This is a genomic window from Spirochaeta lutea, assembly GCF_000758165.1.
GTDB lineage: Bacteria > Spirochaetota > Spirochaetia > DSM-27196 > Salinispiraceae > Spirochaeta_D > Spirochaeta_D lutea.
Window position 1 is genome coordinate 115,344 of record NZ_JNUP01000003.1, and the last position, 115,343, is coordinate 230,686.

Consider the following 115,343-nt stretch of genomic DNA (forward strand, 5'->3'; position numbering starts at 1 on the left):
AACTGGGTTACTAAAAATGCGAAGGGGAAAAACCCGATGGCGATAACCTCTCCCCTGCGGAGAACCTGGGCCCATTGGGGAAATTCATCCCCCGTATCCTTTTTACTGTCGTCCCCCTCGGCTTCCCGGGCGGCTTGCTGCAGATAGTCTAACTGATAGGTAGGAGAAATTGGTGTTCCAGGAGGACCAGTGTATTCTTCCGTCCATGCAGTCCCCGAACCCAACACCAAAAACATGAGAATGATGCAGATACGACGAATCCATACCCGAGCATCATGCATAATTTCGTTTTCCAAAAATATGGGTACCGATACGGATCATTGTTGATCCTTCCTGAATTGCAATGGGAAAGTCGCTACTCATCCCCATGCTCAAGGTGTCAAAATGCGGATACCGATTTTGCCCCTTGATCTCTTCGAAGATCGTTCGCAGATGCCTAAAGCACCGGCGAATTCTCGATTCATCATCAGTTAATGGACCTATGGTCATCAATCCCCGGGGATTTACTAAACGCTGGTAATCCGGGGTTCTATCGATGAGATCGAGAATATCATATAATCCCTCTATGGATTCTATGCCGGATTTTTGGGTCTCGCCGGATGTGTTCACCTCGAAAAGGAGATTAACAGGCTGTACAGAATCGGTATTTGCCTGTTGCTTCAAGACCTCATTTAGAAGTCGTTGGCTATCAATCGAGTCCAGCCAAGAACACCGCGGAAGAATCTTTTTGACTTTATTCCGTTGGATGTGACCGATGAAGTGTAATTCCAAATCATCCGGACGTTCCGGAAACTTTTCGATGGTTTCTTGAGCTCGATTTTCACCAAAACAACGGATGCCATGGGTTTGGAGCGTCTGAATATCCGAAAGAGGATAGGTTTTACTCACACACATTATGGAGACACTCCTTGCTGATCGTCCTACCTTTTGACATTCCTGGTTAACTTTTTCAGTTATTTCTTTATAATTTTGTACTAGTTCTTCTTCCCGAGTCATGACTCTACTCTACCAACTCTACCGGGTTCTGTGAATATAGATTGACTTTGATGCAAGATATCTTTACTGTGATGCTAAATTTTGGAGAACTTTTCTACAACGGGGAAGAAAAGGTGGTAAAACGTTATGAGTAATACAACATGGTCTGATAGACAGGTTTCTACCTGGAAAACTAAGGTAGGTCTCGCAGAAATGCTTAAGGGCGGCGTTATCATGGACGTTGTCGATGTGGAGCAGGCGAAGATCGCGGAAGCAGCGGGAGCCCAAGCTGTCATGGCTCTTGAACGAGTTCCAGCAGATATCCGCGCACACGGCGGGGTTGCCCGGATGAGCGATCCGGACATGATTGAGAATATCAAAAAAGCTGTTTCCATTCCTGTAATGGCAAAATGTAGAATTGGTCATTTCGCAGAGGCTCAGATCCTCCAGGCCCTGGGAATTGATTTTATAGATGAGAGTGAGGTTCTCACCCCGGCAGATGATATATATCATGTTTGGAAGCATGACTTTAAGGCGCCGTTTGTCTGCGGCTGCCGGAACCTCGGAGAGGCACTGCGAAGGATCGGTGAAGGTGCTGCCATGATTCGTACCAAGGGTGAAGCGGGTACGGGTGATGTTGTCGAGGCAGTTAGGCATATGCGCACCCTCATGGATGACATCCGCAGAATCCAAGCTCTTGGCAAAGAACAGCTCATGACTGAAGCGAAAAATATGGGAGCTCCGTTTGAACTGGTGCTTGAGGTTGCGTCGAAGGGAAAACTTCCCGTTCCAAATTTCTCTGCAGGAGGAGTAGCAACCCCAGCTGATGCAGCGCTCATGATGCAGTTAGGTGCGGAAGCGGTTTTTGTCGGTTCCGGGATTTTTAAATCCGGAGATCCTCAAAAACGGGCACGGGCTATTGTGGATGCCGTCTCCTATTTTGATAACCCGGAAAAACTCCTGGAGATAAGCAGAAATCTCGGTGAAGCCATGGTAGGGATTAATGTTAGTTCCATGGGCGAAACCGAACGTCTTGCCGGACGCGGATGGTAGATTTTACAATCTCATCTCAAGCCGGGCTGATGCCCGGCTTTATTTTTATATGAGGTAGAAGAAGATGAAGACAATCGGAGTTTTAGCATTGCAGGGTGGATTTGCCAAACACTTACAAATGGTCAGCTCATTGGGAGTTACCGCCGTTCCTGTTCGCTCGGAAGAAGAACTAGGCACCCTTGATGGGATTATACTCCCCGGGGGGGAAAGCACCACCATTGGAATGCTTTTGGAAAGGCGAGGGTTATTAGCTCCATTGAAGGAGAAAATTGCAGGGGGAATGCCTGTATTCGGTACTTGTGCAGGAATGATTTTGCTTGCGGAGACTATCGAACACCATCACCAGAGTCATATAGGATTGATGGATATAACCGTAGAACGCAACGCCTATGGCAGCCAGGTTGAGAGTTTCGAAGCGGACTTGGAGGTTGATCTCTACGGTGTATCCCATAATCTACGAGGTATTTTTATTCGAGCCCCAAGAATTGTACGGGCTGGTATAAATGTAGAGGTTCTTTCTCGCTTCTCCCATGCACCCGTATTGATTCGGCAAAAAAATATGCTAGCTGCATCGTTCCACCCAGAGTTAGGATCCGATCCGATCCTCCATGAATTTTTTATTTCCCATGTACTATAGAGAACTTCCCCACTAGTCTTTGTGAATTTTTACTATATCGTTCCATTCTCGCCGTATTCCAGCTCCGGATTTCTTTTTTTTACACACCCTACCCTAGATTGATCCTGATTACTTAGAATATCTGCATTTATTCACCCAAACTTTTAAAAATCTCATAATAATTATGGTTTTTACTACGGTGTTTGAAGGCTTTTTTCTGTTTCTATAATTTTTTATCCTTATAATACTATATTTTTACATAATACTTGACATCCATTCGAATTGGCACTATAAATTATTAAAGAAATGAGGACCAAGGAGGCCATATGGCAATAAAAGCAAAAACCGGAGCTGAGGTAATCGTAGATGTTATTCAGCAACAGGGTGTGGACCATATCTTCGGATTGCCCGGTGGTGCTGCTATTCCAATTTTCGACGCCCTAGTAGACTCTCCCCTGAAGTTAATCCTGTCCCGACACGAACAGGGGGCAACCCACATGGCTGATGGATACGCTAGAGCTACAGGAAAACCCGCCGTGGTCTTAGTGACCTCAGGTCCGGGAGCAACAAATACCATAACCGGAATCTTAACCGCCCAAATGGATTCGGTCCCCATGGTAATTATCTGCGGTCAACAAACCACATGGAATCTTGGCCTCGATGCGTTCCAGGAGGCTGATGTTTCAGGAATCAGTTTTCCCGTAGTCAAACATTCTTATTTGATAAAAGACCCCCATGATATCCCCCGAATTATCCGAGAAGCCTTCCATATAGCACAAACAGGACGTCCTGGTCCGGTTCTTATCGATGTTCCCAAAGATATTTCATCTGCTGTATTTGAGCCCGACTATAACCAAGAGTTCCACCTCCCCGGCTATCTTGTTCATGGGGATGTGGATAAAGAGGAAATAGTAGAGGCGGCGCGTCTAATTGAAGCATCTGAACGCCCCATCCTGTTGGTTGGACATGGAGCGGTAATTAGTGGTGCTGATAAAGCGCTTATGTACCTTGTTGAAAAATTAAACATTCCAGTTGTGAATACCCTCTTGGGAAAGGGTGGGTTTCCGGAGACCCATGCACTCAATCTTGGGATGCTGGGTATGCACGGTACAGCCTATGCCAATAAGGCTGTGGACGCCTGTGATCTTCTAATCTCCGTCGGAAGCAGATGGGATGACAGGATTGTAGGTAACGTAGAAAAGTTCTGTGTAACGGCAAAAAAAATCCACATCGATATCGATCCTTCAGAATTCAATAAAATTCTTCAAATGGATGTCACCATTCAGGGTGATGCGAAGATGGCCGTTGAAGCCCTATTAGCTGTGGCTCGACCGGGGAACACAAAGGAATGGTTGAAACAAATTGAGCGTTGGAAAAAGAGTTTCCCTCTTAAATACAAAAAAAGCGGACGGCTATGCGCTCAACACGTTATTGATGAATTTGCTAAGCAGGCTGGTTCTGCGGGGATCTTTACCACTGACGTTGGACAACACCAGATGTGGGCTGCCCAATACTGCCTAACAGATAATCGATTCCACTGGATCAGCTCCGGAGGAGCAGGGACTATGGGATTCGGGTTCCCTGCTGCCATTGGAGCACAGCTGGCCCATCCACACAATCCAGTAATCGCTGTCGTTGGTGATGGTGGCTTCCAAATGACGCTAAATGAGCTTTCAACGGCAGTAATAAATAAACTCCCCGTGAAGGTTCTCATTATCAACAATAACTTCCTCGGAATGGTGAGACAATGGCAGCATCTTTTTTATGGGAACAGACTTTCCGGCGTTGATCTTGAAGGAAACCCTGATTTTGTAAAATTGGCAGAAGCGTACGGTGCAAAGGGATTCAGAATCAAAAGGAGCGCCGATGTGAAACGGATTGTTTCTGCCGCCCTCGCCTACAATGAAGGCCCTTGTATCATTGATGCTCAGGTTTCGAAGGAGGACAATGTATTCCCCATGATCCCGGCTGGAGCATCCTTATCCGATATGATTTTGGAACCCCCCAAACACACCATGGCAAAACCTGTTGGTTCAACATAGGAGCATTCTATGAACACTAATACTAACCCGATACCGGGATACATCGGAAATCCTACCCTTCTCTCAGACCCCCCCATCGTGTCATCGAAGAAGAAGCAGAAGGAACATACTCCAGCCTTCAAGAGACATACCCTAAGTCTGTTCGTTGCAAACAAGCCTGGTGTTCTGATACGTATAGCTCTTGTATTTGCACGCCGGGGATACAACATTGATAGCCTGGTGGTTAGCGAGAGCAAGGATGCTCGCTACTCCACCATGAATATTGTTGCCACCGGGGATGAATTAGTACTTGATCAGATCCTAAAACAGTTGAACAAGCTCGTCGATGTTATCCGGGCTCATGACCGGACTGAGGACGATATTATCCAGAAAGAACTCGCCCTCTATAAGATTCAATGTACCGGAGAAAGCAGAATGCAGGTACTGCAACTCGCCCACGCCATGGGATGCGAGACGACGGATGTATCGGAATCTACGGTGATTTTATTGGCTCATGGTCACTCAGAACAGTTGGATAGTATTTCGCAAATCCTGGAACAATACGGGGTCATAGAGATGGTACGTACAGGTAAGGTGCTCATGGCAAGAGGCGAAGAACTCACATCCTAATCAGGGCCGTATGGGACATACTAGCACCAGGGTACATGTTTTTACTAGGCGGGCAAAAGCGTGTACCCTTCCCTGTTTGCTGTTTGCTACTTACAGATGAGCTGTACCCATTCTTCGGAAATCTGGTTAAATTATGAGGTATAATTGGGCGATATTGGATTTGAACCAACGACCTCTTGCATGTCAAGCAAGCGCTCTAACCAACTGAGCTAACCGCCCCAACGAGCTACATACTACAAAATTTTTATAGGATTGCCAATACCTTGATGTAAAATAGTGAGGCCTAACAAACGGTGGCATCGTTTGTTAGGCACTCCTTACCGCCCATTAAAAACAGCACAGACTTCCATTCCGGTAAGCTTGCTGTACGGTCGTAAATAGTATAATTCTACGCCTTATCTCTTTAAGGAATTAACAATTCGTTCAAGAACCTTTTTCCGATCCAGCGGTTTGACAATATAGTTCTTTGCCCCAAGCATTAGGGATTGTTTTACTAAATCTTGTTTACCGAGGGCGCTAATCATGACAACGGTAGCCTCTTTATCAAAATCTATAATCTTCTCTAATGCAGTAACACCGTCCATTTTCGGCATTGTTATATCCATAGTAACAAGATCTACGTTAGGGTGAAGCTCTTTATACTTTTCGACCCCCTCTTCACCGTTAACTGCAACACCAATAATTTCAAAGCCTTCAGACGTTAGTATTTGCTGAATTTGTTTAGTAACAAACATCGAATCATCGACAACCAATACTCGGTACGGAGTACCGTCGAGTTTCACCCCTTCTGCTTGCCGCTCGTTAATGTTTGGAAAATCACCCTTTGTTCTCATGGTCGCTCAATCTCCCCTACCGTTCTCTGACGGCCACATTAATTTCGATTTTTCCGTACTCCGTTTCCATTGGAACAATAAGTGCTTCTACCCGTTGATCGGAGATCTCCATATTCTCACCGGTAAACAGGGCCGGCGGTGTTAGGTCAAAGGTAAAGCCGAGATTATGCAGCTTTGTTACCGCCTGCCCGGTAATCATATTGGCTAGTTCGGTGATAGTTGCTTTACCCATATCATTGAAGGTTTCAATGGTTTCCATTCCCATAGATCCCAACATTGCGTTGGTAACATTCAGTGCGGTTTTACCGGTCATGTCAAACAGAACCCTACCTTCTACATCTCCGGCTAAGCCCACAATAGCAGCAACCCCAAGGACAGACATTGAGGTAGATTTTAAATACAATTCACCGCGTTTCACCTCTGTATTGAGCACCTCCGTAAGGACACTATATGCTGCTTCAACAAAGGGGTTGATATACTCAACTCTCATGGTACGTAACTCCTAATCGTTATAATACGGATATTCAGCCCTTTCGAGCGAAACCCAATTGACTACCTTCCTGTCGGAACCAACCACTTTCCTTGGGTGGCTTCTCATTTTTCCCCAAACAAAGTACACCGTTTCCCTTCACCCTATCATTTATTTCTTCGAAGATTCTTGCTAAAGCCTCGGGTTTTATAAATGAAAACAGATCCCGCGCCATGATAACCTGTATCGGCGGCATACTATGTGTGTTATTTATATCATGATATTCAAACAATATGGAATCCTTAATCTTCTGATTAAAGGAAAGCCCGTTTTTACCCGAGGTCATGAACTCACGGCACCAACTCGGCACCTCGTTTTCTTGAAAAACCAGGGTTGGCGCTCCCGAAATATTCAATAAATCTTTATCACTCGCCCAAATTTTTATTTGCACATCGGGGTATTTCTTTCGTAGAACCGCAGCCAGGCAGTAACTCTCGTACCCTTTTCCGCATCCAGGATTCCAAACATGTATTTGTTTCCCAAGTTCTGAAGGCAACTCTTTTTCAAACTGCGCCGCGTAATCATCACCCCAAAGCTTTCCGGTGTAGGGAGAGAAAAAGGTACTGAGAAAGCTCACTGCGTCAGCCTGGCTTTGCACTTGGCTATCGGCTTCGCCGCGTTCCTGGTACCACTGATCAAATCGATTATCAAACCACTCCTGATTGAGACTGGTAAGATGGAATCCCTCAATTGCCTCTAAAGACTCAGCAACAAACTGCTTATTTAACTGCTTGGTATCATCTTTGCCGCTTTTTGTCTTGGATGAGCCACTCTCTTTCGGTGCCGCGGATGAGTCAGTTTGCTCCTTCGTTTTTGCTGGTGTAACTGTATTGTCGAGCAGACTTGTGGGTTTTACATTTTCCTTCTGAGAATCATCCTGTTTACCAAGAATTCTCTCCACATCTAATATGATGTATAATCGACCGTCATTTTCTACAACACCACTGATGTATTTGATATTAATGTCCCCAAAAATAGGGTGCGGGGGTTGGATGGTACTTGAATGGATTCCGACCACCTTATCAATCCGGTCAACAACGACACCGATCATATTAGATTCAAGCCGAAGGATTAGACCTGACTCCTCCTCCCCATCCTTTTTTTTCTCGTGGGGTAGATTGAACATGGCCCGGAGATCAATGATTGAAATAATCTCGCCACGCAAGTTATACACACCTCGTACAAAGGGAGGGGTATTAGGTACATAGGTAAAATTTACAAATCTCGCTATTTCCTTGATCTTCATGATATCAATTCCATAGTCTTTCCCGGCCAGGGAAAAGGTTACCATTTTAAAATCTACAAGATCTGTCTTATCTTCTACCGCATCCCGATGAAGTCCTGTTCTGCTGGCACGTCGGTTCTTTTTTGCTAGGGTTGCCATGTATGCCTATCTCCTTTATCTGGTTGCAGTTTCCCTTTTCTCGCGAGCATCACGCTCCTGTTTCTGTCCCAACTCAAGTAGCTGGCTTACATCGATGATTAGGCTAACCGTACCGTCACCAGTAATATTTGCACCTGCAATGCCAGGAGCGTTGGTATAGTGATCCCTCAGGGGTTTGATGACTACATCCTCCTCGCCTATAAGAGAATCAACGATAAGGCCCATCTTCTTGTCGCCACTCCCAACAATTACAACGAAATAATGCTCCTTATTTTCATCGGTTGGGATATTAAATATCCGGTTTAGGCGCATCAAAGAAACCACATCTTCTCGCACATTGAAAACTTCATAGTTATCAATTCGCTTGATATCAGTCGGCTTAATACGATGGCTGTCCAGCACGGCCGTTATAGGGATTGCGTACATTTCCTTTCCAACTCGCACCAGCAAGCCTTGGATGATAGCAAGGGTGAGGGGGATTTTAATGGTAAATCGAGTACCCTTTCCCGGAGTAGAGGAAACAGACACACTTCCATTGAGCTTCTCAATCTGTTTTTTAACTACATCCAACCCTACACCCCGGCCCGAGATATTCGTTACCTCTTTTGCTGTAGAAAATCCGGGTTCAAAGATTAGGTTATAGGCCTCAACGTCGCTGAGCACCTTGTTTGGATGGATGATTCCTCGATCAGTGGCCTTTTTCTTAACCATATCCACATCTATCCCTCTGCCATCATCGTATATCTCAATGAGAATCATATTACCCTCATTGGAAGCACGAAGCAGCAGCAAGCCCTCCTCAGACTTTCCTGCGCGCTTACGATCTGAAGGACTCTCAATCCCATGATCCAGGGAGTTCCTAACACAGTGAATCAGCGGGTCCAGAAGATCTTCGATAACACTCTTATCGAGCTCGGTATCTTCACCCTCAATTTTAAGCTGTATCCGTTTATCAAGAGATTTACTGAGATCACGGACAAGACGGGGGAACCGGGAGAAAATTTGCGAAATCGGAACCATCCGGATCCGCATAACACCCTCTTGTAATTCGCTCGTGATCCGCCCGAGATTCTGTGCTGTACTTCTAAACTTTGCTATGGAACCCTTGAAACTGGCTTGTATACCATCAAACATGGTGAGTAAGTTCCCATAGTTTTCGAGAATATCTCGTTTTACGTCCTTGATACTCATTCCCTGTTCGATACGCTCCATGTATTCCGGCAGACTATCAAAGAGTTCTTTTATTAACTGACGATAATCATTTTGAATTGTCTGAAGCTGGGTCATATTATCAGTGAATTGGTTGCTAACCTGGTTGAAGGTGGCCTTGTTAATGACGGTTTCCGAAACAAGATTTAGGAGATCGTCAATTCTCTTACTCTCTACCCGTAGGATACTGCTCGAAGCAGGTCCAGATTTTCGGACTTCCTGGGACCTTGAACCATCCTCGGAACCATCTCCCGAGGCATCGGAAGTTTCGACCCCCGCCCCATCAAGACTGTCATGCTCAGGAAGGTCATCATTCCGCGATGAATCGGGATCTGCTGCAATAGCCCCGAGCGGTTCCTTAGGAGTGCTAGGTTCAAGGGTATGCCCATCCGGGACTGTCTGTTTTACAGCCTCCTTCTTCGGAGCGCTTCCCACTGCTTGTATAGAAGCTCCGAGGGTTACATCGGTAATGGATGCCTTATCTTGAATAGTCTCAAGATCTTCCTTCGTTGCAAGATAATAAACAACATGGGGGTAAAAAACATCTTCGTACAGCCGTTCAAAATCAGGGTCTGTTTTCAATAAGGTTCCGATGGATTTTAGTGCAGCAAAAACCTGAATCCCCCCGACGGTATTCATGGGATTATCCTCATCGAAGCTTACGTCTACCTGATAAATTTCCTCATCGTCCCCTGCAGCCTCCTTCATTTCTAAAAACTCATATTCACTGAGGCTTTGATTAGGAGCAGCGGTACCGGACGTTTTGGACTCCTGTTTTTTTGGTTCCTTTTTCGCCGGCTTCTTTTTAGGAGTTTCGCCACCATTTCCTAGCAGACCACGCAATTGATCTTCCACTGAGGAAATATCTTCTTGGTAAACAAGCCCTTGGCTACGCTGGGCAAGCATTTCTTTTATAATGTCGATGGAGTTTAACAACAGATCAATGGTATCACCATCAACCGTCAGCTTCCCACTCCTAATCTCATCAAGTACGTCCTCTACGATGTGGGTAAATTCGGCGAGTTCGGCCATTTGAACCGTAGCAGCAGCACCCTTTAAGGTATGTGCAGCTCGAAAAATCTCATCAATGGCATCCTCGTTACTTGAATCATTTTCTAGTACAAGGATATTCTGCTCCAGCATTTCCACCTGCATTTCAGCTTCGCTGTAGAAGTCTTTGAGTAGTTCCTCATTGTTGGGGTCTAGGTAGTCGCTCATGCATTAAATGATATACGATTATAGGGGGAAGTCAATACATAACAAGATAATAACGAAATCCTATAGAATTATTTTTTTAATAAAAAAGGGCTGCTAAGCAGCCCTTTTTTGTTTAACCAGTCGTTGTAGCTTACTCTGCGCTTGCATCCATCTTCTGGCGCTCAAGGTATCGAAGTACCTGAAGGTTCCCAAGCCGTTTCAGCTCAGAATTCCTCCGGGATTCTTCCCGATCTTGGAGAATACCCCAAACAGCTTCGTCATCGATATCGCGCTCAAGTGACAGAACAGCCTTATCATAGACAACACTTACGTCTTTGATGTAGGCAATGAAATCACCACCTTCCATGGCGGCGTCGCGGTAAACCCGGAAGCCCATGAGCTTAACCATCGGAGCTGAGTTAGGATACAGAGGGAAGGTATTCAGTTCACGGTTACGAACCTCAGCGATGTAGTTGGGATTATTCCAGGTAAGAGTTCTCCAACCATCGAAGTTGAGGTATCCCATGAAATATTCTTGTTCTACATTATTTTGATCTTTAAAGATGATCGAGAGACCGTGGGGGAAGTTCAGACCGTGTACATTCACAGAGATCGACTTCAACACGCCTATGTTCTTTACGACCCCGTAGCCATCAAATTTACGTCCACGTCCAACTTCTTCCTGGGGAACCTCCAGAGTCCCGTCGGCTGCAACCGTTGTTGCATCCATGTACGCAGGAATCTCAAAGGGTGGTTTAACCAGGGCCCAAGAGTTGAAGGGCTCGTCCGGGAAATGAACCCGCACCCCGAGAATAGTCTCGTTCGGATATTGGGCTGCACCTTCTCGTACCAATGCAGCACGGGTAAATGAATTCGATTGATTTACCACAGACCGTGCAGATGAATTTAATACAACTTCCCAGTTCTCAATGAACAGAGAGGTCTTCATCTGAGCTTTTTCTTCCTGGGTATATGAAGACCCAGCCACTACACTAAAATCAATCAGAGTTGCTTCGTTTTCACTGGGCTCTCCATCATCACTTACGGAAAAGTCTGCGCCCAATTGATTAAAATCGATAAGCACTGACTCTTCAGCAAACAGACCGGTGCCCGCGATTAGTGCAACTAAAAGAAGAATGAAGAACCTTTTCATCCTGTGCTCCTTTGCTCTCAAGCCTTTACGAAGTATTCGCATCTAGAATTATACGAATCCCATTTTAATTGTCAACGTTTTTTACAGTTTCTTGATTTTCACCACCCTTCTGAAGGGAAAAGACCGGGGCCCCGGGAACATTTCCGCCAATTAGAAGGGTAACATCATCAATACCTGGAAAATTGGTCTTAATGTTTTTCATTATTAAATCCTCAATTGTTTCCAGGGGTCTTTTTTTATAATCAGCCAGGATTTGCACTGTGTCAATACCGAGTGAAACGGTGACTTGTTTTTTTTGTTCATCGAAGAAGAATGCGTCAATGACTGGGGGTGAGGGAAACAGAGGTTCGGAGAGAACACGAACCGGACCCAAAAGCAGTGCATCTAAAAATTGTTCTATCTCTTGGGCCTGGCTTGCCTGACGAGGCAGAAGTTGACTTTCTGGAACGAGGGTATTTGTAGCAGCATCGGGAAAGATCATACGGTATTCCTGCAGGGTTGGCGGGAAAATCACACCTAGGAGAATGCTTACCAAAAAAAGAAAGCTCAGAATTGCAAGTATAATTTTTTGCGGTAATGAAAGGGGGATCAAATCACACTCCTAATACACCTCCTCAAAGTTGGCTATGAAAGAGGTGACCCCAGTATAGATGCCCTTAGAAATCTTTTGCAAGTAGTCTGGTTTCATGAGCAGAGCAAATTCGTCTCTATTCGTAACAAACCCGATTTCAATGAGCACCGACGGCATCCGGGCATTTCGCACCACATACCATTCCTCCTGCATCAATCCTCGATTATTGCTCAGCGTCCCGAGGGTTCCATCTAAACCAGTTAGAATCGATTGAGCCAATAAAATGCTCTCTACGGTATATTCCTCTTCGAGCAGGGTATTGAGAATGGGAATGACGCTCTTGTCGTATTGGGAATTGGAGTCTTCAGAAATCAGTTCACGACGGTATTCGGGAGGGAGATACCACACCTCGTACCCTCGAGCAGCGGAGTTTAGAGATGCGTTTGCATGGATGGAAATATATAAGATATCTTCATTCGGACCTCGATGGATGGTGTTTGCCATGTCGGTTCGCTCCTCGAGGGTAAGATATGTATCGTCGCTCCGGCTAAGGACCACCTGTTTTTCCGGATACTGGTTCTGGAGCAATGCAACGACTTGTTTGGCAACCTCCAGAACTATATCTTTCTCCCGCAGCTCCTGTACTTCATCGTTTATGGTATGCCGCCCGATGGTCCCGGGATCTTTGCCCCCATGGCCGGGATCTATAAAAATGGTTGAGATCCTTCTTCCCGGACTTTGAATACCCGGGTTCAGCAGATCAAGAACTCGTTGACGGGCTTCTTGATTGATCATAATCTCGCCACGATTGCTTTGTGTTATACCTGGTAACGAGATCGGAAGTTGATGGTTGAGAATCCCCATACTTCCGCCGGGATGAATGGTTAAGGATCTTCCCTGATGCGCAAGGGTGAGTTGATTAGTATAGGCATCCCAATAGTAGGTAAGGTCCAGAGTTTCCCGGAGTGATAAGATGTTGGTATCCTGAGCACTCAACGGTGCTAAACAGACCAGCGTAAGGATCGCCAGCAGCCAGAATGTTTTAGGTATATGCTTCACAATATCGCTCTTCCCATCGGTTTAAAAGTTCCTGTTCGCGGCTATCTCTTCCTATATCGGTAACTATCAACGCCGCCTGGAGTCCATACCGCCTAAGAACCAAGGATGTAAGACGATCAAGTGCTCCTCCGTACCGGTGAAGCATGGCTTGAGCCTCCTCCAATGTTCGACCGTCCCAGGATACCTCAGATGGATCATGATTGCCATGAAGATTCTCCGGATACGCGGGTGGAACAGTCTCCAAGGCTGGATTGTCAATGAGATCCCTGCTAACGGGATTATCGGGGTTTAACCGAAGTAGTACCGCTGCCACAGCATTTCGAGCCACGGCTTCCGCCTCTAACGGGGTGGCTGAAAAGGCGATAATATTACCGGCCTTTTCTACATTATTCTGAGGAAAGCGGACGAAGTCCCCCTGGGACACCCGTGGGAACCAGTATTTTACCCCGGGGAATTGGGAGAAATCCGGGATGAATAATTCTTGAATGGTACCTGGAAAACTTATGACTGCCCGTTCTGCCGAGGCCCCGGAACCACCGTGGTATCCTTCGAGCTCCCAGGGAGTTACCCTCAGTGGTTGGGTGCCAAGACTTATCTGAAGAGCAATTCGGGTTATTGGAATGCCGGTAGCACCGGGAAGGGTCCAACCTGACATATAGCCCCCGGATAGGCGCGCGGCGATTTCACCAATAACTGGTCCTCGGTCAGTAAAGAAGACATCACCCTTGGCTGCGCCGTTTTTAATCCCCAGGGCTGCAACCCCACGATGAAATATCTCTAACATATGATGTTCTTGGTCGGCATTGAGGTCGGAAGGAATGGTGTGCCCGACCTCAATAGAATATGGGGGAAAACAAATATGCCTTCTGGCGATAACAGCGGTAATACATTCTCCCTGGTGGTACAGTGCATCAATACTGTATTCGGCGCCCTGGATATGATCTTCGATGATGGCAGTTTGGGATCGTGAGTAGCGTTGCGCTTCTTGAATGGCGGGGCCTAAATCGTTGAGGGATGAAACGGTAATAACCCCCCGGGCTCCCATGTTGTCCACAGGCTTGACCACCAGAGGAAGGGGCATGCCGGCTGCATCCAAGGCCTTATGGACACTACCAGTCGAGGTATCCAAGCCCGCTAGGATGAACCGTGGGCTGGGTACCCCGCTCTCTCTGAAAATTTGGCGCATCACAGCCTTGTTACTGGCCGCATGGGCGACCTCCGGGGGTATCCCTGGCAACCCAAAGTGTTGGGCGATACGGGCGACGCTGTAGGAGAAATCCGTACCGGCCGTGAATACTCCGTATAGACGTGGAACTAAGCCCTCCGATTCAATAGCGGTAATGATAGCATCAAAATCCTTTAGATCGATAGGAAAAAACACATCTGCTTCGGTTCTCATGGGTGCATCAGGATTTCCATCACATACGATGGTGGAGAAACCGAGAGAGGCAGCTTCACGGATAGCTGGCCCCTGCATGGTGCCCGCCCCAAGGATGAGAAGGTATTTCGCCTGAATCATGAGCGGGGTTCCTTTACTGCGTAGATTTCCATGGTGTCGCCAAGGTTTCGAAGAGAATTCCATATCCTTCCGAGGGACCGGAACATGAGGGTATTGACCCATGGTGGGAAGCGTTCTGGATGGTAACTGGCAGGAATGATCGTTTTGACGGTAAACCCGGATCGTTCAAGAAGAACCTTAGCTTGTTTGGGATCCCAGACGGTTACATGATCCATGGGACTTTCGTCGAGAAATGCTGCCATGTTTTTCCGGCCTGAGATTCCGCGCCAGGAGGGGGTTGCGAGGGCAAGCACTCCCCCGGGCAGGAGAAGATCATAGATGGTATTCAGACTATCTTTGAGATCCTGTAGATGTTCAATTACATACCAAAGGCTCACAACGTGGAAACCCTGAGGGTTTAGCTCTGGGGAAAGAGAATTGATATCGCCGCATTGAGCGGGTATTCCCAGGGTATTGGTAACATATTCAACTGCCTCGGATGAGACATCCAGGCCCATAGGCAGGAACTGCTGTTCCTTTGCGGCCTGAAGAAACGGTCCGTAGGCACAGCCGATATCTAGAAGTGTCGGTGAGGTTGGGGCCCCGGTTTTTGATAGAAGTTTTTGGATTTGGTTCAGGCGCCGCGAGCCCTGTGCTTTTATGGTTTCAAAATCATCGAGATAGGTACGACCGTATTGCTGTTTATATTCTTCCATGAAATACGATTCATCGTATTGGGTAACCATGGGCTCGGCCAGTACCTGGTAGAGGGTGTGACAGGTCTGACATTGGATGTAGGTGCGTTTCGCGCTACGGTGCACGATGGAGGTACTCACGGAGCCACAGCCAGGACACCGGGGATCTGCATGGCTGAGCATGTAGATAAGGGCGGAAATGGATTCGCGGGGAAGTTGTGTACCCTCAGTATGTAGTAACTCGTGAAATCGTTGGACGCTCTGGGCTGCATCTTCCAAAAATTGAGGGGTATGCAATCTTCTGATCTCTTGCGGTGAGGGAATACTAGGAAGGCCGAGGGAGGCTGAGAGTTTTTGATGGTACCGGCTAGGATGATCTAACAGCACAGGTGTGCCGGCAGATAAGGCTTCAAAACAGAGAAGTCCGAAACTGGTGATAACAAGGTCGAAGTTTTGAAGTTGGGTTTCAAGATGCGGCACGTGATGAATGATCTGCCAACCTGAATGGGTGCTCTGGATGAGCAACCGTTCCTTATGGCTGAGAGAGAGGCCGGGGATATACACAATCTTTGCCCGGGGGAATAGGCGTTGCAGTACGCCGGAATTAGCCAAGGCAGGACCTAGTTTCCGAGGATCCTCAGCACCGAATGACACAAGGACGGACTGAACAGGTATTCGATTCCGGGGATTGTATGGGGGCAAATCAAGGAATGCAAGGCTCTGCCAATTAGCAGGTCCGGTTTTATCGGGAATCCTTGGCAACATGTCCACCAGGAATGTGCAGAGGTCGCGGCCAGGCGCTCCGCAATCAACGCCCAGGACCGTACCCAAACTCGAAAGCGTAATAACTTCTTGGGTGGTTGGCCAGGGTTTATCCAGAACGACGAGATCTGCTTTTGAGGGAAGGCTTTCAATACACCGGCTTGCGAGATCGGGATACAACCCGAGTCCGGGATGCTCGGGAGGTAAGACTATCCGTGTATCCGCATCGGGAAAGGTGGATTGGAGCATCTCCATGGTTTTTAAGGAACGTAACACATGGCCTGCCCCAAAACCGGTATTGGTTTCGGGAACAAATACAATGGTTGATGTATTAACGTTGTTCATAACACCTCGGATTGTTGGTAGAGTCTCTGAAAAGCTGAAATGATTTCCCGGCTTGATGGGAGGATGTGGGCGCCCCCCAGGTTCATAGTGTCATTCAGGGACTCCCGGGTTGGAGGAAGGAGTGATTGATATATCCGCTCGATACGTTGATAGTCTTCCTGGTAATCTACCGTGATGCGCACATCGGGATACCGCGCCCAATCCGGCGGAGAGAGTCGAAGTAGAGAATAGTCCTCAGGATGGTTATAGATGTATGGGGTTACATGCTCATAATCATAGGGGGTAAGGGTGTGTTCAGGAAGATTTAGGAGAGCCTGGGCGGTAATAAACTCTACTCCCCCGCCGTAGGGCAGTGCATTGAAGACAGTATAATCCATCCCTCGGCGGACACCTGAGAGGATTTGCTCGGGAATAAGTTCATGGATTACGAAGGGGTTGTCAGCGGTGGCTCGTATGAGAAAATCAAAATGATAATCTCGAGCCGCTTTTTGAAATCGGGAAAGTACGTTTATTGAATCACCCTCCAATACTGCAAAATCCTGGGCCTCTGCGATCGGCTGAATGGTGGTGCTGCTTGCTGCATCGGTAAGCACGACCATGGTGAATTCGAATCCGGATTTGAGGTTAGGATCTACCGATATGGTTTTTAGCCTCTGTAATGCAGAACCGAGGATGGTTGTTGATCCCAGAGGCAGGGTAACCTTGCCCGGGAGCCGCACCGAATTGCAGCGGGCTTGAATGCAGATCCCTATGTGCTTAGAAGCCATTAAACCCCTCCTCTTCCCAGAGTTCAACGAGACGGCGTGCTTCTCCGGTAAATCGAAAAGAATGGTGTTTTACCCACGCACGAGCCTTTTGAAACTGTTTTACGGCTTGAATTATACCTGACCCGCTGTTTCGGTAAAATTCCCAGAAGGCATGCAATGGTACGTGGCCATGGTCTTTATCAAATTCTACGGCGATATTACGAAGGTAAAACGTAAGGTAATCATCATCGGGGGTGGTGTCTTCTGGCTGAAAATCCTCCTCTGCCTGAACACGGAAACCCTGATGAAGAGATATGGCATTTCCCCAAAGAAAACTCCGCAATCCGAAGTCCATTTTTTGCCAGTACGGGTTAGGTATATCTAAGGCAAACCCCCCCAGGGCTTGAAATTCTTTTTTATTATAAATGCCAAGATAATCAAAGGGATAGAGAGAGCAGGTGTTTTCACCGCTGGGGGTAAGGTACACTGGTTTCATGTGGTTGTTGAAGCTTGCTGGGATGCAGATGGTCGGCAAAACCTCGCCTCGGGTATTTCGGATAACAGGAGCGGTACAGACCGCCCGACTTTCCCAGATCTCCTGGATGAATCTGCTAGACATTGGCAGTGGCTGGATATAGCTCCACAACACCATGGCATGGGTTGATAGAGACTCACGCATGGCTATATTGATCTGCTCACCGATGGACTTGGGCTGGTCCTGAAAAACCAGAAATCGTAATCCGGGGTAGCGCTGGGAGAGCTCTTCTAAATCGTATGAGGGCCGGCAGGATTCGATGGAGATGATTTCCGTCCAACCATATTTCTGTAATCGCTCGAAGGTATCGTTCCGGAGGTACCGGGCTCCCCGATTTAAGAGAATCAAGCCGAGATTCTTCTGGGAATGGGAGGTGTCAACTGTTGGCTTTCGGCCCAGTACGGTGTAGGGAGTAATTCCTGGATTATTAGAAATTGTATGTGTAGTACTCATCACAATCCCTGCATACATCCGGATAATTCTGATCACAATGCTGATGGTATGGGTCGGTTATACGATCCCAGATGTCTTTGGGTTCCTCCTTAAAAATGTTGCCCATGGGTTTATGGTTCCCCATGCTCTGTTCACAGAGGGGAACGCTTCCGTCAAGCAACACCGTAAAATCACGCATCAAATGCCAACAGGGAAGACGCTTCAAGGGGCGAAGATCCACTGCCTTTCGATCGGGTAAAAGTCCGCCTTGATTCGCATACTTTTGAATTATGATATTCTCAGTCTTTCCCTTCCAGTACTGGTAGAAGGCGAGAAGCTGTTCCTCCCGATCCTTGAGCCGTACGGCTTGGACATAGACATCGGCAGGACTGAGTGCTAGCATGGTTTGGGTGAAACTCATGGCTTCGTGAAATCCCGTACCCCGGAGGGTTTGGTACTCTTCCTCAGAGACCGCATCCAAGCTGATGATCCACTGGGTTTTCTTAAGGGTTGGGACTAGACGTTTTATTTCCTCAGGATTCCACCCGATTCCTGAGGTCACGATGAGGAGCCTCTGGGGCAGGTGTCGGTCAATATAAGAAATAATGCGGTAAATATCTGGATGGGTTGAAGGCTCGCCTAGAGGAGAGAGGGAAATAACTGATTCTGGCGACCATTCTGCAAGACGCTGAAACAGCTCAAGTGCCTTGTCGAGGGGCATGTAGTTTGTATCATTAAGAAGCCCGGGATTCATACGGGGATAGGGACAGTATGAACATTGTTGGGGACATTGGGCAGAAATCTGAATTGAAAAATACGCAGGAAGGGTTCGGTAGTCTTTTTGCCTGCTCCGTATTTGGTTTATGAATTCACGGGGGTCTTCTTTCAACACCTCGGGGGTAAGGCCAGCAGAAAGCTTTTTGCACAACAGGTAGTTTCTTCTGGTAGAGGTGTTTAGCTCCAAGCGGTAGGGTCTGAAATCAAAATCCGATAACAGGGTCTCGATCTGATAGGCATTTATATCCTGTTGTATTAACCCAAATAACAAGGTTCGATCAATGGTGCTGGGGTGTTTGTAGGAAAGGGAAAGTAGGGACGGAATAGTATCGGGGTTTAACAACTCCGGCGCTGTACCCGGGGGGTAACCGTCCGCAAAGGTAAAATCCGCCCGATATGTACTGTGGAGTTCCTGTAAATCCTTGGTTACCTGGATCTGCAAAAACGGAGAATCACCCCAAAAAACGGAAACAGTTCCTGTAGGTTTAGTAGTTGCTACAACGGTAAGGGCCTCGTGCCAGGAGTCGGAGGATAATTCGGTGATAGTGTACGGTACCGGACACCAGGACCAATCCAAATCAGCAGCGGCTGGAGGAGGCTTGATGGTCTGACTGCGCTGCTGCTCTGTTTCTGGGGTTGGTACAAAAAGCAGGCTTATGGTAGAGACATGGGAGACTGAAGCCAAGGACTCTATGGCTCGTTTGAGATAGTCCTTTGCTGACCCATGATGGAGTTCAAGTTCCCAATACGGCAGGATTGCAGGTAGTAAAATACAAAGGTGGTTCTCCATGGTCGTTCTATCGGTATCCATTCCTTACTCCTAAAGGGTAGCTGGATTATTTTATCAGTCATCGGTATTCTAATAAACTATGAACCTAATGGTGAACGAATTTAATCCCGTCTCTGTATCCCAACTCACCTACCATATCAAGGAGATACTGGAACATTCCTTTTCCACCCTGGTGATCGAGGGAGAAATCAGCAATTTCCGGCCCGCTGCGTCCGGGCATTGGTATTTTTCCCTAAAGGACGAGCATGCAGTAATTCAGGCTGTGATGTTCCGGGGAAAGAACTCTCAGATTGATTTTATCCCCAAAGACGGTATGCAGGTACTGGTCACCGGAACCCTCAGTGTGTATGAGAAGCGGGGCAACTATCAGATTATTTGCACTACCATGAAACAGGCCGGGCTTGGCCAGATCCTCAGGGCGCTGGAGGAGCGCAAGCAACGGCTTTCTGCAGAAGGCTTGTTTGACCCAGAAAAGAAACGGGGTATTCCCCTCTTCCCAAAACGTATTGTAGCGATTACCAGCCCTACCGGGGCTGCTATCCGGGATATTCTGAATGTGTTGAAACGGAGAAACCTAGGAGCCTCGGTTACGATTCTCCCGGCTGCAGTGCAGGGAAATGAGGCTGCTCCCCAGCTCATCAAGATGTTACAACTTGCCAATACATTCGCCATGGGGGATGTGATCATCCTCGGCCGGGGCGGCGGCAGCCTGGAGGATTTACTTCCCTTCTCCGATGAGTCTTTGGTTCGCGCTGTCGCCGAGTCAGAGTTGCCTGTTATCTCTGCAGTGGGTCATGAGATTGATTGGTGCCTCTGTGATTACGCGGCTGATCTCCGGGCGCCGACCCCCTCCGCTGCGGCTGAGGTTGTAACCGGACACCGCGAGGAGCTGCTGTCACGGGTCCTCTCTGCTGGTCATACGATAGCAGGGGCTATGGTTCAGACGAAAAAACGGCTTACCCTCGCCCTCCGACCCTTCAAACCAGATTTTATTGAGGAAGCATTCCGGCGAGTCATCCAACCGCGATACCAGCGGCTGGATGATGCGAAGGAAGAGCTGGTTCAATCCCTGGGTAACCGTATTAAAGATGTACAAAAGCGACTTTCGGTGGCTGTAGCTCAGATTGAAAGCTGTTCTCCCTACGAGGTTTTGCAGCGGGGGTATAGCATCGTATCGAAGGTGAAAACGAAGGAAATAATTACAAGTGCCGGTCAGGTGGCCCGGGGTGAGGCTGTCCATATTCGCCTTGCCCAGGGAGCGATTCAGGCTGATGTAACAGAATATGTAGAAACGGCTCAAGGAAAGGAATTACATGAGTAGCTTTGAAACCAGACTCCAGAGGCTGGAAGAGATCAGTATGTCAATCCGGGGTTCATCTATAGAATTAGAGGAAGCCACAAGCTTATTCGAGGAGGGAATAACCCTTGCTCGTGAACTGGAAAAGGAGTTGTCCAGGGTTGAACAAAAAATTGAGATCTTGGTTAATTCTCCGAGCAAAGAAGGGGAAAAACCCGTACTCGAGTTATTCCCTGAACTCACCGAAGGCAACAGCTAACTAAAACACGGTGATGTCCGTAAAATCGGGTAGGATGACCTCATCACCCATGGTAATTCCCAAGCGATCCAGGACGCCCCGGTTTACCTCTAATGCGTACTGGACCGGCACTTCGGAGGAGACCGAGGTGGTGCTGTAGGGTTCGAGGTCCCGAATTGTTTGAATAATCCCGTGCTTGTCGATGTAGGCAATGGTAAGGGGTAGCGAGGTGTTCTTCATCCAGAAGGAGCGCACCTGTTCATCGGGAAATACGAAGAGCATACCCTGTTGATCCCCCAACTCCTGACGGTACATCAGGCCCCGCTGGCGGGAGGCCGGTGTGGCAGCGATCTCGACCTCAAATCGATGCGGACCGATGGAAAGTGTGCCCTGGCTTAGCTTCGGTTCCTGGCTGCAACCCAATGCTGCCACAAAGAACGCGAATACGATCAGTCCGGAGAATATTTTAAGGGGTATGAACGTTTTCATTACCGAAACTCATCCAGAAAAAGGGTCTTCGAAAACCGCTCTGCCGAATCCTGAATCATGGAATCCTCCTGCATCCTTCGAAATGCTCCCAGGTCGAGAAACTGAACGGTTAACGGTTTCTCGATGCTTATCCTGGTTTGTTCATCCTGCCACACTGCCCTTCGGGGATTCAAGTCATGGGGATTGCCGTACCGTTGGTTAAATATACGGTAGAAGGTTCCATAGTCAAATTCCTGGGGATCGACTACCAAAGAAATGGAAAATAGGACGCCTTCAGAAAACTGGAGTACCACCTCCTGGAGAAAGGCCTGGCCCGGCGCACTGATAATGGGATCATCTCCCAGAGGCCTGAGACTTACATCCCGGGGTCCTCGGAAATGGATATAGCTGCTGGTTTCCAAGGCGCTCAATGCATCGTCGTAGACCATCCCTAGGCGTATGGAGTCGAATCCTCGCAGGAGTAGGTTCTCGGGGATAGTTTGGTTTGTACCGGCATCCTGTCCCTGGAGAGTCCCCAGGCCCGGAAGGGTCAACAGTATGACCAAAAGAGTTGTGGTGGCTATACGGTTGAAATCACCCTTGCAATTCATAGAACCTCACTACGAAATTAGGCAACGATTACATGGAGACCCATGAAATCAACGCTACGATAAGAAACAACAGGGCAAGCCCCAGAGCGATGGAAACCCCGAATATGCCCCGGCGAATCCTTTTCCTCCGTAGCCCCTGCTCCGGGGTATCCTGAAAGATGAAGGTATCCGCCGGGCTGTCGATCACCTCTTCCTGGGAGGGGTTGTTGAGCTTATTGACGGGGGTTTCCGGGGATTTACCCCCCTCGGCGCTAAACCCCATGTAGCCGCACTGAGGGCATCCCATGACAAACCGATCGGCTGTTCCCTGAAAACTGCAGACGGGACATCGCACCTTGGAAAAAAACCGCCCACAATGGGGACATATCCTGTCCCGTGCCTTGACCCGTCCCCCGCAGTTTTCGCAGAAAAACTTCACATCACCTGCCACCTTGAATAACCTCAGCCAGGGGAATCAAGCCGTAATAAAACTCCTCGAAGATTCCCGCATCACTTACCCCGGTGGAAAGCTCTATGACGCCGTCTTGCGCTTCAGGGTTAAAGAATCCGAAATCCTCCAGGATGGCTCGGGAGATGGCAGCCTCAACACTGAAATTGGAGGCACCGTACTGCCCCATATAGATAGGATTGTCCGGATTTCCCGGATCTGCTGCAGACGGGGAGGCCCCGGCACCCGGCCCTGAAGCAGTCTGAGGCAGTCCGGCTTCGGTATCGAGGGCCGATCCCGGCCATAGATACACCGGTCCACCACGACGGACAACAGGAATTTCGATGGTTACATCGGCGGTTTTTGACTGCTGCTCTTTGGGAGCAGTCTTGTGCAGACGAAGGATGATGCTGGTTCCAGGGGTAATCTGCTGGTAGCTGGAGGCCATGAAATATAGATTTTCCTGGGTAAGCAGGGTTTTTACCACGTCCAGCTGCGCACCGCCCTTACGCCAAAACACTGAATCTCCAGGGGTGATCTGACGTATACCGGTGTTGTTCTGCTGGATGATTACCACCGGCATACTGTCTTGCCGGTAGGACCGCAGCTCCGGACGGCTCAGCCAGTCTACAAACCTGCCGTCGATGCGGATGGGCTCAGGATGGGGTTTAATCCTGGTGACCGGCAACATACCGATGCTGTCCGGGGAGGTATCGGATTGATCATCTGGCTGTCCAAGAGCATAGGCCCTACCCGCTGAGCCGCCGGGAATGAGTTTCACGCTAATAGGATACCCTGCTGAGGCCGACTCTGCCTGGAGGGCGAGAATAAGGGTTTCGCCGGTGAAGCTGGGAAGATTGGGCAGGTAGCTGCCGGGTAAAATGGTTTCCATTTGAGGGAACAGCTCTTCGGCCAGGGTTGCTGCTTTAGCAGGATTCGTCTGTAGCTCCCGAAACTCCTGGATGGTTACCGGGAGGGTTGTAACATACATCAGGACGTCGCTGAAATTTTGTACGGTAATAGTACCGCCTGCCTGACTGAATAGTCCTGGGGCAGCCAGAAGTAACAACCCGAAAAAGCAAAGGCTTTGTAATCTTCGTTTCATGCCATTACTATCGTCCATTTTCTACTTCTTTTTAACGGTGAGGATGGTTAAATCGTCGTATTGCTCATCTTCCTTGAGATGGGTATACACTCGGTAAAGACTGTTTGGATCCTCTTCCAACTGGTAGGAGAAATACTTCGAGTAGTCCCGGCAGTAAATCCGGAGAAAATCATCCACCTTTTTATCGATACTGACCCTATCATCCGGCCCGGCGGAGGGGTCGGGATTGAGTCTGAACATTTTTTCTACTGCTATGATCGAAAGGACGGTGTTTTCTGTCGTATCCTCCAGCTCCCGGAAATCAAAAACAATATCACCCGGCTCGTAGGGAGCAAAATACTTGGTAAGGTGGAATACGCCCCCCTGCTTCACCGTATTGATGAGAGCCGTAAGTCTGGTAAGCCCAAACTCTTCGCTGTTGGTATTGGGAATGATGTCCTCGGGAAGATTGCCCTCATCGATATCTTCCTGGGTAACCTGCTTCAGGGTGCCGTCGTTGTTTCGAAAATGCCGCTTTGCTTCTTCAAGACCGTCGGTGAACAGCATTAGTTCATCCCCGGGCTCGAGCTGATCGTATTCTTCCTTAAACTGGACGGGAATATCCTTGCTATTAAACACCCCTGCCGCAGGAGAGGCAAAAAGCGAGGACTGTACCACCTCACCCTTACTACGTCGGTAAGAGAAGACCTGGTTGTCCCCGGCATTACAGTAGGTGATGGCGCCGGTGCGCTCATTGAATAGCACGATATTCAAGGCGGCAAAGCGCCCTGTGAATTGCCGTTCTGCCACGAGGTCGTTGATATTGTATACCAGTGTGCTCAAGGGTTCCCGCCTGCCTCCCCTCTTCTTGAGAACCTTCTGCTTCTGCTCCCAGTCGCTGAAATAGTTGAGGAACAGGGTAGCAACCTCAACCATGATGAGAGCCGCAGAAATACCCTTACCGGAAATATCGCATTTAATTATGGCATAGGTGTCCTGGGTTATTTTTTGATAGTAGAAATAGTCCCCCGAAACCCCCTTGGCTCCCTCGTAGTATCCGAAGAAGTCAGAGAAGTCGGATTGGGTATGTCCTGTGGAAAGCTTATTATTGTTCGGCCCCGTATCAAGCTGGATAAACATTTTCTGTACGTCTTTTCCGAATAGCAATTCCTTGTTGGTTTCGGCTGCCTTGGCAAGGCCCTGGGCCATCTGCTGGATAACCACCGCGAGGGTATTCAATTCGTCCCGGGTATTCATAGAAATACCGAAGTTCTTCAATTCTGATTTATCTTCCGTATCGCGAATGAGCTCAACCCCTGCCACCAATTTTTTAATGGGATTGACGGTGATGAAGGAGAGCAAACCCGCTCCCGCTATGCCTACCGCCAGAGCAATGAGACTGAAGATCAGGATGTTCTGTTGTATGAGCTGTTGGGTTTCAAGAATTCGCTGGTTGATGATCTGGGTCGATACACCCATGCGTACCATGCCCTGGTAGTATTCTGCCTCTGCTCCGCTTTGACCGGATACCCGGTACATGACCGGTTTATAGAAGAGGTAGTACTGTTGATCGGGATTGTATGCCCCTGGGCTGAAGGCAGGCGCGCTCTGGACATCCCCCCCGATGGATTTTAGGGTTTCATCTATTCGCTGGCTTAATCCCCGACGGATGCTGTCGATTTCGGCTCGTCGGCGGGCGGCATCTGTGCTGGTACTGAGCACCAGGCTTCGAATTTCATCACCCAATCGGTCCAGCTCTTCCGGCAGCTCGCCAAGTTCATCTCTGGCCTGGGTATTTATCCGGTTCTCGAGATCTTCAATGCTCTGGGATAATTGATCTTCCACAGGGTGCTGGCCAGGCAGGTACTCATCACCCCGGAGGGTACGCTGGAAGTAAGCGGAATTTTCAATATCCGTGGAAGCCTCACCGGTCTGAGGCGGGAGGGTCTCACCGGTCAGGTACGGGTCATTGGTGGCCCATACGATTTCATTCTGATCCGTGATGGTAACAAATTGCGCCTCGTCCATAACCGTACTTTGGAGGATGAGGTTAGCAAGCTCAATGGTGTTAGCCGAGGCGGTTGGCATAAGGTTAGCCGCACCGCTGGCAATACTCTCAATGAGCACTTGCACCCGCTGTTCTAGACCCTCGGCAAGGGTACGCTGTTGGTTTGTCAGTACAAAACTTCTCAGGGGCAACGCAATAAGCATTACTACAGAGAATACCAGGATTATTATTAAGACGGAAAACTTGATCCGCAGGCTAATTCCACGTTTTTTCATTCGTCTGATCCTCTCTCGCTCAGCTGGCAGGGTTCGGGGTTTTCCAGCAAGAATGGCATGGGCCTCGGCACTCAGAACCCTGGTTTCTACAATGACACCTCTGATACGAATCAATGTAACTCCAAGGACTCCCGTTAACAGTACCATAGTCAGCCAAAACAATGCGTCCCGGGAGGTTAAGGTCATGACTCCAGTGACGGGTTCTAGGGAAGAATAGGGTTCATACAGGGTGTAGTTCCCGAAGAGTATGGTTCCGGCGGCCTTTAACTGGATGGATTGAGAGCCCCGATAGCTCCCCCGTTCTGTGTGGTTTAAAATCATTCTATAGGATCCGGTGACAACATCCGAAATCCGTATTCCCGAAATCCGGGTATCCGACTCAATTTGGTACTCGTCCCGGTTTGCGGCGAACTCATAATCCCAGGGTTCCTGGCCGTCCTGATCCAGAATAATTGTATCGATTACACCGTTGGTATTGAATCCGCGGCCGATTAGCTCCAATTCAAAATGACCCAAAATGTCCTGCTCCAGGGCAGCATTCCGCAAAATGGTTACCGGGATATACTTGTTCAGCCGTACAAAGAGGGTTGAAGGCGCCCCCACGTTGCCCACCTGGTCAACGGCGCTCACGGTTAAGGCCCATAGGCCGTTATCGATATTCTCCCTACTGATGGTGGTGGCACGCTGAATAGATGTTCCGAATCGAGCAGGAACGGCCGGCGCCGATGTAGGTATGGCGGTCCGGGCCGGTCCCAGATACCGAAATGCGACCGCGTAACCGGCGAGATCAATCTCGTCATTTTCCTGCCATTTCAGAGTGAAGGTGTTTGAGGATAGGTACCCAGACTCATCCAAGGGCGGATATTCGATTACCACCTGCTTCGGGGGAGTCCTGTCTCGGAAATAGGTGATGGTATTCTGATCGGACCAGTTCCCGATGCTATCCCGTACCCGAACCCCTAAAACCCACTCACCATCGTCTGTGGCGAGGAGATCGAGGCCGCCATCTTCCAGGGGGATCGCCTCCGCCCTTTCCAGCTGACTGCGGGCCTCTTCCGGTGTTCTTGCCCAGGCATAGGCAAAATGGGTAATTCCCGAAACATCCGGCCGCGGTTCTACCCGTACCTGTACCCGCTCCCGGTTTGACCGAACTCCCAGGGTGAAATTCTGGGGGACGAGGCGCGGCAGGGGCGCCGATTGGTCCGGTTCCCGGTAAACGAGGCGGGCAACCCCATCGGCCTGGGAACGGCGATTCTGCCAGACGAGATAGAGCCGGGAATCCACCTGGGTCGATGCGGCAAAGGTCGAGGTTCCATCCCCCGGACTGAGATTTCTTGCGACCCAGGATTGCCGATCCCGGGCCGCCAGGAATATGCGGGAATTGCCCAGGGGATTATCATAATACAGAACACCGGGAACGCCCCCCAGATCCAGGATCTGGGGATCCGAGGCGCCCTGACTTCGGGTTGTAACCGGTTCGATATCTCCTAATACATCTCCTTGGGCGGAAAGACCGGCTATAGCGACCTGGGGATTTAAGCCGCTGGTTTTGCGCTCCCATACCATGTACAGTTGGTTCCCCACCTCTGCAAGATCAGGGCGCTGGTTATCGTAGAGATTCGGATCGGTGTCGTCAAAAACATCGGGCTGAAGGGTTACCCGGCGGGTCGCGGACCAACTGCGACCGCCGTTATCAGAATACCGGCTAAAGAGCTGGTAGTAGGATGATTCCGAAAGCTTCAGGCCCTGGAATACCACCAGGATCCGGTCAAGACCTTCATCGTAGTGCAGCACCGGATTGAAGGAGAACAGGATTGACTGGTCCTCGGAAAAGACCTGGAACGGATTCCAGTCAGTGCCGTCGGTACTTCGGGTGCTGAGCAGGGTTAACCGGCCTGAGACGTTTTGGACGGCAAAGAGGATGTATCCCTGACTATTGAGGCTGTACAGCCGAGGGCTCACAATGGTTTGCGGAGATTGGATGACTGCAAGACGCTGCCGGCTTTCTACATCGTAGAGAGAAATACTGGTAGCTTGATCGGCAATGGCTATTTTCAGGCCGTCCTGCCCGTTATCGGGCACGCTGTAGATGGGCGGAGGATTGGAACCGCTGTACTGCACCGCCTCACCGATACGGCTGGCAGATGACCAAGTCCGGCCCTGATCCTGACTTTCAATGATTTCAATGGTGATTTGACTGTCCTGACCCCTGGTTTCTAGTCTCTGGTAAAAGAGGAAAAGCCTGTTCCCCATATGCCGCAATTCAGGAAACCGGACATTCGCATCCACCAGGACACGGGGTTGCTCGAATACCAGATCGGCAAGATTATCACTGCCTCGGGGGATCTGGGTTTGCCCGAAACCAATTCCGGGAAGCACGAACATGAGAATCACCATACCAAAGAGACAAACAACGCGGGGGTTTACAGGACTTCTCAGGGTGATCACCCGGTGATAATAGTTCATCCCATACTCTCTTACAAGCGCCGCTCAATCCTGTCGCGGAGGGACAGGAGAGGTGGGTAGCCCTGGTTCTGCTGATCCTGAAGCAGCTGCAGTACGATAGCATAGGCTTCGGCAATATTGTTTTGAATGAAGAGGTTCTCAGCCCTGCGGAACCGCTGTTCATCGGCACTGGAAAGTGCCAAACTTGCCTGACCGCCCAAACGGATCCGAATAGTGTCGGCAAGCAGCTTTGCCTCGGCGTTGTTGGGGTTGACCTGAATGGCTTGCTCCAGGAGGTCGAGGGCTGCCTGCAATTGTGCCGAGTCTGCTGTGTTTGTGAGACCCTGGGCACGGGTTAGGAGTCGGTTGGATTCGTTTATTGCCTCCCGGGTGATGGGGTTTTCCCTGAGGCCGAGCCGAATCTCCAGCTCTCGGATGTTGGCTTGAAGACCGGGGTAATTGGGATTTATTTCCCCAAGAACCTGCAGGTCAGTGTACACGTCTATGTCCGGAGCAGATCCGATCCGGCTCACCGTTTCACGGTAGCGATTGGCGAAGAGACTTTGAAACTCATCCCCGGCCAATATCTGTGATATTTGGATCTGCATAATCCTGGCTTCAAAATTATAGGGCTTGATGGATAGTACATTCTCAATGTTCTCTTCCGCCCGGGTTATGAGGGTTCTTCCCTGGTTGTTGTTGCCCTGGTTAACCAGGCGTCTGCCTTCTTCAATATCCACCCGAGCAAGGTTGAGAAAGGGGCTGACCGTTGCATAGAGGGGATCAACCTCGGTAAGTTCACGCTCCTGGGTAAGACTGGTGGCGGCGGTAATCCTGTTTTTAAGCAGGTTAATCTCCGGGTTGGTGGTGGTATTTGTGAGGGACCAGGTATCTTCTGCCCTGGAAATGATTTCCAGGGCTTGGCTGAATTCCCCTGCGATGTATTGGGATTGGGCCTGCTCAAGCAATGTCCGGACCTGCCGGACTACAATTTGATTCTGAGCCTCCCGGATCTGGTCGCCGAGCTGCAGGATGAGTTCATCACTTTCTTGCCTGAACTCCTCGTCGTTTCTCAATTCAAGACTCTGAAAGTAGCTGATTCTTGCTTCTTCGAAGTAGTCCCGGGCTTGTTCAACATTGAGATTCTGGGCTGCCTGGGTACTTTGGGCGACCAGCTGATCTCCCTCCCGCCGGTATTCTGCCGCTAGGCGGATATTCTCTTCGGCCTGCTGGGTGAGTTCTTTCAACCGTTGCTGTTGGGAAACGATCCGGGTATTCAGTTCCTCTATGCCCTGCCTGCGGTTGCCCAAGGAAACCGAAATGCCGGGGAATTGTTCCAGAGTCTGTTCATTCCGAAGTACGAGGCTCCTTGCCTCCGCAAGCAAGGATCTGGAGAGGCTGTAGCGCTGCAGACCTTGGTCCGGGTACCGCAGTAACAGCTCCTGATCCTCGGCCGGGATCCCCTCCACCAAGGCCTGTCCTTCCTCCTGCAGATTCTGGGCCTGCTGAACCAGGGCTTGGGCTTCCTGTTCCAGGTCTAGGGCAATCTGGTTGAGGATTCTCGATTGGGAGGTTCGTATTCGTTCGCTGAGCGACGCGACATGGGTGCTAACTCGCTCCTGAAACGAGACTGCCTGGGCCTCAGCGCTTCGGACCGCTTCTACCCGTTGAATGAATGACTGTTCCAGGACAGCCAGGTTCTGGATCATCTGATCCTGCTCTTCCAGCCCCTGGACCCCCTGGGTCAATCCATAGGGTGAGGCTTGGACTACCTGTGAGAGCTGTACCTCGATTTCTGCAATGGCTATGCTTGTTTGAATGGTTCTATAGAGTATTGCGTACTGGTCCAGGAGGCGGGTTTCCCAGGGCTGGGTAATCTCTTGAAGGGATTGAAGGGGCGCTCCCTCAGCAAGGCTGTAGGCATGGGAAGCGGCTGCAATGAATTCCTGGGCCTTCCAACCCTGGTGTACCGCCTGGGTAAACTGACCAGAATCCAGGAGACTAAAAAATCGTTCCTGTTCCGTCCGGACAACCTCCCCGAGTCCGGTGTAGAGCTGGACCCAAACACTATTCCACAGACCTCTGCTTAGCCCCGCAATCCCCTCCTGGGTTGAGCCCTGCGGTCCTCTCGTAAAGACTTCCAAAAACACAAGGTAGTCTACGATCCCCGGCGTGGAAGTTTGCAGGGCTTCCAAGGTTTCCAGTACCTCGTTCCCCTTGGTGATGAAGATGTAGTCCTCCCGGACGATCTCCTGGAGGCGTTCCCGTTGGGATGTCCCGGCTCCCCAAAGCGGTCCCTGCATTCCGGAAAACCCAACAGCTGAAGCCTGACGAGCCTGGTTTATCACCTCCTGATAATCTCCCACCGCAGCCCTCCAACGATCAATCCTCTGGGTGGTTTCCTGAGCAATGGTGCTCAGTAGGGTTATAAGCCTCTCAACCTGACTGTACAATTCGGGGTCATAGGAGGCATTCAGGAATTCTTCTCGCTGCAGCTCAAAACCCTGGATGTATTCGCCGAAGGCACGTTGATATTCTTGTTCGGCAATGAATTCCCGTGCCCGGGCCAAGCGTTGATCCCTGAGGGTTCTGTCTAGCTGTAATTTTGCGGTGCGGCGCGCCTCCTCCAACTGCATACGGGTCCGTTCATTCGGCGCACTATCCAGGGAATACATCTGGTCAATGAGAGCGACGGCCTTTTCAAGGTTGTCAGGATCGTTTTCTAATGTATCGATGAGATCTGCAGCGAGCTGATTATAGGATCCGCGAATGGTTCGGATCTCAGCCATCAGGGCTTCCGCCTCTTCAATCCGATCTGGATTTGTGCGTATTACATCTACCAAAACCTCGATGGCCTGGGAGTATTCCTGGTCTTGGATGAGGGTTTTGGCTATTGTGATTGGGTCCTCGGCTGAACCTCCCGGGAATGCCAGCATTCCTGTTAACAACAGATGGTAGAAGAAAATAATGAGACGAATGGCTGTAACATTTCTTTCGACCACCATGGTTTTATTTAGCTTCCTCCCCTATAAAACAAACCATACCCCCTATCTGTTTCGGCAGCAACGCGCCTTAGCCTTATGCCAATAGATTATCAAAGAGTTTCTGCGTTATACTGACAGTAGAATGAAATGGTTTTCCAGGCTCTCCATAGGAATTTTTTTGGTGCTTCTCGCTGTTACACCGCTTTCTGGACAAGAATTTCAGGATTTTTATGCAGATTTCTTTGAATATCTTGATCTTCTTGAGTCAAGAAATGTCGGGCTAACCTCCTTTCCGCTATTGAATATACCCCTCGGAGGTGCCCGGGAGGCCATCGGAACGGCATATACGGCTCTATCTGAAAATAGCGGATTTATTGAGGCGAACCCAGCCGCAAGCAGCTTACTACAAAACACCGAATTCAGCGTCTTTCATAACAACCTCATTGCTGATGTAAGCCTTGAGTCCATAGCCTACACCATAAGACTCGATCGGCTTGGACTCGGTATCGCTGGAAAATTCCTCCACGTTCCCTTCACCCGCTATGATTCCCGAGGTGCCCAGCTTGCATCAAAAACATTCAGTGAGAATATAATCATTCTCAATGCCTCCTACCTTTTATTCCCGAGCTTTTATTTTTCGGGGTTGGGTATCGGAGCAAATGTAAAACTAGCATACCGATCCATTCCTGAGGAGCTCTATACCACAGTACCCTTGGTTGTCAGTGGGTCCCAAGACGGATTGGGAATTATGGCGGATATTGGATTTCAGGGACACTTTAATTTGCTGAAATTCTATTCATCCCGGGAGAAAAATTTTTCCTTTGGAGCGGTCATTCAAAATCTCGGACCGCCTGTGAACGGCGACCCCCTTCCCACCCAGTTTTCCGGCGGTCTCGCCTATAGACCTCTCCGTTTCCTGGTATTTTCTGGGGACATAATCCTCCCGATTAATCTACTCTCTCCCCAGGATTCAGAGTCTTTGGGACTGGCCGTGGGTATGGGTATCAGCTTTACGGACTTTTTAACCCTTCGGGCAGGTCTTCTGCTCCGAGGCGGCAACCCCCGGATCTCCACAGGATTTGAAATCACCCTACCCTGGACATCACTCTTCGTGAATTATACCCTCGACCGGACCACAACATTGGGAGCGGTAGACCGTTTTTCTATACAGGTAACCCTTGATCTAGGTGACCGGGGACGCAGCCGCATCCGGGAGCAGGTTGACGCCCTCTACCTTGAGGCTCTGCAAGCCTTTGCTGAAAGCAACTATCCTCGGGTGATTGAACTCTGCGAACAGGCACTCAGCCTAGATCCTTCCTTTACACCCGCCCGTAAGACCCTTGAAACCGCCCGGGAAAGTTTTGAACTGGATAAGGCCCTGGAAAAGATCCGTCTCGGTGAGGAGGCAACGGGACAGTCCGAGAGTTCGGATCCGCCCGACAGTCGGGAAGAAGAAACCCAGTAGACCAAGCCCTCGGCCCTTGGATGGAGCTGCTGTTTCTGGTGCTGTTCTGGTGCTGTTTACAACCTTTTACCCACAAAGCAGTCTTTAGCAACTACAAAATACTATCCTGTTTTTCGATTATTAGGTATGCCAAGGGTAAATGGCTTCTGCAAGCGGCTCTCTATTCAAGTTCTTTTTTTTCCGAGATGTTCGACCGAAAGAGCAACAACGCGGTGTACAGTGCCATCGTATAGTCCCCGTAGCTTCCTCCCGAAGAGGTCAATAAGCGGAGCAGTTTTACCCGACTTCGGGCTTCCAGCAGCTCACCCCTGAGGAGTTGAAAGATTGTAACCTCAAGATCCCGGCTGAGCCGGGACCCAATCTGGTTTTTAGTGCGTCGAACCATCAAGTGATACATTTCCGGTTCTACGGGCAAGGGAGCTACAGGCACCAGATCAAGCAGCCAAGCCTCCAGTTCATCATGATCGATGGCCGGCGCTTCATGAACTATGCGGTGCCACACTGTTTCAATGATCTCTATTCCCTCATCACGGGTGAAGTGAACTGAATCAATAATCTCTTTGCAGATTAATTTCCGATCCACCCCTTCTTTTGTTACCCCCGATCGGCGTTTTAGGGTAAAAAACACCACAATACTAACCCCACCGGAGATAAGAATTTCATCCAATAAGGGAAGCGGATCTCGGATGAAAAGAGATAGGCTCAGAAAACCTGCCAAAAAAATCCCCGATGCCACAAGGAATCTCGGAATAAAGGATCGTTCTAATACCAGCTGGTCAATTTTTTTCTCGATCTCGCCGAACAGCGAATCCCGGAACCACCGGATCGCTTCTACCCTGGGTTCCTTCCCAAAGAGCCCGAAAACAGGAATCGTATCATCACCCGTGGGATAGGGCACTGATTCTCCGAAGGGATGAAAAAATCGAGAGGTTCCATCGGGGTTCTTAAGGTGAAGGATCGGGTAGCGCCCGCCTTCTTGAGGAATCCGATTTTGATCTGACTCAGGCATTTACTGTCCGCCCCTTTTCATACTGGGAATCGATGGCCTCAACCACCGCTGTGTGACCGAAGAGTTCGGCGTATTTGCGTGCAGTCATCCCCAGTTGATCTATTAGATTAGTATCAGCACCCGCAGCGATAAGTTGCAAGGCAATCTCGCTATGTCCCTCACCGATCGCTAACATGAGCGCAGTCTGCCCGCTTTTACTCTGATGATCAAGCTCCACATCTCCGGACAACAGTTCCTCCAGCACATCCTGGGAACCCCGGATTGCAGCCTCCATGAGAGGCGAATTTCCCCTATCCTCACTGGGCTGATTAAGATCAGCCTGATGCTCCTTCAAGAGGTGGACAATGTGCTGATGACCGTTCCGTATAGCCAGAACCGAGAGGGGCGTCCCCCGAGGATCTTTGGCATCAGGGCTGAAACCAATCCGTAGATAGTTTTCTATATTCTTGACATCGCCAAGTACCACTCGTTCCGCAAGGTTTTCCTCATTAAGTCCAAGCCCCTGATCGATCAACGCCTCTCGGGATTTCTCAATCAGGTGGGTCTGCAGCCAAATATGCTGCTCATCCCGGACGAAGGCAACGAGATCATCCTGATCATACATCACTGGCAAGTGCCGGAATATCATTCCCGGGGAAAACTGTTGACCGGTAAAAAAGGAACAGGGAATGTCAGCGCCCAGAACGTATCCAAGAACCATATAGATCCAGCCACCCATACGGTCCAGAGATTCATAGCCATGGGTGATAACCACAAACTGGCTGAAGTGACTAAAATTAAACTGTAATTCCTCTCCGTTGACATTCTGCCAGCCATCATTGAATTGGTACCCGATAGCGTCAATGGAGTGCTTCCGCTGTAACTCGCGGATAACCTCTTCAGCCTGTTCTTTACCACGTTCTGGAAATACAACTCCGACCCGCATGAGGCCCCCTCTTCAATTTACATTACAATTCTTTCATTGCTATCGGCAGAATCATATCGCCATTTTACCATTACTCTTGGACAATCAGTACCCCAAGAATGATTCACCCGGGAAGGTATCAGAACCGCCGGAAATAGACTCCACCTCGGCGATTTCGACCGTGCACACCCCCTGATCCCACCGGACAATCCCCTGCACCAGGTATACGATCAGCTGGCTGCCCCCCGAGATCTCCCTGAGAACCCCATCGTATCGGTCTGGAAAAACCACCGTTTCTATAAAGCCGAATTGATCCTCAAAGGTCAAAAAGATCATAAGCCGCGCATTTTTGGTCGCCACCTGCTTTCCGGTAACCAAATTTGCCACAAAGTGGACCCTGGTCCCCTCGGCACATTCTGAAATCCTCCGGGAATCCACAGGCTCCCCGGGACCCCCAAGCCGGAAAAACACCTCGTTGCGCCGTTCCTCTTGAATTAATGCCGGATGGCGGGAAATCATCAACCCCATGGTTCGGCACTCATCGGATACCCGGGTTTCAAGGGAATACTCAGGAAGGGGAATTCTCGGCAGCGGAGCCGAAGCCGTTTCTTCCAGGGGAAAAAGTTCCCCACCCCCGGGTTCCCCCTCACGCTGCATAGCAGCTCTCCCGGCCCGGGACTGGCGCAAGTGTCCCGGTTGGGGCGCCGAATTCGCCGGCGTCCTCTCCCTCTCTCCGGGGTTGAGCCCTGGACGACGAGATCCGTGGCCGTTCTGATGTTGCATCTCCCGCCCGCCGTAGGTAATCCCTCTGGCATGCTCATCACCGGAATGAAGGGGTTGATAGGGTGACAGGGTGATTCGACGCTCCTTGGCTCGGTACCCTGGCCTGTTTATATGGAAAGCCTGCCACATCAACCCCGGCCGGGTTTGCCCTCCCGAAATCGAATCCAGACATCCACTCCGGATGAGGATAGAAATCTCGGTATAATTCATGGGGACCCGGCGAAGCAGTTCCGCTAAGGAGGTGAATACACCCCCTTCCTTCCGGGATTCGAGAATCCGATCAATCACGGAGCTGGAAACAAACCGAAGTTGGGAAAGTCCGACCCGTACCCCCCGGTTTTCCAGGGAAAACATCCACTCACTTTTATTGATGTTCGGCGGAAGGATGGTGAATCCGAGTCGAGGAAGGGCATTCAGATAAACCTGTTTGGAGTAAAACCCTCCTCCATTATTAATGACGCAGGTAAAAAACACCTGGGGATACCGGGCTCGAATATAGGCAAGTTTGTAGGACACTAATGCGTAGGATGCGCTGTGACTCTTACAAAACGAGTATCCGTCGAAGGATATGATCATCTGCCATAATTCATCAATGGCGTTCTGCCCTATTCCCTGCCTCTGGGCCCCCTGGACGAACTGTTCCTGGTACGCCGACAACCGCAATGCCTTGTCTTTCCGGGAGAGTGTCTTGCGTAGTCCATCGGCCTGTGCGCTGGTAAACCCTGCAGCGGCCATAGCAACCCGGGATACATCTTCTTGGTAAACCATAATGCCGTAGGTATCCTTGAGGATGGTAGATACCCTGGGATGAACATCGGTGTATGGCGCCCCATGGAGACGCTCCACATATAATTGGATATACCGGTTGGCTGCAGGACGAATAATCGAACTTGCAACAACAAGATGCTCAAAGGAAGCGGTCCGCATCTTTCTGAGCAGCTGCCGCGTCGCCGGAGATTCAACATAAAAGATCCCCAGGGAATCCCCCGATTCAAGAAGTGCTCTGGTTTGAGAGTCCTCCAGGGGCTGAAAGGTCTGCCAATCGATAGGGGCTTCACCCCGTTGGACTCTCACCGGATTTATGAGCTCAATGCAATCCCGAAGCACGGCCAGCGATCTATTGCCCAATAGATCAATCTTTACCAGCCCCATGTCCTCGGTGCCGTCCTTCTCCCAGGCAATAACGGGCCAACCAAGCCCAGAGGTTTGAACATGGGTATAGTCTGATATCAAGCCTGGAGTGATAACCACGCCTCCGGGGTGGGTCCCGATGTACCGCGGGGAACCTCGGAGCAACCGGCTATGACGGAGAAGCACCGGCGGAAGCATGTCATCCTTCCCGCTGCTCCAGAGGGCTACCATGCGGCTTTGTTCATCCCCGTCCAACCCCAGGGCCTTGGCGATCTCCCGTACCGCTGATTTTCCTGCAAAGGTCACATGGTCGGCGACCATGGCGGAGTGACCGGGGTATCGTGAGAAGACGTATTCAAGGGTAGCAGCCCGTTCATCCCAGGGAAAATCAATATCGATATCGGGAGGGTCTTTTCGTCCGGAATTTAGGAACCGTTCAAAAAAAAGATCGTATTTCAGCGGATCAACGTGTGTCAGCCCCAGAAGATAGGAGACAATACTTGCCGCAGCACTACCCCGGCCGCAGGTCCGGGGGGTCCGGCGCACAATATCATGAACGACCAGAAAATAATTAGAAAAGTTCTTTTCTTTAATAATGCCCAGCTCCCTGTTCAAACGCTGGCGTATTGCCTGGGTTAGGGATCCGTAGCGTTTTTTCACCCCGTTTCTACAAAGAGATACCAGCCTTCGATGAGCCTGATCCTCTGAAAGCCCCTGGAAGCTCGGAAAGGTCCAGTGACGGGGGAAGGTCATGGTATTTTCCCATTCCCGGCAAAAAGCCCGGGTTGTCTCCGCTACCCGGGGTACCGGGGCGAAGTATCGGGTAACCTCCCCGGGATCTACAATCTGCTGCCAGTCCCGTAATTTCAGTCGAATCGGAAGCTCCTCATACCTGCACTGTAACCTGATGGCCTGGCGTAGATCTCCCTGAAATCGATCCTCCTCATCAACCCAGACCCCGCGGTTAAGCCCTATCACCGGTATGGACAGATCGGAAGCCCAAGAGAGGATCCGGTGGTACGGCAAGCCCCAGGTAAGGCCCGCATACAACCCCAGCTTTTCCGGCCCCAGCTGCTCCAGGGCGCGGGTACGCTCATTGGGGCTTATAACAACTGCGAGATCAGCCGATGCGTGCTCAACCAGCCACTGAGCACAGAACCGGGCAGGATTATTCTTCAGAGACTCGGTTTCCAGGATAGTGCTAACTAGGGTGTTAATACGCCGGAATCCCGGATCATTACGTGCGTAAATCAGAAAAACCATATCGGGATCGTCTTCATCGGATACATCAATACCTGTAAGAACCGATAGCCCGGCATCCCGGGCTCTGGTCCAAATATCCGGCAGGCCGTACCAACTATGCAGATCAGTAATACCAATGTACGACGTCCCCCAGAACCGTGCCATACGGCATAATGATTCCGGTGAATGGATTCCTCTCAGTAGCGAATAATGGGACCGTAGTGCTATGGGCGGAAACAACCTCGTCATACTTAACAAATGTATAGTATATTTATCGCCTCCGCAAGGATTATAGTTTTTTGTATGAAACTTACGCGAATCCCTCCTACAACCCGCATCGCCGGACCCTGCTCCCCCCTCTTATACAAGGGAAGAGAGGACCGACCCGCCATTCTCCTGATTCACGGATTTACCGGCGGGCCCCATGATATGCACTATCTTGCCCAGGGCATTGCTGACCAGGGATTCACCGTGTCTGTACCCCGATTACCGGGGCATGGAACCAACGGGGATGATTTTATTCAAAGCAGCGCAAAGCAGTGGCTTCGTCACAGCATAGATTCCTATCTTGATTTACGGAGAACTAATGAAACGGTGCTGGTGGGAGGATTATCCATGGGGGGAGTACTGGCCTTACTCCTAGCGGCTCAGTTCCCCGTTGAGGGCCTCATGCTGTTTGCACCCGCTCTAGTTGTAAGCAATCCATTGATCGGCCTCTCAAAACTCATTGGCAGTATGATTCCCCGAACCCGTCACGTTCCTAGAGTAGACGAAGAAGCTGAACCGGAGCTTCAAGAAATACAGCGTCAATATGGCTCCTTTACGTGGATCCGCCAGGGGGGAGAGCTGTATAGGCTCCAACGGATGTGCCGGAAAAGCCTAGGTCATATAACCGCGGACACCATGATGGTCTTGTCCCAGCAGGATATAACCGTACCCCTGCGGTCTGGCGAGATAATAAAGCGTAGGATCAATGCAAAACAACTAGACTATAAAATCTATACCCAAAGCGGTCATGTCATTACCAACGGAATTGAAAAGGAAAAAGCCCTCGCCGATACCCTGGAATGGCTTTCTAAAAGGGTGTAGTATGGAGACACTATGATCTTGTTCACAATAAAAAAATGGTTCTTTGATTTTTGGGATAACTTTTTATCCATCGCCCTGCTTAATCTCGGGTTCCTAGGATTTTTGGCCCTGCCCCTGCTTGCCCCCGCATCTGTTATGGAGGATTCGCCTGTCCTGGGGATCATCATTATCTCCCTTGGGTTTTTGCTGCTTCATCTCTACACAGGTATGGCCCAGGTTCTCCTTAAGAAAATCGTCAACTACGAAAAACCAGAATTCCGAGATGTCATACCTGCCCTGAAGGACAGCTGGAAGATAAGTCTTGGTTTCGGCGCCATCAACCTATTCCTCCTCATGACCCTCTTTTTTGTTGTTCCCTTTTATTGGTCAATGGATAGCATTCTTGCCCTGGCTGCCCTGGTCTTTCTATTCTGGATGGTCTTGTTGTGGCTCCTATCTTCCCAGTTTTTTTATCCCATCAGGACCCAGCTGGAACGCCGTTTTCCGAAAATTCTGAAAAAATCCTTCATTATCTTCTTCGATAATGGTGGTTTCTCGTTTTTGTTAGGAATCTTTTCTTTAATCGTCCTTGCCTTGAGTAGCCTGACCGCCTTCCTCGCCCCGGGCCCCATTGGCGCCATGCTGGTAGTTCAAGTCGGATTAAAACTTCGATTATATAAATATGACTATCTTGAAGAAAACCCCGAGGCTGACCGTCGCAAGATTCCCTGGGGAGGCTTGATCTTCGAGGATAAGGAACGGGTTGGAAAGCGCACCTTTAAGGGGATGATTTTCCCTTGGAAGGAATAAGCCGTTCCAGGCTTATTCGTTTTCGTTGAAGGTCAAGGCCTAGAATTCGCACGGTAACCCATTCTCCGGGAGCAACCACTGCAGCTGGATCCCGAACAAACCCGGTGTCCAGCTTTGAAATATGAATGAGTCCGTCTTGATGAACCCCGAGGTCGACAAATACACCAAAGGAAGTAATATTGGTGACTTTTCCGGGGAGGATCTGTCCCTCTTCAAGATCTTCTAGGGAATGTACCCGGGGATCAAAATCCTGTATTTCAAACTCCGGCCGCGGATCACGGCCGGGATGAGCGAGTTCCTGCTCAATGAGGGTGAGGGTCGGAAGACCGAATCCGCTCTGGGAAGAAAACCATTTTTTCTTCCAAGTCTCAAGGGGGTTGTGCGGAAGGCATGAAAATCCCCCTTGATCCATAATGTCTGCTACAGAGGTACCGGAAATCTTCTCCAGATCCTCAATAACGCCGTACATTTCCGGATGGATACCCGTTGCGTCTAAGGGATTGTGCCCCCCTGGAGTCCTGAGGAACCCGGCTGCCTGCTGAAACGCCTTTTCCCCCACACCCGGCACCTTCAACAGTTCTCGACGGTGCGTAAAGGGGCCCTGGGTAGAACGGTGCTCCACCACCGCCTGGGCAGTTTTCTGCGTAAGACCAGAAATGTACGAAAGAATTTCCGTACCGGCCCGATTTATATCAACTCCCACGGCGTTCACACAGAGTTCAACCTCCTCGCCCAGACGTTTTTGGAGGAGCGCCTGGTCAACATCATGCTGGTACTGTCCAACACCCATTGCCCAGGGATGAATTTTTACTAATTCATTGAGAGGATCCTGAAGTCGTCTTCCTATGGAAACAGCACCCCGATAGGTTACATCTAAATCAGGAAACTCCCGTCTCGCGGATTCGCTGGCGGAATAGACACTAGCACCCCGCTCATCCACCAGGAGCACTGGGATGGAATTCTGCAGGACATCCCGAATGATCTGCTCCGTTTCCCGGCCTGCGGTTCCGTTTCCCACGGCAACACAGCCAATACCATGTTCTTCTACGACCGTTTCTATAAACTCCCGGGTTCCCCTCAGATCATTCTTTGGCTCCGTAGGAAAGATGGTCTGCCAATGGAGCAACCTTCCATCCGCATCTAATACAACAGCCTTGCAGCCTGTACGAAACCCGGGGTCGACGGCTAACACCGGCGTGCGCCGGAAGGGTGGAGCCAGCAGCATAGATCGGATATTTCCTGCAAATAGCTCCACCGACTGGGCGTCCGCCTTCTGCTTAAGCTGCTGGAAGATTTCGTTTTGCAGGCTAGGAAAGAGAAGGCGTTTATAACTATCGAGGTAGATCTGCTCCCAGAATTGTCGATCCTCACCCCTTGATTTTTTCCACCCCATGGGCAAGCCAGAGGCTTCCATCAAGTTAAAAACCTCGTCTTCCGGGGGCTCCACCTTCACCCGGAGGATACCCAGGCTCATCCCTCGAAACACCGCGTGGATCCGATGACCGGGAACAGCGGTAATACCCTCTTTCCAGTCATAGTAATCCTTAAATTTCTGGTACTCCGAGAGAAGAGCTGGGCTCCCGGGTTTCTCCAACCGCGCTTTGATACAGGTAGAGGTAAGATGGGATTTTTTATTGAATACCTCCCGGAGAGCTGATCTAAGCAGGTGATTCTGTGCACAGCCCTCAGCGAGAATATCCTGCACACCCCCAACCGTCTCCTGAACCTCTTGTAGGCCATGCATCTTCGCCCACCCCCGGATGGCCCCTAGGGGAGATTCCGGATTACCCCAGGCAGCCTCGGCGGCAGGTCCCAGGCCCTTCTCCCTGGCCCTATCGGCCCTGGTCTGCCTGCCCTTCTTAAATGGCAGGTACAGATCCTCCAGATCCATAAGGGTTTGCGCCTGCTGAATGGCCTGCTTCAGCGCAGGGGAAAGCTTCCCCTGAGCCTCGATGGTTTTAATGATATAGTCTCTTCGGTGATGTAGGGCCTTCAGTTCCTCTGCGGTATCCCGGATTTTCATTATCTGGGTTTCATCCAATCCCCCGGTAAGCTCCTTGCGGTACCGGGCAATGAACGGAATGGTGGCACCCTCGCTAAGAAGGGTTAAAACCGCATCTGCGGTTTTACTGGAGACGCCCGCAGCCTCCCCAGTCTGTTTGGATAAAACCATTGATCGCTCCTCGTTAATCCAGCCTTGTTTCTAGCTCCCGGATCTTTCCCCGGGAAAACCACCGTGCGGCAATATATACCAGTGGGGTGTCGAGGCCAGCAACCAACCACTTTAACAGGTAGGTAGTAAGATTAATTTCCCACCATATATCCCATGGGAACACCCCGGCAAAGGCGATGGTATTAAAGATGAGGGTATCGATGAGCTGACTGACCATGGTACTCGCATTATTGCGCACCCAAATATACCGAGAGGCGGGCAGCTTTTGCCGCCAGAACTGGTAGGCCCAAATATCATGTATCTGACTTATTCCGTAGGCTGCTAGACTCGCCAGGGTAATCCGGGGAAGGATACTGAACAGGGTAACCAGACTCTCCTGGGCGAAATCCTCCGGTGAAGGTAGGAACCCGAGGGCGATATTCATAACGACGGTAGCAGTGATGAGAGAGAAAAAGCCAATCAGCACGGCCGAGCGGGCGCTCTTTTTTCCATAGTTTTCTGAGAGGATATCCGTAACCAGAAAGCTTGTAGCGTATACGATGTTACCCAGGGTCGCAGTCACTCCGAAAAGCTCGATGGTTTTTAACACCTGGATGTTGGCGATGATGGTCGCAATGGGAATCCAAATGAGAATTCCAATCCGGCCCATAAACCGATAGATGAATAGGATGGCGGCAAAGTTTGTAACCAATAAAAGCAGCCACCAGAGTTCATTAGCCATAGTCTGTCCTAGTATCTCGGAACTTTTCCGAGTTTGTTTTGGTAAGGCGGGATTCTACTTCGACCGCCGCTGGTCAGGGTATCCAACGGATAGTAACCGGCATCGGGATGGTACCGAATTTAGCTGCCCTCTGTCCAGGAAATCATTGCGATCATTGGGCGAATATGGGAATTTTGGGCCGCCTATACCCGGACGAGGCAGACCACCACCGGATCATCCCGTTCCAAGGGAGATGAGGAGAAGCCTGAAAACCATTGAATATCTTGATAACCAGCGTTTCTTAGGGCCTTGCCGAGGGTGGGAGGATCAATGCTGTAGATTCTCTCTCGGTTCGTATGGACTCCCCCCTGTTCATCTATCAACTTTGTATGGAACAGAATATCACCGGTATTGGGATATTCGTACCGGCGTAGAAAGGTAAGGTTTCCGGCATGAATGGGAGGAAAATCCTCTCCTCGGGTACGACGGAGCATATCATAATTAAGCAGTTGTATGAGCAGGTATCCCTCGGGAGCAAGCATACTTCTCCAGGTTCTTAGCACCTCACCTAGGGTCTCTTTATTCCGGGAATGGATGAGGGTATTTCCTAGACAGGTGATGAGGGCGTACCGGCCCTGTTGCCTAGCAATACTGTAGGATGCAGAAGCAGTGAAATCACCTCGATACACTCGCACCCGGGATAGTGGTAATCCCAAATCAGAAACCGCCGATTCGGCCTGCTGAACCATCTTTGGATCGTAATCGAAACCGACACAAAATCTATCGGGTCGATTCTTGGCCACGGTACGCAGAAGTTCACCAGTGGCACATCCGATATCAAGGAAGCCCAAGGGAGCACCATCCTCTCCCACCCCCGGACTCTCATCCAATATCCCCTGGACAAACGAGAGGGTGTCCCTGCCAAGGCTGAAAATCGTCTCATAGTGGGGTGCCAATGTAGAAAAGAAGCTGCTCTGACCGTCCGGAAGCTCCTGGGGCTCACGTCGCTGTTGTTTAAGCTTCTTCGCCGCAAAGGTATACCCCCCGTCCGTAGCATCAAGGAAGTGTATATCATGTCCTGAATCGAGACTCGCTAGGCACGTCATGTGGGCGGAGTGAGTTGTATGAATTCCGTAATAACAGTTTCCATTCCGGTATTCAGCCTCAAGAACTCGTTCCAGGGCATCTAACTCCTGCCGGTCTGCTGAAAGGATTATCTTAAGGGAACCATCAAGCTTCTGAAAATCGCTGGCCTCTCTGTTCTGCTGGGCAACATTATGTACCTCATACAATCCCACCCGCAGGGGAATTCTCAGAACACGGACCATTCCAACAAAGGCCATTAACAAGCGGGTACGGAATAGTCCCAAGAGATATCCCAATCCCCGGCGGAATCTGCCGGTCAGCCTTGCCTCCAGCTTCCAGCTGCTTTTTGGTCCGCCCATCTTCATTTCATCCGGCGCTTGAATGGGATGGTACCCTTCAGCTCCGCCGAAGATGTCCCATATCGCCTGGAGAATCATCTCTCCGGAATAGAACCCTCGGGGTTCAACAATAATCGCACAGGTAAAATCCTTCTTACTGGGAATATCCTGCCAACGACAGCTGAATCCCTGGTAATCACCGGGTTCTGTTCCCGTGTCCGGCGAAATGTTCCAACCGGATTCCTCCAGGCCAGGTGATTTTAATAGCTGGTCTGCCACAACCAATCCCCGCCCATGAAACACCGCCTGGGTATAGGTTGGAGATACACGATACTTGCTTACCCCCAAGGATACCCCCCTGGCATACAGCGCTTCGACCGGGATGAGGGCCCCTCTCAAATCTAAACCGAAGAATTCGTCCACATCCCGGACCAGTTTTCCCAAGGCCTCTTTAACCGCTGAAACCCTTTCGCGATCAACGAGGCAGAACATACCATCACCGCCAAAACTGAAGGGTAGATCCAGGGTTTGATAGACCCGTGCGATAGCCATAATGCCCAGTGCGCCGGCTACATTTACATGTTTATAATGCCCCTCTTCCAAGGCCTCAGTCGAGTTACGTACATCGGTACAGGCCACAAAAAACTCCCCGGGTACGGTCCACCCCGGTGTTTTGGCAGCCGCAACTATATCCTTCAGGATTGGTAGTTGGGAATACTCATTCATTGATGTGATAGGGGAATCCCTGCTGTCTTCTTGTTTCATAACTTAGTATACCTGCTGCGACACTGACATTGAGAGAATCAATGTTTCCCTGGGTGGGAATCGAAATAATCTGGTCGCATCGTTTCGCCGCGAGGGTACTGATACCTCTTCCCTCGCTTCCTAGGACCAGGGCGACATTTCGTGCTAGGTCCACCTGGGGAATCGCTGCTCCTCCCATATCGGCGCCGTAGATCCAGAATCCTGCATCCTTTAAACGCTCTATGGTCCTAACCAAGTTGGTCACCTCAATACAGGTAACGTGCTGATCGGCACCGGAAGAAACCCGAGAAACGGTTTGGTTTACCTTCACCGAGCGTTTTTCCGGTATAAAAACGCCATCAATTTGAAATTGATCTGCTATTCGTAATACCGCGCCGAGATTATGGGGATCGGTAACCCCGTCAAGAAGTATAACCACAGCACAATCCTCAGGAATACGGCTGCAGGTATGTAAAAAATCTTCCAAGGTTTTCGGGGGATTCTTATGCTTCCCCACCCCGTTCTGAGTCCCTGATGATGAACCGGAGGTTCCTGTTTTAACCCTCTCAGTATCCTTCTTCGCGCCTTTTGACCCAGAGATGAGCAGGCATCCCTGGTTATCTGGACTTCCGGTTTTTTCACGTACCAGGCTATCAAGCTCAACACGGCTCAGCCGTGTTATTTCGAGGGCAGAACCCTCAGCCCCATGGATCATCCGTGCAATACGTCTCGGTACATCCCTGCGAATATAGAGCATCCCCGGTTTCCCTGTTTTGAGGTACTCTTCTATGGCATGCAAGCCTGTAGTGATGTAGTTTTTATTGCTCACCGAATACCCTCACCTGGTCAATTAGTCCGTCTCCGGATTGATCACGGTAATATTTTTCAACATAAACCCCTTGGGAAATGAATACGACCAGATCTATTACGCCGTTAAAATCCTGGTCTATTTCTCGGCGGATAAGTACATCGTTGGAATAGATATAAAAATCGTCCATCTTCCCGTCATTATTGGAGTCTATAGCCTCAAAATTCCGCATCAGGGATTCATCATCCACCAACATGGCATAATCAACCCTCGAATCGCCTGAAGCATCGGTGGTCACCCACGTATCATCATACTGTCCGATCTCAAAAAAAAGCCCCTCACTGAGTAGCAGGGGTTGCCCAAGAAGCTCACTAGCCTTGGTATCCTGAGAATATCCCGGTCCAACGACCAAGGCCAGTAAACAAAGAAAAAGGGGCAGGGTCTTTTTCATAATTCCTCCTGCCCCTATATCGTCTGAGATCTAGAGTTCCTTGAGAGGTACAGGCTGAGGTGAATTCACCTGGCCTTCAATTCTTGCAAACTCCTCCAGAAGCTCTTTGGACTTGCTCGAGATCTTCTTTGGAACATCAACCTGGACTTTTATGTATAGATCACCCCGGCGACTTGGGTTATTGAGGTACGGAATACCCTCATTCTTTAACCTCATCATCTTCCCGTTCTGGGTTCCCGGAGCGATTTTAACCTTCACCTTTTTATCCTCAAGGGTAGGAACTAAAATCTCCGCACCCAGGGTTGCCTGAACAATATCGATAGGAATGACGCAGTAGAGATCTGCACCGTCCCGCTCGTAAAACTGGTGGGGTTGAACGTGTATAAACACGTACAGATCACCCTCTTTGCCGCCCTGAGGCCCAGCTTCGCCTTGTCCAGGGATGCTAATTCTCTTGCCATCCTCAATTCCCGGAGGGATTGTAACCTTAATGCGCTGGTGCTTCTTTTGGAGCCCGTTGCCGCCGCAGGATTTACACGGTCGTTCAACCACGGTTCCCTGTCCCTGACAGGTTGGGCAAACGGAGGCGATGGAGAAGAACCCCGAGGCCTGGCGCACCTGACCGTTTCCCCCGCAGGTAGGACAGGTTTTCCGTCCTGATCCGCTCTCTTCGCCGCTTCCCTTACAACCTTCGCAGTGAACCGATCGGGTATAGCTAACTTCTACCTTGGTTCCGAATGCAGCGTCTTTAAAGGGGATTTCCAGATCGTACCGGAGGTCTGCTCCTCGTTTTGGCTGGGACCGACCTCCAGACCGGCCCCGGGATCCTCCGCCGCCGCCGAAGAAAGAGCCGAAGATGCTAGAAAAATCCCCGAACAGATCATCAAAATCACGGAAAACAGAGCTGTAATCATGTCCAGATTGGCCGCCGGCCATTCCCTCTAATCCGGCGAAGCCGAATTGATCGTAGGCTTGGCGTTTTTGGTCGTTGGACAGAACCTCATACGCCTCGGTAGCCTCTTTAAACCGGTCTTCAGCCTGCTTATCACCCGGATTTTTATCCGGGTGATATTTAACAGCGAGCTTTCGGTAGGCTTTCTTTATCTCATCCTTGGGAGCACCTTTGGTGATTCCAAGGACCTCATAGTAATCTCGTTTAGCCAAGTGCCTGTTCCTCTCGCTTATTTATCGTCTTCGTCAACTACCTCGTAGTCCACATCCTCGACATTGCCTTGCTTCGTCGCATTTGAGGCTGTGTCCTGGGATGCTGTGCCGGAGTCATTAGAATTTCCATCGCTGGAAGGTTGAGCACCATCTCCCTGGGCCTGTTGTTCCTTATAAATCTCCTCGGCCAACTTGTAGGATGCCTGTTTGAGCTCCTCAATCTTACCCTTGATGGCATCAAGATCGCCGGCTTCGAGGGCTGATTTTAGTCCCTGAATTGCGGAGTTGATACTCTCTTTATCAGCGGCCGTAACCTTCTCGCCGTAATCCTTCAGAGACTTCTCGGTGGCGTAAATCAGGCTGTCGGCTTCATTTCTCGCCTCAGCAAGATCCTTGGCCTTTCGGTCTTCCTCTGCGTGGCTCTCTGCATCATTAACCATTCGTTGAATCTCTTCTTCGGACAGCCCGGAGCTGGATTCAATCCGTATTTTCTGTTCCTTACCGGTTCCCATGTCCTTAGCTGATACATGCACAATACCGTTGGCATCGATGTCGAAGGTAACCTCGATCTGAGGAACACCACGAGGGGCGGGGGGAATACCTACCAGGTCAAACCGGCCGAGGGTTCTGTTGTCCCGGGCCATCTCCCGCTCACCCTGAAGCACATGGATGGAAACCGCAGTCTGATTATCTGCAGCAGTAGAGAAGTTCTGACTCTTCTTTGTGGGGATTGTGGTGTTCCGCTCAATCAGTTTGGTGAACACACCCCCGAGGGTCTCGATACCGAGGGAAAGCGGGGTAACATCCAGGAGCAGAACATCCTTAACATCACCACCAAGAATCCCTCCCTGAATTGCGGCCCCGAGGGCGACAACTTCATCGGGATTCACACCCTTGTGAGGATCACGACCAAAGAGTTCCTTCACCAGTTTCTGAACCGCGGGAATCCGGGTTGATCCACCGACAAGGATAACCTCGTCGACATCCGAGGCACTGAGGCCCGCATCCTTCAGGGCGCTGAGACAGGGTTGCTTTGTTTTTTGAATGAGATCGTCAACCAGTTGCTCAAATTTCGCCCTTGTAAGGTTGTACTGCATATGCTTCGGACCGGATTGATCGGCAGTGATAAAGGGCAGGTTGATTTCGGTGGTTTGGGTGGAGGAGAGCTCTTTTTTGGCCTTTTCAGCAGCTTCTTTTAGCCGTTGTAATGCCATACGGTCCTTGGAGAGATCGATTCCATTATCATTTTTAAAGCTCTCTATGAGCCACTCGATAATCCTCTGATCGAAGTTGTCACCCCCAAGGTGGGTATCACCATTGGTCGATTTTACTTCAAATACGCCGTCACCCAGCTCAAGGATGGAGATATCGAAGGTACCACCCCCAAGGTCGTACACAGCAATCTTTTCATCCTTCTCCTTCTTGCCGAAACCATACGCAAGAGCCGCTGCGGTGGGCTCATTCACGATTCGTTTAACCTCAAGTCCGGCGATTCTCCCTGCATCCTTTGTTGCCTGGCGCTGGGCGTCGTTAAAGTAGGCCGGTACCGTGATGACAGCCTCGGTAATGGTCTCACCAAGATAATCTTCAGCAGTCTCCTTCATCTTTTGGAGGGTTGCAGCGGAGATCTCGGGAGGCGTGAATTTCTTATCGTTCACAACAACCTTCACCGGTGCATTGGCATCGCTGAAGTCGATATGGTAGGGAACCATAGATGTTTCTTCTTTAACCTCGTTGCTTCTCCGCCCCATGAAACGTTTGATGGAGTAAATGGTATTTTCCGGGTTGGTAACCATCTGATTCTTTGCAGGCTGTCCAACCAACCGTTCACCCTTGTTGGTATAGGCTACAATAGAAGGAGTGGTGCGCTGTCCCTCAGCATTCGAGATAACCACCGCTTCTCCGCCCTCCATGACGGCCACACAAGAGTTTGTTGTTCCAAGGTCAATTCCAATGATTCGTCCCATATTGTTTTATTCTCCTTTTCCTGGTATCGATACTTTTACTTTTGATGTCCGCAGTACACGGTCGTTTAACATGTACCCCCTCTGAAAATCTTCCAACACCATCTGTGTTTCATGATCCTCCCGAGGTTCCGCTGTCACTGCCTCATGGACATTCGGGTCAAATTCCATCCCCTCTGCTTCAATCCTCTTTAAACCCCATTTTCGTTCCAGCATGGACGTGAACTGCCGTTCAATCAGGGCAATCCCGTCATGAAAGGCATCAAAATCCCTGCTTTCTTCGGAAGAACGAATAGCTCTTTCAAAATCATCAATGATGGCAACCAGGTCCTCAAGAATCTGATGATTTGCGTAGGCAATCCCTTCTTCCTTTTCCCGACGAAGGCGTTTACGCATATTATCAAAATCTGCCTGCTGGCGAAGATACTGATCCTTGAGTTCTGATAGCTGAGTCTTCAGATCTTCATTTTCAAGCCTTAGCTGGCTTTCAAGGCCCTCGCCTTTATCCTCGCCAGTACTGCCCTGCTGATCCTCGGCTCCCGGCTTCTGCTCATCCACGGTCTGATTTTGCTCAAGGTCAGTAGCCGTACCAACCTCTTGAGGATTATCTTCCCGTTCCAATTCTTCGGACACGCTTTCCTCCCTCGCGATGCAAGTTATTTCTATTTCTTCGTTTGCGATAAAATACACATTCCAGTACAGGGCCGTCAAGCAAATCCCCATAATCGAGGACGGCTCCGGACGTGGTCAACCATCCTGAAAACGGGCGGCTCTTGGTCCCCTACCGGGGATGGGGGTGATCTGTCGCCTATTAGCGTTGAGTCATTTCAAGGATGAGCTCAACCTCTCCCCGGGATAGTTTGGTTGTTCTGGCTATCTCCTCAACCTTCCAGCCCTGGTGTGCAAGTTTTATCACAATATCCCGGGAGCTCTTCGGTATGCTGTCTGAGGGCTTGTCGGGTTTTCCTCCCCGTTCATCCTGTTTTAGAACGGCTCCCAGCACTTGGACCTGTTCCTGGGCTTGCCGGCCAACCTCTTCCAGTCGAGTTTCCGTTCTTGCAAGCCACTCCCTGGCTACCGAGAGTTCCTTCATCCGGTTTTCGATGTCCTGGAGCAGACCATTCAGCTGATTAACATTTTTTAACGCTACATCGGCTTCCTTCTTCTTCAGTACAAGCTGGGTAATCTGGGATTCTACCAGACTAATCTTCTCAGGAAGTTCTTCATTAATGCTTTTTTGAATATCCCCAACCCGTTGTTCCACTTCAGTGAGTTGGTGGAAGTTTCTGTCCACGCCTTCAATGGTGGTCTCGACTACACCCCGGCGTTTCTCCAAGCGTTCGAACCGCTGTTCGACCTGGGTCTCGAGCTGATCAAGCTCTCTGAGGGCCTGTTGTATCTCAATGATTGAATCATGCTGGTTCTGCACCTGGGCCAGCTGGGTCTCGATTTGTTGACTGGTCGCTATGAGCCGACTAAAATTTGCCTCCATCTCTTCGATGCGGCGTTTTTCTGAGGCAATCCCTTCGTAGCGCTGGCTCACTTCCTCTTCGATACGTTTCAATTTTCCGACCTGGTCTTCGATCCCGGTGAATTCCCTTTTTTCAGTTTTAATCTGATTTATTTGTTCTTTTAACTGTTCAATGCTGCCGGTGAGTTCCTGTTTGAGGGCATCGGCGCGTTCGAATAGTTTGGTCTGACTGAGGAATTGCTTTTGACGTTTATCAATTTCCGCAAGGGTATCCGAAAGCACGCTGACCTCAGACTCCAACCCGCCAACGAGGCGCTTCTGGGTAGCTTCAAAGTCTTCCCGGGTTTGGGAGACAAACTGCCTGAAGTCTCGCATCTTTGTATCAATGGAGGATTGCAGCAGCCGGTTTTGCTCGCTGAAGCTCTCTTCAAATTCCCCATACTGGGTTTTGAATCCCTCCATAGATTCCGCAATGAATCCAGATATATCCCTGACACCCTTCTGAACCTTTGCAACGCCATCCTCGACTTCCTGACGTATTTCCCTCCGCTGCTCCTCGGTACTGCTCCTCAGTTCTTCATTGCTCCTGGTTACATCTTCAGTCACCTCAGTAATAACAGTATTCATTTTGGTTCTGAAATTTGAAAGATTTTCATCTACTTTGCCCTCGGTGCTTTTCATCTGTTGAAGGACTTGATTCTGCCAGAGGGTTACATCGGACCGGATTGTATCCATAATACCGTGAAGCTGCGCGTTTCGAACCTCTAAATCGTTTTCGACAGAGTGTATTCTCGATTCGACCCCGCTTTCGAAGGTCTCAAATCGTTCATCGTTTTTCTCCTGATAGGAAGAATAGTACGATCGAATATCCTGCAAAGCCCGTTCGTGCAACGTGGATAACTCTTCTTGAAGGGTCAGCTGCTGGCTTTCAATCTTAGCATCCTGAAGCGCTACCGCTTCATCGAGATTCTTTTGATGGAGCAGGATTCGCTGTTCAATCTGTTGACTGAAGGTATCCACTTCCTCCCTGAGGGCACCCAGACGGCTATCCAAATCTCGAGAGTACTGCTGCTCGACATCAGTCCTGGTTGCCTCGAAATTTGTCTGGATGGCTTCCAGAGATGATGCTACGGACTGCTTCCACTGATCCAGGCGCTGTTCCATATTTTCGCTACGCCGCTTCAAATCGGAAAAAAACTCTTCTTCAAAGGACTGCAGTTTTTCTGATACATTGTCATGGGCGCGAGCCTTCAGCTCATTCAAATCACCCTCCAAAACCCCCATCTCCTCCCGGAGAAGATTCATTTCATTCTTCGCCCAGTCGATGTCGGATTTTCGTTGATCCTTCATAACAGCGCCAAGGGCATCGAGTTCCTCGGAAATTTCTTGACTAACCTGATGTATGGATTTTCTGATCTGGGTATCAAGCTGTTCTACATCCTCCGAGAGATTTTCTAATCCCTGGATCCTGTAGGCAAAACTGGTTTCATACTCCTGTAGGCGCTGCTCAATCCGTGAAAATACGGTTTGCTCCATGGCTTCTGTGGCCCCGGATAGCTCTGTTTTCAGGTTTTGGATCTGAGTCTCAATTTCCTTCCCAAAGGTATCAGCCTGCTCCCGGGTCTGTACCTCTAACTCCGAGCTGCGCTCCGCACTATGAGCAAGGATATCTTCCACCCTTGAAAGTTCCTGACCGGCCTTTGAGAGGGAAGAATCTATGAAATCTTGAATTCTTTTAAACCCTTCTCCTGCCGATCGATGAACCTCCTGGAGTTGTACCTCCCGCTGTTGCTGTAATTCTGTCAATAGACCACTGAACTCCTCCAGCTGCTGCTTTTCCCGGAGGGTAGCAGCATCGGTAGCCTCAGCGATGGATCGTTGAACCTCCTGGAGAACCTCCTTATACCGTCCTTCCTCCTGGGTGATTCGGTTTTCTAACACACCCCGGGCATCCTCTACCGCGGCTTCGACGGTTCGGAGTATTCCGGAAAGTTCGGATAGCTGATCATCCCGAGAGGTTTGTATTTTTTCTTCAATCTGCTGGGTGATTTGATTGACCCTTTCAGATAGGGTTTGCTTCAAATCGTCTAACTCCCCCTGACTATCGGTCCGCATGCGTGATATCAGGCTCCCCAGGGCCTCCAATTGCCCGTGGAGATCCTCCTCGCTGGCTTGGAGTTTGTTCTTGGTACGTTCAAGATATTCAGACACCCTACTCTCGTATTCTTCCTGGGTAAGGGCTACTTGCCGGTCGACCTCGGCCATCCTGGATTCAAGCCCTGCAATAAACTGCTCAGTGTCCCCAATCCAAGATTCCAGACGTTCCTGGAGGGTGGTAAATTTGCTATCGATATCGGTGTAGCTCTTCTCTGCTCGGACATCCATATCTTTTAACCGGATACCGATACTCTCTTGTAGACTTTCTGCCTTGGTTTCGATGTCATGGGAAATTCTCGTCAACGTCTGATCAGCGAGGGCGGTTCCCTTCTGACGAATCTCCTCTAGTTCGGAACGGAGGGTCTCCTCAATCTGGTAGAAACTCTTGCGGACGTCCTCGGCTTGGTTCTGAGCCTCGGTTCTGAGCTGTTCTAACTCCGTAGATTGATTGACACCTTGATCCTGAATGCGTTGTTCCAGTAATTCTAATTGCTCATCGGAACGCGCGATCCGGCTCTGGATTGTCTCTGTTTTTTCCCGTAGCTGCAGCTCCAGGGAGTTTGTTTTTTGCTCAATGTCCGCGGTTACCTCTTCTAGTAGAGAAGCGGTCTTCTCCTGAACCTGTAGTGTTACCCTAGTGAGGTCCTGGGCGAGGACTGTTTCGATACCGGATAGGTTCTGTCGCAGCTCCTCGGCTTTAACATCCCCCTCGGCTCTAATGCCATCCATCTTCTCAAAAAGCAGGTGTATCTGATCATCAACCCGCTGCTGTTCAGCTTCCAACTGCTGATCCGTCGATGCCTGAAGCTGGGAATACCGTTGTTGGACCTGATCCTGGAAGGATTTCTCATGTTCTTCAAATTCCTGGGTAAAAATGTCCATTCTCTGGTCTAAATCCCGTTTCCAATCCTCCATCTCATTGTGATGGTTCTGGATGGAGTTCTTCAGGTCCTCAAAGACAGACAGCTCCAGATCCTGGGCTTTTTGGGCAGTATCGGCCATCTTCGTTAGATGCTGTTGCTCCAACTGCTCCAATGATTCCCGGTACCCTGACATCTTTTGAGCGAGTTCAACCTGCTGATCCTGCACCTCTTGTCGCATCGCCTGTACCGTGGTCTGGAGATTCGCCTGGGCCTGGGTAACACGCTCTTCACTATCCGTTGCTTTTTGAAGTAAGGAGGCGACGATGGCCGCACCCCTTTCCTCAAACACCTTGGTGTTTTTCTGATCGAAATCAGAGATAATGCTTGGGATTCTCTTCTCGAGGTCCTGTATCCTGGATGAAGCCTCACGAATCCGTTTACCGACACCATCAATAAACCGCGATTCATCCTTCACCCGTTGCAGGTTGGATTGAGCCACCTCGGTTTTTTGGACCAAGGCTTCGATAGATCGGTCGTATTCATCAATTCTATGTTTTATCTCTTCAATATTCTGGGCACGCTCTGAAAAATCTTGCTCCGCCTCTTTTAACCGTTGGAAGACAGCCCGTACAGCCTGCTGGTGAACATCCACTTCAATGGCAATATCCTTAAGATGGGTTGTTTGCTGTTCGGTAACCTCGGCGAGTTGATTCTGAGCCTGATCGGCAAATCGTTTCACACGCTCTAATGACCGGTTATTTTTGTCCAACTGTCGATATACAAATAAGATTATCACTACAATCGACAGGACAATCACATCGCCACCGTTAAATGTAAACATTCACCCTCTCCCAGTAAATTTATAGGTCATTATACCTGAGGTCCGTATAAAAAACAATTTTCCCTCACCCGCCGCCGCCGAATCCCCGAATGCACATATACAGGCACCCTAAGACTGGATAAGGATTTACGGGGTTCCAAGGATGCACATCACTGCAGCGTTGATACCGGAAACCCCAACCCAGGGGCCATTCACGGGTAGGATTCTTATCCGAGGTCACGTTACACGGTTTTGCACGATAGGAAAAGGTTTATCCCCGTTTCTCCGGTGACAACAGGAATTGCGACAACTGCTGGTAATGCTGGAAAGAAAAGTCCGCAGGACTCTGGCTATCCCGGTGCCGTGTAAGGTGGGCGGCGTGCATACCTACGCTCTTGGCTCCCAGGACATCGTAGTGGAGGCTGTTTCCAACGTAAAGGATGTCTTGGGGTGGTATTCCCAGGTTCGCGGATATTTCCAGGAACGGCTCGGGATTAGGCTTCAGATAATTGGTATCCTCAGTGGAGAGAGAAAAATCCCACATATCCGAAAGACCCAGAATTTCTAGTTTCCGCTCCACGGGAAAATCACTTGCCACCGCCAAACGATAGCCGCTATCCCGGAGATTAGTTAATAGTTCTAAAACCCCGGGGTACAGGGGAACCTTCTTTAAAACCAGTTCCCATTCCCGGTACAGGTGGGTATCAATCAATCTCCGTGCTTCCCCTGCGGAAATTCCCATTTCGTTTCCCACCATTTCTGCCTGGAGCAGTAAAAAATTGGTGATAGGTCGAATGGAACGCAGTTCCTTGCGCACCCTGGCGAAGGCCTTGATGAGGGAAATATGCGTTAATGCGAAGGGAAGACTTCGAAGATACATACGCCAGTTGGGGTAGAGTGTCCCGTCGATGTCAAAGGCTATGGCCTTGTATTTCATGAAAACCACCTCAGCGCAGCTCGTAGGTTATAGAACCTTCTTGCCGAGGGCTCTGGGGTGCAGGCACGAAAACCGGACCTTCATTGAATAACCGTAACACTGCTTGATAGATGGTATCATAACGGGAAAGTTCGTCTCCATTCAATAGATTCACCATCCCATTTTTATTTACCTCAAATTTTACGGTAATGGTCGCCGGCCAGGAAGCCTCCCGGGTATCTCCCAGGTAGCGTTTGAGATTTAAACGATCCTGACTAACCAGGGAACGGCGGACCCCGCTTACCGGCCCCTGCAACCGTGGATCTGTAATGATCTGCCCTGGATTTTCGGGCACCGCCGAGCTCGAGCTGTTCTGAGATTCTCGATACTGTTGTTGCAGCTCTGCCTGCAATCTCGCAATATCTGCCTTTATATCCGTGGTAGGAACCGTGGGCTGACGATCCTGCTGGCTTGCAGGGCTTTCGGTGGACTGCTCAGGCCGTTGCTGCACCTGATTGTCCCGCTGCCACTCCTGGGCTTCACTGTTTTGCAGCACAGAATTGCTGTTCTCTTGAGACGACGGGGTGGTGAGGAACCGCTCTTGTAATCCCGTCCGGTTCAATTCTTCCTGTTGGGATGGGGGTGTGGCCGAATCCGGGTTTCGGGATTGGAGCAGATCGGCTACATCTCCCAGAATCTCTTCTCTACTGGGTTGCCGAGGGGAGCTATTCGGCGGTGTTGGGACCATTGGTGGGGCTTGTTCCCCCTGCTGAGGGCTACTATCCGGGTCCTGAACCTGCATCGCAGCCTCGGGCTCATCCTGAAAGGTGATAGACTCAGGCTCCGATGGTTCGGGTATTTCCGGGATTTCAGGTTCTTCAACAATCTCTCGTTCAGGTTCCTGCAACTCCTCATTACTTTCGGGTTCGATAGGATCTTCAGGGATAGGATCGTCTTCAAATACCACCCTTATTTCTGTATATTCCGGAGAGGCATCGGGTGGGAGAAAAAAAAACCACAGAAAAAGCACGGCTGCGTGAAATACTAAGGCAATTAGTAGACTTGGAAGAACCCGGTTGTTTACACTCATTATTAATCCGAACTGGTTTCCGCCCGAAGGGATGCAGCCTTCATTCCATTTTTTCTGAGTATATCGAGCACTGAGATTATTCTCTGATATGGCACACCCGATTCACCCTCGATGATGACCGAAGTACTGGCGGGTACGGCTCCAGATGAAAAGTACTCAGCCAAGCCATCCATACTGTATTCCTGGTCTGCGATAAAAAGCCGGCCGTCTTCAAAGAGAAACACCGTAATTCCTTCATTCTGAATACTCTCCGTGGTGGAAGACTGGGGCAAATCTAGGGTAATGCCCGGAGCCACAATAAATGTGCTAGACATCAGAAAAAAAACCACCAACTGAAATACTACGTCGATCATAGGGATGAGGTCTGTAGAGGCATTCGGGTTTAGACGCCTGGTAAATTTCACCTTACTCATGCCTCCCTTTAAGGGCTAAAACCAGGTCTCCAACCCGGGTTTCTAACAGAATTATCATGTGATTTACCCGGCTTACCAGGTAGTTATAGAAAACCACGGCGGGAATGGAAACGATAATACCCGCGGCGGTGGTAATCAAGGCCTCCGCAATCCCGCTGGCTAACAGACCGGGATCCGCGCCCACACCGAAATTGCCAAGTACACTGAAGGCTTGAATATTACCCGTTACCGTTCCCAACAGTCCCAAAAGGGGTGAAATATGGGCGATGGTTCCCAGAGCTGAGATATTACGTTCCAGCTCAGGAATCTGGAGGTTTGCAGCGTCTGTGATCCTGTCTTTAATGACCTGGGGAGAATAATTTCTATGCTCTATCCCAATTTTCATGAGATTACTGATCAAAGAAGGACTACTTTCACAGATCGCCAGGGCCTCATCGTAGTACCCCTTTTCTAGACTAGACTTCAAGCGGGAAAGAATTTTCTTTTCATCCGCCCTGTTCTTCCTGAAGAACCATAGCCGTTCCAGGATTATTGTAAAAGCGATAACAGATAGAAGCCCAATCAAGGCCAGGATAATTGTTCCTGTATTAAATCCAAATTCCGTCATAGTTACTCCAAGTAGTGTATTAGAGATTAATGCTGCTGGTTAATTCGATCCGGAAGCCGGTGTCGATGAAATCACTCAATCCGGGTCGTTCCAATCGCCCCTCGGGTATGGCCAAGGATAGGGGATCATGAATCCGCAGCTCCAGATCCACGGTACCACCGAGAGCAACCCAGCCGCTTAATCCGAGAATGGGGATCTGGGGCTCTTCAAAGATAGGAAAAACCGTTTCGAAGGCCGCACCGAAGGCTGAGGAACTGTGTTGGAAATCCGTAACAAAATCAAATCTGTGAATGGGTGTTTCGGGATCAGAGCTGATCAACTGACCTTGGTACCCCAGGGTAAAGGAAAGCTCTTCCAACGGCCGTAGCAAAAGCGTAAGGTCCGGCTCTAACCGGTATCCAGAAAAAGCCTGCAGGGGATAAATCGGATTCGTAAAAGCCTGGGTCTGGAGCTCCCGCTCAATCCCGGAAAACGTCAACCCGACCTCAATGCTCATCTCATCCATGGGGAGAATTATAGACCCTACCTGGGCAACCCATCTACGCTCAAACAAATCGTTATCAGGCACCTGAGTATCAACGAGATGGTTTTCATTGAGAACCTCCCTGAACCGGTAGGGCTGTACTTCGTACCCCCCTGATACTTGAAGCTGGAAGCCGGGCGACAATCCTATATCGGTGCCAAGCTTAAAAGGAACATAGGTCTTTCTCCCAAGATCAAATACACCGGCCACCGTCGCTGATGCGCCAATCTGGGGAGTGATCTGCCAATAACCCTTTAGACCGGGTCGGAGAAAATTCATCCAATACGCGTCCGATACCTGTCCAACATCGTACCGTATGTTCCCCGAGAATTGATAATCAGGCTGCTCAAGGAACAGTCCCAAATCGGCATTCACAGCCCACACCGAGTTATCATATTCATCAAACTGTGCCACATCGGATCCAGAGAAAAAGCGCCGAGTTAACGAATACTCCATTCCGGCTTGCATTGAAAGAAAATCCTCGAAGTAGAGTTCTATCTGCGGGGCAAGCCCGAGAGTCTGCAAGGATGTGGCATAACCATCCTCGACTAGGCCTTGCAGACCATCTTGTTGCCCTCCGATGAAACCATCCACCCCCAAATCAAACCTCGGAAGGGTGATCCCCACACCAGCACCAAACCGGGTATCTTGAGAGAGAAATCCTGATCCTGCACCCAGGGGTGTTGTCCCCCGAAACCCCCCATCCCGGGATGAGTGGGTAAAATCAATGGTCAAATCCGGATTATTTCCGAGCTTAATGATCGACACGTCCCCGTTTAGATACTGATGAAGCCCGGTACCCACCTCGCCCCTAATGAAAATGGTATTTTCACTCTCGGCAGTCTGCTTGACCTGTCCTTCCCCTCCAGCCGTAATTGAGGTAGAAAGCAGGGTGGAAATGCTTTCACTGGTAAGGGTGTATTCTCCGAATTCAGGTAATACGCCCCGTGAGGTTTGCAATCGCAACCCTGAAGTCTCTGGGAGAAAATCCGTGAGGGTTGTGAGTTCTGGATCCTCAAGATCCAGCACAATATCCGGGAGAATGATTTCTGTTTCTTCGGGAGCCCTCGGGCCGATTTCCGGAGTATCCTCGATCCCTGTCTGGGACTGAGAATACCCTAGGGCAATTCCCACAAAGGACATAAAAAATAGTAATGGTATTTGATTCTTGCTCATTAGTTTTGCCCCTCGTTTAACAAGGCCTCTGCTCGTGCGGTTAATTCGTGGTCAGGATACAGGGCTTGCATATCTTCAAGGATGGTGTTTGCATCGGATCGACGGTTCAGCCTGCGTAAGACCTCGATTGCTCGGTAGTAATACACGGGCTGTTGGTCACCACTCCCCGCCAATTCAGCCGCATTGACAAAATACACGGCTGCCTGCCCAAAATTCTCGATCATAATATTGTATTCGGCCAATAGGTACGAGGCTTCGCTGGCTTCAGCGGGATTTGAATCTGAAGAAGCAACTACCTTCTCCAGTAAGGGAACAATCCCTGCGCGATTCACTCCCCTTCCGGTCTGTTCGAGCACCAAAAGCCTGCCGAGCTCCAGTATTGCAGCTCTCCCCGCCGACTGGTCGACCCCTCCCGAGTTTTCTATGGTAACCCACAAGGAGGCTTCTCGCTCACTTAATCCAGCGATAACCAAGGATAGCTCTTCCAGAAGGGTTTGTATTCCCTCAGCCTCAGATTCCCTGGGGTACCGGGTAACCATCTCGTTGTAAAGCGACAGGGCCCGCCGTCCTTCGCCCTGTTCCCTGAGGATTTCCGCCGATATCCTCATCGCCTCAAATCGAAAGCTACTCTGCCGATACTCCTGGATTAGCCGTTGCCAATATAACAGGGCAGCACCGTTCTGTGATAACCGGTAGGAAGCCTCACCCTGGTAGAATAATGCCCCATCAATCCAGGAATGACCTGGAAACATCTCACGAAAGTCCTGAAATGCCGATCTGCTCTCTTCGAAGGACCCGGCATCAAAGAAATTTTTTCCCCTATTGAACATACCCAGTGCAGCCAGGGGACTGGCTGGCATAGTGACCGCCAGGGTTTTGTATGCCTGAGCTGATTCAGAAATTCTCCCGATTTCCGAAAGCACCCCAGCCTTCTCGAACATTGCATCATCGCGGAACGAGTTCCCTCCCTGATCACTCCAAATCTGATCAAGCACTGCCAGGGCAGCTGCTGAATCGCCTCGGGCCCTCAGAGCCTTTGCGTGGAGGAATTGAGCCTCCTGGGCATAACCCCTGTCGGGTTCCCAGAGCGCCGTTCCTTCAAAAAAACCCGCTGCACTATTCCAATCCCCCAGCCGGTAGGCAGCCCACCCGCTCAGATATGCAGCCTCCTGAGCTTGGGGATGGTTGGTATCAACCTCCAGCATCGCTTGGAATAATCGTATTGCTTTTGCATCATCGGCTTTTTGGTAGGCTATCCACCCCCGATAGTAGAGAACGGACGGCAGGAGACGCCGGTACCACTGGGGAAGCACCTCGATCTCCCCTTGGTCCGGTAGGCGAGAAAGAATTACATCGGCAGCATCAAACTCATGGAGATGAATCCCAGCTAAACCGGTCTGGTACTGCACCTCAATCATCCCACGGTCGTAGTCCTGAAGCCTCTTTGTGACCTCCGGTACCCCGGCCAAGAAGGCCCTACCGGTATCAAACACCTGTTCCATCCGCCCCAGTTCTAGCAAGGACCGGAGCATAGCGCTTTCTACCTGTGCATCCTGGGGACGCATCAGCAGGTACTGCCGAAAACTCGAAACAGCACCCTCAAGGTCGCCACGATTACGCTGGATTCGTCCCCGTATCTCTAATAGTTCAGGCCCGTAGTCACCTTCAATACCCTGAGAAAGTACTGCTGCAATCCGGTTAAAAGCGACATCAAGTTCTCCCTGAAGATACAATCCTGTTATCACCAGATAATGCGCCTTCGAAACCCAAGAGCCGGAGTTGTCCGTCCTGCCCGCCCCCTCTTGCAGCGCTCGCTGGGCAAGATTGAGAGACCGTACAACATCTCCCTTCTGCAGATAGAGTTCACTTCCCCGAACCAATACCAGAGGTGACGGTGGTTCTTGTGCAGCGAGATAGGTCTCGATATACGCCAGAGCCCTCTCCATGGAACCCGAGGAGAGTTCAATTTCAATGAGATACAGTAGGGCTTCAGGAGGAGTGGAAACTACTTCCCGGGCCTCCCATACCTTCAGCAGATAGAGTTCTGCTACCGAGCTGCGATTATTTCGGTACTCCTCCGAACCGACCTTTGTCCAGAAGGGTACGAGTATCTCGGGTTTTCCTGCCAAGTCCGCTTCTGCTAAGCGGATTATTCGTTGGTCGTCTTCGGTACTAGGGGATTGTACTGCCAGTTGAAAAAGCCGCTGATACGCTAAGGATGAAATTCCATCGCTTCCCGACCGTAGTCCCTCATACATCGTTCTGGCCCGCTCGGTCTCCCCCGCCGTCTGTACCGCCTCAGCCTGGATAAAATGCGCAGACCGTATCTGGAGTGGACTCAAATCCCCCCTGGACTGTTGCTCCAAGAGTTTTTCCGCAATGATGCCAGCCTGCGGAACAGCGTCGGCCTCATACAGCAGGTTCATAAGACGGAAGGCTGCTTGGGGGTACTCTCCAACTCTTCCGGGAATAACGGCTCCCTCGGCGGTCAAAAAGACTGGCCTCAACACCCCAGCACTTTCTTCCATGTTCCCCAGGGCGGAATGGCTATACGAGGCAGTAAGCAGCCCCTGAACCACCAGTTCATTCAGGTCAAGATTACCAAGGGTTTCTAGAATCTGCACAGCTTCTTCATAGTCCCCCATTCGATAGAGGGTTGATCCGATCCAAAAAGGCATTTGATTCCTGTACGCCGAGGACCGGTATCGGTCCTGCACCAACCGAAACGCCTTGAGCGCTTCCGGAAAGTTGCCCAGGTAATACTGCCCCATACCCAGGCGAGCATAGGCATCGGGAGTAAAGGAGCTGGATGGGTATTCATCCACAAGTCGCTGGTAGCTTTGCACGGCTACTGCAAAATCCTGAGCCTGAAGCCGCTGTTCTGCAATCCGAAATAGTACACGGTCAGATTGGGTTGATCGTGATTGGGCCTGACCATAGAGAGCCCCCCCCAATCCGATAATTAAAAACAAAACCACAAAACGCTTCATAGTCATACACCATACTCCAGCTTCATTTAATATTCAATTTTGGGCGGCTCAAATCCTGAATCAACGGAGATGCTCGGCAATTGCACCAGATGCATATATTCCTGAGGATACCGGCGAATAAGGTTATCAATCCCGGTTTCAAGGTTCCGCTCCATAACAACCACTCGGAAGTTCCCCTGATCGTCAATGTAAGGGAAAAATACAACAACATGGTAATGTTGCCATAGAACAGGGTCTTGTCCGAATTCCCCATTCACCGATCCTAAATACCAACTCCCGGGATTATCTAATGCTAAAAAATACATGATTTGCCATAGATCCCGAACCGGATAGCCCAGGTCTTCCACGTATTCAAAAAACGGAACAGTCCGTACATCACTGTCTTCCGGTTCAAGCTGTACCCCGTAATGACGGGTATTGATGGCTGTAGCGATATTCCGAGTCCAATCCAGACCAAAATAGGGATCCCGGAGGTCTTCCAATTCCAGGGCCAGGGCTGAACCGCGGAGATCCAGGTGCTTCTGTTTGAGGCTTGGAATTCCCAAGTAGGAACCGGTGAGTTCGTGGTACACACCGTCGGCCACCCACTTCGCAAACCCCGAACAGTTAAAACCGGGCAAACCGGTGGAAAGCATGGATTCAATTTTTACGAGGCGACCCTGATCATCCATAGCACCGTCCTCAGCATCCGGCAAATGAGGCAGCTCCTCTCGAAGTTTCTGAACCATTTCCTGGATAAACTCGTAGTCGTAGCTGTTTCCCCGGGGAATCAGTGAAGCCCACTGAATCGATCCCTCCAAAAGGAAGAGCAGGTCACGGGTAGGAAGTCCTAAAACGCGCTCTATCGAAACCGGAAGGGGCAGGTTGTTAAAGAGGGCTTCCTGATCATTATAAGCGTAAAAACTGGCGGTACTCTTAACCTTCTGAGGAGACAAACGAAGATACACGTGGGGCCCCTGCCCGAGAAATACCTTTATTTGATCAATCTTGCCATCCTCATGGTTCCGCCGGATCACGAAATTCCCAGCACCTACCAAGGGAAAGATTCCCAGACTTCTATCCGGCTCTCGAACTTCGTTTTCAAAGATAATATAGGTGAAACCCCGGGCTTCTTGTACCTCTACCCGCATTCTCACCCTGAATCCCGTCATGGGATCATCTATGATCCGGGAATTCGGTGTCAACTCGTATAGGGGAGCTGTTATATAATCCAAGTTTTCAACCCGTGCCCTACCGTTGTCAGGGATCTGACTAAAAACCGTTGAGTTCTGTTGTCCACCAAAGGCCCAGAGAGGCAGGGATAGGCCAATGCCCATCCATATCAGTGCGATCTTTCTGAATCTGCCCAGTGAGTTCCGAAGGTTGGTAACGGTGTGTCCTTGCATATTCGAAAATTCGGTTTTTTCTTCCACTTTCTTAACAACACCACAGGCTAAGCATGTGTAACAGCCATTATCTTCGATCGCGTAGTTCGACGGAGATGGGAATGTTGGTAAATCCGAATTCCCTACGGATGCTGTTTCGGATATACCCGAGGTAGCTTTCCGGAAATCCCTTCGTTTTATTAACGAAAAGGATGAACTGTACAGGATGTTTTGAAACCTGGGTTATGTATCGGAGTTTCCAGCGATGCTTCTTGTTCTGGGGGGGCGGGGTGCGTTCTATCCATCGGGCGAGAGCATTGTTCAAGGTACCCGTATCAATACGTTTTTCGAGTTGAGTCCGTAATTGGATCACGGTATTTAGTAGCTTCGGAATCCCTTGGCCTTCCAGAGCACTTAGGGGCAGAATGGGCGCGAACTCAAGAACCGGAAACAGAAACCGTATTCGGTCGGTTACCGCACGGAGGGTGTTAGGGGTATCCTCCAAGGTATCCCATTTGTTGGCTGCCAGAACCACGCCCCTTCCCTTTTTTACAATCTGAGCAGCGATTTTTTTATCCTGCTCCACCAAGCCCTTATCTACATCGATCATGAGTATCACCACATCTGCATCCTCAATGGATTTAAATGCCCGGTTCACTGAGTAGTATTCTAAGTCTTCCTCCACCCTGCTTTTCCTGCGTATACCGGCGGTATCAAGAATTCGGAAGGTCCGTTGTTTGTACTCAAAGGAGCCTTGGACAACATCCCGGGTGGTTCCGGCTACGGGACTCACAATGGAGGTATCCGCCCCGGTAAGCCGGTTAATGAGGGTTGACTTCCCGGTGTTTGGTTGGCCAAGCAGGGCGATACTGATATCGAAACCATCCGACTCAGACTCTTTATCGGCGGTAACACGGTTTATTTGGGATTCCTGATCGTTCCCATCTTCACTGATCCGTTCCGGTACCGGGAGCTGGGGGATTCTCCTGAGAATCTCCTCTACCAACTCTTCGACCCCGGCACCATGGGCAGCCGACAGGGGAAAGACCGAATCAAAACCCAAGGAGAGGAAATTATAGGCCTCTAGTTCCCTGGTAGGATTATCAACCTTGTTTACCGCCAGTATCAACCGGTCGCGGAATTGCCGCAGACGGTTTATAAACTCCTCATCCTCGGGGGTTAGCTCGGTTACGTCCAGAACAAACACCAAAACATCAGCCTGTTCCATAGCAGAAAAACTACGCTGGGTAATTAACCTATCCAAAAACTCCCTGCTCTCGGTTAGACCGCCGGTGTCAATCACCTCTAGCTTCCTGTTCCCCAGGATGGTGGTTTCAGATACAGGATCCCGGGTCACACCGGGTGTTGGGTCCGTTATAGATTTCCGTTTTCGTATTAGTCGATTAAATAGAGTGGACTTTCCCACATTCGGTCGGCCAACTATGGCCACCCGGGGAAGGCGCTGGACTAATCTTTCAGCGTCTGAAGTCGGTAATATCAAATTTTTCCTCCATGGTTGTTCGCAGGAGGTGTTCTATATCGTTACAATCATCCATCTCCATGAGTCGGCCTACGAATTCCTCGGCCTCCACAATGGAAGTGGAACGAATAATCTGTTTCACCTGGGGGATACCGAAGGAGCTCATACTAAACTCATCCAATCCCAGACCAAGGAGAACCATGGTATACAGCGGATCCCCGGCCATTTCACCGCACATTCCTGCAACGATACCGGCCTTATGGGCGTTTTCAATAACCATTTTCAGGAATCTGAGTACACCGGGATGCATCGGATCGTATAGGTACGCTATATTTTCATTCCCGCGATCAACCGCCACAGTATACTGGATCAAGTCATTCGTTCCAATAGAAAAAAAGTGGCTTCTTTTCGCAAGAATGTCGCTGATCATTGCGGCTGAGGGAACCTCTATCATAATGCCTGCAGGAATGTGATCCGCCACACTATGCCCCTTGCTACGCAATTCTTGACGCACATCCCCGAGAATCTGCAGCGACTGCTCCAGTTCACCTAAGCCGGATATGAGAGGGAACATTATCCTTAGATTTCCGAAGGCACTGGCACGCAACAGAGCGCGCAATTGGGTGCGGAAAATCTCGGGATGCGCCAAACAAAACCGGATTGCCCGCCACCCCAGGATGGGATTCTTCTCTCCCGAACTGAATTCCTTCATATTATGTTTCAGCTTATCCCCCCCCAGATCGAGGGTCCGGATAGTAACCGGCTTATTGCCCATGGCCTGAATGACATGCTTATAGGCCAGAAACTGTTCCTCTTCATCGGGCAAACCGCCGGGGCGAATAAACAAGAACTCAGAACGGTATAGACCAATTCCATCAGCTCCATGTCCGATGGCAGCATCAACCTCTTCGGGTATCTCAATATTGGCTTTGAGACGAATCAGCTTACCATCCTTCGTTTCTGCCGGCAGCTCGTTCAGTTTCATTAACTGAACATCACGCTTCTGAATGGATCGTTGGCGTTGTTGGTATTCCTTCTTGGTTTTGAGGTCGGGGTTGAGTATCACCTTCCCGCTGGTACCGTCGATAATGATGGTTGCTTGGTCCTCTGCGGATTGGGTGATCTGACCCAAGCCCAGTACAGCGGGTATCTCAAATGCCCGGGCGAGAATGGCGGTATGACTCGTCTTCCCCCCTGCATCCATGGCAATTCCTTTGATCCGGAGTTTGTCCATAGCTATGGCATCCGAGGGCATTAACTCATGGCAAACCAAGATGACATCCTCATCCAGATGGGCCAGATTACGGGATCCCCGGTAGAGGAGTTGATTCATTATCCGCTTGCTCACATCATGAAAATCACTCGCCCGCTCACGTAAATAATCATCCTGAGCCTGGCTAAGTTTGCGAATCAACCCCTGCATGATGGTGCTGAGAATATACTCTACATTTTGTAATTCTTCGGTAAGACTTGAATACACCTGATCGTTCAGGTCGGGATCATTAAGCATCAACAGATGAGTATCAAGCATGTTCAGCTCATCTTGGCTTAAATCCCTCTCGGCGGTCTTTTTTAGACTGGTAATATCCTCAATCGCTCGTTCCACAGCCTGCAGAAATCTCTGATACTCGGTTTCAATCTGGTGAACCGCGATACCGTACTGGGGAACGCTCTGATGTTCGTCCCTCACGAGCATTACCGTGCCAATGGCAATACCCGGAGAGGCTGATATACCTGTCATCTCTTTCATGCAGATAGAACTATATGGTAAGAAATATTATCTGTCAAACTGATCTCCCGGGTACCATCCCCCGTCCTGCATTGGTGCCAGCGCCTACTCGCCCGGAGGGGTTCCTGGGCGCAAGGGGTTGCAGCATTGCCTACCGGTTGGGCTCACCAAGGGGGCCCTCGGTTTACCATGTTCTAACCGGCGGGACGTCCGGTGGAGGGTCCGGTGGAGGGTAAACCGCCTACCCACAAGAAAGGATTAGAAGGAGCCTCGCCGCAGAGGAGCGCCTACATATATACCATCGCCGCTGATATACTCAACGTAATCACCCTCGATTAGAATCTGAACCTGATCCACCGTTGGAAATTCGGTTGCGGTAAAAATGATCTGCTGCAACTGGGCTTTGTTACCCTCCAACCCGTAGGGATTAAACCGGAAGCTATCATTGAAGTTCAGGAATGCGGTACCTTCCCGTACCCATGCGGAAATAAGCTGACTCTGTTCAGGAATCAGACTGGTATACCCGGCGTTCCTGTCTTCGGTTACGGGTCCGGCGATGAGCGCCTGGATGGTGGCAGTCAAGGGACTATCGATAAAACGGATTCCCCGTTGTCGTGCTTCTACGGCAATGGTGCCATCCTCCCTAGGCTTCACAAAAAATAGTTGAAAGGTCCTCACCTTACTCGGTGGGGATTCCTGAGTCTGACTGCTCTGTTCCGTTGCGGTGGTGCTATCAGCCCCCTGATCTTCCTCCTGCAGGTTTTGAGTCTCGGATGGTTGGATGGGCTCCGGATTTGATACGGTATCGGCCGGCATCGAGTCATCGCCCGTATCTTGGTTCACCCTCCCGGATGAACCGGACACCTCTTCATTCTGGTTTTGGAGGATGGGCTCCGTCTGGTTCTCCGCATCAGGACTCGTGGGAGTGGATTCTTCTCCAGTATCGTCGTTTGCAGCACCCTCTCCACGCAACTCGGTATTTACAACCTCAATGAGCTTCGTCTCCTCTAGAACCCGTTGGATATTGCTCCTGCTAAAGAGAAAAACCACAAGTACTAAAAGAATACAAGCGATCCAAAATAGGATACCCAGGGATAAGCCCCGTTTCTTTTCGTTTTGCCGTGCCATATCGCCCTCTTATCGGCATGGTAGATTCAAGCCTTAATTGCCAGATTTCATGGTCATCAGAAAAAAATACTCCTGATTGCCCTTCGCCCCCGGAACCCCCGATGGCAGAACCTCAAGAATCTGAACCCCTTCACGGCTGAGTCTACTCCTGACATCCTCGAGAATATCCGGGATTTCATCCTCGGAAACAATACCTTCAAAGTCGTCCGACCATCCACCGCCGGTTCTTCCTCGATGTTTCGACGCATACCGCCGCTCGAATTGCGGTTTAATGAGGGCCAGGAGCAAACCCTTTGTACTACTAGCGAGTAATGCTGAAGCGGCTCCCTGGATGCTTCGGAAGCTTAAATCTGCTGTACAAAACCATGGAGCAGGATCAATCCTTCCCTGACGGATGAGCTCCTCTACGTCCAGAACATTACAGCGCTCTAGCACCGTGACCCGGGGATCCGTCCGCAGCCGGTAATCTAGTTGGTTATACCCCACATCCAGGCAGTACACCCGGGAGGCCCCCGCCTGAAGAAGAAAATCGCTGAACCCTCCCGTGGATGCTCCGGCATCCAGCACGTATGCCCCTGAAGGATCCAAGGGAGGATACCGCTCCAGGAGGTAGGGAAAAACTGAAGCAATCTTGTCACCACCTCGGGATACATAGCCCCCGCCCCGGTGTTCCAGAAAACTATCCTCCGACACCACCTGTTTGGGATCTTTCACCCCGGTGCCGTTCACCCGGATCTCTCCGCATAGGATCCAGGCATAGAGGGTCTTCTTCTCTTCCTCAGGGTACCGCCTCATCAGAAGGGTTAACAGGGGAACCCTAGGGGGTCTCGTACTAGCCATAGAGTATTCCGATCAGACGAGGGATTGCTCTTTGATACGTCGTATCCACCGTGCCCTTCTTGTTTCTCCATCCAGCCCCAGCACGACCCCGTGCACCACCGCAGGCGTTTGAGCCACCTCGCTCTTCAGGGGAAGCTGGGTTAGACTGCGCCGAATGCCTGTTTCCGGATCGAACCCGATAATGCTGTTTCGCGGCCCGGTCGCCCCGAGATCTGAGATATATGCGGTACCCCGGGGTAGAATACGTTCATCAGCGGTTTGTATGTGGGTATGAGTTCCTACCAAAGCAGAAATCCTTCCATCCAAATCGAAGGCCAGGGCTTCCTTTTCTTCCGGCGCCTCGGCATGCATATCAATGAGCACGATATCCGCCTTGCCTTCTATTTTTTTTATCAGGTCCCGAGCCTTACGGAAGGGGCAATCAATGGGCCACATACGCATACGTCCCTGGAGATTCAGAACTGCAAACCGAACCCCATGCTTCTCTACGATGACAGCCCCGGTTCCCGGTGCCCCGGGGGGATAGTTCGCCGGCCTCAGCAGGGTGGGATGATCCTTCATATAGGGGATTATCTCACGTTGCTGCCACACATGGTTTCCTGTTGTGATGATATCCGCCCCGGCAGCAAATAAGCTGTCTGCTATTTCCGGGGTGATTCCAAAGCCGTCGGCAGCGTTTTCGCCGTTGATCACAATTAAATCCGGGTTATACCCTCTCTTCAAATTAGGAAGCATCGAAACAATTGCCCGTATTCCTGGCTGTCCAATTATATCCCCAATAAACAATACTGTTAGTTCTTTATCCACACCGCGTCCTTTCAGGAGTATCGAGACAAATCATCATACCCTAACAAAAAGATTGTACACAACCAGGAACGGAGGCATATACTATGACCATGAAAGGCTACTACAAAATAACCATCCTAATCGGATTAGGATTCTTCACCATGGGATTAATGGATCCCCTCTACGATGCGTACGTACCTGCATTTCTGGATGATTATCTGGATTCAAAATTCCTCATCGGCCTGATTATGACCCTGGATAATGTATTTGCCCTCTTCTTAATCCCCCTGGTTGCATCATTATCTGACCGAACCAACACCCCCATCGGCCGACGGATGCCCTATATTCTGGTCACCGTACCATTGTCCGGGATTTTCTTCAGCCTTCTTCCCTACGGCGCGACGCCCTACGGAACCATCACCGTCCTCATCCTGATTATCTTCTTATTAAATCTAGCGAAACAAGCAGCCAGGGGGCCGGTTGTAGCCCTCATGCCCGACCTTGTACCCGCCAACCTGAGAAGTGAGGCGAACGGCGTTATTAACACCATGGGGGGGATCGCAGCCATCGTGGGTACGGTGGTCCTCGCTCCTATGATGGATATTTCCATTGATCTACCATTGATTGGTAATACCCTGAGGAAGCTCCCCTTCCTCATCTCCGGGGTATTGGTAATCCTCGCTACCATCTTGCTCTTCATATTTGTGAAGGAAAAGAAACATGCTCAAAAGAATTCCTCTGAGAGTCCGGAAGAACCGGTAAAAACAGCCGATTCTCTGCGAAAGGTATTCGGTATTAACGGTGATCCGAGCGCTGCCTTAATACTCCTTTCCCTGTTTTTCTGGTTTCTTGCCTACCAGGGCATCCTTCCCTTTGTAACCATATACAGCAAAGATATACTAGGGGTTTCCGAGGGGCTTGCAGGACTCAGCCCGGGTTCGGTGGCAATCGCCTATGCACTCTTCGCCATACCCTCGGGGATCCTGGCCCACCGTATCGGAAGACGTCGGGTTATAACCATAAGCTTGAGAGGGATCATCGTTGTCCTTGGCCTTGTTTTCATCCATGATCCGCTGACCTCGTTCTTCGGACTTTCAAGCCAAGTCAGCTGGATAACCTTTCTTGTCCTGTTCTTCTGTTTCGGGATCTTCTGGGGAAGTATAGTCACCAACTCATTTCCAATGTTATGGCAAATGGCGAGCTTTACTACCATGGGCATTTATACGGGGCTCTATTATTTTTTCAGTCAGGGCGCCGCCATTCTCAGCCCCTTACTTTCCGGGGGCTTAATCGACGTATCCACCCGGGTGTTCGGGCCCGAGGTGGGACTGCGGAGCATTTTTCTCTACGGAATCATATGTATGGCCGTGGCAATGCTCCTCATGGCTCGGGTAAAAGCCGGGGAAGCAACGGATCTCCCAGCAGAGCCCCAGACGCCCCAGGCAGACTAGACCTCCGCGGCAGGCGACTCTTCTTGGTTGATGCAGAGTCTCACCTATGGTCTGCACCCGGGCTGATACCAGGGTGACACCCGGGCATCCCGCACCGCCGAGGACGGCAGCCCAGGCTGTCGTCCCAGTGCTACCCCTAGGGCGAAGCAACACTATCCTCGGATCAACTCATGACATACAAAGGGCTGCCCGATTAATCAGGCAGCCCCGTATTCTTTTCGCTCGATTCTATCTCTGTCTTCCCAGGACCAGATTACCGTGCGTATTCCACAATCCGAGTTTCCCGGATCATAGTTACCTTGATCCGCCCAGGGTACCGCAACTCATTCTCGATACGTTTCGCGATAGCACGGGCTATGTCTCTGGCCTCCAGGTCACTCACCTTCTCATGGTCAACCATGATCCGCAGCTCCCTGCCGGCTTGAATGGCATAGGCCTTATCGACACCATCAAAATCCTCGGCGATTTTCTCCAGGTTTTCCAACCGCTTGATGTAGTTATCCAGGGTCTCACGACGAGCCCCGGGACGACTGGCGCTGATCGCATCGGCAATCTGAACGATAACCGACTCGACACAGCTATGGGGAACATCCCCATGGTGGGCTGCGATAGCATTGATCACCTTGGGATCTTCACCCATTCGTTTGACCAATTCCACCCCCAACTCTACATGGTTGGAATCTCCGTCGGACTCGATTCCCTTTCCGATATCGTGGAGCAATCCCGCCCGCTTAGCGATCTCGGTATCAGCACCAATCTCAGCGGCAATCATGCCGGCAAAGATAGCGACTTCCTTACAGTGGGCTAGGACATTCTGTCCGTAACTTGTACGGAATACCAGCCGCCCAAGGCCGCGAATCCCCTCGGGTTTCATGTGATGAATCCCAAGGTCAAAGAGAACCTTTTCGCCCTCTTCGTAGATAAACTGACTGATTTCCTGGGTTACCTTCTGAACAACCTCTTCTATACGGGTAGGATGAATCCTTCCATCAGATATCAGCCGCTCTAAGGACCGCCGGGCAATCTCCTTACGCACCGGGTCAAAACACGATACCACCACCGCTTCCGGGGTGTCATCAATGATTACATCCACACCGGTAAGTGTTTCCAGGGTTCGGATATTCCGCCCCTCGCGCCCGATAATCCGGCCCTTCATCTCATCGTTGGGCAAGGATACTGACGCCACCGTAACCTCAGCATTGACCTCACTGGTCATCCGCTGAATGGTACTGATGAGGATTTCCCGGCCCTTTCGCTCCGACGTCAACTGAGCTTCCTGCTCAATCTTGTTAATAAGACCCTGGGCATCATGCCGAGCCTCATCTTCCATGGAGGCAATGATGAGCTTTTTCGCTTCATCGGTGGTCAGGCTCGAAATTCGCTCAAGTTCATTGCGCAAATCCTCTTCAGCCCGGCCTAATTCTGCCTCTCTATCCTGTATTTTCCTCTCGCGGTCAGCAAACAGCTGCTGCTGTCTCTCGACATAAGCAATTTTACTATCTAGGTTTTCTTCTTTCTGGATAAGACGCTTCTCGAACTTCTGCTGTTCCTGTCGTCTTTCCCTGAGTTCTTTCTCCTGTTGATTTCGTTCCCGTAGTAATTCATCTTTTGTTTCTATAACCAATTCCCGTTTTAGGGCTTCGGCGTCTTTTACTGCGTCTCTCTTTAGCCTCTCGGATCTTTGTTCCGCTGAGGAAAGTTGAAATCTGGCGTAAAGCCATCGGATTGTCCAACCTAGAATTATACCGGCAAGAGGAAGGGATATCCAAAGTACTACTTGCATATACACCCTCCGCGTTGCACTATTGTTTCAAAAGTAGGAGAAATACATCCATTTGTCAAGAATAAATATGAGGATTAGGTTAACTGCTTCACCCCATCGCGAAAGGCCTGAACCACCTCTTCTAACTCCTGAATATCGTGAGCAGCACTCATCTGTAACCGGATGCGTGCCTTCCCCCGGGGGACCACGGGAAAACTGAAGGAAACAACAAAAATACCGCGTTTTTGCAGGTACTGAGCAAGCTTGGCGGCTAATTGGGCATCACCGAGCATAATCGGAATTATGGGGTGGTCCTCAGCGGAAATGGTAAACCCTTCCTCGGTAAGCCGTCTACGCATGTACCGGGTATTTTCCCAGAGTCGCTCCAGCCTATCAGGCTCATCCCCGAGAATCTCGAGGGCCTTTCTGCTCCCTGCAACGATAGGCGGAGCCAAGGAATTGGAGAAGAGATAGGGCCTGGATCGCTGTCGGAGATACTGGACAATCTCCTTCCTTCCAGATGTAAAGCCGCCGCTGGCACCTCCAAGGGCCTTACCCAGGGTTCCGGTAACAATATCAACCGAATCCTGTACCCCGAAGGCCCAGGGAGTACCCCGGCCGTCGGGCCCGTAAAAGCCGAAGGCGTGACTATCGTCCACCATCACCAGGGCATTATAGATTCCAGCAAGCTCACAGATTCCCTCCAGGGGCGCAATGGTTCCGTCCATGGAGAACACGCCGTCAGTCGCAATGAGCACGAATCGCGCCTCTTCCTCCTTTGCCCGCTCCAGGTTTTTCTGTAGATCCGCCAGATTGCGGTTTTTATACCGGTAGCGCTTCGCCTTGGAGAGCCTGATACCATCAATGATACTGGCATGGTTTAACTCATCAGAAATGATGGCGTCTTCCTCACCCAGGAGGGTTTCAAACAGCCCTCCGTTGGCATCAAAACAGGAGGAATACAGGATGGTGTCTTCGGTTCCCAAAAACCGGGAGATATCGGATTCCAGGGCCTTGTGGGCATCCTGGGTTCCACAGATGAAACGCACCGACGACATACCGTAGCCGCGGTGTTTCAGCCCTTCGATGGCGGCGGATACAATCGGTTCGTAGTTCGACAGACCCAGGTAGTTGTTTGCGCAGAGATTGATCCAAGTACCCTGGGAGACGCGTACCCGTCCGTCCTGGGGACCGGTAATGGCAGTTTCATCCTTCCAAAGTCCGGCCTCTTGTATCTGCGTTAATTGATCCTGAAGATAGGTGGTGTACAAATGGTTCATACCCTATTGTATCCCATTCCGGCTTTTACATGAATAAGAAAATCCAAAGGACTGCATGCATGCCGAGCAAAGCGATCCAAACAAGGAGGGGTGTGGTGTATGTCTCCGAACCTGCCCCGGTGGGGTCAGGTTTTTCATCCACCTTTTCATAGCTGGAAAAGAGCACCCCATCAATAATAGAAATAAACCTCCGGGAACGGATCTTCCTCCGGTGGTCATTGATGGCCTCGTAGGAAGAAAATAACCGGGTGAGCAGCCGCCCCACAACCCCGGGAAGATTAAGATGGGGCTGAACCATTCCGAGGGACAGAAAGACAAAGCCGATCAGGGTGAGGGCCTTATACGCCCCGCCCAGCAATGCACCCTGGGTAACCCGGAGTCCGAGGACCTCCAAGATCACCCTGCCCGAGGGCTGAAGCACATGAAATGCGGTAATAGTGATAAAGAGGGTGAGAAAGTAGCTTACCCGTATCTTCTTTCCTGTCCCGGTGGCAATTAGTCCCAACACCGCCACCTGAAGTAGGCGCGGTATGAGTTCATCCTCCAAAAAAAACGCAATCATCCCGACCAGTCCGGTAACAAAGAAAAGCCGAGGATCGGTTTTCAGAACAATGAAGGAGCGCACTTCCCTTCTCCAGCTGCGGATTTGGGAGCTCCATCGGAATCGGGGGCTTTTCTTCCCGAGCGGCGGTGAGTCGGACGGATCCGTCGCCACCGGCGCCTCAGAACGAAGCTCCTCGGGCGTGACCGGTACTACCACTGGCCATCCAGGAAGTCGGGCATGAGAATCACCATATTCAGAAACAAACCACCCGAACCAGCGGGACTGCCGGGCGAATACCTGGGCAAACCACCCCATAACAAACCCGGTAGCTGTGCCCATCCCGAGAAAATACGGGACAATGACCCAGGCCGTCTGTCCGAAAATAATGGTTAACGACAACCCGGCCTGGACGAGATTACTCGCCAGTGCCCCGGCTAAACTAATGCCGATGTAGGAAATCGATCGTGGGAAGATCCGGTACATGCCGAACATGACCAGCACACTCGCCAGGGTCCCGCCCAGGGAGAAAAGGAACACGTAGCTGGCCAAGGTTCCGTTTATTAGTCCCTGGCCTAAAACCTTTAAAAACGAAAGCAAAAAAATCTCCCTGAAACCAAGGACCCCGAGACTCAACAGGATAGGTAAATTCGCCAGTCCTAGGCGGAAAAAGGGCACGGGTTTGGGAAACAGGTACTCGATGGTGCTGAGAAAGAGCGAAAGCCCGCCGAGAAAGGCTATCATCTGTATTCGGCCCAGATGCTCAGCTCCATGTTGCCGGGGTATTCGGGGCATCTACGGCACCTCCTGGTAGGCTTGGCCTTGGCTGAGCCCCTGGGTAACCATATAGTCCGCCACCCGCTGGGATAGGGCATAGTTCTTAATCCCTCCCCACCGAGGTGCCAGAATCATATCCTGGGGTGCATCGTTGGCTAAGCGCTCAATGACCAGGTCGGGTCGCATGGCCTGGATGGCCCGGGACAGGACCGGGATATACTGATCCAGGGTGTAGAGGGTGGGTTTCTGGCCCTGGGGCCACCGATCCTTCAGGTAGTGCTCCGCCATGGGGCTTCCCTTCAGAATCTGGAGGTGGTGGATTTTCACGCCATGGGCACCCCACCTGCTTATTCGCGTTCCATGGCGTACCTGCTGTTCCAGGGTTTCTCCCGGAAGCCCGAGGATCAGGTGGGCACAAACCCGCAGGCCTGAGTCCACGGCCTGCTCCACTGCGGCTTTGCTCTGTTCGGGACTATGCCCCCGGTTAATCAAGGTCAGTGTGGAGGCCTCGGTGGTTTCGACCCCTAGTTCCAGGGTGATTTCTTTTTGGTATTCGTTTTGCAAGGCGTGTAATACCGCTACTATCTCCGGGGAGATACAATCCGGCCGGGTAGCAACGGATACCCCGAGGATCTCGGGCATTTCTAGTACCTGACGATACATGTTCTCCAGGACGGAAGGGTCCCCATAGGTGTTAGAGTAACTCTGAAAATAGGCGATGTATCCTTGATCTCGATACTTGCCGTCAAAGAAGGATATTCCAGAGCGGATTTGACCCGGCACATCCCGGATGGTACGGCAGTACTCCGGCCGAATACTGGATATGCTGCAGTAGGTACACCCCCCTGTCCCCAGGGATCCGTCTCTATTTGGGCAGGTGAAGCCGGCGTCGATACCCACCTTCTGTACCCGGCGTCCGTAACGTTTCCTGAGGTAGGATGAATAGGTGATGAATGGGACGGATTCTTGGGTCACTGATGTCATGAAAGTACCTAGGGTGGGGATGGGAATCTGAGTTCGGCGGGATTCGAACCCACGACCTTCGCCTCCGGAGGGCGACGCTCTATCCAGCTGAGCTACGAACCCAATTCCAACAGGGGTTATAGTAGAGTACTTGAGGAACTTGGTCAATAACTCGGGGAAAACTCTCTGGCCGCAAGTCCTGCTTGACAAACCGACGTCAGTTGCAAACCATAGAGCCTATGAAATTAACCCAGAAAAACTGGAACATACTTGCGCGGTTTTTGTTCCTCGGATTAATTGCAGGCACCCTGGCCTGGCAGCTGGTTGAGCTGGGAATCCAAGCCGCAGGCTCCTCCTTCTCTCTCACTGCCGGGCCTATCGGATTCTCTCTGGGCTTCCTTGAGATTTCCATGATGGTTAATCCCGGAAGCTTTTTGGGATTGGCATCGGGGTTCCTCCTGTTTCTCCGGGCGTAAGGAAGATTATGAAGCAGATCATGCCCTTTGTTCTGGGGAGTGCATCTCCGCAACGCCACCACCTGGTGGAACAACTCGGTCTGACATTCCGGGTGGTGGTATCCCATGCCGATGAGACCATGGATTCCCAGGCTTCCCCAGAGCGTCTCGTCCAGGACCTTGCCCAAGAAAAACAACGCTGCATCCTCGCGGAGGCTGAAGTGGATACCAACCGAGAACTATTATTGACTGCGGATACCTTGGTATTCGTCCAAGGTAGAGCCCTGGGGAAACCGGAGTCAGCCGATGAGGCTCACGCCTATCTCTCGATGTTATCTCACCGATGTCATGAGGTTCTTACCGGTGTGGCCATGAAAGGCCCGGGGGTGGACCGTTTATTCAGTGTGACCACCAAGGTATTCTTCTCGGCCCTGTCCCCCGGCGATATTCATTGGTATTTGGAGCAGGGGGAATGGAAGGGCGCTGCCGGAGGGTACCGCATCCAGGGCAGCGGTTCTGCCTTCATCTCACATATCGAGGGCAGCCACACCAATGTGGTAGGCTTGCCTTTACGGGAGATATATGGCATTCTCAGGTCCATCAATTTCTGGAAATGAGCTGTCAGCTCCAATCCGGAAAAATTTCCGATCTATCCTTATGAATAGATTCGAGACAAAAGCGAAGGATGCTTAGTATTCCTCTTAGTACCGCTCCAGCATGAATAGACGAGCATGGCTCGTGTTATTCTTTGGTCCGTGTCGAGAATACAAGCAGAGGAGGAACAATTGGCTGTAGTAACTATGAAGAACCTGCTGGAATCAGGGGTTCATTTTGGCCACCAAACAAAGCGCTGGGATCCGAGAATGAAAAAGTTCATTTTCGCTGAGCGCAACGGAATTCACATCATCGACTTGCAGAAGACCATCGTCTGCATTAAGGAAGCCTACGAGGCTGTCCGCCAAACCGTACTGGCTGGGAAATCAGTCCTCTTTATCGGTACGAAAAAACAAGCTCAACAGGCTATCCAGCAAGAAGCTGAGCGTTGCGGTATGTTCTACGTGAACAATCGTTGGCTCGGTGGTATGCTCACCAACTTTTCTACCATCACCAAGAGTCTTCAGCGTCTTAAAAAGCTGGACAAGATGGAAGTTGATGGTACATTTGAAAGTCTCACGAAAAAAGAAATTGCAAAAATCAATAAGGAACGGGGCAAGCTCGAGAAGAACCTAGGCGGAATCAAAGAGATGAAAGAGCTGCCTGGGATTATCTTCATCATAGATACCCGCAAGGAAGCTATCGCTGTAGCTGAAGCCCGCCGTATGGGAATCCCCATTGTTGCTGTGGTGGATACAAATTGTAATCCCGAAGGAATTGACTTCCCGATCCCCGGTAACGATGATGCTATCCGCGCAATCACCCTATTTACCCAGATTATCGCTAACGCTGTAGTTGAAGCTGATAACGAAGCCGGCCTCCAAGTAATTGAAAGCCTTCAGGATGACGAAGACTACGACAACGATGAGGGATACGCCGAGGGCCGCGAAGACGAGATGCCCACTGCCCCTGTTGGAGGAGAGGCCTACGAAAAGGGCAGCGAGGATGACGATAGCTTCACCGATGAGGATTACTCTAACTACACCCCCGAGGAGAAAGAACGTCCTGCCCCTCCCAAGAGTGTAGAAGATGTGGTTGCCGATGAGGCTGGTATCGACGAAGACAAACTCTACGAAGAGGACTAAGGAGAATTTCATGGCAATTAACGCAGCAGATGTAAAACGCCTCCGGGAAAAAACCGGAGCCGGGATGATGGATTGTAAAAAAGCCCTGGTAAAGGCTGACGGCGATTTCGACCGTGCTGAAACCATCCTTAAAGAAATGGGTCTCGCGGCGGTCGCAAAGCGTGCCGACAGAAGCGCCGATGAGGGCCGGGTATTTACCTACGTTTCACCTCGAATCGCCGGGATCATGGAGCTTTCCTGTGAAACCGACTTTGTGGCGCGAAACGAACAGTTTGCTGAAACCGGGACCGGTATGATTAAGGATGCCGTTGAGTCCAATAAAAATGCCGATGATGCCGGCCTTCAGGCTAAGGCCACCGAACTGGCAACCACGATTAAAGAGAACATTCAACTGCGCCGCCTCGAAAAAATGGAGGCTGATGCTACTGAAAAAATCTTCGACTACATCCATGGCGAGGCTGGATCTGTGGGGGTATTGGTAAAACTCCGGGCAGACAAGGCGGCACTGCTGTCCGATGAGCAGGTCCTGACTCTTGGGAAGGATCTCACCTTGCATGCAGCGGCCTTCAATCCCCCCTACCTAAACGAGAGTAAGGTAGAATCCAGCTATTTGGCGGAACAGGAGCGGATTTTCCAAGCTCAAGCGGCAAACATGGACAAGCCGGCCCAGGTAATTCAGGGCATCGTAAAGGGCAAGCTTAACAAACACCTGAAAGAAATCTGCTTCACCGAGCAGGGGTTTGTTAAAGATGAAAAACGCTCAGTCGCCCAGGTACTTAAAGATCTAAGCAAAGAACTTGGCGGAACCATCGAACTGGTGGACTACCGGGTTTATCGAGCAGGTGAAGCACTCTAACACCTACTCGTCAAACAATGACCTTTCCTCCGGCAGGATAGCCATCCTGCCGGGTGGTAAGGCCCAAATTCTGTGATACAGTAACAGGAGGAGCTGAGCCATGAAAGAAGTCCTATCATCCGCAGATGATCGAATGAACAAGTCTGTTCATAACTTGGAAGAAGAATTTAACAGCCTACGGACCGGCCGTGCCAGTGCGGCGCTCTTTGACAGGATCAAGGTCGATTATTACGGAAGCCCTACCCCACTCAATCAAGTAGCAAATATTTCAATTCCAGAAGCAAGACTCGTTGTTATCCAACCCTGGGATAAAGGGGTCATAGGCGAAATTGAAAAAGCCATTCAAAAGTCGGAACTTTCTCTAAACCCATCCAGTGACGGAAAGGTGATTCGTCTCCAGATCCCCCCCCTTACCGAGGATCGTAGAAAAGAACTGGTTAAAATGGCGAAGAATATCGCCGAACAGTCCCGAGTAGCCGTCCGGAATATCCGCCGGGATGCCAACGACGAGCTTAAAAAGAAAGCCAAAGACGGGGATATTAGCGAAGATGAAGAAAAACGAGGTACTGATGAGATTCAAAGGTACACCGATAGTCACATTGAAAAGATTAATGTCCTGCTAGAAAAAAAAGAACAAGAAATCATGGAAGTATAATGGTAACCATGAGCCCCTCAGAACGGATGGTTCAACGTAAACTCGACCCTCACCTGCTTCCCAACCATGTTGGCATCATCATGGACGGAAATGGGCGGTGGGCAAGACAGCGGGGTCTACCTCGCACGGCCGGACACAAAGAGGGACTAACTGCCGCCAAGCGTGTTGTTAAAGCTGCTCGGTCTCTGGGGATTCCTTACCTCAGTCTATACACCTTTTCAACAGAAAACTGGAAACGGGCCCAGGAGGAAGTGAACTACCTCATGGGCCTTATTGCAGGTCATCTCCGGAAGGAATTCGATTTTTACCGTGAGAATGACATACGAGTGCTACATAGCGGCGACATCTCCGGGCTGCCTGGAGGCATTCAGGAGGAGATCCATTCAGTAACCCATGATACGCGGAATTTTTCCGGCATGACCGTCAATCTTGCAATAAATTACGGTGGACGAAATGAAATCTCCAGGGCATCTCGCCGTATACTTCGTTCGACCACCGAGAAAATAGCTGGGCTTCCCGAACCGATTTCCAGGGAAGCAGTCCTAAGGGTATTACACGATGCGGAAAGCCGCTTCGATGAGGAACAATTCTCCCAGGAGTTGGACCATCCAGAAATACCGGATGCTGATCTCATTATTCGCAGCGGCGGAGAACAGCGCCTGAGTAATTTTTTAATTTGGCAAGGCAGCTATGCAGAACTTCAGTTCGATAAAACGCTTTGGCCCGATTGGGATGAGGATCGTTTTTATAAGGCCATGGAGAATTTTCAGCACCGCTGCCGCCGCTTCGGAGGAACATAACCTGATGTCAAATGCTCTCCAGAGAATACTTCTATTCTTCATCGCCATACCGGCCCTGGCTGCCTTGATCATTTTTGATCCTACCGAGCATCTGCTTATTATTAACGCCCTGGCTTTGGCCGTTACCATAGGAGCGAGTATGGAAATGGCCAACCTACTTTCCCTGCCATGGAAACAGGAAAAACGGTTGGGATTGTTCTTCTGGGTGCTTAGCACCGCCCCGGTGGCCGTCAGTGTAGCCTCCCGAATTGTCTGGGGATCGGCTGGAGCGTTTATCGGGTTTGGGTTCGGTATCTCCTTTCTCTTTCTGTTTCTGCTAACTTCGAACAAAAACGATCTTTCTAAGGATCTGTTTCTTTTGCAAAAACTGAGTATCGTGTTTTTATACCCTGGTTTTTTTATGATCCATTTTTCCCTGCTCACCGATCTCCCCCAGGGAAAGGCCGCAGTGCTGTTGTTCCTAGCAAGCGTTTTTTTGAATGATTCCTTCGCCTATGCCGGCGGTAAACTATTCGGTAAAAACAGCCGCCGTCCCTTTAGCCTGAGTCCAAATAAAACCACTGTCGGTCTGGTCTTCGGTATTACAACCAGTTTGGCCGTGTTGATTGGCGGTTACTTTATTCTTCCGCAGTTGTTTCCTTCGGGGATTCTTGGGGCCATTATCCTTGGATTACTCATGGGCCCCGGTGTTGTCGCCGGTGATCTTATCGAGTCGGCTCTGAAACGGTCGGCCCAGGTCAAGGATACCGGCCACATCATTCCTGGAAGGGGTGGATTATTGGATTCTCTTGATTCGCCGCTTTTTACTGCCCCGATTTTTTACTACGGTCTCCTGCTGCTTCAGTAGGATTCATGATAGGATTTAACTATGATATTTCAAATTGTAATTGGATTAATAGGGCTCGGACTCTTAGTGTCAATTCATGAGTTCGGGCATTATATTGCCGCCAAAGCTACCGGTATTGGTGTAGAGGTGTTTAGCATCGGTTGGGGCAAAACCCTGTGGCGGCGGAATCTGAAGGATGGAAGCGAGTTCCGTCTTTCTCTGCTTCCCATTGGCGGGTATCTTCGGATGAAGGGGGAGTACCAGTTCCGTGACGCAATCCAGAAAGGCCTTCCCACCTTTCCTGATGAGGAAGGCGGATTTTTCTCTGCCCATCCCCTTAAACGTATTCTAGTCGCATCCGCCGGTCCACTGATTAATCTGTTATTCGCGGTTCTCATCTTCACTCTGATTCATCTCTTCGGGTTCAGCTATTCAACATTCTCCAATATCATCGTTCCGGTAGAACAGATCCTGCCGGGTCAGACGAGTCCGGCAATTCAAGCCGGCCTGAAACCCGGTGATAGAATCATATCCATCAATGACGGAAGCACCCCCTACTATTCAGATATTCAGGAGATAGTAGCTACCAATCCCCAGGAAGAGCTCCGGTTGACAGTCGAACGAGCCTCCGGTTCGGTAGAAGAGATACGTATCACACCAACCCTGGATCCAGATAGGGGCATTGGACTCATCGGTGTGCAACCCTATATTGAGCCGGTTATTGCTGATGTAGAAGGACCGGCCCTTGGAGCCGGTCTTAGAACAGGAGATACCATTACATCGGTAAATGGTACTGCCATCCGAAACACCGCCCAGTTGCAGGAAATACTATCATCCCATCAGGGCGCCTTTGAGATCGTATTTTTGAGGGATTCTGCGGAGATGACAGCAACAATCTACCCCGAGTACACCGAGGACGGGCAGCCCTATTTGGGTGTTGTTTTTCAAGCTGTCACTGCCCGGAAACCCGGGTTGCCATTATTCTCCGCCATCAGCACGGCCATTGCTGAAGTCTGGCGCACCTTATCCTTGACCATTGAAAGCCTCGGCATGCTTTTTCGGGGACTCATTAGACCGGAGAATGCCTTGAGTGGCCCACTGAGAATCACATCCATGGTTGGGGAGATCGCTACCAGCAGCATGAGTCAAGGATTAGGAACGGGTCTTCGGATAACGTTCCAGTTCCTTGCCTTTATAAGCATTGCCCTGGCATTTGGCAATCTGCTCCCGATTCCGGTTTTAGACGGCGGGCAAATTCTTATGTACCTCTTCGAATGGGTACGCAGAAAACCCTTATCCCCAAAACAAATTTCCTTATTCCAAACCATCGGAGCTGTCATCGTAATCGGACTTCTCGGGTTCGCCGTTTTCAGCGATTTATTATTCATAACTAGAGGTTGATATGCGTTCAGGTACCCTTCGTAGTTTTTTGTTATTTGTCTTTTGTTCAGCAATCAGTGTATTCCCCGGGTACTCCCAGGACAGCCAGGATAGCCTTATGCCCAATAGTGGGCATAATTCGGCTGTTTTAACATTGAGTAGTCCGAACCTCAGCCCGTTCGCCGCCTCAATGGCACAGGACGGCTCAATTCTAATCTGGAATGTCCAAGAAAACACCCTTGCCGACCGACTATTTGTCATGGAGGACAGGCCTTCCTTTTTAGTTGTCCACCCCCAGCGGCCAGAACTTTTTTTCGTAGCCCGGGGCAGCGATAACGGCTATCGAATAGAGGCCTGGAATTGGGAAAATCATCAGAAACTTTTTACCAAGCCAATCCCCGAGCTGCCCCTATCTATCGCCTACTCCCCGAATGGAACTCGAATTGTCGCAACCTACCCGCGCTGGGATAGTATCGGGTTGTATAATGCAAGCAACGGACGGGAGATACGGCAGATGACCTCAGGATATGGGATTGTTGATTTTGCTTCTATCTCATCCAGCGGCGCCAATATGCTCAGCTACCGCTCCAGTGCAGGGGAGTTCATTTATCACAGGATTGCCACCAATGAGGTGCTTGCAGAAGTAAAGACACTCCGTAATTTGAGATATCTCAACCTCTTTCCCAATAAACGCTTTGCCGTCGGTATCCTCAATGATTCGCTAGTCACCCTTGATACCGTGGATGGGTCCACAAAAAGTAGACTCGCCATCCCCCGTCTTCAAATTGCCTTTCCTCTCTCTGACACCCTGGTAGGCGCTATCATCAAGGAGGATGATCGCTATTTCATTCGATGGATTTCTGTCTCGAACGGCTCACTAACCCCAGCAGCAACCCCAAGACTGAGCAGAATCGAACAAGCCAACGGAATTTTTACAGTAGCCCAGGATCGTTTGATCGCAGGATTAACGACCGGCGGTATCGCAAGCCTTTCACCCGAGGAATCCGTCCAGATTGCAGTAAAAAGACCGGCAGCGATAAATTCATTTGCTCGGGCGGGTGGACAACTCTTCATTGGCTCACCTCAGGGGGTGTTCTTCCTTGACGAAACCCAGATTCTTTCACAACTGAGAGACCGTCAGGCCCAACTCCTCCAGTACCAAAAAGTAGATCTCCCCTTCTCTGGAGGAATACCTCGAATGTTCTCCCTTTCCGAGAATGACATTCTACTCTGGAATGCATCAAGCGCTTCCCGTATATGGCGGTTATCCTACCAAGAGGATACTACGCCGAGCATTTCAGCAATAACCGGAGTTCATTCAAAAACGATCACTAACCTAGGAGTAGAGGATCAATTTATTATCGTGTTCTTCCGTGATGGTTCACTTGAGGTATATGACCGTGATAATTATTCGCGAATACTCTCCTACTCCACTATTGGGTTGCAGGATGCCATAATCATTAACAACGACACTCTCCTGGTAGGGAAAACCCTTACCAGCGGCTTTAATTCTTCACTGTTAGCAATCAACCTATTTACCCAAGAAACCAGTGTTGTCCAAAGCCAGGATAAGGTGATTTTTGACCTCCAGAGCACAACTGACGGCAGCGAGTATTTTACCCACAGCATTAGTCAAAATTCCGATAATCAGGACTCTACCCTCCTGCGGAGATCTCATCCAACCTTAGCATTCCGTAATTCCATCCTGTCACGGTACTCCGGGGAGGACACAGGAGCATCCATGGCATACGATAGCGGCGTACTTTTTTCAAGTCTTGGCATGGATCAATTGATAAGCTGGGATGGCAGAAGAATTATGAGATTTGAAAAAACCCGCCGGCTCCCACGATCCATCATGCCTCTCGAAGGTTACGTAGCAGCAATAAACAGTGATGGTACCCTATCGGTCTGGAATACAAGAACGCGCCAGTTTTATGCCGAGCTCGTTCTATTAGAGAGCTCTGAAGTACTCATCCTGGGAGATAATAAGTCCATCCTGGTTGCATTAGCCTCCGATACCCCTCCGGCGGAGATTCCTGGGTTAACAGCAGAATATCTATCCACCCTTGTCCTTTTGGAGAACCTCAGAGTTCAATCCCCTTCGGAGAGAAATCCGGAAGCACCGCCGAACCAGGAACCGCCCCCCGCACCGGCAACCGGAGCGGACTCAATAGACCAAGAGTCCGATAGGCAATTTGCAGATCCTGACACTCAAATCCCTTCACCGGGGGAAACAGACGGTACCGATGATACTAGCGGAGAATAACGAGCCGTAAGGAGATCATAGTACGCGAAAGGTTAAAAACTACACCAGATATAGCGGAGCAATCAATAATTCTACCCATTGGTGGTGTCGCCGGGTTGTAAAGTTACAATCTTTTGCGCACTATATAAGCCTTTGCGCACCGTCTAAGAAGATTAGGTTCCACAGACCTTTTCCACGGCCTCGCCAACTGCTTTCTGCACATTACGGCGGTGCTGTTCTTCTAAGGCTGGTTCGTAGATTCTACCCAGGAGGGTAGCACGATACATCGGGGGCATCCGATTTAGGGCAAGGGCAGCGATGTCTAGAATATATTCTTCCTTCTGGAATTCCTGGGAAATGGTATTGTCTGCAATAAGACGTTCAATCTCTTCGAAAACCAAATGCTCCGCATGGTTATGTAGTTCTTCCAGGTTGTAATAATCCGCTAACCCCATGTTTGTCTCCTTAATGCATTGTACTGTAGGTGTTAGGTAGTGCACAAAAGGTTGTAAACGACACCAGATATAGCGGAGCACCCTATAATTCCACCCATGGTTGGTGTCCCCCGGGTGTAATGTTACAACCTTTTGCGCACTATAGTAAGTGTTATGGATTTTATCCACCGAGACAAGAACTTCCCATGCAGGCGCCGAAAAGGATAGGGCAAACAACGGAGAGTCTAGCGATTTTCTCCGGGTGCCAGGGATTCAAACTTTGTGTAGGATGGTAAGAAGGCGAGATGGACGGTACCCACCGGCCCGTTTCGCTGTTTAGCAACTATTAATTGGGTATCAATAACCTCTTGGGTTTGGGCCGATTCTCTATCGCCGACCCTCTCCCGGTGAATAAACATAACAACATCGGCATCTTGCTCAATCGAACCGGATTCCCGCAGGTTTGCCAGAGTCGGAACCTTGCCCTCCGTATCCCGAGAGACCTGGCTTAGTGCAACGATGGGTATATTTAATTCCCGAGCCAGACTTTTTAATGATCGTGAGATTTCTGCGATCTGCTCATGACGGGGTATATCCTTATTCTCAGCGGTAATCAAGGTAAGGTAGTCGATAAAAATTATTTTTACATCAAACTGGGCCTTCATTCGTCTCGCCTGGGCGCGCAGATCCAGCAGCTTCATATTGGGCGTATCTGCGATGAATAACGGTGCATCGTATATATGGCTTGCTGCATCTACCAGGCTCTGGAGGTCTGCCGGACGCAGGTAGCCCGTACGTAAGGACTGGCTCCCTATTCGTGCTACCATTGCAAAGATACGCTGCATTATTTGTTGATCAGACATTTCCAGGGTAAAAAACCCGGCTGCTATTTTTTGTACAATAGCAACGTTTACTACCATTGAGAGTGCGAGCGCCGTTTTCCCCATGGAGGGACGGGCCCCGACGATAATGAGCTCAGCATCCTGAAATCCGCTGAGCATATCATCCAGTTCATGGAATCCGGATGGTATGCCGCTGTAGCTCGTTTTTTCTTTATACACCTTTTCGATGTTGCTGAGGGCCGGCCCCACAAGATCACGGATCTGCCTAAAGGTTACCGTCTCCTGTTCGTCCGTAATCTCAAAGATTTTTCGTTCCGCTTCTTCCACGATAGTCCGTGCATCGTGGCTTTCGTCATACGCGTCGGTACTGATCTCTGCGCTAATTCGGAGTAGCCGTCGTCGTACTGAGCTCTCTTTAACTATTCTTGCATAGTATTCAATATTTGCAGAGGTTGGAACGATGGATGTAAGTTGGGAAATAAATGCCGGGCCACCCACTGAATCAATGAGTTTTTTTGCCTTCAGATCATCAGTGACGGTGATTAAATCGATAGGCTCACTTCTGTCGGACAGATCAATAATTGTCTGAAAGACTTTTTGGTGAGCCTGGCGATAAAAATCCTCGGGACGAAGAATCGGTATAATCCGACCCAATGCCTCCGAATCCAATAGTAAGGCGCCCAGGGTTGCAAGCTCAGCGTCATTATTGTGTGGTGGAACACGTCCTTCCATTAGCCTGCAACCTCCGGTTGTTTAGTACTATTGATCAGCTTCTTCGGTTGATTCTTCCTCCACTGAGGCTTCTGCAGCGACAGCTTCCTCTTCTCCAGCGGGCTCTTCAACCTCTTCTTTAACAGCCTGAGGCTCGGCAGCCTTCGGACTTGCAGGAGACTCCTCTGTTGCATCCGAAACAACCGATACTTTGAGCTCAGCCTCTTCATCGTTGTATAAATGCACGAGAAGTTTATAGTCGCCCAGGGCTTTCAGGGTATGTCCGGGAATTTCAATCTTCTTTCGCTCGATTTCAACGCCGATTTTTTCCAACTCTTCATGGATCATCTGGGCGGTAACAGCGCCGAAGAGCTTTCCGTTTTCACCAGCAGGCATCGGAAATACAAGCTTGGCCTCTTCAATTTTGACCTTATTGCTTGCAGCAGCCAGCCGCTTATCTTCTTTCCGTTTAGCGATCTGCTTCCGCTTCCCTTCCAGGATCGCCACATTGGCCCGGCTGTACATACTCACCAATCCACGGGGAATCAGAAAGTTTCGTGCATAACCAGGCTTCACCTCTAAAACATCGCCTTCTTCACCCAGATTTGGAATATCATTATTTAAAATTACCTTCATGCGCTTTACGCTCCTTTACTCGAAATGTATAGGTTATCCATGTCTCAGACAAACCAAGAAGGGGTAACCCAAGGGAAATAACTAGATTTACACCTGGTATAATCATACCAACTAATACCAGGACAGCCAATCCACCTTTTGGTGCAAGACCTCCACGGCGGTTAATGAGCCACGCCCAGAGAATGGCTAACCCCTGAACGCCGTAGATAAATCCGGCACATGATAAAATGGTCCAGACTACCAGCCCGAATACCAGGCCAGGATTAAACCGTAGATCAATCAACCCTAAAAATCCGGATACAATAAAGATCCACAACCAGACACGGTTGACTTGATACCGGCTGAACCCGATCCCCCAGGATTTTCGGTAATCACGGCTTGATACTAACCGTCCCAGGAAAAAGCCTCCCAGTACCATCACGGTGTTTCCAAGAGCATAGGTCCGTACCATGGCGTTCCCAAGAAACCGTATAAGGTCTTCGGTCCCTTGACCGCCGCCACCAGTCTCAAACAGTCCCTCAACCAACAAGCCGATGAACTCAAGAAACGGACCCTCTCGTAAAAAACGAACCATGAGGGGTGCTAGAATTACTGCGCCTGCCACCTGGAGAACCCCTAGAGAAACCGTCCAATGAAGCTTCCTCCGGGTGCTATTCAGCAGCACTAATCCACCGACCATGGCCGCAGGCATTAACATGGTAAGCCGCATTAGAGACGCGGTGGTATCTGCATCTATGGATCGAGCCAGATCGTACTCCAGAAGCAAAAACAGACTCACTAAGACCAATCCAGCCCCATAAAGCAGATTACCCAGTCCCCATCTCTCATGCACTAGTTGAAGGGGTATGAGAAAAATCCCCATGGTAAACCCGACGGAATATAACAGAACTGAAGCCATCCCCATGCCGAGAACATGCAGCCATGGCTGCTGTCCCAGGGAATGCCAAAAATTCTGTCCATGTTGGTTTGCCATCTTTACCCCTTCAATGATCTGCCTACCATGCAGTGCATGGTATCCCTTCCTTAGCCCATGGGCAGCAGGGCAAGAAACCGGGCTTTTTTAATCTCTCGTACCAGCCGTCTCTGATTTTTCGCAGAGGTGCCGGTAATACGACGGGGAAGAATTTTTCCCTTATCGGTAACAAATCGTTTTAGAACCTCGGGCTGCTTGTAATCAATGGTGAGATTCTGGGTTTTAATTTTATCGACTTTTTTTCGAAAAAAGGATTTTCCCTTCCCACCGCGAAACCCGCCTCGGCGTTCGCCGTCTCGACCATCCATGCCGTCCCGGCTATCATTATCACGCGTATTTCTTCTATCGTCTGCCATTCGTTTTACTCCTTACGTAAAAGATTCCCGTCTCCATCCTGAGCGATTCACCCTCAAGATCAGAAGGGAACATCATCATCAAACCCACCTGAGCCGCTGTTGGTGTACCCATCATACCCAGAGGAATTATTACCCTGGTTACTATCATAGGAATTACCACCCTGGTTAAAACCGCTGCCCTGTCCGCCGGATCCACCGCCGAGCAGCTGAAGACTGAAGGCGAAGATTTCCACCTTACTACGGGACTGTCCATCTTGTTCCCAACGGTTCTGTCGTAACTCGCCCTGGATTGCAACCTGCTTACCCTTGGTGAGAAACCGGTGAACCGCTTCAGCAGCCTTCCCCATCATGGTTACATCGAAAAAATGAGATTCGTCTGACCATGTATCTCCGGATTTTCTTCGGTGAGTTTGAGCAAGGGAGAACTTTACGATGGCGGTCCCGGTTTGGGCGTATCGAAGTTCTGCATCCCTAGTCAATCGTCCGACCATTACAACGGAATTAATATCAGCAGCCATAGTGCCTCCAGATCTTAGGCCTAGTCTTCCTGCCGAGTAACGAGAATTCTCAGCAGCTCCTCCTGGTATTTAACCTTATCAGTAAGCTGATCGGCCTGTGCCGGATCGGCCTGAAACTGGAACACCAGATAATGTGCCTGAATAGCCTTCTGGATGGGATATGCGAGGGTACGAACCCCCATATCGACTTCCTTTACCTCTTGTGCACCAAGATCGGTAAGGACCTTTTGTACAGCCTCTTTGCCGGCTTTGAACTTAACTTCTTCAGCCTGAAAGACGCATGCTGCCTCATAGTTTCTCATAAATCCTCCTCGTGGACGTTGCCTATTCGGCTCCGGCAGCGGACTCGAATAGGTGCAGCGACCATTACCAACGGTAATGGTAAAGAGGCAGGGCATTGCCCTGATTACCCTTTTTGCTGTCGCGGCCCTGGTATACAGTACCGGGCCATTTCTTTTTGGAGCATTAAGCTACCATAGGGGTAAATACCTGTCAAGGTTTGAGTTAGAGCGCCGAAATACCTAGCATGACCTCCAGAATACACTTCGATGATGATGTTTATCTACTCCAAGCCATGATCCAGGTTTTGGATGAAGCAATGCAGCTCAACATTGATCCTCAGTTTTTTTTGGATAAGTGCATTGAAGATATTTTCTTTATTGATTCTACCCTGCTACGGCTGTACCGTACCTTGAAAGAAAACACCTTTTTAGTGAAACGGACCGAGTATCTCCGCAGCATTACCCACTGTAAAAAGGTGTTCGTGACCTTACTGCGGGGCATTACCATGGGAAAGGCAGCATTCTCAGGGGCATTGCGACCATACTACACCAAACTCAACGAGGCAGCTGAACACCAAGAGCACGATATACAAGAAATTGAGTCCACGATTCTCGACTCGGATAACAAAAATATCGAGCCTTCCAGTGCGATCAGCCAGGAGGAGTATGCCTTCTTGTTAGATCCGGGCCTGCAAGATACGGATCAATAAATTTTATGAATTCCTGGTGGGAGATCGCCGGAATGGTCGGCTCTGTCTGAACCCCCAGGGTGTAGCCCCATTGGGCATGTATACCTCTAATAAAGGGAAGATGTTGAGCTTCCTGTAGATGGGGCAGAAAATCGTCAATCAGTATCCAATTTCCCCGGTAGTTCCGGGATACTCTATAAAGCTCCTGGAGGACATGAGACTTTGCAACCCCCGGACCCGCCTCATAAATCCTTCCGGAAGGCCACTCCACCCCCCATGCGCGTAGAATCGCAGAAATGAACCCTGCTTTTTTTGTTGACAGGATGATTACCTGAGGATTGGACGCCAGGGACTGAAGATTCCCCTCCACCCAGGGGTAGGGATTGTTTCCTTCCATCCACCACGCCCCATGACTGGAGCATAGAAATTCTCGCCCACGGTAAAAGACCTCCCGGTAGGCTTTGATCCTATCCGGGGGACATGCATCCCGGTATTTGGCAAATTTACGCCCCGAGAGCTCCTGCCTCTCTGGGTCCGGGGTTTGAGATACGAGGGCTTGCAGGACGACAAAATCCGATCCCGTGGAGCACCAAGGCCTCAGGCGGTAAAAATGGGGACGAAGCCGGGCAGAGGCATCAGAATCCCCTAAAACCTGAAAGGCATGGGCAAAGTCGAGGTCCTTGCTAAGAGAAATCCAGGACATGAGAGAGGTACGAAGACACTCTTCCACGGAATTGCAAATTACTCCGTCAAAATCGAGGGCGAGATTAGCCAGGCTGGTTGCCCCTATTTTATTCGGGGGATTGATTGAATGAGAATCGGCTTTCTTATACACTGGTATGAGTATACAAAGGAATCAGACACAGGAGAAGCAATGAACACCCTACGCCAGACTAAAATTGTTGGAACCCTTGGACCCGCGAGTGATAACCAGGAGATTATGGAAAACCTTCTTAAGGCCGGCCTCAATGTAGCCCGGTTTAATTTTTCCCATGGAACTCATGAGGAACAGCTCTCCCGTATAACGGCCATGCGTGCCGCCAGCAAAAAGACGGGTATTCCTGTGGCTCTTCTGCTGGACACCAAGGGGCCGGAGATTAGGACCGGTCTGGCTGAGAACGGGGGCCCCTACACCTTGACCTCTGGCACGACGGTCTGGGTAACCACCGATGAGGTTCCCTGCAACCAGGAAACCATCTCTATTTCGTATAAGGACCTGCCCGGGGAGATTCATCCGGGAAATCATATTCTAATCGCTGATGGTCTCATTGATCTGCTGGTAAAGGAGACCGATGGAGTATCATCCATCACCTGCGAGGTACGGAACGGAGGGACGCTGGGCAGCAGAAAAAACGTCAATGTGCCCGGGGTACGAACCAAACTTCCTGCGATTACCGATAAAGACCGGGAGGATATTCTCTTCGCGATTACCCACGGAATGGATTTTATCGCAGCAAGTTTTGTGCGAAAACCATCCGACGTACTAGAGATACAATCCATCCTTGCCGAGCATGATTCCCCAATCCGTGTGATTGCAAAAATTGAGGATCAGGAAGGTTTGGATAATATCAAGGAGATTGTGCGGGTTGCCCACGGGATCATGGTTGCCCGGGGAGACCTCGGTGTCCAGCTACGGAGCGAGGAGATTCCACTGGCCCAGAAACGTATTATTCAGCTCTGTAACACCCTGAATAAACCGGTAATCACGGCAACCCAAATGCTGGATTCCATGATCAGTAACCCCCAGCCCACCCGGGCGGAAACCAATGATGTGGCAAATGCTATTTTCGACGGTACCGATGCGGTGATGCTGAGCGGCGAAACCGCCAACGGCGCCTACCCTATCAAGGCGGTGGCTACCATGGATGCTATTGCCCGCACGATTGAAAGCAGTCCTGAATACCGGAAGGTCTGCCGGGAACTATTTTTCGGACATGAGCATAACCACGAAATTGGGATGGCGGTGGCGCGGGCAGCCCACCTGGTAGCGGAAGATATCCATGCCGAGGCGATGGTTACTCCGACATTACGGGGCAACACCCCTAAACTGATCAGCAAGTTCCGTCCACCCTACAAGGTCATTGCGGCCACGGTTTCCGAAACGGTTCAACGCCAGCTCCTATTGCACTGGGGGGTGTACCCGCTGCTAACCGAGTATGTCCGGGATTCCGAGCTCATGATTCAGAATGCCCTCAGGCTGTCATTGAAGAATAATCTCATTCAGATGCTCGACAAGGTTGTGACTGCCGCGGGTATTCCGCTCAACAGCCCGATCATGATTAATACCGTCAAGGTTCACTTTATCGGGAATATTCTGAACCGCGGGCACCATGGTTTCGGCGGGGTATGCTCAGGTAAGATTGTGAAAGCGCGCAATGCCCAGGAAGCACTGCGGGCAGCCGAACTGCATGATATAGAAATTCTCGTTACCCCGAGCATAACCCCTGAGTACATCCCTATGCTTTCCCGGGTTCACGGCATCATACTTGAGTACAGATCAGAGGTTCCCCCTGAAGAGCTCATTGCCTCCAATCCTGAGCTCGTCTTGGTGGCTGATGTTAAGGATGCCCTCCGGCAATTTGAGGCAGGACAGTATGTGAGTCTGGACGGTGAGGAAAAAATCATCTATGAAGGCCTGATTGAGGGCTAACCGGCAAATAGGCTCGCCTATCTTGGAAACTCCGCTTCATCGGATATTTTTCAAAAAACATCCAGGTATTCTCTTGAGGTTTAGGCTACATTTTTGTAGTATCGCCACAGGAGTCCCATCATGGATGAAACGGCTAAGAACGATGAACGTTACCAAAAAAAGATAGATGAACTGTCACTCTTATTCTCTATCAGTCAGCTCCTGGATCAGAGCATGGATATTAAACAGGTTATTTATCCGGTTCTGAAGGAGGTTGGTGACCGCTTTGATATGAATCGGGGGACTATAACCCTTCTTGATCGTAAAACTGGTGATATTTTTATTGAAGCCGCCTACGGATTGAGTGAGTCCGAAATGGTTAAGGGTCACTATAAACTCGGCGAGGGCATCACAGGGAAGGTCATTCAATCCGGCCAAACCAAGATTATAGAGAAAATAAGTGACAGCCCGGAGTTCCTGAACCGTACGGGTGCCAGGCAGGGATCAAAGGACCGAGATTTCTCCTTTATTTGTGTGCCGATAAAGCTCGGGAACGAGGTTATCGGCGCATTTTCGGTTGATACCCCTCCATCGGAGATGAGTGTTCTCCATGACAAGGCCCGGCTGCTCTCTATCGTCACCTCGATGATTGCCCAGGCCGTTAAAATTAGGCAGAGCTTCTTGGAGGAAAAACGCCTGCTCCAGGAAGAAAACTCCAGACTGCAGGACGAACTTAAGGAACGCTTCCGGCCCAGCAATATCATCGGAAACTCCAAGGCAATGCAAAACGTATTCGATATGATCGCCTACGTTTCTAAAAGTGATGCAACGGTTCTTATTCGGGGTGAAAGCGGCACCGGCAAAGAGTTGGTTGCCCATGCCATCCACTATAACAGTCATAGATCCGCCAAGCCCTTCATCAAGGTAAACTGTGCGGCGCTACCCGAAACCGTTATCGAGAGTGAGCTCTTCGGCCACGAAAAGGGTGCTTTTACCAGCGCGGTTTCTTCCAGGAAAGGACGCTTTGAGCTCGCCAACGGCGGCACGATTTTTCTAGACGAGATAGGTGATTTATCTCCCACTACCCAGGTTAAACTATTGCGGGTGCTCCAGGAAAAGGAGTTCGAGCGGGTCGGCGGGAATGATACCATCCGCACGAACGTGCGAGTGATTGCAGCCACCAATCGCAACCTGGAAGAGCTGATGGAGTCCAATACCTTCCGGGAAGATCTCTACTACCGTCTGAACGTGTTTCCAATTCACCTTCCACCCCTCCGGGAACGCAAGAGCGATATTCTACTTCTGGCGGATAAATTCATCGAGAAGTACTCGGATCAAAATATTAAAATGGTGCGGCGCATCTCCACCCCAGCGATAGAGCTTCTCATGAATTACCATTGGCCGGGAAACGTACGGGAATTAGAAAACTGTGTGGAACGGGCGGTCCTGCTCACCACCGATGAGGTCATACACTCCCATCACCTTCCGCCCAGCCTTCAATCCGCTGAGAGTACGGGAACCCGTCTGCATGAAAGCCTGGATGAGGCCCTATCCAACCTTGAAAAAGAGCTGCTCAAGGATGCCCTTAAATCAGCGAAAGGGAATATGGCAAAAGCCGCCAGAATTCTCGATCTAACAGAACGAAAAATGGGATTGCGGGTTAAAAAATACGATATTGATCCCCGAACCTACCGATCCTAGCGCCTTCCCACCGCGGTCATAGTTCCATACCCATCTCCGCTGCATAGCAGATAGTGCGCAAAAGGTTGTAACGTTCGATGCTGACGCCGCTATCTGTGGTGTGGCCCTTGGATGGAGCTGCTATATCTGGTGCTGATTACACCCTTTTGCGCACTACATACATAACTCCCCAGAATGTTACCTGGAGTAGCCGTACACCCTGGTACGCCGCATACCCCCTTGATCCACTGTTCTTCGACTGAGGTGTTGGGTCTTTTTAGCTACATTTACGTATCTCTTTACCCTACTTGCTACCTTTTTGTTGCTTTTTAGTTGTATGATAACATATGCGTATCTAATTGTACTGATTTTCTTTCATAAACATTGTTTCTATCTTGTTGCATAACAGTAACCTACACTTCTTTGCGAATTTTCTTACAAAATAATTTTTAGTTGGCACGGTTTTCGCTTTAATAAAGCCAAGATACTCTATGAGGAGGTAGTTATGAAGGGAAAGCGTATTGCATCCCTGGTACTGGCGGTCATCGCCCTTCTGGTTAGCGGTGGTACCATCGTAGCACAGGACACTCTATCGAGTGAGACTATTCAGGCAGCCTTTGACATGATCTGGCTGGTATTAGCCGCATCTCTGGTCTTCTTTATGCAGGCCGGTTTTGCCATGGTGGAAATCGGACTTACCCGGGCAAAGAACTCGGGTAACATCATCATGAAGAACCTGATGGACTTCTCTGTGGGCGCCATCGCCTATTGGGCCGTAGGTTGGGCACTGATGTACGGTGAAACCTTAGGTGGATTTGTTGGATCCAGCGCATGGTTCCTTAGTTACCCAGCTGGAACCGATATGAGTCCCCTGTATCGGGATTGGATCTTCCAGGTGGTATTCGCCGCAACGGCAGCAACCATTGTCTCGGGATCCATGGCGGAACGAACTAAGTTTACAGCCTATCTCGCCTATTCGGTATTTATTTCCGGACTAATCTATCCCGTGGCAGGTCACTGGACATGGGGCGGCGGCTGGCTTGCAGAACTCGGATTTCATGACTTCGCGGGTTCTACCATCGTTCACTCCGTAGGTGGATGGGCAGCATTAGCAGGCGCTATAGTCCTGGGTCCTCGGGCAGGAAAGTATGTAAAGGTGAACGGGAAGACTATTTCGAAGGCAATTCCCGGACATAATTTACCATTAGCCGCCTTGGGGGTATTTATCCTGTGGTTCGGCTGGTTCGGATTCAACGCTGGGTCTACCCTGTCAGGTACTGACATGACCATAGGCCATGTTGCTACCACCACTACGTTAGCGGCAGCCGCAGGAGCCGTTGCAGCCATGGTCATCAGCTGGATTTGGTTTGGTAAGGCTGATGTATCCATGAGTTTGAACGGTGCGCTAGCCGGGCTCGTAGGTATAACAGCGGGTACCTGGGTTGTGAATCCCCTGGGTTCAGTAATCATCGGTCTGGTAGCGGGTGTACTGGTAGTCCTGAGTGTAGAGTTCATCGATAAGGTCCTTCACATTGATGATCCAGTGGGTGCTATTTCAGTTCACGGAGTAAATGGATTGTGGGGAACCTTGGCTGTTGGATTGTTTGCCGACGGGGTCAACGACCCCAGTATCGTCGGACTCTTCTATGGCGGCGGTTTTGGACAGCTCGGTACCCAGTTCATTGGTGCACTGAGCTATGCGGGATGGACCTTGGTCACGGCATTCATCCTATTCCTGGTGATCAAGAAGACCATCGGTATTCGGGTAAACGAGAAGGAAGAACGGGAAGGCTTAGATCTCTCTGAGCACGCCACGGATTCCTACTCTGGATTCCAGATTTTCAGTAACCTGTAAGGAGGCATAGCATGAAATTAGTTGTTGCATATATTCAGCCTCACAAGCTGCATTCGGTTAAAGAGGAGTTGTTCAACGCGAAGATTTACAAGATGAGCGTGACAAATGCCCTTGGGTGCGGCCAACAAAAGGGGTACACCGAAGCCTATCGGGGTGTTGCCTTTGAGGTGAATCTATTGAAGAAAGTTCGCATTGAAATTGCAGTGAACGAAGAGTTTGTTAAGCCCACCATTGATGCAATTATCCGTGGAGCTCGAACCGGAGAGATCGGGGACGGAAAAATCCTCGTACTCCCTTTGGAGAATGTTGTAAGGATCCGAAGCGGAGAAACCGGATCGGACGCCATTGGGTGATTCCTACCTTCATCCCCCCGGGGCCGCCTCACGGCGGCCCCTTTTTTGGGGTAGATAAAGGATGATGTACCCGCCTTACCTGCCCTCTGCGATAGATCTGAATCCCAGTTCATACTGTTCAAATCGTTGTTCATATCGTGGGACCCAGGAGGATTGGGGCTTTATTACATACTCGATCTTAACCAATTCATCCACAGCCTCGCGGTAGGAGTGAAACTCCTTAAGCCCGATGAATCCCTCTATAGCACACCCAAGCAACTCAGCATCCTGGATTTTTGGGATTTCTATGACAGAGTTGATCATGTTAGCCTTCATTTGGTTCCAACGAAGATTCTTAGCCTGCCCTCCGCATACCCGAAGGGTATCCACTGAACAGCCCACATCATGCAATATCTGCTTCACCTGGCGGATGGTAAATCCGATTGCCTCCACCACCGCTCTACCCATCTCGGCGCTGCCATGCACAGGACTTAGATTCGTAAAGCTTGCATGGTTAAAATCAAACCGTTCACCCTCATGAACAGCGGGGTAAAAGAAGGGCTGATCGCTCCAGTCCTGAACCGCCTCAATATCCTTGATCATCTCTTCATAGCTCCGTGCGGATTGACCGCTGAACCTCCTAAACCATTCAAAGATGCGACCGGTACTCGACAGAATTCCTGCCACGTTATATAACCCCGGAATGGCATGGGGTAAACACCGTACCTGGCTATTCTCTACCACACCTGGGGAACAATAGTTTATGCCTTCGCTGGTTCCAGCCCGATCGCAGGTCATGCCCGGTTCGATACAGCCGGTTCCAATTAAACTCATCATGAAATCGGATCCGCCTGCAAAGACACGCACACCCCGGGGTAATCCGAATTCCGAGGAGGCTTGGTCTGTGACAACCCCGATACAGCTGCCAGGCCGAAGAATGGTCGGGAAAAGTTCTGGACTCAAACCATAGACCCTAATCTGGTCCTGGTCCCATAGAAATCGATCAAATTCCGGTTGGGGGCTTATACTTGCCTCCTCACCAGTCAGCAAGAAACTCAGATATTCGGGGCAAGAAAGAAACCTCCGGGTCTTCCGGAATGCCTCGGGTGATGCTGCCTGAAACCAAGCTGTCTTGGGAAGATAAAAACTATCAGTAGACGGTTTCCAGTGGGAATTGCCATCAATCCATAACAAAACCGGTGCAGTCGGTCGGCGGTTTGCATCCAGGGGGACAAGGGTAGGACCGTTACCGCTGAAGACAATACCGTCAATGGGTTCGGCGGGAAGACAGGATCCCACAGCCTTTAATCCGTCACTCCAAATCTGGGGGTCCCATTGGCGAAGCTGGGTTTCATGAGTCAACAATGGATGACGATAGCTCCAAATTAGATTGCCTGTACGGTCAATAATTCCAGCTTTGAGGCTTGAGGTACCGATATCTGCAACCAATAGATGGGGTCGAGTATTCATAGAACTACTATAGCGAAAACTTCGCAATTTGGGTACAATCCCCCCATGAAACACAACAGTACCAAGGCACTCTTCGGAGTTTTGTTTTTCTTTTTTCCAGTAGTAGCCATCCTTGCGGGAGGTCTGAATGAACCCAAGGGATCCACAAGCGGAAGTTTTCAGATCGGGGTTTTTGTCCCCGGGGTGGTAGAGGGCAGCCCTACCTATGAGATGATGGTCAATGGGGTGACCCGGGCGAAGGAAAGAGCCGAGCAGGAAGGATATTCAGTCTCCCTGAAGGTCTTCGAAGCGGGTTTTAACCAGGCTGAGTGGACGGCGAGTCTAACCGCAATGGTAGCCACGGGAAGCTACGATCTCATCGTCACCAGCAATCCTTCCCTGCCTGATATTGTGCGTGAAATACGGAAGAGCTTTCCTGAGCAGCATTTTCTGCTATTAGATGGGTATCTTGCATCAGATTCCCGGGTTAAATCGATCTACTTCAACCAGTACGAGCAGGCATACATTGCCGGTTACCTTGCTGGTTTAGTTACCCAACCGGATTCCGGTCTCTCAGGGAGTAATGCACAAAAACGAATCGGTTTACTTGCCGGCCAGGAGTATCCGGTAATGGACCAGCAGATTCGTCCCGGGTACCTAGCGGGAGCACAGGCTGTCGATCCGGACATTACCTTAGATTTCCGGGTCTTGGGAAATTGGTATGATGCCGGAAAAGCTAATGATCTGGTGTCCTCAATGTTCCGCAACGGGGTTGATACGGTCCTTACCATTGCCGGCGGAGGAAATCAGGGAACAATATCTGCAGCCCAATCCAATAATGGGTATGTTATCTGGTATGATAGCCCTGGATATTCCTATGCACCTGGAATCATCGTCGGGAGCACCCTTGTCCGTCAGGAAGAAAGCACCTATGAGGCTACCCTTCAGGCCATTACCGGCGCCCTGGATTACGGCAATCCGGAGATACTGGGTGTGCAGGAGGGCGCCATCGGGTTCCACATAAGCCAGGAATACATTGAGGCGCTCCCTGAATCTCTACGCGATGAGTTCGAGAGATTCTTAACGGCTATACAGGACGGTACGACAACGATTCCGAGCCCGCGGTTATTTTAGTATCTTGGAAATGCAGGAGAGTGCGCTAGACATCGATAATCTCTGGGCGGTATATCCGGGTGCAGAGAACCCGGTACTCCGTGGGATAAATCTCGAGGTGAAAAAAGGGGAGATCTTCGCCATCATCGGGGAGAACGGAGCAGGGAAATCCAGTCTCGCAAGAATGCTGCTGGGGGAACTCCATATTCTTCAGGGGGCTTGGTCTTCTCCGGTGCCCTTTGAGCTTGTGCCTCAGCATCCCAGCGGCTTTCGAACCATTACCGTCGCCGAACTGCTAACCATGAAGGGAGCCAGACCCCAGGAACTGCCCGTTCAGCTTGAAGGGATATCTCCGAGGGCTTGCCTTTCGGATTTGAACCTCAGCCAGTTGCATATGGTCTACCTGTTTGCCTCCGTTGCTGCTCTCTATTCGGGAAATGGTGTCCTGTTTTTAGATGAAAGCACCGCCCCCCTATCGCCCCGAGAGGTTCAATGGCATTACGATTTACTTTCCTTTTTTACCCAGCGCGGGGGAAGTGTTTTGATCGTCGGGCACCGACTCGAGGAGATACGGTCCCATTGCCACCGATTGGGGATCATGCAAAATGGTGTATTCACCGAAACTATCGAGACATTGTCCCAAATCACAAGCACCGATCTGACTGAAAAAATGTTCACCCACACCACCCTGGACGAGCTCATACCGAGCTTCAATCCACCATCCAGGGATCGTCCAGTTCAGGAAAGGAATGCGCCGAAAACTCCTATTATATCCCTGGAGAGCATCTCCATTAGTCCTGGGGGAATAGAACAAACCAATGAAACCGGCCTAGAGGATATAAGCCTGGACCTTCTCTCGGGAGAGATCTTGGTAATTCTCGGACTGAAAGATCAGGGTATAGAACTGCTAGAAGAGGTGTTATGCGGTCTACGTGAACCTGATTCCGGAAGACTGCGGTTTCCTACTGATAATACCTTCCCTTCCAAGGGATTTCTTCCATCCCGAGGCTTTGGGTTTCTCCCCCACGATCGGTTAAAACGGGGGATCGTGGGAGGAATGCAGGTCTGGGAGAATCGTATTCTTCACCGGAGGGGCAGTCTTGCTCTCAAAGACTGGTTCTTCCCCAGGTCCTATCTTGATTCCACTCAGGAAGTCGATTATCCGGGAGATTTTAATCAGTCGGTTGGCACCCTATCAGGGGGTATGATCCAACGGTTGCTTATTCAGCGAGAAACCGATGCCGCACAACAAGGAATGATACTGTCCGAGCCCTCCTGGGGACTTGATCCTCGCTACCGTACGAGTCTATATAACCACCTGAACCAATCCGTACAAAATGGTACGGGTATCCTGCTGCTCACCAGTGATATTGACGAGGCTTTGATTCTCGCCCACCGGCTGGTTGTTATCTACGGAGGCCGAATTGTGAAGAACTTTGGCTCATCCCTCCCAAGCCGTAATCTCGGAATTGAAGCTATGATGGGGTTGGTATGATCTATTCAAAACGCTCCGTAGTTGTGGAAGTTTTGTTGCCCCTGACATTTTCTTTGGGAGCGGCGGTAGCGGTGTTAGCCCTAGGAAGCGATGAACCCATCTCTGCGCTATCAGCGTTCTTTTCAGGGCCTTTTCGGAACACCTACAGCTTTGGCAATATGCTGGATTCCGCATCCTACCTGATACTCACCGCCCTTGGAGTGAGCATTGCCTTTGCAAGCGGCGGTTTTAACCTTGGCGGCGAGGGCCAAATGTACGCTGGTGCATTTACTGGAGGGATGATTCTCCTCCTTCTGCCGGAGGTTTTGGGCGGCTGGGGTGTCCTCCTGGGAATCGGTGCCGCAGCCATCGTTGGAGGTGTTCTGGCTGCCCTATCTTCATGGTTCAAACGAAGTCTCGGGGTTTCCGAGCTGATCTCCAGCTACCTGGTTTCCCTTGGTATCATTCCAGTCATTGACGGATTACTCTCAGGACCCTTGCGTGATCCAAGTAAAAACCTACTTTCTGCTCCCAGTATAGCCCGGGCCTTTCATCTGCCCCGTATTCTGCCGCCCTCCAGCCTCAATATTGGAATCTTCCTTGCCTTGGGAGTAGCTCTCTCGGTCTGGTTCTTCCTCCACGGCAGCAAACGGGGGTATGAATTTCGGGTCGCAGGGGGTGGATCGGTGGTTGCACGATTAGCGGGCATTGCCACAGGGTTGTACGGCTTTTGGGGATTCACTGTCAGCGGCGTACTCCATGGATTTGCCGGGGGGTTGGCAGTAGCCGGAACCTACCATGCCGCCATGGCCGGGGTGACCAGCGGTATGGGCTGGAACGGTATCGCTGCCGCCCTGATTGGCAGAAACCATCCCCTCGGCGTTATTCTTGGCGCCTTGTTTTTCGCCTATCTTCAAGCCGCAGCTAGGTCTGCCATGCTGGTAAGCGATTTTTCCACCGAATTATCCGGGATTGTGCAGGCACTGATTTTCCTTCTGATCACCCTGGACTACACAACCCGGAGACGTAGGGGAGGCATTCATGGATAGTACTCTGGGAGAACTCCTGTATTCGGCTGCGCCGATCATATTTGCGGGGCTTGGTGCCCTGGTTTCCCAGTTGGCAGGGGTTCTTAATATCGGAATGGAGGGGATTCTGCTCTTTGGTGCCTTCTCTTCAATTTCTGCAGTCATCCTTACTACCCAGCCGATCATCGGGATTCTTGCCGGAGCGATTGCCGGTACCCTTGCAGCCTTGGTTATTAGCTGGGCTCATGTCAATCGCGGCGGAAATATCTTCATTGCGGGTCTTGCGATAAATCTATCGGCATGGGGTTTAATCCCGGTGCTCAGTAGTATGATCTTTGGGGTAAAGGGTGTCCTCGGATTAGAGCAACAGATCGGGTTCCGGGTTCCTACCCAACCATGGGTAGTTCTTCTGGCACTCCTGGCTATTGTCTTGGTCGTTCTCTTAAGACAATGGCTCAAGCATACACGCTACGGAATAAAATTTCGGATGATTCATGAAGATGCTTTGGGAGCCCGTGAAATGGGGATAACGGTGTCCCGTATACAGAGGGCAGCCCTGATGTTGTCAGGGGCACTCGGTGGAATAGCAGGTAGTTTTATCGCATTACGGTTAGGCGCCTTCGTCCCCAATATGAGCGCAGGCCGGGGCTGGATTGCCCTGGTCGTTGTATTCCTCGGTTCCTCGTCACCCGCCGGCGTTCTCGTCGGCTCTCTAATCTTTGTACTCGCAGAGTTAATTGCCGGAGAGATCCAAAGCCTTAGCAGTCTGCCCGGGATCTTTGTGGGCCTACCCTACCTCCTAACCTTTGTTATTCTGGTAATTTGGAATCTGTCAGTCGCGCCCGCAATCAAGTCATATAAACAAAGAAAACCCGCACCTTAAAATCAGGCCAATTTCATTTCAACTCCGAGACAATCCCTAACCGCACCACGGTGTACCGTTTCATGGGCCCGAAGCTCATCGGAGTAGCCTTGGATCGTCTCCCGGTAGCTGGAAAGCCCGAGGTTTCCGGCATACCCTGTGCTCTGCCTCCGATGGAGTAGATCATCGGGATTCCGATTCTGGACCTGTTCTATATTCATTCCGACCTGGCGATAAGCGTCCCGAAAACTCAACCCCTGTTCAACTAACGAAATCGCGTCATCCGTGGCGTATATATCCGGGCTGAAGCCCAATTTTAATGCCTCAGGATGTACCGTTAGTTTCTCCATGGTAAGCCTTGTAATCTGCAGACACTCAAGAGCGGTGGAGGTACCGCGTAGGAAGGGTTCTTTCGTGTCTTGGAAGTCTCTATTATAACCACTCGGTAGACTCCGTATCACGTTTTTAACCTGGGTTGCCCATCCCGATACGCTCCCGGCTCTAGCCCGGAGCAGTTCCAAACCATCGGGGTTCTTTTTTTGGGGCATAATGCTGGACCCGGAGGTGAGCTCATCCGGAAGACTGAAATATCCAAACTCCGGAAGGGAAAACAGAATAAGATCCTGGGCGATCTTGCTTAGGCTGATACAAACCTGGTCCAGGGCATCAAGAATAATTGACTCCACCTTACCCCGGCCATTATTTGCCGCGAGAACATTCCGTTGTACTCGGGAAAAACCCATAGCTTTAGCAGTGAATTCACGGTCCAGGGGAAGGGGTACTCCGTAACTTGCCGCCGCTCCGAGGGGACTTTGGTCATTGAGATGCCACGCTGTTTGTAACAGACTATAATCATCCAGAAGCTGCTGAACGAAAGCCCCAGCCCAAAGTCCTATAGTAGAAGGCATCGCTACCTGCATATGGGTTCTCCCCGGCATGGGGGTGAATTCGTGCTCCTGGGCAATGTGAAGAATGGCGCTAGCAGCAGATAGAAGGGCGGACCGGAGATCAATGAGACGTTCCTTACCGAACAACCGCAGCATTGTCAGAACCTGATCGTTTCTACTTCTGCCGAGATGAATCTTTTTCCCCGTCTGCCCAAGCTTTTCTGTTAAATAGGCTTCTATTGCGGTGTGACAATCCTCGTCCTCACGGCGGATGGGAAATCCCTGGGATGTATCGGCCATACCCGCTATCTCCCGCAACAGGGCCTCCAAAGAGGCCTGTTCATCCCGGGTAAGAAGCCCTGCTTTGGATAAACCCCTGGAATGAGCAATGCTTCCCATACAATCGGCCTTGACCAGCTGTCCGTCAAGTTGATAATCCAAACCAACGGTAAACGATTCTAGTAGGGCATTTATTGAAAACCCCTTCTGCCATAGTTTTGCCATGGGAAGCCTCCTCCATACAGGGTCAGAGCTTACCCGGGGTGCTGTACACTGTCAATTCGAGTAAACGGTCTTAGAGGCTATCACTTCGCATTTAATCCTGGATTCTAAATTGGAGCTCATCATTCTGCACATCACAGTAAATAGGTGTTCCGGGTGGATACTTTCCCGATAAGATCTCCTTGGCCAGGGGATTTTGTATGAGATTCTGGATAGCACGCTTTAATGGCCGAGCACCGAAGGCCGGATCATAGCCCGCTTGAACCACCAACTCCTTCGCTTTTTCACTGAGGGTCAGGCTCAAGTCGCGTTCTTCCAAACGCCGGGAGAGCTTTTGTATTTCAAGTTCAAGAATCTGTTTCATATGACCATCTGAAAGACGGTGGAAGGTAATGACCTCATCCAGACGGTTGAGAAACTCGGGGCGAAAGGTACGACGCAGCAGGCCGTTTATATCCGGAAACAGCGAATCAAGATCATCATTACCGAGAATCAGATCACTTCCGATATTGCTCGTCATTATAATTATGGTATTGCGGAAATCTACAATACGACCCTGGCCATCGGTCAAGCGCCCGTCATCCAACACCTGTAGGAGTACGTTAAAAACATCGGGATGGGCTTTTTCGATTTCATCGAACAACACCACCGAATACGGGCGCCTACGAATGATCTCCGTTAATTGTCCACCCTGGTCGTACCCAACATACCCGGGGGGAGCTCCGATTAGACGGCTGACCGCATGTTTTTCCATATACTCGCTCATATCTATCCGGGTAAGGGCCTTCTCATCATCGAAGAGAAAACTCGCTAGGGTTTTCGCGGTTTCTGTTTTACCCACACCGGTAGGACCGATGAACAAAAAAACACCCGTGGGCTTACTCAAATCAGCAAGACCACTTTTATTCCGGCGAATGGCATCACTTACGGCCTGCACGGCCCGGTCCTGCCCTACAACACGTTTTCCCAGGATATCCTCCAGATCCAGCAGCTTATCAACCTCGCTTTGCAGCATCTTCGAAACCGGGATACCGGTCCATGTGCTAACAATCTTAGCGATATCCTCCTCGCTTACCTCTTCACGCAGCATGATATCCGAGCCTTCCTGACGATCAGCCAATTCCTGCTGAATTCGTTGTAATTCCCCCCGGGCTTGGGGCAACAGCCCATGATGAATTTCTGCGGCCTTCTCCAGATTACCGTCTCTGGTGTATCTGTTCTCATCCGCGGCCAAGGACTCTATCCTCTCCTGCAACTCACGCATCTTGGTGATAGTAGACTTCTCTTTCTGCCAGCGTATCCTCAATGCATCCCGTTTCTCCTGAACCTCCGCCATTTCTTCTGTAAGGTCTACGAGGCGTTTCCGGCTGGCCTGGTCCTTCTCCTTGGAGAGAGCCTGCTTTTCTATGCTTAACTGGAGTATGCGACGTTCAAGAATATCCAACTCCGTAGGCTGGCTTTCAATTTCCATCTTTAATAAGCTTGCTGCCTCATCCACCAGGTCAATAGCCTTATCGGGAAGAAAACGGCTGGTTATGTACCGGTCGGACAGCACAGCTGCGGCAACCAAGGCTTCATCCTTGATTTGGACCCCATGGTGTACCTCGTACCGCTCCTTCAGCCCCCTGAGGATGGAAATAGTATTTTCCACCGAGGGCTCCCCGGTATACACGGTCTGAAAACGGCGCTCGAAGGCTGCATCCTTCTCAATATGCTTTCGGTATTCATCCAGGGTGGTCGCGCCGATGGTATGCAGTTCTCCCCGGGCTAAGGCTGGTTTCAGGAGATTTGAAGCATCCATAGCCCCTTCTGCAGCCCCGGCACCCATGAGGGTATGCAGCTCGTCAATGAACAGCACGATGGCTCCATTGGATTTCCCAACCTCCTGGATGACGGCTTTCAGCCGTTCCTCAAATTCTCCCCGGAACTTTGTCCCGGCAAGGAGACTACCCAGGTCCAAGGCTAGGATGCGCTTATGTTTCAGACTATCCGGCACGTCCTTGGAGACAATCCTCCGGGCAAGCCCCTCTACGATGGCTGTTTTACCAACACCGGGTTCCCCGATAAGAACCGGATTATTCTTTGTGCGCCGGCTCAAAACCTGGATTACCCGCCGAATTTCATCATCCCGGCCGATAACGGGGTCAAGCTTTTCCTGCTCGGCAAGGGCGGTGAGATCCTTGCAATACCGCTCTAACGCCTTATAGGTCGCCTCGGGATCTTGGGTGGTTATCCGCTCGGTGCCGCGCACATCGCGCAAGACCGCTCGCGCCTTTTCCACCTCAAGCCCCTTGCCGCGTAGAAATCGCCCGAACTCACCCTCCGAGGCTAGCATAGCCAACACTATATGCTCTCCGGCGATGAACTCATCCTTGAATTTCTTAGCCTCTGACTCAGCCTCGGCAAGAATCCTGGCGGTATTCGGCGCAAGGCTTACCTGGGCAGAATCCCCGTGAACCCTGGGTTTTTTCTGAACCATGGCGGTAAGCTCCCGGGCGAGGGCGTCCGGGGAGACACCGAGATGGTTAATCAGGGAGGTCACGACCCCCTCTTTTTGATCGAGCATAGCCGACAATAGATGTTCCGGTTCAATCTGGCTGTGGTGATTCTGTAACGCCAGGGTCGAGCTATTCTGGATTGCCTCTTGGGCGGTTTTCGTAAACTTATCAAAATTCATCAAAGAGCCTCGTCATTTTTGCTTCTATCCCATAAGATAGTAATGGAAGTATTGTTCCGGCAACAAACGAGGAGAAGTCATGGAAGAGAGACATCCATATTTAGATAACAAGGTTGTGATCCTAAACGGATTTTCCAACGAGGAAATTGTGTCCATCATGAAAGCGGTTCGGGCCACCTTCGACCCTCCGGCAGACTTAATATTCGCAAAAACCACCCCTAATTCCCTCGAGATGAAGCTTAAGGAGCTGATTGTCGACATGAGCGAGGACCATGAATACCTGAAGAAAAATCCTCCCCAGAAAAAAGGCTAGGGCTTCGATAGTGTACAAATACTTGTAACCTTCAGGCCGCCGGCACCATCCCTGGGTCGGGTGCCGGCCTGAACCACCATACCTGATGTAGATTACAATCTCTTGCGCATTTTACATCTACTACCCACGACATGAGGCGTTCCTCAGAGCAGTGCAGCCTGAACTGGAACCCGTCTCCCCGGGGCTATCAACCCATTCCTACAGCCCTGAGGTGGCGTACATCCAGCTCAAAGACAGTTACCTCGCCGATACTCACCAACTTCTCGTAGCCGTTACGCTGAAAATACCGCCGGGTACCAAGATCTGAACGGTTGACCGGACAGACGACATGGTCAATCCCCTGGGGAAGGTCGGCAAGCAGCCGTTTATGGAATTTGCCCACCACGCCGAGGTCCCGGTACTTTGCCACCAGGTAGTCTGCAGGCATCAGCACCGTGGATTCCGGCGGTTTTCGTTCACCCACCGCCCGGAGGATCTGAATGAACTGGGCATTTGTATCGGAAGAAGCAGCCGTCTCGGATTCAGGGGCATTTGAATCACCTTTATTCCCCATACCCTCATCTTGGCTTTCAAAACCCCGATCCCCTGGTGTCCCAGCCCCGGATGCAGCATGGGATTCCGAACTTAGCTCCAAGACGCCTTCAGGCTGCTCAGCGTCATCCCCGGTCCAAAACCGCGGAGCATACTCCAGGAGGTTATCAAGCCGGAGCAGCACCGAAATTCCATTAAGCCGGTTACGCCGGAAGGCACCGTAGACCAGACCGTTTCCGGAAAAGGCATAATTGATCATCTTTTCAGCGAAAAGCGGATAAAACCGCCTCATATCCCCATACTTTTCCCGCAGAAACCGCACTACCAAATCTGCCTCCTCGGCCCTCAGCTGGGCATACTGGAAGCTGCTGGTATCCTGACGGAACATCCGAATAAGGTAATAGACATTAACACAGACAATGAACCCGTTGGTGGCAACGATGGGCCAGGCTTGGATGAGCACCCCGTATGCCACGAAGAACAAACACCCGATGAGGTTGATGATCCGTAATTTTACCAGGGAAACCATCACTAGGGAGAGGGCCACAAAAATCGACGCGGCATACCCAAGAAGTTCTGTCATTGATAGGCTCCTTTTCTTGACCCCGGAGGGTTACTCCCGTATTATCCCATACGATGACTGGTAAGGCAAGAAAACCCGCTGGCATGGGACCCTTACCGTATGCACTGAATGCCGAACGAGGATGCCCATGAAATTCAGACAGTGTATCCAGACTATAGCTCCATACCAGCCGGGGCTTCGCAGCCAGGGCAGTATCAAGCTTAGCTCTAACGAAAACCCCCTGGGGCCGAGCCCCCGTGCTATGGATGCGGTTAGGGAAACGGTACCGATGATTCACACCTACCCTGACGGTGCGAACAGGGAGCTCACGGCGGCCATTTCGGATCGCCTTGGGGTGGGGAGCGATCAAATTATCATTGGTAACGGAAGCGACGAGTTGTTTCTCCAGATTGCGGGCATCCTGTTGGAGGGTGATTCGACTGCGGTTAGCGCTCGCCAGACCTTCAGCGAATACCGGTTTTCCGTCGCGGTATTCGGGGGAACCATGCGCGAGGTGAATCTAAGCCCCCAGGGTCGATTTGATCTCCAGGCCATTCTCCATGCGTGCGATGATTCAACCAGACTGGTATTCATCTGTAATCCGAACAATCCCACCGGTACCTACCTCACCCACCGGGAACTGTTGGATTTTCTCACGGTGATGAACGACAGGTTTCCCGATGCTCTGGTGGTGGTTGATGAGGCATACCAGGATTATGTTACCGCTCCGGACTTCCCCGATTCAGTAGCCCTACTCGCCTCATGTCCGAATATGATTATTACCCGGACCTTCTCGAAGATTTACGGTCTGGCCGGGTTACGGGTCGGATACGCTGTGTCCCATCCTGAGGTTATTGCCCAGCTTAAACGGGTAAAGCAGCCCTTCAATGTCAACCTCCTGGCCCAATCAGCCGCCCGGGCGGCCCTGTCGGACGAGGATTTTCACCACCGAAGCCGGGAGATTAACCAGCTCAGTAAAACCCGACTTACCGGATTGTGTGATAGCCTGGGATTTTCCTACTTCCAAACCCAGGCGAATTTTCTGTGTATTACCCTGGCGGAGGATCTTGGGATCGAGAGCGTCGAATTGCCTCCGACCGCTCTGGGGGAGTACCGTCTCCCCGATGGGGTGAACAATCTCTCGAGTTTCGCATTCCGTCATTTCAATGAATACGGGGTAAGTATTCGTGCACTGCAGTCCTTCGGGCTTCCCTCGGCGGTTCGAATCACCCTTGGCATGGATGAACAGATGCAGGGAGTATATCAGGGACTGGAGCGCCTTGCGGAACTCGCTCGGAAGGGATCATGAACCTTTCCACCCTGGTTTCCCAGTTTAGCTTGGCCCTGGGGGGCGCCTTGGTACTCAGCCTGCTGCTATGGATCCGGCTCCGGAGGATTCTTGCCGATCCCCAAAAACGGCCGGGGTATATTGCCGGGGATGTACCCATCTGGATGTACGTTCTCGGTGCCCTGGGAATCGGACTTCTTACGGTACTGATTGTGGGTGGCATTTTACAGGGATTGAATTGGTTTCAGCCCTTCACGTTTACCGGCGCCCGGCTGTCTCAGCGCTACTCCATCAGGGAATTTTCACCGACCTGGTCGACGGTGCAGTCCTTGATAGCTATGTTCTTACGATCCGCCGCCCTTGAAGAACTGGTGAAGGTCTTCTTGATTTGGCTCATAACCCGGGGTTTGACCACCCGGGCGTATTCGGTATTAGCACCATCCCAGCGCTCCACCTTCATTACCGTGGTTCCGGTTTTCTTGGGCTTCATATTTGGAATCGGATTCGGCGCAGGGGAAACCCTTCTGTTTGCCCTGGGGAATTTCCAGCTCCTGGTACTACGAGGTTCCACCGCTGTTATCCTTCACGGGGTAACTGCCGGAATTGCAGCCCGCTCCATTCCCGCCAGGGAACTAGGATTGCGTTCCTGGGCCTGGATAGCCGCAGCCATGGGCATTCATTGGCTGTATAACCTCTTGCTGGCCCTTCCTAGTCCGTTTAACTACCTGGTGTTTGTATTGCTTGCCGGAGCCATGGTCCGTATCCTCGGGGGGATCCGGGCAACCCAGTAGGAACCCCTACATAGTAGCGGAACCGGCTGAAACTATTCACTGCTTGGGCCTGTGCCCTGGGTTGGATCGCGGATGGTGCCGCCATATCTTCGGATAGCGCGCAAATTGTTGCAATTTTTGACCTTGGCCACACTACCCGTGGATAATAAACCAGATGGTGCCGCTTTATTTGGCGTAGTTTACAACCTTCTATGCACTATGTATCTTGGTGTGCCCTCCAGCCTATTGTGCAATACGGTTTCTTTGCCCACTGGAGCCGGTCCCCAGCCTGGTTTCCCCGGTTTCAACGGCCATCCGGGAAGAAATCTTTTTCCACTCCAGCGGTTGACACATTTTTGGGTACTCTGTATAGTACCACCATAACGACGCAGGGTAGAGCAGTTGGCAGCTCGTCGGGCTCATAACCCGGAGGTCGCAGGTTCGAGTCCTGCCCCTGCTAAATCTCTTAAAAAGAGGAAGTCCATTACCACAGGGTGATGGACTTTTTTTTGCCTTGATCATGGAAGGACTCCTGCACCAGGGAAGGGTTGTTTGCTCGTATCCGTGCTGGAAACCCTATCCAACAGAATCCCCATACTAAAATACCCAAAAAGAGGGGCAGCCCCGCCAACGGACTGCCCCGAAATGATGTCTTACCTATGGGGATTAGCTTACTGCCAAACCCTGACATGGTCGATTTTGAAATACACATCGGATGTTACATCAATGCTGCCTCCGAGTTTCCCCCCCATGGCGAGATTAAGGATCAGGTGAAATTGCTGGTCAAAGGGCCAACCCATCCACTGTTCCGGGGTATGTGGGTTATTGTACTCACCCAGCTTTTTATTATCATAGAAGAGGATGATCTTATCTTCGGTCCAGTAAATTGCATAGGTATGCCAAGCGGTGTTTATATCGGCGAAGTACTCTCCCCCCATACCTTCTCCTGCATAGCCATGATCGACTCCGGAGTTGCTGAAGGTGTGTACGGTCCCGTGGGCACTACCGGCCCCTCCCCAGTACGGGAAATTGGTTGCATGCTCCATGATATCAATCTCGCCGCTGGCAGGCCAGGCATTGCCGTAGGTATCGGTTCCAACCCGGGGATCTCGGTAGACGATATCCGTGGGTAGCATCCAAATCGCCGGCCAGGATCCGCCTTCCACAGGAACCTTGGCACGGATTTCGATAAATCCGTATTTAAAATCCTTCAGCCCCATGGTTTTAAGTCTGGCACTGGTCCATTCTCCCGTTGCCGGGTCGTGTCTTGCAACGATATTCAAAACGCCCTGGTTATCCACATAGGAGTTCTCCCGGGAGTTGGTGTAGATCTGTGCCTCTCCGTTTCCCCACCGGTTATCGGGACCGAAGGGATTGTCCTCATCCAAATCGTATGTCCAGTAGGCAGGATCAGGAGCACCGGCCTGGTTAAAATCATCCCGCCACACCTCCGATAGGGATGCTTTGATCTGGGAAACGTCGTATATCGTCCAGGTAACGGTAGAGGTCACCGGAGCATTCTGACCTGACGCCGTGAGGAAGCCGATATCTTTAATCTCTACTGATCTTCCCACATCGGTTCCCAGGAGCAGCGCGAAGGCCACGAGAATATTTTTATTATTGATCTGGGATACCGGGATGTTGATGGTGGTCCAGGAGGCGAGAGATCCTGCGCCGTAGGTGCTTAGAGGTACGGCATCAATCTGGTTTGTTCCGGTGACATCCTGGAGGATGAACCGGATATCCGATGCAGCGAGGCTGGCGGACCGAATGGTGAACCGGATGGTTTGGACCTGTGAAAAATCATAGTAGCTGGTGCCGTCCGCCTGCATGGGAACCTGACCGAGGGTTCCGCCGCTGAAGTACTTGAGCGGGGCGTTGGAGTTAACGGTCATAGTTACTACGCCATCGTTAAAATCCATATCTGTTGTTGCATCCCAGCCGCCGATGGCGAAATCTGCAACGGTTCCATTGGACAACTCCGACCAGGTAGCGCTGGTGAGGGTTCTGTCAAGGTACAATCCGGTCTGGCCAGGTTCCGTTGGGTCCGTTGGGTCGGTCGGGTCCGTTGGGTCGGTCGGGTCCGTTGGGTCGGTCGGGTCCGTTGGATCGGTCGGATCTCCGGGATCGGTGGAAAGAGTAAATTGTGACCAGCTGGACACCGAGGCCAGCTGCCCCTGGGGTACGAGGGTTTCTATGCCGTTTCGCTGATCCAATACAGCAATGGCAATTTCTGAGCCGGGTACAAAACTTGGGTGGTTCGCAGTGAAGGTGTAGGTTCCATTGCCGTAGGTCATTGCCGCATGGGCTGTCACCAACCCTAGGCCATTGCCCTCTGAAATATACACCCGTGCACCTGTACCGGGACTATCCACCGGAAATTCAACGAGAAACGAGCCTGACTGCATCTCCTTGATGGTGATTTGCCCCGCAGGTCCATCCAGCTGAATACTTCCGGATACCGGTTGGGTCGGATCATCGGGATCCTCTCCGGGGTCAGGGGTGCTACCATCGCCATATTCTACCGTCGCCCAGGTCGAAGGCGTGGCCAAATTCCCCTGGGGTATCAGTCTCTCTTGGCCGTTGCGGAGTTCGAGCACAGCAAGATGAATCGTAGCTCCGGTTGTAAAGCTGGGGTGTGTAAAGGTGTAACGGTACTCCCCCGCCTGCCATTGCATATCCTGACTCGCAAGCACCAGTCCCATACCGTCGCCCTCAGAGAGGTAAAGCCTGGAAAAACTGGCGGGGGTTGCTGCTGGGTAGCGGATGGTAATCTGTTGATTCTCCATACCGGATACATAGACGGTTCCCCCGGAACCTTGGATTACCGAACGGGAGAGGACCTGCCCGTCAGAAGCCGGATCAGCGCTGAAGGGTAACAACCCCCCTTCACATCCAGCCGTAAAAAGCATGAGTAACAGAGCAGCTACCCATGGATAGAGTTTCTTCATTAGTTTGCTCCTGGACACCGAGAGAAGCCTGGAATGGAACGCGTTTCCATATGAATGGCTCCTGGGTGTGGTATTTTCTGTTTCCCCCGTCTTCCCCCCGGAACCGTATGCATACCGTTTATACAGGGATAAACCGGGTTTTGTTTGTTGTCAAGCAAAACTATAAAAATAGCTGAATCGTATTCACTATAGTTTCTTTTTATTAACTATATCTATTTAAGGTGTATTTAAGGTTTATTCCTCTAAGGTATTTACAGGCAATTGTGAAAGTTTTTTGGGATTGCCATGGGAGGAATCAAAGACACATGCATTCTTCTCCGGCCCTGATTGCCTACATGGTATTTCAGGGATCGTTTCACAATCTACTTTTTTGGAGGCGCTTTTATGAAAAAAGCACTAGGTATCTCTGCAGCATTGTTGCTTGTACTCATCTTAGGATCCTGCGACGTCATGGGTGGCGAGGTAGTTATTCTAGGTTCGATCTACGGAGCTGCGAACCCTGATACCGAACTGAATTTTAACAACGCGGACACGGGTATTTTGACCGAAGTGAATGCCTATGGGACCGAGGTTTCACTAGAATTCTCCTACACCTATGATTCTAAGGAACGGACGGGACGCATTGACTTTCCCGCTGGCTCAGTAATGAAATATGCTGATTTCGAGGTCACTAGAAACGCCGAAGAACTGCTCATACCCTGGCCTACCGGGGGTGGCGGAACCGCAGAACGAACCTTCTATCTCGAAGATTAATAGTTGCTGGCTGCCGGCGTACCTTGGAGCATCTCCTCAGGCCGGCAGCCGCCCACCCTTCCCAATTTTAGGGCACCGGACCCAGCCCCCTCCCATATCCATGGTATACTAGTGCCATGGAAAACAGCATAACCGTCCTAGTCGAAAATCTGGTATACACAAAAAATCTCGGCGCCGAACACGGGCTCTCCCTTTTCATCCGCCACGGAGGAACCTCAATCCTATTCGACGCCGGTCAGAGCAATCTTCTCCTCGCTAACGCCCAGGAACTGGATATCTCCCTGGACAACATTGATCATATCATCGTTAGTCATGGCCATTACGATCACACCGGGGGCTTACAGACCGTGGTAGAAAAAAACCCCAAGGCTTCTCTACGGATCTCCGATCTTGCCTTCGACCAGCGCACCAATGCCGTGAACCAGAATATCGGGATTCCTCCCGGTATACCGAAGGAAAAAGCCAGTCGCATTACCACTCCTGAAGAAATCGTGCCGGGGGTGTACTGCATGCCCCGGGCTGAGATACTGGATGAAAAGGATACCCATTTTACCGGGTTCTCTGTTTTTCGAGACGGGTCATGGCAAATCGACACCTTCGAGGACGAACAGTCCCTGGTCATAGTGAATGCGGATAGCATCTCTGTTATTAGCGGTTGTTCCCATCGAGGAATTACCA

94 protein-coding genes, 3 tRNA genes and 1 pseudogene (2 of these 98 cut by a window edge) are annotated in these 115,343 nt (G+C 50.5%); 34 read left to right on the top strand and 64 right to left on the bottom strand.

Annotated elements, in window-relative coordinates; genetic code table 11:
* Together DC28_RS15025 and DC28_RS01005 are read right to left on the bottom strand one after the other, a co-directional pair.
* A protein-coding gene (locus DC28_RS15025; RefSeq protein ID WP_052078294.1) for a hypothetical protein crosses the window boundary here: on the bottom strand, window positions 1-281 show its 5' portion. Its footprint begins 223 nt before the window's first position; 281 of the gene's 504 nt are visible here — the first part of the coding sequence; the start codon lies at window positions 279-281; its stop codon lies beyond the left edge, outside the window.
* Window positions 274-996 carry a YggS family pyridoxal phosphate-dependent enzyme gene (locus tag DC28_RS01005; protein ID WP_037544705.1) on the bottom strand — a complete coding sequence of 241 codons (723 nt, stop codon included), beginning with the start codon at window positions 994-996 and terminating at the stop codon, window positions 274-276. The genes DC28_RS15025 and DC28_RS01005 overlap by 8 nt, the downstream gene beginning before the upstream one ends.
* A gap of 126 nt (window positions 997-1,122) precedes the next feature.
* Between DC28_RS01005 and pdxS the strand changes: the two genes are divergently transcribed.
* The 4 genes from pdxS to ilvN all read left to right on the top strand — a co-directional run bounded on the left by pdxS (window position 1,123) and on the right by ilvN (window position 5,295).
* Window positions 1,123-2,028, top strand: a complete 906-nt coding sequence (pdxS, locus tag DC28_RS01010; protein ID WP_037544707.1) for a pyridoxal 5'-phosphate synthase lyase subunit PdxS — start codon at window positions 1,123-1,125, stop codon at window positions 2,026-2,028.
* A 64-nt stretch (window positions 2,029-2,092) separates the two neighbouring features.
* Complete coding sequence (gene pdxT, locus DC28_RS01015) at window positions 2,093-2,665, top strand: pyridoxal 5'-phosphate synthase glutaminase subunit PdxT (RefSeq protein WP_037544708.1); 573 nt, start codon at window positions 2,093-2,095, stop codon at window positions 2,663-2,665.
* Window positions 2,666-2,970: 305 nt separating this feature from the next.
* Window positions 2,971-4,686: a biosynthetic-type acetolactate synthase large subunit gene (gene ilvB / locus DC28_RS01020; protein ID WP_037544710.1), complete on the top strand. Its 1,716-nt coding sequence runs from the start codon at window positions 2,971-2,973 to the stop codon at window positions 4,684-4,686.
* A gap of 9 nt (window positions 4,687-4,695) precedes the next feature.
* Window positions 4,696-5,295: an acetolactate synthase small subunit gene (gene ilvN, locus DC28_RS01025; RefSeq protein ID WP_052078296.1), complete on the top strand. Its 600-nt coding sequence runs from the start codon at window positions 4,696-4,698 to the stop codon at window positions 5,293-5,295.
* A gap of 145 nt (window positions 5,296-5,440) precedes the next feature.
* Here ilvN and DC28_RS01030 read toward each other — a convergent pair.
* The 13 genes from DC28_RS01030 to DC28_RS01090 all read right to left on the bottom strand — a co-directional run bounded on the left by DC28_RS01030 (window position 5,441) and on the right by DC28_RS01090 (window position 19,831).
* Window positions 5,441-5,514: transfer RNA gene (locus DC28_RS01030), tRNA-Val, on the bottom strand.
* Window positions 5,515-5,690: 176 nt separating this feature from the next.
* The gene (locus DC28_RS01035) at window positions 5,691-6,128 is read right to left on the bottom strand and encodes a response regulator (RefSeq protein ID WP_037544712.1); all 438 of its coding nucleotides are present in this window, start codon (window positions 6,126-6,128) and stop codon (window positions 5,691-5,693) included.
* Between the two features lie 16 nt (window positions 6,129-6,144).
* Entirely contained in the window at window positions 6,145-6,618 is a 474-nt protein-coding gene (locus DC28_RS01040) for a chemotaxis protein CheX (RefSeq protein WP_037544714.1), read from the bottom strand.
* Window positions 6,619-6,652: 34 nt separating this feature from the next.
* On the bottom strand, window positions 6,653-8,041 hold the full coding sequence (locus DC28_RS01045; RefSeq protein WP_037544716.1) for a chemotaxis protein CheW: 1,389 nt from the start codon (window positions 8,039-8,041) through the stop codon (window positions 6,653-6,655).
* 15 nt (window positions 8,042-8,056) lie between these two features.
* A complete protein-coding gene (locus DC28_RS01050) occupies window positions 8,057-10,468 on the bottom strand; it encodes a chemotaxis protein CheA (RefSeq protein WP_037544718.1) in 2,412 nt (803 codons plus the stop codon).
* A gap of 130 nt (window positions 10,469-10,598) precedes the next feature.
* Entirely contained in the window at window positions 10,599-11,600 is a 1,002-nt protein-coding gene (locus DC28_RS01055) for a flagellar filament outer layer protein FlaA (protein ID WP_037544719.1), read from the bottom strand.
* 64 nt (window positions 11,601-11,664) lie between these two features.
* Window positions 11,665-12,192: a hypothetical protein gene (locus DC28_RS01060; protein ID WP_037544721.1), complete on the bottom strand. Its 528-nt coding sequence runs from the start codon at window positions 12,190-12,192 to the stop codon at window positions 11,665-11,667.
* Between the two features lie 9 nt (window positions 12,193-12,201).
* Window positions 12,202-13,230, bottom strand: coding sequence for an N-acetylmuramoyl-L-alanine amidase family protein (locus tag DC28_RS01065; protein ID WP_052078297.1), 1,029 nt, complete (start codon window positions 13,228-13,230; stop codon window positions 12,202-12,204).
* The gene (locus DC28_RS01070; RefSeq protein ID WP_052078298.1) at window positions 13,214-14,749 is read right to left on the bottom strand and encodes an ATP-grasp domain-containing protein; all 1,536 of its coding nucleotides are present in this window, start codon (window positions 14,747-14,749) and stop codon (window positions 13,214-13,216) included. The genes DC28_RS01065 and DC28_RS01070 overlap by 17 nt, the downstream gene beginning before the upstream one ends.
* The gene (locus tag DC28_RS01075; RefSeq protein WP_037544726.1) at window positions 14,746-16,530 is read right to left on the bottom strand and encodes a class I SAM-dependent methyltransferase; all 1,785 of its coding nucleotides are present in this window, start codon (window positions 16,528-16,530) and stop codon (window positions 14,746-14,748) included. Before DC28_RS01075 ends, DC28_RS01070 begins: the two co-directional genes overlap by 4 nt.
* Entirely contained in the window at window positions 16,527-17,297 is a 771-nt protein-coding gene (locus DC28_RS01080) for a cytidylyltransferase domain-containing protein (RefSeq protein ID WP_052078299.1), read from the bottom strand. The genes DC28_RS01075 and DC28_RS01080 overlap by 4 nt, the downstream gene beginning before the upstream one ends.
* Window positions 17,287-18,264, bottom strand: a complete 978-nt coding sequence (locus tag DC28_RS01085) for a hypothetical protein (protein ID WP_037544727.1) — start codon at window positions 18,262-18,264, stop codon at window positions 17,287-17,289. The genes DC28_RS01080 and DC28_RS01085 overlap by 11 nt, the downstream gene beginning before the upstream one ends.
* Window positions 18,239-19,831, bottom strand: coding sequence for a spiro-SPASM protein (locus tag DC28_RS01090; protein ID WP_037544728.1), 1,593 nt, complete (start codon window positions 19,829-19,831; stop codon window positions 18,239-18,241). The genes DC28_RS01085 and DC28_RS01090 overlap by 26 nt, the downstream gene beginning before the upstream one ends.
* 58 nt (window positions 19,832-19,889) lie before the next feature.
* Between DC28_RS01090 and xseA the strand changes: the two genes are divergently transcribed.
* Window positions 19,890-21,131, top strand: coding sequence for an exodeoxyribonuclease VII large subunit (xseA, locus tag DC28_RS01095; RefSeq protein ID WP_408020222.1), 1,242 nt, complete (start codon window positions 19,890-19,892; stop codon window positions 21,129-21,131).
* Window positions 21,124-21,366: an exodeoxyribonuclease VII small subunit gene (xseB, locus tag DC28_RS01100; protein WP_037544730.1), complete on the top strand. Its 243-nt coding sequence runs from the start codon at window positions 21,124-21,126 to the stop codon at window positions 21,364-21,366. The genes xseA and xseB overlap by 8 nt, the downstream gene beginning before the upstream one ends.
* On the opposite strand, the gene DC28_RS01105 is transcribed toward xseB, so the two are convergent.
* The 6 genes from DC28_RS01105 to DC28_RS01130 all read right to left on the bottom strand — a co-directional run bounded on the left by DC28_RS01105 (window position 21,367) and on the right by DC28_RS01130 (window position 31,668).
* On the bottom strand, window positions 21,367-21,834 hold the full coding sequence (locus DC28_RS01105; protein WP_052078300.1) for a DUF192 domain-containing protein: 468 nt from the start codon (window positions 21,832-21,834) through the stop codon (window positions 21,367-21,369).
* Window positions 21,834-22,424, bottom strand: a complete 591-nt coding sequence (locus DC28_RS01110; protein WP_037544732.1) for a hypothetical protein — start codon at window positions 22,422-22,424, stop codon at window positions 21,834-21,836. The genes DC28_RS01105 and DC28_RS01110 overlap by 1 nt, the downstream gene beginning before the upstream one ends.
* Window positions 22,425-22,452: 28 nt before the next feature.
* The gene (locus DC28_RS01115; protein ID WP_156104527.1) at window positions 22,453-22,710 is read right to left on the bottom strand and encodes a hypothetical protein; all 258 of its coding nucleotides are present in this window, start codon (window positions 22,708-22,710) and stop codon (window positions 22,453-22,455) included.
* 133 nt (window positions 22,711-22,843) lie between these two features.
* Complete coding sequence (locus DC28_RS01120) at window positions 22,844-23,956, bottom strand: hypothetical protein (RefSeq protein WP_156104528.1); 1,113 nt, start codon at window positions 23,954-23,956, stop codon at window positions 22,844-22,846.
* A 21-nt stretch (window positions 23,957-23,977) separates the two neighbouring features.
* Complete coding sequence (locus DC28_RS01125) at window positions 23,978-28,666, bottom strand: SpoIIE family protein phosphatase (protein WP_238565737.1); 4,689 nt, start codon at window positions 28,664-28,666, stop codon at window positions 23,978-23,980.
* A 29-nt stretch (window positions 28,667-28,695) separates the two neighbouring features.
* Window positions 28,696-31,668, bottom strand: a complete 2,973-nt coding sequence (locus DC28_RS01130; RefSeq protein WP_037544739.1) for a hypothetical protein — start codon at window positions 31,666-31,668, stop codon at window positions 28,696-28,698.
* 121 nt (window positions 31,669-31,789) lie between these two features.
* Here DC28_RS01130 and DC28_RS01135 point away from each other — a divergent pair, with 121 nt between their 5' ends.
* Window positions 31,790-33,112, top strand: a complete 1,323-nt coding sequence (locus DC28_RS01135) for a UPF0164 family protein (RefSeq protein WP_052078301.1) — start codon at window positions 31,790-31,792, stop codon at window positions 33,110-33,112.
* 160 nt (window positions 33,113-33,272) lie between these two features.
* Here DC28_RS01135 and DC28_RS01140 read toward each other — a convergent pair whose 3' ends face one another.
* The 3 genes from DC28_RS01140 to DC28_RS15035 form a co-directional block, all read right to left on the bottom strand.
* Window positions 33,273-34,121, bottom strand: coding sequence for a hypothetical protein (locus DC28_RS01140; RefSeq protein WP_037544741.1), 849 nt, complete (start codon window positions 34,119-34,121; stop codon window positions 33,273-33,275).
* Complete coding sequence (locus DC28_RS15030; protein ID WP_052078302.1) at window positions 34,114-35,046, bottom strand: ankyrin repeat domain-containing protein; 933 nt, start codon at window positions 35,044-35,046, stop codon at window positions 34,114-34,116. The genes DC28_RS01140 and DC28_RS15030 overlap by 8 nt, the downstream gene beginning before the upstream one ends.
* Before the next feature lie 84 nt (window positions 35,047-35,130).
* Entirely contained in the window at window positions 35,131-38,430 is a 3,300-nt protein-coding gene (locus tag DC28_RS15035) for a helix-hairpin-helix domain-containing protein (RefSeq protein WP_081941760.1), read from the bottom strand.
* Between the two features lie 54 nt (window positions 38,431-38,484).
* Here DC28_RS15035 and DC28_RS01155 point away from each other — a divergent pair, with 54 nt between their 5' ends.
* Together DC28_RS01155 and DC28_RS01160 are read left to right on the top strand one after the other, a co-directional pair.
* Window positions 38,485-39,270 carry an alpha/beta hydrolase gene (locus DC28_RS01155; protein WP_052078304.1) on the top strand — a complete coding sequence of 262 codons (786 nt, stop codon included), beginning with the start codon at window positions 38,485-38,487 and terminating at the stop codon, window positions 39,268-39,270.
* A gap of 12 nt (window positions 39,271-39,282) precedes the next feature.
* Window positions 39,283-40,059 (top strand): hypothetical protein, encoded by a 777-nt coding sequence (locus tag DC28_RS01160; RefSeq protein ID WP_037544743.1) that lies wholly within the window; start codon window positions 39,283-39,285, stop codon window positions 40,057-40,059.
* Here DC28_RS01160 and DC28_RS01165 read toward each other — a convergent pair.
* From DC28_RS01165 to DC28_RS01265, 21 genes are all read right to left on the bottom strand, one after another.
* Window positions 40,028-42,232, bottom strand: a complete 2,205-nt coding sequence (locus tag DC28_RS01165) for a helix-hairpin-helix domain-containing protein (RefSeq protein WP_037544744.1) — start codon at window positions 42,230-42,232, stop codon at window positions 40,028-40,030. The two genes, DC28_RS01160 and DC28_RS01165, sit on opposite strands and share 32 nt — an antisense overlap.
* Before the next feature lie 13 nt (window positions 42,233-42,245).
* Window positions 42,246-42,953, bottom strand: a complete 708-nt coding sequence (locus DC28_RS01170; RefSeq protein ID WP_037544746.1) for a queuosine precursor transporter — start codon at window positions 42,951-42,953, stop codon at window positions 42,246-42,248.
* A 182-nt stretch (window positions 42,954-43,135) separates the two neighbouring features.
* Entirely contained in the window at window positions 43,136-45,121 is a 1,986-nt protein-coding gene (locus tag DC28_RS01175) for a DUF3095 family protein (RefSeq protein ID WP_081941762.1), read from the bottom strand.
* Window positions 45,075-45,929 carry a 23S rRNA (guanosine(2251)-2'-O)-methyltransferase RlmB gene (rlmB, locus tag DC28_RS01180; RefSeq protein WP_037544751.1) on the bottom strand — a complete coding sequence of 285 codons (855 nt, stop codon included), beginning with the start codon at window positions 45,927-45,929 and terminating at the stop codon, window positions 45,075-45,077. Before rlmB ends, DC28_RS01175 begins: the two co-directional genes overlap by 47 nt.
* Window positions 45,919-46,359, bottom strand: a complete 441-nt coding sequence (locus tag DC28_RS01185; protein WP_052078305.1) for a hypothetical protein — start codon at window positions 46,357-46,359, stop codon at window positions 45,919-45,921. Before DC28_RS01185 ends, rlmB begins: the two co-directional genes overlap by 11 nt.
* Before the next feature lie 30 nt (window positions 46,360-46,389).
* On the bottom strand, window positions 46,390-47,523 hold the full coding sequence (dnaJ, locus tag DC28_RS01190; protein WP_037544753.1) for a molecular chaperone DnaJ: 1,134 nt from the start codon (window positions 47,521-47,523) through the stop codon (window positions 46,390-46,392).
* 17 nt (window positions 47,524-47,540) lie between these two features.
* Window positions 47,541-49,490, bottom strand: coding sequence for a molecular chaperone DnaK (gene dnaK, locus DC28_RS01195; protein WP_037544755.1), 1,950 nt, complete (start codon window positions 49,488-49,490; stop codon window positions 47,541-47,543).
* 6 nt (window positions 49,491-49,496) lie between these two features.
* Window positions 49,497-50,120 (bottom strand): nucleotide exchange factor GrpE, encoded by a 624-nt coding sequence (gene grpE, locus DC28_RS01200; RefSeq protein ID WP_238565738.1) that lies wholly within the window; start codon window positions 50,118-50,120, stop codon window positions 49,497-49,499.
* A 178-nt stretch (window positions 50,121-50,298) separates the two neighbouring features.
* Entirely contained in the window at window positions 50,299-54,819 is a 4,521-nt protein-coding gene (locus DC28_RS01205; protein ID WP_037544757.1) for a SpiroCoCo family coiled-coil protein, read from the bottom strand.
* Between the two features lie 250 nt (window positions 54,820-55,069).
* On the bottom strand, window positions 55,070-55,735 hold the full coding sequence (locus tag DC28_RS01210) for an HAD family hydrolase (RefSeq protein ID WP_037544759.1): 666 nt from the start codon (window positions 55,733-55,735) through the stop codon (window positions 55,070-55,072).
* Between the two features lie 10 nt (window positions 55,736-55,745).
* Window positions 55,746-56,804, bottom strand: a complete 1,059-nt coding sequence (locus DC28_RS01215) for a hypothetical protein (RefSeq protein WP_037544761.1) — start codon at window positions 56,802-56,804, stop codon at window positions 55,746-55,748.
* 2 nt (window positions 56,805-56,806) lie between these two features.
* Window positions 56,807-57,217, bottom strand: coding sequence for an ExbD/TolR family protein (locus tag DC28_RS01220; protein ID WP_052078307.1), 411 nt, complete (start codon window positions 57,215-57,217; stop codon window positions 56,807-56,809).
* Window positions 57,210-57,824: a MotA/TolQ/ExbB proton channel family protein gene (locus DC28_RS01225; protein ID WP_037544763.1), complete on the bottom strand. Its 615-nt coding sequence runs from the start codon at window positions 57,822-57,824 to the stop codon at window positions 57,210-57,212. The genes DC28_RS01220 and DC28_RS01225 overlap by 8 nt, the downstream gene beginning before the upstream one ends.
* A gap of 19 nt (window positions 57,825-57,843) precedes the next feature.
* The gene (locus DC28_RS01230; RefSeq protein WP_037544765.1) at window positions 57,844-59,523 is read right to left on the bottom strand and encodes a hypothetical protein; all 1,680 of its coding nucleotides are present in this window, start codon (window positions 59,521-59,523) and stop codon (window positions 57,844-57,846) included.
* Window positions 59,523-62,519, bottom strand: coding sequence for a tetratricopeptide repeat protein (locus tag DC28_RS01235; RefSeq protein WP_037544767.1), 2,997 nt, complete (start codon window positions 62,517-62,519; stop codon window positions 59,523-59,525). The genes DC28_RS01230 and DC28_RS01235 overlap by 1 nt, the downstream gene beginning before the upstream one ends.
* A 20-nt stretch (window positions 62,520-62,539) precedes the next feature.
* A complete protein-coding gene (locus DC28_RS01240; RefSeq protein ID WP_037544769.1) occupies window positions 62,540-63,898 on the bottom strand; it encodes a hypothetical protein in 1,359 nt (452 codons plus the stop codon).
* 67 nt (window positions 63,899-63,965) lie between these two features.
* Entirely contained in the window at window positions 63,966-65,378 is a 1,413-nt protein-coding gene (der, locus tag DC28_RS01245; RefSeq protein ID WP_052078308.1) for a ribosome biogenesis GTPase Der, read from the bottom strand.
* A complete protein-coding gene (ptsP, locus tag DC28_RS01250) occupies window positions 65,353-67,107 on the bottom strand; it encodes a phosphoenolpyruvate--protein phosphotransferase (RefSeq protein ID WP_037544771.1) in 1,755 nt (584 codons plus the stop codon). Before ptsP ends, der begins: the two co-directional genes overlap by 26 nt.
* A 237-nt stretch (window positions 67,108-67,344) precedes the next feature.
* On the bottom strand, window positions 67,345-68,214 hold the full coding sequence (locus DC28_RS01255) for a GerMN domain-containing protein (RefSeq protein WP_037544773.1): 870 nt from the start codon (window positions 68,212-68,214) through the stop codon (window positions 67,345-67,347).
* Window positions 68,215-68,247: 33 nt separating this feature from the next.
* The gene (locus DC28_RS01260) at window positions 68,248-69,054 is read right to left on the bottom strand and encodes an SAM-dependent methyltransferase (protein ID WP_037544775.1); all 807 of its coding nucleotides are present in this window, start codon (window positions 69,052-69,054) and stop codon (window positions 68,248-68,250) included.
* A gap of 12 nt (window positions 69,055-69,066) precedes the next feature.
* On the bottom strand, window positions 69,067-69,861 hold the full coding sequence (locus tag DC28_RS01265; protein ID WP_037544777.1) for a TIGR00282 family metallophosphoesterase: 795 nt from the start codon (window positions 69,859-69,861) through the stop codon (window positions 69,067-69,069).
* 89 nt (window positions 69,862-69,950) lie between these two features.
* On the opposite strand from DC28_RS01265, the gene DC28_RS01270 reads away from it, so the two are divergent.
* Entirely contained in the window at window positions 69,951-71,291 is a 1,341-nt protein-coding gene (locus DC28_RS01270; RefSeq protein WP_238565739.1) for an MFS transporter, read from the top strand.
* A 253-nt stretch (window positions 71,292-71,544) separates the two neighbouring features.
* Here the strand turns inward: DC28_RS01270 and rny are convergent, their stop codons facing one another.
* The 5 genes from rny to DC28_RS01295 form a co-directional block, all read right to left on the bottom strand.
* A complete protein-coding gene (gene rny / locus DC28_RS01275) occupies window positions 71,545-73,074 on the bottom strand; it encodes a ribonuclease Y (protein WP_037544781.1) in 1,530 nt (509 codons plus the stop codon).
* Window positions 73,075-73,148: 74 nt separating this feature from the next.
* The gene (locus DC28_RS01280; RefSeq protein ID WP_037544783.1) at window positions 73,149-74,333 is read right to left on the bottom strand and encodes a glycine C-acetyltransferase; all 1,185 of its coding nucleotides are present in this window, start codon (window positions 74,331-74,333) and stop codon (window positions 73,149-73,151) included.
* Window positions 74,334-74,358: 25 nt separating this feature from the next.
* The gene (locus tag DC28_RS16075; protein ID WP_081941764.1) at window positions 74,359-75,669 is read right to left on the bottom strand and encodes a Gx transporter family protein; all 1,311 of its coding nucleotides are present in this window, start codon (window positions 75,667-75,669) and stop codon (window positions 74,359-74,361) included.
* Window positions 75,670-76,635 (bottom strand): TIGR01212 family radical SAM protein, encoded by a 966-nt coding sequence (locus DC28_RS16000; protein WP_063135610.1) that lies wholly within the window; start codon window positions 76,633-76,635, stop codon window positions 75,670-75,672.
* A gap of 28 nt (window positions 76,636-76,663) precedes the next feature.
* Window positions 76,664-76,737, bottom strand: a tRNA-Arg gene (locus DC28_RS01295).
* Window positions 76,738-76,853: 116 nt separating this feature from the next.
* Between DC28_RS01295 and DC28_RS01300 the strand changes: the two genes are divergently transcribed.
* The 9 genes from DC28_RS01300 to DC28_RS01340 all read left to right on the top strand — a co-directional run bounded on the left by DC28_RS01300 (window position 76,854) and on the right by DC28_RS01340 (window position 85,591).
* Window positions 76,854-77,090: a hypothetical protein gene (locus DC28_RS01300; RefSeq protein WP_037544785.1), complete on the top strand. Its 237-nt coding sequence runs from the start codon at window positions 76,854-76,856 to the stop codon at window positions 77,088-77,090.
* Between the two features lie 8 nt (window positions 77,091-77,098).
* Entirely contained in the window at window positions 77,099-77,686 is a 588-nt protein-coding gene (locus tag DC28_RS01305; RefSeq protein ID WP_037544787.1) for a Maf family protein, read from the top strand.
* 168 nt (window positions 77,687-77,854) lie between these two features.
* Window positions 77,855-78,808 (top strand): 30S ribosomal protein S2, encoded by a 954-nt coding sequence (gene rpsB / locus DC28_RS01310; protein ID WP_037544788.1) that lies wholly within the window; start codon window positions 77,855-77,857, stop codon window positions 78,806-78,808.
* A 10-nt stretch (window positions 78,809-78,818) separates the two neighbouring features.
* Window positions 78,819-79,664, top strand: a complete 846-nt coding sequence (tsf, locus tag DC28_RS01315; protein ID WP_037544791.1) for a translation elongation factor Ts — start codon at window positions 78,819-78,821, stop codon at window positions 79,662-79,664.
* Window positions 79,665-79,764: 100 nt separating this feature from the next.
* Window positions 79,765-80,319 (top strand): ribosome recycling factor, encoded by a 555-nt coding sequence (gene frr, locus DC28_RS01320; protein WP_037544793.1) that lies wholly within the window; start codon window positions 79,765-79,767, stop codon window positions 80,317-80,319.
* Between the two features lie 8 nt (window positions 80,320-80,327).
* Window positions 80,328-81,119 carry a polyprenyl diphosphate synthase gene (gene uppS, locus DC28_RS01325; protein WP_238565740.1) on the top strand — a complete coding sequence of 264 codons (792 nt, stop codon included), beginning with the start codon at window positions 80,328-80,330 and terminating at the stop codon, window positions 81,117-81,119.
* Window positions 81,120-81,123: 4 nt separating this feature from the next.
* Window positions 81,124-81,966, top strand: coding sequence for a phosphatidate cytidylyltransferase (locus tag DC28_RS15040; RefSeq protein WP_052078309.1), 843 nt, complete (start codon window positions 81,124-81,126; stop codon window positions 81,964-81,966).
* Window positions 81,967-81,987: 21 nt separating this feature from the next.
* Complete coding sequence (rseP, locus tag DC28_RS01335) at window positions 81,988-83,346, top strand: RIP metalloprotease RseP (protein ID WP_037544795.1); 1,359 nt, start codon at window positions 81,988-81,990, stop codon at window positions 83,344-83,346.
* Between the two features lies 1 nt (window position 83,347).
* Window positions 83,348-85,591: a WD40 repeat domain-containing protein gene (locus DC28_RS01340; protein WP_037544797.1), complete on the top strand. Its 2,244-nt coding sequence runs from the start codon at window positions 83,348-83,350 to the stop codon at window positions 85,589-85,591.
* Window positions 85,592-85,743: 152 nt separating this feature from the next.
* Here the strand turns inward: DC28_RS01340 and DC28_RS01345 are convergent, their stop codons facing one another.
* The 8 genes and pseudogenes from DC28_RS01345 to rpsF all read right to left on the bottom strand — a co-directional run bounded on the left by DC28_RS01345 (window position 85,744) and on the right by rpsF (window position 90,342).
* Complete coding sequence (locus DC28_RS01345) at window positions 85,744-86,025, bottom strand: late competence development ComFB family protein (protein WP_037544799.1); 282 nt, start codon at window positions 86,023-86,025, stop codon at window positions 85,744-85,746.
* A 32-nt stretch (window positions 86,026-86,057) separates the two neighbouring features.
* Window positions 86,058-86,138, bottom strand: a pseudogene (locus DC28_RS16900) (hypothetical protein); the annotation flags it as partial.
* 111 nt (window positions 86,139-86,249) lie between these two features.
* Window positions 86,250-87,578, bottom strand: a complete 1,329-nt coding sequence (gene dnaB, locus DC28_RS01350; RefSeq protein WP_037544800.1) for a replicative DNA helicase — start codon at window positions 87,576-87,578, stop codon at window positions 86,250-86,252.
* A 27-nt stretch (window positions 87,579-87,605) separates the two neighbouring features.
* Window positions 87,606-88,193, bottom strand: a complete 588-nt coding sequence (rplI, locus tag DC28_RS01355; RefSeq protein WP_037544802.1) for a 50S ribosomal protein L9 — start codon at window positions 88,191-88,193, stop codon at window positions 87,606-87,608.
* Window positions 88,174-89,166 carry a hypothetical protein gene (locus tag DC28_RS01360; protein WP_037544803.1) on the bottom strand — a complete coding sequence of 331 codons (993 nt, stop codon included), beginning with the start codon at window positions 89,164-89,166 and terminating at the stop codon, window positions 88,174-88,176. The genes rplI and DC28_RS01360 overlap by 20 nt, the downstream gene beginning before the upstream one ends.
* 50 nt (window positions 89,167-89,216) lie before the next feature.
* Window positions 89,217-89,522: a 30S ribosomal protein S18 gene (gene rpsR, locus DC28_RS01365; RefSeq protein ID WP_037544805.1), complete on the bottom strand. Its 306-nt coding sequence runs from the start codon at window positions 89,520-89,522 to the stop codon at window positions 89,217-89,219.
* Between the two features lie 59 nt (window positions 89,523-89,581).
* Complete coding sequence (gene ssb / locus DC28_RS01370) at window positions 89,582-90,040, bottom strand: single-stranded DNA-binding protein (protein ID WP_037544807.1); 459 nt, start codon at window positions 90,038-90,040, stop codon at window positions 89,582-89,584.
* Window positions 90,041-90,060: 20 nt separating this feature from the next.
* Window positions 90,061-90,342, bottom strand: a complete 282-nt coding sequence (gene rpsF, locus DC28_RS01375) for a 30S ribosomal protein S6 (RefSeq protein ID WP_037544810.1) — start codon at window positions 90,340-90,342, stop codon at window positions 90,061-90,063.
* Between the two features lie 224 nt (window positions 90,343-90,566).
* On the opposite strand from rpsF, the gene DC28_RS01380 reads away from it, so the two are divergent.
* Window positions 90,567-91,031, top strand: coding sequence for a hypothetical protein (locus tag DC28_RS01380; protein ID WP_037544812.1), 465 nt, complete (start codon window positions 90,567-90,569; stop codon window positions 91,029-91,031).
* On the opposite strand, the gene DC28_RS01385 is transcribed toward DC28_RS01380, so the two are convergent.
* Window positions 90,973-91,845: a hypothetical protein gene (locus tag DC28_RS01385; RefSeq protein ID WP_156104530.1), complete on the bottom strand. Its 873-nt coding sequence runs from the start codon at window positions 91,843-91,845 to the stop codon at window positions 90,973-90,975. The two genes, DC28_RS01380 and DC28_RS01385, sit on opposite strands and share 59 nt — an antisense overlap.
* A 39-nt stretch (window positions 91,846-91,884) precedes the next feature.
* Between DC28_RS01385 and pyk the strand changes: the two genes are divergently transcribed.
* The 4 genes from pyk (at window position 91,885) to DC28_RS01405 (ending at window position 97,527) form a co-directional block, all read left to right on the top strand.
* Window positions 91,885-93,660 (top strand): pyruvate kinase, encoded by a 1,776-nt coding sequence (gene pyk, locus DC28_RS01390; RefSeq protein WP_037544816.1) that lies wholly within the window; start codon window positions 91,885-91,887, stop codon window positions 93,658-93,660.
* Window positions 93,661-93,780: 120 nt separating this feature from the next.
* Complete coding sequence (locus DC28_RS01395; RefSeq protein ID WP_037544818.1) at window positions 93,781-95,340, top strand: sigma-54 interaction domain-containing protein; 1,560 nt, start codon at window positions 93,781-93,783, stop codon at window positions 95,338-95,340.
* 484 nt (window positions 95,341-95,824) lie between these two features.
* Window positions 95,825-97,174 carry an ammonium transporter gene (locus DC28_RS01400; protein WP_037544820.1) on the top strand — a complete coding sequence of 450 codons (1,350 nt, stop codon included), beginning with the start codon at window positions 95,825-95,827 and terminating at the stop codon, window positions 97,172-97,174.
* A gap of 11 nt (window positions 97,175-97,185) precedes the next feature.
* On the top strand, window positions 97,186-97,527 hold the full coding sequence (locus tag DC28_RS01405; RefSeq protein ID WP_037544822.1) for a P-II family nitrogen regulator: 342 nt from the start codon (window positions 97,186-97,188) through the stop codon (window positions 97,525-97,527).
* A gap of 75 nt (window positions 97,528-97,602) precedes the next feature.
* Here the strand turns inward: DC28_RS01405 and DC28_RS01410 are convergent, their stop codons facing one another.
* Entirely contained in the window at window positions 97,603-98,976 is a 1,374-nt protein-coding gene (locus tag DC28_RS01410; protein WP_052078310.1) for a xylulokinase, read from the bottom strand.
* 45 nt (window positions 98,977-99,021) lie between these two features.
* On the opposite strand from DC28_RS01410, the gene DC28_RS01415 reads away from it, so the two are divergent.
* Genes DC28_RS01415 through DC28_RS01430 form a run of 4 tightly spaced genes read left to right on the top strand, consistent with a single transcriptional unit; the run spans window position 99,022 to window position 103,453 of the window.
* Window positions 99,022-100,089, top strand: coding sequence for a BMP family ABC transporter substrate-binding protein (locus DC28_RS01415; protein WP_052078311.1), 1,068 nt, complete (start codon window positions 99,022-99,024; stop codon window positions 100,087-100,089).
* Between the two features lie 10 nt (window positions 100,090-100,099).
* Window positions 100,100-101,563, top strand: a complete 1,464-nt coding sequence (locus DC28_RS01420) for an ATP-binding cassette domain-containing protein (protein WP_037544824.1) — start codon at window positions 100,100-100,102, stop codon at window positions 101,561-101,563.
* Window positions 101,560-102,591: an ABC transporter permease gene (locus tag DC28_RS01425; protein WP_052078312.1), complete on the top strand. Its 1,032-nt coding sequence runs from the start codon at window positions 101,560-101,562 to the stop codon at window positions 102,589-102,591. The genes DC28_RS01420 and DC28_RS01425 overlap by 4 nt, the downstream gene beginning before the upstream one ends.
* Complete coding sequence (locus tag DC28_RS01430; RefSeq protein ID WP_037544825.1) at window positions 102,584-103,453, top strand: ABC transporter permease; 870 nt, start codon at window positions 102,584-102,586, stop codon at window positions 103,451-103,453. The genes DC28_RS01425 and DC28_RS01430 overlap by 8 nt, the downstream gene beginning before the upstream one ends.
* A 2-nt stretch (window positions 103,454-103,455) precedes the next feature.
* On the opposite strand, the gene argH is transcribed toward DC28_RS01430, so the two are convergent.
* Window positions 103,456-104,823, bottom strand: a complete 1,368-nt coding sequence (gene argH / locus DC28_RS01435; RefSeq protein ID WP_063135611.1) for an argininosuccinate lyase — start codon at window positions 104,821-104,823, stop codon at window positions 103,456-103,458.
* 91 nt (window positions 104,824-104,914) lie between these two features.
* On the bottom strand, window positions 104,915-107,497 hold the full coding sequence (gene clpB, locus DC28_RS01440; RefSeq protein WP_037544828.1) for an ATP-dependent chaperone ClpB: 2,583 nt from the start codon (window positions 107,495-107,497) through the stop codon (window positions 104,915-104,917).
* Window positions 107,498-107,576: 79 nt separating this feature from the next.
* Here clpB and DC28_RS01445 point away from each other — a divergent pair, with 79 nt between their 5' ends.
* Entirely contained in the window at window positions 107,577-107,810 is a 234-nt protein-coding gene (locus DC28_RS01445) for a DUF3783 domain-containing protein (protein WP_052078313.1), read from the top strand.
* Window positions 107,811-107,997: 187 nt separating this feature from the next.
* Here DC28_RS01445 and DC28_RS16080 read toward each other — a convergent pair whose 3' ends face one another.
* Window positions 107,998-108,924 carry a PQ-loop repeat-containing protein gene (locus tag DC28_RS16080; RefSeq protein WP_081941771.1) on the bottom strand — a complete coding sequence of 309 codons (927 nt, stop codon included), beginning with the start codon at window positions 108,922-108,924 and terminating at the stop codon, window positions 107,998-108,000.
* A gap of 127 nt (window positions 108,925-109,051) precedes the next feature.
* Between DC28_RS16080 and hisC the strand changes: the two genes are divergently transcribed.
* The 3 genes from hisC to DC28_RS01465 all read left to right on the top strand — a co-directional run bounded on the left by hisC (window position 109,052) and on the right by DC28_RS01465 (window position 111,421).
* Window positions 109,052-110,212 carry a histidinol-phosphate transaminase gene (gene hisC / locus DC28_RS01455; protein ID WP_037544831.1) on the top strand — a complete coding sequence of 387 codons (1,161 nt, stop codon included), beginning with the start codon at window positions 109,052-109,054 and terminating at the stop codon, window positions 110,210-110,212.
* Window positions 110,209-110,982: a PrsW family intramembrane metalloprotease gene (locus DC28_RS01460; protein WP_037544833.1), complete on the top strand. Its 774-nt coding sequence runs from the start codon at window positions 110,209-110,211 to the stop codon at window positions 110,980-110,982. Before hisC ends, DC28_RS01460 begins: the two co-directional genes overlap by 4 nt.
* A 366-nt stretch (window positions 110,983-111,348) precedes the next feature.
* Window positions 111,349-111,421: transfer RNA gene (locus DC28_RS01465), tRNA-Met, on the top strand.
* Window positions 111,422-111,632: 211 nt separating this feature from the next.
* On the opposite strand, the gene DC28_RS16340 is transcribed toward DC28_RS01465, so the two are convergent.
* A complete protein-coding gene (locus DC28_RS16340) occupies window positions 111,633-113,912 on the bottom strand; it encodes a glycoside hydrolase family 16 protein (protein WP_052078314.1) in 2,280 nt (759 codons plus the stop codon).
* A gap of 384 nt (window positions 113,913-114,296) precedes the next feature.
* On the opposite strand from DC28_RS16340, the gene DC28_RS01475 reads away from it, so the two are divergent.
* Window positions 114,297-114,665 (top strand): hypothetical protein, encoded by a 369-nt coding sequence (locus DC28_RS01475; RefSeq protein WP_037544835.1) that lies wholly within the window; start codon window positions 114,297-114,299, stop codon window positions 114,663-114,665.
* 116 nt (window positions 114,666-114,781) lie between these two features.
* Window positions 114,782-115,343, top strand: partial view of an MBL fold metallo-hydrolase gene (locus tag DC28_RS01480; protein ID WP_037544836.1) — the 5' portion only. 245 nt of this gene lie beyond the right edge of the window; only the first 562 of its 807 coding nucleotides appear in the window; it begins with the start codon at window positions 114,782-114,784; its stop codon lies off the right edge, out of view.

Coding starts and splice junctions, on each gene's coding strand:
- DC28_RS01185 (WP_052078305.1), bottom strand. CDS start 46,359: ATGAAAAAGACCCTGCCCCTTTTTCTTTGTTTACTGGCCTTGGTCGTT.
- DC28_RS01280 (WP_037544783.1), bottom strand. CDS start 74,333: ATGAACCATTTGTACACCACCTATCTTCAGGATCAATTAACGCAGATA.
- DC28_RS01360 (WP_037544803.1), bottom strand. CDS start 89,166: ATGGCAAACCAACATGGACAGAATTTTTGGCATTCCCTGGGACAGCAG.
- rpsF (WP_037544810.1), bottom strand. CDS start 90,342: ATGAGAAACTATGAGGCAGCATGCGTCTTTCAGGCTGAAGAAGTTAAG.
- DC28_RS01425 (WP_052078312.1), top strand. CDS start 101,560: ATGATCTATTCAAAACGCTCCGTAGTTGTGGAAGTTTTGTTGCCCCTG.
- DC28_RS15040 (WP_052078309.1), top strand. CDS start 81,124: ATGTCAAATGCTCTCCAGAGAATACTTCTATTCTTCATCGCCATACCG.
- DC28_RS01340 (WP_037544797.1), top strand. CDS start 83,348: ATGCGTTCAGGTACCCTTCGTAGTTTTTTGTTATTTGTCTTTTGTTCA.
- DC28_RS01225 (WP_037544763.1), bottom strand. CDS start 57,824: ATGACGGAATTTGGATTTAATACAGGAACAATTATCCTGGCCTTGATT.
- ptsP (WP_037544771.1), bottom strand. CDS start 67,107: ATGAAAGAGATGACAGGTATATCAGCCTCTCCGGGTATTGCCATTGGC.
- DC28_RS01070 (WP_052078298.1), bottom strand. CDS start 14,749: ATGATTCAGGCGAAATACCTTCTCATCCTTGGGGCGGGCACCATGCAG.
- argH (WP_063135611.1), bottom strand. CDS start 104,823: ATGGCAAAACTATGGCAGAAGGGGTTTTCAATAAATGCCCTACTAGAA.
- DC28_RS01085 (WP_037544727.1), bottom strand. CDS start 18,264: ATGAGTACTACACATACAATTTCTAATAATCCAGGAATTACTCCCTAC.
- DC28_RS01170 (WP_037544746.1), bottom strand. CDS start 42,953: ATGGCTAATGAACTCTGGTGGCTGCTTTTATTGGTTACAAACTTTGCC.
- rpsR (WP_037544805.1), bottom strand. CDS start 89,522: ATGGCAGACGATAGAAGAAATACGCGTGATAATGATAGCCGGGACGGC.
- DC28_RS01035 (WP_037544712.1), bottom strand. CDS start 6,128: ATGAGAACAAAGGGTGATTTTCCAAACATTAACGAGCGGCAAGCAGAA.
- DC28_RS01040 (WP_037544714.1), bottom strand. CDS start 6,618: ATGAGAGTTGAGTATATCAACCCCTTTGTTGAAGCAGCATATAGTGTC.
- DC28_RS01120 (WP_156104528.1), bottom strand. CDS start 23,956: ATGAAACGAAGATTACAAAGCCTTTGCTTTTTCGGGTTGTTACTTCTG.
- DC28_RS01255 (WP_037544773.1), bottom strand. CDS start 68,214: ATGGCACGGCAAAACGAAAAGAAACGGGGCTTATCCCTGGGTATCCTA.
- DC28_RS01260 (WP_037544775.1), bottom strand. CDS start 69,054: ATGGCTAGTACGAGACCCCCTAGGGTTCCCCTGTTAACCCTTCTGATG.
- DC28_RS01080 (WP_052078299.1), bottom strand. CDS start 17,297: ATGGCTTCTAAGCACATAGGGATCTGCATTCAAGCCCGCTGCAATTCG.
- DC28_RS01205 (WP_037544757.1), bottom strand. CDS start 54,819: ATGTTTACATTTAACGGTGGCGATGTGATTGTCCTGTCGATTGTAGTG.
- DC28_RS01415 (WP_052078311.1), top strand. CDS start 99,022: ATGAAACACAACAGTACCAAGGCACTCTTCGGAGTTTTGTTTTTCTTT.
- clpB (WP_037544828.1), bottom strand. CDS start 107,497: ATGAATTTTGATAAGTTTACGAAAACCGCCCAAGAGGCAATCCAGAAT.
- DC28_RS01075 (WP_037544726.1), bottom strand. CDS start 16,530: ATGAACAACGTTAATACATCAACCATTGTATTTGTTCCCGAAACCAAT.
- hisC (WP_037544831.1), top strand. CDS start 109,052: ATGAAATTCAGACAGTGTATCCAGACTATAGCTCCATACCAGCCGGGG.
- DC28_RS01110 (WP_037544732.1), bottom strand. CDS start 22,424: ATGAATTGCAAGGGTGATTTCAACCGTATAGCCACCACAACTCTTTTG.
- DC28_RS01135 (WP_052078301.1), top strand. CDS start 31,790: ATGAAATGGTTTTCCAGGCTCTCCATAGGAATTTTTTTGGTGCTTCTC.
- DC28_RS01105 (WP_052078300.1), bottom strand. CDS start 21,834: ATGAAAACGTTCATACCCCTTAAAATATTCTCCGGACTGATCGTATTC.
- DC28_RS01460 (WP_037544833.1), top strand. CDS start 110,209: ATGAACCTTTCCACCCTGGTTTCCCAGTTTAGCTTGGCCCTGGGGGGC.
- DC28_RS16075 (WP_081941764.1), bottom strand. CDS start 75,669: ATGCCCCGAATACCCCGGCAACATGGAGCTGAGCATCTGGGCCGAATA.
- DC28_RS01235 (WP_037544767.1), bottom strand. CDS start 62,519: ATGACTATGAAGCGTTTTGTGGTTTTGTTTTTAATTATCGGATTGGGG.
- DC28_RS01050 (WP_037544718.1), bottom strand. CDS start 10,468: ATGAGCGACTACCTAGACCCCAACAATGAGGAACTACTCAAAGACTTC.
- DC28_RS01240 (WP_037544769.1), bottom strand. CDS start 63,898: ATGCAAGGACACACCGTTACCAACCTTCGGAACTCACTGGGCAGATTC.
- rny (WP_037544781.1), bottom strand. CDS start 73,074: ATGCAAGTAGTACTTTGGATATCCCTTCCTCTTGCCGGTATAATTCTA.
- ilvB (WP_037544710.1), top strand. CDS start 2,971: ATGGCAATAAAAGCAAAAACCGGAGCTGAGGTAATCGTAGATGTTATT.
- DC28_RS01005 (WP_037544705.1), bottom strand. CDS start 996: ATGACTCGGGAAGAAGAACTAGTACAAAATTATAAAGAAATAACTGAA.
- DC28_RS01305 (WP_037544787.1), top strand. CDS start 77,099: ATGAAGCAGATCATGCCCTTTGTTCTGGGGAGTGCATCTCCGCAACGC.
- DC28_RS01160 (WP_037544743.1), top strand. CDS start 39,283: ATGATCTTGTTCACAATAAAAAAATGGTTCTTTGATTTTTGGGATAAC.
- DC28_RS01115 (WP_156104527.1), bottom strand. CDS start 22,710: ATGGGATGCCCTCAGTGCGGCTACATGGGGTTTAGCGCCGAGGGGGGT.
- DC28_RS01345 (WP_037544799.1), bottom strand. CDS start 86,025: ATGGGGTTAGCGGATTATTACAACCTGGAAGAACTACATAACCATGCG.
- DC28_RS01380 (WP_037544812.1), top strand. CDS start 90,567: ATGACCTCCAGAATACACTTCGATGATGATGTTTATCTACTCCAAGCC.
- ilvN (WP_052078296.1), top strand. CDS start 4,696: ATGAACACTAATACTAACCCGATACCGGGATACATCGGAAATCCTACC.
- uppS (WP_238565740.1), top strand. CDS start 80,328: ATGAGCCCCTCAGAACGGATGGTTCAACGTAAACTCGACCCTCACCTG.
- pdxS (WP_037544707.1), top strand. CDS start 1,123: ATGAGTAATACAACATGGTCTGATAGACAGGTTTCTACCTGGAAAACT.
- DC28_RS01445 (WP_052078313.1), top strand. CDS start 107,577: ATGGAAGAGAGACATCCATATTTAGATAACAAGGTTGTGATCCTAAAC.
- DC28_RS01475 (WP_037544835.1), top strand. CDS start 114,297: ATGAAAAAAGCACTAGGTATCTCTGCAGCATTGTTGCTTGTACTCATC.
- DC28_RS01165 (WP_037544744.1), bottom strand. CDS start 42,232: ATGGTTTTATCCAAACAGACTGGGGAGGCTGCGGGCGTCTCCAGTAAA.
- frr (WP_037544793.1), top strand. CDS start 79,765: ATGAAAGAAGTCCTATCATCCGCAGATGATCGAATGAACAAGTCTGTT.
- xseA (WP_408020222.1), top strand. CDS start 19,890: ATGAACCTAATGGTGAACGAATTTAATCCCGTCTCTGTATCCCAACTC.
- DC28_RS01045 (WP_037544716.1), bottom strand. CDS start 8,041: ATGGCAACCCTAGCAAAAAAGAACCGACGTGCCAGCAGAACAGGACTT.
- DC28_RS01210 (WP_037544759.1), bottom strand. CDS start 55,735: ATGAAATACAAGGCCATAGCCTTTGACATCGACGGGACACTCTACCCC.
- DC28_RS01130 (WP_037544739.1), bottom strand. CDS start 31,668: ATGGTGGTCGAAAGAAATGTTACAGCCATTCGTCTCATTATTTTCTTC.
- DC28_RS01175 (WP_081941762.1), bottom strand. CDS start 45,121: ATGAAACAAGAAGACAGCAGGGATTCCCCTATCACATCAATGAATGAG.
- DC28_RS01420 (WP_037544824.1), top strand. CDS start 100,100: ATGCAGGAGAGTGCGCTAGACATCGATAATCTCTGGGCGGTATATCCG.
- DC28_RS01400 (WP_037544820.1), top strand. CDS start 95,825: ATGAAGGGAAAGCGTATTGCATCCCTGGTACTGGCGGTCATCGCCCTT.
- dnaB (WP_037544800.1), bottom strand. CDS start 87,578: ATGGAAGGACGTGTTCCACCACACAATAATGACGCTGAGCTTGCAACC.
- DC28_RS01410 (WP_052078310.1), bottom strand. CDS start 98,976: ATGAATACTCGACCCCATCTATTGGTTGCAGATATCGGTACCTCAAGC.
- DC28_RS16000 (WP_063135610.1), bottom strand. CDS start 76,635: ATGACATCAGTGACCCAAGAATCCGTCCCATTCATCACCTATTCATCC.
- DC28_RS15030 (WP_052078302.1), bottom strand. CDS start 35,046: ATGCGGGTCGGAGTTGTATTTCCAGAACGTGGTAAAGAACAGGCTGAA.
- xseB (WP_037544730.1), top strand. CDS start 21,124: ATGAGTAGCTTTGAAACCAGACTCCAGAGGCTGGAAGAGATCAGTATG.
- DC28_RS01300 (WP_037544785.1), top strand. CDS start 76,854: ATGAAATTAACCCAGAAAAACTGGAACATACTTGCGCGGTTTTTGTTC.
- DC28_RS01090 (WP_037544728.1), bottom strand. CDS start 19,831: ATGGATACCGATAGAACGACCATGGAGAACCACCTTTGTATTTTACTA.
- DC28_RS01230 (WP_037544765.1), bottom strand. CDS start 59,523: ATGAGCAAGAATCAAATACCATTACTATTTTTTATGTCCTTTGTGGGA.
- DC28_RS01395 (WP_037544818.1), top strand. CDS start 93,781: ATGGATGAAACGGCTAAGAACGATGAACGTTACCAAAAAAAGATAGAT.
- DC28_RS01405 (WP_037544822.1), top strand. CDS start 97,186: ATGAAATTAGTTGTTGCATATATTCAGCCTCACAAGCTGCATTCGGTT.
- dnaK (WP_037544755.1), bottom strand. CDS start 49,490: ATGGGACGAATCATTGGAATTGACCTTGGAACAACAAACTCTTGTGTG.
- DC28_RS15035 (WP_081941760.1), bottom strand. CDS start 38,430: ATGACGAGGTTGTTTCCGCCCATAGCACTACGGTCCCATTATTCGCTA.
- rseP (WP_037544795.1), top strand. CDS start 81,988: ATGATATTTCAAATTGTAATTGGATTAATAGGGCTCGGACTCTTAGTG.
- DC28_RS16340 (WP_052078314.1), bottom strand. CDS start 113,912: ATGAAGAAACTCTATCCATGGGTAGCTGCTCTGTTACTCATGCTTTTT.
- ssb (WP_037544807.1), bottom strand. CDS start 90,040: ATGGCTGCTGATATTAATTCCGTTGTAATGGTCGGACGATTGACTAGG.
- DC28_RS01430 (WP_037544825.1), top strand. CDS start 102,584: ATGGATAGTACTCTGGGAGAACTCCTGTATTCGGCTGCGCCGATCATA.
- DC28_RS01215 (WP_037544761.1), bottom strand. CDS start 56,804: ATGAGTGTAAACAACCGGGTTCTTCCAAGTCTACTAATTGCCTTAGTA.
- pyk (WP_037544816.1), top strand. CDS start 91,885: ATGAACACCCTACGCCAGACTAAAATTGTTGGAACCCTTGGACCCGCG.
- DC28_RS01140 (WP_037544741.1), bottom strand. CDS start 34,121: ATGCCTGAGTCAGATCAAAATCGGATTCCTCAAGAAGGCGGGCGCTAC.
- pdxT (WP_037544708.1), top strand. CDS start 2,093: ATGAAGACAATCGGAGTTTTAGCATTGCAGGGTGGATTTGCCAAACAC.
- tsf (WP_037544791.1), top strand. CDS start 78,819: ATGGCAATTAACGCAGCAGATGTAAAACGCCTCCGGGAAAAAACCGGA.
- rplI (WP_037544802.1), bottom strand. CDS start 88,193: ATGAAGGTAATTTTAAATAATGATATTCCAAATCTGGGTGAAGAAGGC.
- DC28_RS01220 (WP_052078307.1), bottom strand. CDS start 57,217: ATGAGTAAGGTGAAATTTACCAGGCGTCTAAACCCGAATGCCTCTACA.
- DC28_RS16080 (WP_081941771.1), bottom strand. CDS start 108,924: ATGACAGAACTTCTTGGGTATGCCGCGTCGATTTTTGTGGCCCTCTCC.
- DC28_RS01270 (WP_238565739.1), top strand. CDS start 69,951: ATGAAAGGCTACTACAAAATAACCATCCTAATCGGATTAGGATTCTTC.
- DC28_RS01055 (WP_037544719.1), bottom strand. CDS start 11,600: ATGAAAAGGTTCTTCATTCTTCTTTTAGTTGCACTAATCGCGGGCACC.
- DC28_RS01155 (WP_052078304.1), top strand. CDS start 38,485: ATGAAACTTACGCGAATCCCTCCTACAACCCGCATCGCCGGACCCTGC.